This window comes from Pseudomonas sp. LBUM1651 (assembly GCF_059716135.1).
Map to the genome: position 1 here is coordinate 5962379 of NZ_CP166805.1, position 113188 is coordinate 6075566.

The 113188-nt window shown below is 58.5% G+C and carries 110 protein-coding genes and 4 pseudogenes (2 of these 114 cut by a window edge); 56 read left to right on the plus strand and 58 right to left on the minus strand.

Going from position 1 to position 113188, the window contains the following annotated elements:
- Positions 1–18: the 5' end (the start) of a porphobilinogen synthase gene (gene hemB, locus ACA066_RS27960; protein ID WP_497697438.1), read on the minus strand. The gene continues 996 nt to the left of window position 1, outside the view; the window shows 18 of its 1014 coding nt (coding positions 1–18); it begins with the start codon at positions 16–18; its stop codon lies beyond the left edge, outside the window.
- A gap of 208 nt (positions 19–226) precedes the next feature.
- Between hemB and ACA066_RS27965 the strand changes: the two genes are divergently transcribed.
- On the plus strand, positions 227–859 hold the full coding sequence (locus tag ACA066_RS27965) for a DedA family protein (RefSeq protein ID WP_461952707.1): 633 nt from the start codon (positions 227–229) through the stop codon (positions 857–859).
- Here the strand turns inward: ACA066_RS27965 and ACA066_RS27970 are convergent.
- Positions 840–2075: a sterol desaturase family protein gene (locus ACA066_RS27970; RefSeq protein ID WP_497697439.1), complete on the minus strand. Its 1236-nt coding sequence runs from the start codon at positions 2073–2075 to the stop codon at positions 840–842. The genes ACA066_RS27965 and ACA066_RS27970 overlap by 20 nt on opposite strands.
- Positions 2076–2190: 115 nt before the next feature.
- Here ACA066_RS27970 and elbB point away from each other — a divergent pair, with 115 nt between their 5' ends.
- On the plus strand, positions 2191–2859 hold the full coding sequence (elbB, locus tag ACA066_RS27975; protein ID WP_497697440.1) for an isoprenoid biosynthesis glyoxalase ElbB: 669 nt from the start codon (positions 2191–2193) through the stop codon (positions 2857–2859).
- 183 nt (positions 2860–3042) lie between these two features.
- Here the strand turns inward: elbB and ACA066_RS27980 are convergent, their stop codons facing one another.
- Together ACA066_RS27980 and ACA066_RS27985 are read right to left on the minus strand one after the other, a co-directional pair.
- The gene (locus ACA066_RS27980; RefSeq protein WP_497697441.1) at positions 3043–3498 is read right to left on the minus strand and encodes a YaiI/YqxD family protein; all 456 of its coding nucleotides are present in this window, start codon (positions 3496–3498) and stop codon (positions 3043–3045) included.
- A gap of 120 nt (positions 3499–3618) precedes the next feature.
- Complete coding sequence (locus ACA066_RS27985; RefSeq protein ID WP_497697442.1) at positions 3619–5517, minus strand: FTR1 family protein; 1899 nt, start codon at positions 5515–5517, stop codon at positions 3619–3621.
- A 313-nt stretch (positions 5518–5830) separates the two neighbouring features.
- On the opposite strand from ACA066_RS27985, the gene ACA066_RS27990 reads away from it, so the two are divergent.
- From ACA066_RS27990 to ACA066_RS28005, 4 genes are read left to right on the plus strand one after another with little or no spacing between them, the layout of a single operon-like run.
- Positions 5831–7228, plus strand: coding sequence for a COG3014 family protein (locus ACA066_RS27990; RefSeq protein ID WP_497697443.1), 1398 nt, complete (start codon positions 5831–5833; stop codon positions 7226–7228).
- A 15-nt stretch (positions 7229–7243) separates the two neighbouring features.
- Entirely contained in the window at positions 7244–7615 is a 372-nt protein-coding gene (locus ACA066_RS27995; protein WP_017341417.1) for a YcfL family putative periplasmic lipoprotein, read from the plus strand.
- A gap of 33 nt (positions 7616–7648) precedes the next feature.
- A complete protein-coding gene (gene lpoB, locus ACA066_RS28000) occupies positions 7649–8236 on the plus strand; it encodes a penicillin-binding protein activator LpoB (RefSeq protein ID WP_017341418.1) in 588 nt (195 codons plus the stop codon).
- Between the two features lie 3 nt (positions 8237–8239).
- The gene (locus ACA066_RS28005) at positions 8240–8983 is read left to right on the plus strand and encodes a penicillin-binding protein activator LpoB (protein ID WP_497697444.1); all 744 of its coding nucleotides are present in this window, start codon (positions 8240–8242) and stop codon (positions 8981–8983) included.
- Between the two features lie 153 nt (positions 8984–9136).
- Here ACA066_RS28005 and rhtB read toward each other — a convergent pair whose 3' ends face one another.
- The 3 genes from rhtB to abc-f all read right to left on the minus strand — a co-directional run bounded on the left by rhtB (position 9137) and on the right by abc-f (position 12469).
- Positions 9137–9769, minus strand: coding sequence for a homoserine/homoserine lactone efflux protein (gene rhtB / locus ACA066_RS28010; protein ID WP_497697445.1), 633 nt, complete (start codon positions 9767–9769; stop codon positions 9137–9139).
- 208 nt (positions 9770–9977) lie between these two features.
- Complete coding sequence (locus ACA066_RS28015) at positions 9978–10559, minus strand: mechanosensitive ion channel domain-containing protein (RefSeq protein WP_497697446.1); 582 nt, start codon at positions 10557–10559, stop codon at positions 9978–9980.
- Complete coding sequence (gene abc-f, locus ACA066_RS28020; RefSeq protein ID WP_497697447.1) at positions 10559–12469, minus strand: ribosomal protection-like ABC-F family protein; 1911 nt, start codon at positions 12467–12469, stop codon at positions 10559–10561. The genes ACA066_RS28015 and abc-f overlap by 1 nt, the downstream gene beginning before the upstream one ends.
- Positions 12470–12519: 50 nt before the next feature.
- Between abc-f and ACA066_RS28025 the strand changes: the two genes are divergently transcribed.
- A complete protein-coding gene (locus tag ACA066_RS28025) occupies positions 12520–12984 on the plus strand; it encodes a TIGR02444 family protein (protein ID WP_497697448.1) in 465 nt (154 codons plus the stop codon).
- Here the strand turns inward: ACA066_RS28025 and ACA066_RS28030 are convergent.
- A complete protein-coding gene (locus ACA066_RS28030; RefSeq protein ID WP_497697449.1) occupies positions 12981–14099 on the minus strand; it encodes an AlgP family protein in 1119 nt (372 codons plus the stop codon). The two genes, ACA066_RS28025 and ACA066_RS28030, sit on opposite strands and share 4 nt — an antisense overlap.
- 192 nt (positions 14100–14291) lie before the next feature.
- On the opposite strand from ACA066_RS28030, the gene ACA066_RS28035 reads away from it, so the two are divergent.
- Positions 14292–14957 (plus strand): FKBP-type peptidyl-prolyl cis-trans isomerase, encoded by a 666-nt coding sequence (locus tag ACA066_RS28035; RefSeq protein ID WP_497697450.1) that lies wholly within the window; start codon positions 14292–14294, stop codon positions 14955–14957.
- A gap of 66 nt (positions 14958–15023) precedes the next feature.
- Here the strand turns inward: ACA066_RS28035 and ACA066_RS28040 are convergent, their stop codons facing one another.
- From ACA066_RS28040 to ACA066_RS28070, 7 genes are all read right to left on the minus strand, one after another.
- On the minus strand, positions 15024–15482 hold the full coding sequence (locus ACA066_RS28040) for an Rsd/AlgQ family anti-sigma factor (protein WP_007899333.1): 459 nt from the start codon (positions 15480–15482) through the stop codon (positions 15024–15026).
- 178 nt (positions 15483–15660) lie between these two features.
- Complete coding sequence (locus tag ACA066_RS28045; RefSeq protein ID WP_497697451.1) at positions 15661–16212, minus strand: disulfide bond formation protein B; 552 nt, start codon at positions 16210–16212, stop codon at positions 15661–15663.
- A gap of 298 nt (positions 16213–16510) precedes the next feature.
- Positions 16511–17749, minus strand: coding sequence for a heme biosynthesis protein HemY (locus tag ACA066_RS28050; protein ID WP_497697452.1), 1239 nt, complete (start codon positions 17747–17749; stop codon positions 16511–16513).
- Entirely contained in the window at positions 17746–18900 is a 1155-nt protein-coding gene (locus tag ACA066_RS28055; RefSeq protein ID WP_497697453.1) for a uroporphyrinogen-III C-methyltransferase, read from the minus strand. The genes ACA066_RS28050 and ACA066_RS28055 overlap by 4 nt, the downstream gene beginning before the upstream one ends.
- A 16-nt stretch (positions 18901–18916) precedes the next feature.
- Entirely contained in the window at positions 18917–19684 is a 768-nt protein-coding gene (locus tag ACA066_RS28060; RefSeq protein ID WP_497697454.1) for a uroporphyrinogen-III synthase, read from the minus strand.
- On the minus strand, positions 19681–20622 hold the full coding sequence (hemC, locus tag ACA066_RS28065) for a hydroxymethylbilane synthase (protein ID WP_497697455.1): 942 nt from the start codon (positions 20620–20622) through the stop codon (positions 19681–19683). The genes ACA066_RS28060 and hemC overlap by 4 nt, the downstream gene beginning before the upstream one ends.
- Positions 20623–20760: 138 nt before the next feature.
- The gene (locus ACA066_RS28070; protein WP_017341431.1) at positions 20761–21507 is read right to left on the minus strand and encodes a LytR/AlgR family response regulator transcription factor; all 747 of its coding nucleotides are present in this window, start codon (positions 21505–21507) and stop codon (positions 20761–20763) included.
- A 448-nt stretch (positions 21508–21955) separates the two neighbouring features.
- Here ACA066_RS28070 and argH point away from each other — a divergent pair, with 448 nt between their 5' ends.
- Positions 21956–23350: an argininosuccinate lyase gene (gene argH, locus ACA066_RS28075; RefSeq protein ID WP_497697456.1), complete on the plus strand. Its 1395-nt coding sequence runs from the start codon at positions 21956–21958 to the stop codon at positions 23348–23350.
- A gap of 120 nt (positions 23351–23470) precedes the next feature.
- On the opposite strand, the gene ACA066_RS28080 is transcribed toward argH, so the two are convergent.
- Positions 23471–24130: a glutathione S-transferase family protein gene (locus ACA066_RS28080; protein WP_497697457.1), complete on the minus strand. Its 660-nt coding sequence runs from the start codon at positions 24128–24130 to the stop codon at positions 23471–23473.
- A gap of 125 nt (positions 24131–24255) precedes the next feature.
- Here ACA066_RS28080 and ACA066_RS28085 point away from each other — a divergent pair, with 125 nt between their 5' ends.
- The 3 genes from ACA066_RS28085 (at position 24256) to ACA066_RS28095 (ending at position 28226) form a co-directional block, all read left to right on the plus strand.
- The gene (locus tag ACA066_RS28085; RefSeq protein WP_497697458.1) at positions 24256–24552 is read left to right on the plus strand and encodes a hypothetical protein; all 297 of its coding nucleotides are present in this window, start codon (positions 24256–24258) and stop codon (positions 24550–24552) included.
- A 397-nt stretch (positions 24553–24949) separates the two neighbouring features.
- Positions 24950–25195 carry a TIGR02647 family protein gene (locus ACA066_RS28090; protein WP_094470036.1) on the plus strand — a complete coding sequence of 82 codons (246 nt, stop codon included), beginning with the start codon at positions 24950–24952 and terminating at the stop codon, positions 25193–25195.
- Positions 25196–25379: 184 nt separating this feature from the next.
- Positions 25380–28226 (plus strand): class I adenylate cyclase, encoded by a 2847-nt coding sequence (locus ACA066_RS28095; protein ID WP_497697459.1) that lies wholly within the window; start codon positions 25380–25382, stop codon positions 28224–28226.
- A 7-nt stretch (positions 28227–28233) separates the two neighbouring features.
- Here the strand turns inward: ACA066_RS28095 and rnk are convergent, their stop codons facing one another.
- From rnk to cyaY, 3 genes are all read right to left on the minus strand, one after another.
- A complete protein-coding gene (gene rnk / locus ACA066_RS28100; protein ID WP_017341437.1) occupies positions 28234–28644 on the minus strand; it encodes a nucleoside diphosphate kinase regulator in 411 nt (136 codons plus the stop codon).
- Between the two features lie 270 nt (positions 28645–28914).
- Positions 28915–29133 (minus strand): DUF1289 domain-containing protein, encoded by a 219-nt coding sequence (locus tag ACA066_RS28105; RefSeq protein ID WP_497697460.1) that lies wholly within the window; start codon positions 29131–29133, stop codon positions 28915–28917.
- Between the two features lie 4 nt (positions 29134–29137).
- The gene (gene cyaY / locus ACA066_RS28110) at positions 29138–29470 is read right to left on the minus strand and encodes an iron donor protein CyaY (RefSeq protein WP_017341439.1); all 333 of its coding nucleotides are present in this window, start codon (positions 29468–29470) and stop codon (positions 29138–29140) included.
- Between the two features lie 329 nt (positions 29471–29799).
- On the opposite strand from cyaY, the gene lptM reads away from it, so the two are divergent.
- From lptM to ACA066_RS28140, 6 genes are read left to right on the plus strand one after another with little or no spacing between them, the layout of a single operon-like run.
- Positions 29800–29973 (plus strand): LPS translocon maturation chaperone LptM, encoded by a 174-nt coding sequence (lptM, locus tag ACA066_RS28115; protein WP_253433661.1) that lies wholly within the window; start codon positions 29800–29802, stop codon positions 29971–29973.
- Positions 29974–29982: 9 nt separating this feature from the next.
- On the plus strand, positions 29983–31230 hold the full coding sequence (lysA, locus tag ACA066_RS28120; protein ID WP_497697461.1) for a diaminopimelate decarboxylase: 1248 nt from the start codon (positions 29983–29985) through the stop codon (positions 31228–31230).
- Between the two features lie 4 nt (positions 31231–31234).
- The gene (dapF, locus tag ACA066_RS28125) at positions 31235–32065 is read left to right on the plus strand and encodes a diaminopimelate epimerase (RefSeq protein WP_497697462.1); all 831 of its coding nucleotides are present in this window, start codon (positions 31235–31237) and stop codon (positions 32063–32065) included.
- A 13-nt stretch (positions 32066–32078) separates the two neighbouring features.
- A complete protein-coding gene (locus ACA066_RS28130; RefSeq protein ID WP_497697463.1) occupies positions 32079–32804 on the plus strand; it encodes a DUF484 family protein in 726 nt (241 codons plus the stop codon).
- Between the two features lie 2 nt (positions 32805–32806).
- Complete coding sequence (xerC, locus tag ACA066_RS28135) at positions 32807–33706, plus strand: tyrosine recombinase XerC (protein WP_497697464.1); 900 nt, start codon at positions 32807–32809, stop codon at positions 33704–33706.
- Positions 33703–34413, plus strand: coding sequence for an HAD family hydrolase (locus ACA066_RS28140; RefSeq protein WP_497697465.1), 711 nt, complete (start codon positions 33703–33705; stop codon positions 34411–34413). The genes xerC and ACA066_RS28140 overlap by 4 nt, the downstream gene beginning before the upstream one ends.
- Before the next feature lie 192 nt (positions 34414–34605).
- Here the strand turns inward: ACA066_RS28140 and sutA are convergent, their stop codons facing one another.
- From sutA to glnK, 4 genes are all read right to left on the minus strand, one after another.
- Positions 34606–34926, minus strand: a complete 321-nt coding sequence (gene sutA, locus ACA066_RS28145; RefSeq protein WP_497697466.1) for a dormancy-specific transcriptional regulator SutA — start codon at positions 34924–34926, stop codon at positions 34606–34608.
- Between the two features lie 101 nt (positions 34927–35027).
- Positions 35028–35453, minus strand: a complete 426-nt coding sequence (locus ACA066_RS28150; RefSeq protein ID WP_007989493.1) for a secondary thiamine-phosphate synthase enzyme YjbQ — start codon at positions 35451–35453, stop codon at positions 35028–35030.
- A 213-nt stretch (positions 35454–35666) separates the two neighbouring features.
- Positions 35667–37004, minus strand: coding sequence for an ammonium transporter (locus ACA066_RS28155; RefSeq protein ID WP_497697467.1), 1338 nt, complete (start codon positions 37002–37004; stop codon positions 35667–35669).
- A 36-nt stretch (positions 37005–37040) separates the two neighbouring features.
- The gene (gene glnK / locus ACA066_RS28160) at positions 37041–37379 is read right to left on the minus strand and encodes a P-II family nitrogen regulator (protein WP_002555808.1); all 339 of its coding nucleotides are present in this window, start codon (positions 37377–37379) and stop codon (positions 37041–37043) included.
- Positions 37380–37798: 419 nt separating this feature from the next.
- On the opposite strand from glnK, the gene ACA066_RS28165 reads away from it, so the two are divergent.
- Together ACA066_RS28165 and ACA066_RS28170 are read left to right on the plus strand one after the other, a co-directional pair.
- Positions 37799–38059 (plus strand): accessory factor UbiK family protein, encoded by a 261-nt coding sequence (locus tag ACA066_RS28165; protein ID WP_497697468.1) that lies wholly within the window; start codon positions 37799–37801, stop codon positions 38057–38059.
- A 441-nt stretch (positions 38060–38500) separates the two neighbouring features.
- Positions 38501–39022, plus strand: coding sequence for a BRO-N domain-containing protein (locus ACA066_RS28170; RefSeq protein WP_497697469.1), 522 nt, complete (start codon positions 38501–38503; stop codon positions 39020–39022).
- Between the two features lie 282 nt (positions 39023–39304).
- Here the strand turns inward: ACA066_RS28170 and ACA066_RS28175 are convergent, their stop codons facing one another.
- Positions 39305–39610 carry a HigA family addiction module antitoxin gene (locus ACA066_RS28175; RefSeq protein WP_497697470.1) on the minus strand — a complete coding sequence of 102 codons (306 nt, stop codon included), beginning with the start codon at positions 39608–39610 and terminating at the stop codon, positions 39305–39307.
- Positions 39611–39618: 8 nt separating this feature from the next.
- Entirely contained in the window at positions 39619–39897 is a 279-nt protein-coding gene (locus tag ACA066_RS28180; protein ID WP_497697471.1) for a type II toxin-antitoxin system RelE/ParE family toxin, read from the minus strand.
- Between the two features lie 248 nt (positions 39898–40145).
- Between ACA066_RS28180 and ACA066_RS28185 the strand changes: the two genes are divergently transcribed.
- The 3 genes and pseudogenes from ACA066_RS28185 to ACA066_RS28195 all read left to right on the plus strand — a co-directional run bounded on the left by ACA066_RS28185 (position 40146) and on the right by ACA066_RS28195 (position 42509).
- Positions 40146–40331, plus strand: coding sequence for a hypothetical protein (locus ACA066_RS28185; protein ID WP_497697472.1), 186 nt, complete (start codon positions 40146–40148; stop codon positions 40329–40331).
- Between the two features lie 155 nt (positions 40332–40486).
- A pseudogene (locus tag ACA066_RS28190) lies at positions 40487–41134 on the plus strand (magnesium chelatase domain-containing protein); the annotation flags it as partial.
- 427 nt (positions 41135–41561) lie between these two features.
- Positions 41562–42509, plus strand: a complete 948-nt coding sequence (locus ACA066_RS28195; RefSeq protein WP_497697473.1) for a YagK/YfjJ domain-containing protein — start codon at positions 41562–41564, stop codon at positions 42507–42509.
- Between the two features lie 187 nt (positions 42510–42696).
- Here the strand turns inward: ACA066_RS28195 and ACA066_RS28200 are convergent, their stop codons facing one another.
- On the minus strand, positions 42697–43281 hold the full coding sequence (locus ACA066_RS28200) for a hypothetical protein (RefSeq protein WP_497697474.1): 585 nt from the start codon (positions 43279–43281) through the stop codon (positions 42697–42699).
- 388 nt (positions 43282–43669) lie between these two features.
- Here ACA066_RS28200 and ACA066_RS28205 point away from each other — a divergent pair, with 388 nt between their 5' ends.
- A complete protein-coding gene (locus tag ACA066_RS28205) occupies positions 43670–44212 on the plus strand; it encodes a recombinase family protein (RefSeq protein WP_497699972.1) in 543 nt (180 codons plus the stop codon).
- A gap of 127 nt (positions 44213–44339) precedes the next feature.
- Here ACA066_RS28205 and ACA066_RS28210 read toward each other — a convergent pair whose 3' ends face one another.
- Positions 44340–44966, minus strand: a complete 627-nt coding sequence (locus tag ACA066_RS28210; protein ID WP_497697475.1) for a hypothetical protein — start codon at positions 44964–44966, stop codon at positions 44340–44342.
- A 493-nt stretch (positions 44967–45459) separates the two neighbouring features.
- On the minus strand, positions 45460–47238 hold the full coding sequence (locus tag ACA066_RS28215) for a recombinase family protein (RefSeq protein WP_497697476.1): 1779 nt from the start codon (positions 47236–47238) through the stop codon (positions 45460–45462).
- A 38-nt stretch (positions 47239–47276) separates the two neighbouring features.
- Between ACA066_RS28215 and ACA066_RS28220 the strand changes: the two are divergent.
- A pseudogene (locus ACA066_RS28220) lies at positions 47277–48137 on the plus strand (YifB family Mg chelatase-like AAA ATPase); the annotation flags it as partial.
- A gap of 120 nt (positions 48138–48257) precedes the next feature.
- Here ACA066_RS28220 and ACA066_RS28225 read toward each other — a convergent pair.
- Both ACA066_RS28225 and ACA066_RS28230 read right to left on the minus strand, forming a co-directional pair.
- Positions 48258–50234 (minus strand): methyl-accepting chemotaxis protein, encoded by a 1977-nt coding sequence (locus ACA066_RS28225; RefSeq protein ID WP_497697477.1) that lies wholly within the window; start codon positions 50232–50234, stop codon positions 48258–48260.
- Positions 50235–50415: 181 nt separating this feature from the next.
- Positions 50416–51336 carry a LysR substrate-binding domain-containing protein gene (locus tag ACA066_RS28230; RefSeq protein ID WP_497697478.1) on the minus strand — a complete coding sequence of 307 codons (921 nt, stop codon included), beginning with the start codon at positions 51334–51336 and terminating at the stop codon, positions 50416–50418.
- A 158-nt stretch (positions 51337–51494) separates the two neighbouring features.
- Here ACA066_RS28230 and ACA066_RS28235 point away from each other — a divergent pair, with 158 nt between their 5' ends.
- Positions 51495–52892: a NorM family multidrug efflux MATE transporter gene (locus ACA066_RS28235; RefSeq protein WP_497697479.1), complete on the plus strand. Its 1398-nt coding sequence runs from the start codon at positions 51495–51497 to the stop codon at positions 52890–52892.
- Positions 52893–52998: 106 nt separating this feature from the next.
- Here the strand turns inward: ACA066_RS28235 and ACA066_RS28240 are convergent, their stop codons facing one another.
- Positions 52999–54672, minus strand: a complete 1674-nt coding sequence (locus ACA066_RS28240; RefSeq protein ID WP_497697480.1) for a putative bifunctional diguanylate cyclase/phosphodiesterase — start codon at positions 54670–54672, stop codon at positions 52999–53001.
- 265 nt (positions 54673–54937) lie between these two features.
- Here ACA066_RS28240 and rep point away from each other — a divergent pair, with 265 nt between their 5' ends.
- Complete coding sequence (gene rep, locus ACA066_RS28245; RefSeq protein ID WP_497697481.1) at positions 54938–56947, plus strand: DNA helicase Rep; 2010 nt, start codon at positions 54938–54940, stop codon at positions 56945–56947.
- 70 nt (positions 56948–57017) lie between these two features.
- Positions 57018–57590: a xanthine phosphoribosyltransferase gene (locus tag ACA066_RS28250; RefSeq protein WP_109626693.1), complete on the plus strand. Its 573-nt coding sequence runs from the start codon at positions 57018–57020 to the stop codon at positions 57588–57590.
- Between the two features lie 129 nt (positions 57591–57719).
- Here the strand turns inward: ACA066_RS28250 and ACA066_RS28255 are convergent, their stop codons facing one another.
- From ACA066_RS28255 to dadA, 6 genes are all read right to left on the minus strand, one after another.
- Positions 57720–59642 (minus strand): acetyl-CoA hydrolase/transferase C-terminal domain-containing protein, encoded by a 1923-nt coding sequence (locus ACA066_RS28255; RefSeq protein WP_497697482.1) that lies wholly within the window; start codon positions 59640–59642, stop codon positions 57720–57722.
- Between the two features lie 134 nt (positions 59643–59776).
- Positions 59777–60190, minus strand: coding sequence for a c-type cytochrome (locus tag ACA066_RS28260; RefSeq protein ID WP_497699973.1), 414 nt, complete (start codon positions 60188–60190; stop codon positions 59777–59779).
- A gap of 182 nt (positions 60191–60372) precedes the next feature.
- A complete protein-coding gene (locus tag ACA066_RS28265; RefSeq protein WP_007947433.1) occupies positions 60373–60921 on the minus strand; it encodes a cupin domain-containing protein in 549 nt (182 codons plus the stop codon).
- A 128-nt stretch (positions 60922–61049) separates the two neighbouring features.
- Positions 61050–62123, minus strand: coding sequence for an alanine racemase (alr, locus tag ACA066_RS28270; RefSeq protein ID WP_497697483.1), 1074 nt, complete (start codon positions 62121–62123; stop codon positions 61050–61052).
- A 95-nt stretch (positions 62124–62218) separates the two neighbouring features.
- Positions 62219–62572, minus strand: coding sequence for a RidA family protein (locus ACA066_RS28275; protein WP_497697484.1), 354 nt, complete (start codon positions 62570–62572; stop codon positions 62219–62221).
- Positions 62544–63848 (minus strand): D-amino acid dehydrogenase, encoded by a 1305-nt coding sequence (gene dadA, locus ACA066_RS28280; protein ID WP_497697485.1) that lies wholly within the window; start codon positions 63846–63848, stop codon positions 62544–62546. The genes ACA066_RS28275 and dadA overlap by 29 nt, the downstream gene beginning before the upstream one ends.
- 156 nt (positions 63849–64004) lie before the next feature.
- Here dadA and ACA066_RS28285 point away from each other — a divergent pair, with 156 nt between their 5' ends.
- Positions 64005–64493 carry an Lrp/AsnC ligand binding domain-containing protein gene (locus ACA066_RS28285; RefSeq protein WP_003177284.1) on the plus strand — a complete coding sequence of 163 codons (489 nt, stop codon included), beginning with the start codon at positions 64005–64007 and terminating at the stop codon, positions 64491–64493.
- 140 nt (positions 64494–64633) lie between these two features.
- On the opposite strand, the gene ACA066_RS28290 is transcribed toward ACA066_RS28285, so the two are convergent.
- A complete protein-coding gene (locus ACA066_RS28290) occupies positions 64634–64987 on the minus strand; it encodes a YkgJ family cysteine cluster protein (protein WP_007947437.1) in 354 nt (117 codons plus the stop codon).
- Positions 64988–65134: 147 nt separating this feature from the next.
- On the opposite strand from ACA066_RS28290, the gene ACA066_RS28295 reads away from it, so the two are divergent.
- Positions 65135–66427: an NAD(P)/FAD-dependent oxidoreductase gene (locus ACA066_RS28295; protein ID WP_497697486.1), complete on the plus strand. Its 1293-nt coding sequence runs from the start codon at positions 65135–65137 to the stop codon at positions 66425–66427.
- Between the two features lie 113 nt (positions 66428–66540).
- Here the strand turns inward: ACA066_RS28295 and ACA066_RS28300 are convergent, their stop codons facing one another.
- Positions 66541–66786 carry a DUF1127 domain-containing protein gene (locus ACA066_RS28300; protein WP_497697487.1) on the minus strand — a complete coding sequence of 82 codons (246 nt, stop codon included), beginning with the start codon at positions 66784–66786 and terminating at the stop codon, positions 66541–66543.
- A gap of 179 nt (positions 66787–66965) precedes the next feature.
- On the opposite strand from ACA066_RS28300, the gene ACA066_RS28305 reads away from it, so the two are divergent.
- Complete coding sequence (locus ACA066_RS28305; RefSeq protein ID WP_497697488.1) at positions 66966–68399, plus strand: aminotransferase-like domain-containing protein; 1434 nt, start codon at positions 66966–66968, stop codon at positions 68397–68399.
- A gap of 60 nt (positions 68400–68459) precedes the next feature.
- A complete protein-coding gene (locus ACA066_RS28310; protein ID WP_497697489.1) occupies positions 68460–70028 on the plus strand; it encodes a phospholipase D family protein in 1569 nt (522 codons plus the stop codon).
- A 134-nt stretch (positions 70029–70162) separates the two neighbouring features.
- Here ACA066_RS28310 and ACA066_RS28315 read toward each other — a convergent pair whose 3' ends face one another.
- Together ACA066_RS28315 and ACA066_RS28320 are read right to left on the minus strand one after the other, a co-directional pair.
- A complete protein-coding gene (locus ACA066_RS28315) occupies positions 70163–71308 on the minus strand; it encodes an MFS transporter (protein ID WP_497697490.1) in 1146 nt (381 codons plus the stop codon).
- A 185-nt stretch (positions 71309–71493) separates the two neighbouring features.
- Positions 71494–72987 carry an aldehyde dehydrogenase gene (locus ACA066_RS28320; RefSeq protein WP_214379797.1) on the minus strand — a complete coding sequence of 498 codons (1494 nt, stop codon included), beginning with the start codon at positions 72985–72987 and terminating at the stop codon, positions 71494–71496.
- A 248-nt stretch (positions 72988–73235) separates the two neighbouring features.
- Here ACA066_RS28320 and ACA066_RS28325 point away from each other — a divergent pair, with 248 nt between their 5' ends.
- Positions 73236–73598 (plus strand): cupin domain-containing protein, encoded by a 363-nt coding sequence (locus tag ACA066_RS28325; protein ID WP_497697491.1) that lies wholly within the window; start codon positions 73236–73238, stop codon positions 73596–73598.
- A 183-nt stretch (positions 73599–73781) separates the two neighbouring features.
- Here the strand turns inward: ACA066_RS28325 and rpmG are convergent, their stop codons facing one another.
- Together rpmG and rpmB are read right to left on the minus strand one after the other, a co-directional pair.
- The gene (rpmG, locus tag ACA066_RS28330; protein ID WP_007894709.1) at positions 73782–73937 is read right to left on the minus strand and encodes a 50S ribosomal protein L33; all 156 of its coding nucleotides are present in this window, start codon (positions 73935–73937) and stop codon (positions 73782–73784) included.
- Between the two features lie 11 nt (positions 73938–73948).
- Positions 73949–74182 carry a 50S ribosomal protein L28 gene (rpmB, locus tag ACA066_RS28335; RefSeq protein ID WP_003176907.1) on the minus strand — a complete coding sequence of 78 codons (234 nt, stop codon included), beginning with the start codon at positions 74180–74182 and terminating at the stop codon, positions 73949–73951.
- Positions 74183–74627: 445 nt separating this feature from the next.
- Here rpmB and ACA066_RS28340 point away from each other — a divergent pair, with 445 nt between their 5' ends.
- Complete coding sequence (locus ACA066_RS28340; protein ID WP_497697492.1) at positions 74628–76214, plus strand: ABC transporter substrate-binding protein; 1587 nt, start codon at positions 74628–74630, stop codon at positions 76212–76214.
- Positions 76215–76355: 141 nt separating this feature from the next.
- Here ACA066_RS28340 and radC read toward each other — a convergent pair whose 3' ends face one another.
- On the minus strand, positions 76356–77030 hold the full coding sequence (gene radC / locus ACA066_RS28345; RefSeq protein WP_497697493.1) for a RadC family protein: 675 nt from the start codon (positions 77028–77030) through the stop codon (positions 76356–76358).
- Positions 77031–77166: 136 nt separating this feature from the next.
- On the opposite strand from radC, the gene coaBC reads away from it, so the two are divergent.
- The 7 genes and pseudogenes from coaBC (at position 77167) to ACA066_RS28380 (ending at position 82843) form a co-directional block, all read left to right on the plus strand.
- Positions 77167–78375 carry a bifunctional phosphopantothenoylcysteine decarboxylase/phosphopantothenate--cysteine ligase CoaBC gene (gene coaBC, locus ACA066_RS28350; RefSeq protein ID WP_497699974.1) on the plus strand — a complete coding sequence of 403 codons (1209 nt, stop codon included), beginning with the start codon at positions 77167–77169 and terminating at the stop codon, positions 78373–78375.
- 5 nt (positions 78376–78380) lie between these two features.
- A complete protein-coding gene (gene dut, locus ACA066_RS28355; protein ID WP_017341480.1) occupies positions 78381–78836 on the plus strand; it encodes a dUTP diphosphatase in 456 nt (151 codons plus the stop codon).
- Positions 78837–79180: 344 nt separating this feature from the next.
- Positions 79181–80557 (plus strand): annotated as a pseudogene (locus ACA066_RS28360) (phosphomannomutase/phosphoglucomutase); the annotation flags it as partial.
- Between the two features lie 17 nt (positions 80558–80574).
- Positions 80575–81480 (plus strand): acetylglutamate kinase, encoded by a 906-nt coding sequence (argB, locus tag ACA066_RS28365; RefSeq protein WP_008007602.1) that lies wholly within the window; start codon positions 80575–80577, stop codon positions 81478–81480.
- Between the two features lie 191 nt (positions 81481–81671).
- Positions 81672–81884 carry a hypothetical protein gene (locus ACA066_RS28370; RefSeq protein WP_497697494.1) on the plus strand — a complete coding sequence of 71 codons (213 nt, stop codon included), beginning with the start codon at positions 81672–81674 and terminating at the stop codon, positions 81882–81884.
- A 16-nt stretch (positions 81885–81900) separates the two neighbouring features.
- Positions 81901–82473, plus strand: a complete 573-nt coding sequence (locus ACA066_RS28375) for a hypothetical protein (protein ID WP_497697495.1) — start codon at positions 81901–81903, stop codon at positions 82471–82473.
- Positions 82460–82843, plus strand: a complete 384-nt coding sequence (locus tag ACA066_RS28380; protein ID WP_497697496.1) for a hypothetical protein — start codon at positions 82460–82462, stop codon at positions 82841–82843. Before ACA066_RS28375 ends, ACA066_RS28380 begins: the two co-directional genes overlap by 14 nt.
- A gap of 124 nt (positions 82844–82967) precedes the next feature.
- Here the strand turns inward: ACA066_RS28380 and pyrE are convergent, their stop codons facing one another.
- The gene (gene pyrE / locus ACA066_RS28385; protein ID WP_497697497.1) at positions 82968–83612 is read right to left on the minus strand and encodes an orotate phosphoribosyltransferase; all 645 of its coding nucleotides are present in this window, start codon (positions 83610–83612) and stop codon (positions 82968–82970) included.
- A gap of 82 nt (positions 83613–83694) precedes the next feature.
- On the opposite strand from pyrE, the gene crc reads away from it, so the two are divergent.
- Entirely contained in the window at positions 83695–84474 is a 780-nt protein-coding gene (gene crc / locus ACA066_RS28390; protein WP_497697498.1) for a catabolite repression control protein Crc, read from the plus strand.
- Between the two features lie 85 nt (positions 84475–84559).
- On the opposite strand, the gene gltS is transcribed toward crc, so the two are convergent.
- The 3 genes from gltS to rph form a co-directional block, all read right to left on the minus strand.
- Positions 84560–85765: a sodium/glutamate symporter gene (gene gltS / locus ACA066_RS28395; protein WP_497697499.1), complete on the minus strand. Its 1206-nt coding sequence runs from the start codon at positions 85763–85765 to the stop codon at positions 84560–84562.
- 408 nt (positions 85766–86173) lie between these two features.
- Positions 86174–86542 (minus strand): DUF4870 domain-containing protein, encoded by a 369-nt coding sequence (locus ACA066_RS28400; RefSeq protein ID WP_214379808.1) that lies wholly within the window; start codon positions 86540–86542, stop codon positions 86174–86176.
- Positions 86543–86571: 29 nt separating this feature from the next.
- The gene (gene rph, locus ACA066_RS28405) at positions 86572–87294 is read right to left on the minus strand and encodes a ribonuclease PH (RefSeq protein ID WP_497697500.1); all 723 of its coding nucleotides are present in this window, start codon (positions 87292–87294) and stop codon (positions 86572–86574) included.
- 281 nt (positions 87295–87575) lie between these two features.
- Between rph and ACA066_RS28410 the strand changes: the two genes are divergently transcribed.
- The 6 genes from ACA066_RS28410 to ACA066_RS28435 all read left to right on the plus strand — a co-directional run bounded on the left by ACA066_RS28410 (position 87576) and on the right by ACA066_RS28435 (position 92884).
- Positions 87576–88439 (plus strand): YicC/YloC family endoribonuclease, encoded by an 864-nt coding sequence (locus ACA066_RS28410; protein WP_033059347.1) that lies wholly within the window; start codon positions 87576–87578, stop codon positions 88437–88439.
- 12 nt (positions 88440–88451) lie between these two features.
- Positions 88452–89072, plus strand: a complete 621-nt coding sequence (gene gmk, locus ACA066_RS28415) for a guanylate kinase (RefSeq protein WP_497697501.1) — start codon at positions 88452–88454, stop codon at positions 89070–89072.
- A 167-nt stretch (positions 89073–89239) separates the two neighbouring features.
- The gene (rpoZ, locus tag ACA066_RS28420) at positions 89240–89503 is read left to right on the plus strand and encodes a DNA-directed RNA polymerase subunit omega (protein WP_003177259.1); all 264 of its coding nucleotides are present in this window, start codon (positions 89240–89242) and stop codon (positions 89501–89503) included.
- A 57-nt stretch (positions 89504–89560) separates the two neighbouring features.
- Entirely contained in the window at positions 89561–91666 is a 2106-nt protein-coding gene (spoT, locus tag ACA066_RS28425) for a bifunctional GTP diphosphokinase/guanosine-3',5'-bis pyrophosphate 3'-pyrophosphohydrolase (RefSeq protein ID WP_017341489.1), read from the plus strand.
- Between the two features lie 26 nt (positions 91667–91692).
- Entirely contained in the window at positions 91693–92073 is a 381-nt protein-coding gene (locus ACA066_RS28430; protein ID WP_003229509.1) for a RidA family protein, read from the plus strand.
- Positions 92074–92143: 70 nt separating this feature from the next.
- Positions 92144–92884 carry a hypothetical protein gene (locus ACA066_RS28435; protein WP_497697502.1) on the plus strand — a complete coding sequence of 247 codons (741 nt, stop codon included), beginning with the start codon at positions 92144–92146 and terminating at the stop codon, positions 92882–92884.
- A 132-nt stretch (positions 92885–93016) separates the two neighbouring features.
- Here ACA066_RS28435 and ACA066_RS28440 read toward each other — a convergent pair whose 3' ends face one another.
- Complete coding sequence (locus tag ACA066_RS28440; RefSeq protein ID WP_497697503.1) at positions 93017–93874, minus strand: SDR family oxidoreductase; 858 nt, start codon at positions 93872–93874, stop codon at positions 93017–93019.
- A gap of 188 nt (positions 93875–94062) precedes the next feature.
- Between ACA066_RS28440 and exbB the strand changes: the two genes are divergently transcribed.
- The 7 genes from exbB to ACA066_RS28475 all read left to right on the plus strand — a co-directional run bounded on the left by exbB (position 94063) and on the right by ACA066_RS28475 (position 101622).
- Entirely contained in the window at positions 94063–95031 is a 969-nt protein-coding gene (gene exbB / locus ACA066_RS28445; protein ID WP_497697504.1) for a tonB-system energizer ExbB, read from the plus strand.
- Positions 95032–95037: 6 nt separating this feature from the next.
- Entirely contained in the window at positions 95038–95466 is a 429-nt protein-coding gene (gene exbD, locus ACA066_RS28450; RefSeq protein ID WP_008150131.1) for a TonB system transport protein ExbD, read from the plus strand.
- The gene (locus tag ACA066_RS28455; protein WP_497697505.1) at positions 95463–96209 is read left to right on the plus strand and encodes an energy transducer TonB family protein; all 747 of its coding nucleotides are present in this window, start codon (positions 95463–95465) and stop codon (positions 96207–96209) included. The genes exbD and ACA066_RS28455 overlap by 4 nt, the downstream gene beginning before the upstream one ends.
- 277 nt (positions 96210–96486) lie before the next feature.
- Entirely contained in the window at positions 96487–97416 is a 930-nt protein-coding gene (locus tag ACA066_RS28460) for a hydrogen peroxide-inducible genes activator (RefSeq protein ID WP_008030615.1), read from the plus strand.
- A gap of 9 nt (positions 97417–97425) precedes the next feature.
- On the plus strand, positions 97426–99501 hold the full coding sequence (gene recG, locus ACA066_RS28465) for an ATP-dependent DNA helicase RecG (RefSeq protein WP_497697506.1): 2076 nt from the start codon (positions 97426–97428) through the stop codon (positions 99499–99501).
- 78 nt (positions 99502–99579) lie between these two features.
- The gene (locus tag ACA066_RS28470) at positions 99580–100980 is read left to right on the plus strand and encodes an aminoacyl-tRNA deacylase and HDOD domain-containing protein (RefSeq protein ID WP_497697507.1); all 1401 of its coding nucleotides are present in this window, start codon (positions 99580–99582) and stop codon (positions 100978–100980) included.
- A 384-nt stretch (positions 100981–101364) separates the two neighbouring features.
- On the plus strand, positions 101365–101622 hold the full coding sequence (locus tag ACA066_RS28475; protein WP_497697508.1) for a hypothetical protein: 258 nt from the start codon (positions 101365–101367) through the stop codon (positions 101620–101622).
- A gap of 66 nt (positions 101623–101688) precedes the next feature.
- Here the strand turns inward: ACA066_RS28475 and ACA066_RS28480 are convergent, their stop codons facing one another.
- Positions 101689–102072, minus strand: coding sequence for a helicase (locus ACA066_RS28480; protein ID WP_497697509.1), 384 nt, complete (start codon positions 102070–102072; stop codon positions 101689–101691).
- A gap of 502 nt (positions 102073–102574) precedes the next feature.
- Between ACA066_RS28480 and ACA066_RS28485 the strand changes: the two genes are divergently transcribed.
- Positions 102575–102955, plus strand: a complete 381-nt coding sequence (locus ACA066_RS28485; protein WP_497697510.1) for a DUF6124 family protein — start codon at positions 102575–102577, stop codon at positions 102953–102955.
- Positions 102956–103043: 88 nt separating this feature from the next.
- Here the strand turns inward: ACA066_RS28485 and ACA066_RS28490 are convergent.
- From ACA066_RS28490 to tssM, 8 genes and pseudogenes are all read right to left on the minus strand, one after another.
- Positions 103044–103576 (minus strand): annotated as a pseudogene (locus ACA066_RS28490) (IS66 family transposase); the annotation flags it as partial.
- A 90-nt stretch (positions 103577–103666) separates the two neighbouring features.
- On the minus strand, positions 103667–104764 hold the full coding sequence (locus tag ACA066_RS28495; RefSeq protein WP_497697511.1) for a tetratricopeptide repeat protein: 1098 nt from the start codon (positions 104762–104764) through the stop codon (positions 103667–103669).
- Positions 104761–107910 (minus strand): hypothetical protein, encoded by a 3150-nt coding sequence (locus ACA066_RS28500; protein WP_497697512.1) that lies wholly within the window; start codon positions 107908–107910, stop codon positions 104761–104763. The genes ACA066_RS28495 and ACA066_RS28500 overlap by 4 nt, the downstream gene beginning before the upstream one ends.
- Positions 107907–108938, minus strand: coding sequence for an SEL1-like repeat protein (locus tag ACA066_RS28505; RefSeq protein ID WP_497697513.1), 1032 nt, complete (start codon positions 108936–108938; stop codon positions 107907–107909). The genes ACA066_RS28500 and ACA066_RS28505 overlap by 4 nt, the downstream gene beginning before the upstream one ends.
- Before the next feature lie 11 nt (positions 108939–108949).
- A complete protein-coding gene (locus tag ACA066_RS28510) occupies positions 108950–110998 on the minus strand; it encodes a type VI secretion system Vgr family protein (protein ID WP_497697514.1) in 2049 nt (682 codons plus the stop codon).
- A gap of 28 nt (positions 110999–111026) precedes the next feature.
- Positions 111027–112028, minus strand: coding sequence for a serine/threonine-protein kinase (locus ACA066_RS28515; protein ID WP_497697515.1), 1002 nt, complete (start codon positions 112026–112028; stop codon positions 111027–111029).
- Positions 112025–112753, minus strand: a complete 729-nt coding sequence (locus tag ACA066_RS28520; protein WP_497697516.1) for a PP2C family protein-serine/threonine phosphatase — start codon at positions 112751–112753, stop codon at positions 112025–112027. The genes ACA066_RS28515 and ACA066_RS28520 overlap by 4 nt, the downstream gene beginning before the upstream one ends.
- Positions 112753–113188 carry the end of a type VI secretion system membrane subunit TssM gene (gene tssM / locus ACA066_RS28525; RefSeq protein WP_497697517.1) on the minus strand. The gene runs 3104 nt beyond the window's last position, so 436 of the gene's 3540 nt are visible here — the last part of the coding sequence; the start codon falls outside the window, past its right edge; its stop codon occupies positions 112753–112755. Before tssM ends, ACA066_RS28520 begins: the two co-directional genes overlap by 1 nt.

Genomic DNA, 113188 nt, shown 5'->3' on the forward strand with positions numbered 1-113188 from the left:
GGCGGGGGTAAAGCTCACGGCAGACTCCTGAGCCCGCGCTAACGGGCGAGCGTGACAGTTATAAGCGGCCATTATGACCAACGTATTACAGTTATGTGCACCCCTGTGACAGGTAGTCGCATTCCATTGTCCTTGTAGGAAATGTTCACGTCGAGACACATTTGGACACTTTCATGAATGTGCACGAAGGGTTAGGCTGCGCGTTCATTTCGCCAGCACCCAGACAATGCTCCAACAATTTCTGCATGACTTCGGCTACTTTGCCCTTTTTCTCGGCACGTTCTTCGAAGGCGAAACCATTCTGGTGCTCGCGGGTTTCCTCGCGTTCCGTGGATACATGGACATCAACATGGTGGTGGTCGTGGCGTTTTTCGGCAGTTATGCCGGCGATCAGCTGTGGTACTTCCTGGGACGCAAGCACGGCCGCAAGTTGCTGGCGCGCAAACCCCGCTGGCAGATGATGGGCGACCGGGCACTGGAACACATCCGCAGACACCCGGATATCTGGGTGCTGAGCTTCCGTTTTGTCTACGGTTTGCGCACGGTGATGCCGGTGGCGATCGGCCTTTCAGGATATCCGCCAGGACGTTATTTGTTGCTCAACGGGATTGGTGCAGCGATCTGGGCGGCTGCACTGGCCGCCGCCGCCTATCACTTCGGCGCGGTGCTCGAAGGCATGATGGGTAGCATCAAGAAGTACGAGCTATGGGTGCTTGGCGCCTTGCTGGTGCTGGGCGTCGTGCTGTGGCTGCGCCGGCGCTTCAAGAATGCCCGTCTGGCGAAGCAGGTCTACGCCGACGAGCAGGCCTTGAAAGCCGAACAGGCCAAGGCCGCCGAGGTCAAGACGCCAACCGAGTGAAGCGGTTTCTGCAACAGTAGAGACCGATTCCGCTGAGCAGGCTGTAACTCAGCAGGCCGACCCAGCCCACCGCGCTGGCCGGCCACAGCCCGACCATCGGCGCGAGCCACACCAGCGGCACATTCGATGCCAGGCGCAGCAGCTCCAGCTTCAACGCCCACGGGCGATTCTCCAGGGCCACGCCCAACGTAAACAGACCCAATGCCACCGCACTCCAGCCGAGCACCAACGCGGCGGTCGGCAGATGCTGCTCGAAGTTCATCAAGTAGCTGCCCAGCGCGATGTAGACGCAGAACTGCAACAGGACGTAAATCTGCTGACGCCCGTCCAGCGGCACTTCGAATTTACGAAACTGGCTCAGGTCGGGTTTGTTCATCGGGTACTTTTGCGCCACGTCCGCCGGCCGCCAACCGGTGCGCATGAACCAGATCCGCAGCTTGTCCCATTTGCTTTCAGCCCGTCGCGCGTCATCCCAGAGCTGCGCGTAAAACTGCACGTTTGCCCACAACGGATTCCAGCTCGCCAGTGGCGTGGTCACGCCGAAAATCACCGGCTCGTTGTCGTCTTCCTCCTGGAAAGAGCCAAACAGACGGTCCCAAATAATGAACACCCCGCCATAGTTGCGATCCATGTAGAGAGCGTTCTGTGCATGGTGGGCCCGATGATTGGACGGCGTGACGAAGAACCACTCGAACCAGCCCAACTTGGGAATGTGTCGCGTATGCACCCAGAATTGATACAGCAGGTTAAGCGCCGCGACGCTAATGAACACCAGTAGCGGCACGCCGAGCACGGCCATCGGCAGGTAGAAAATCCAGCTCAGCAGAAACCCGGTACTGGTCTGGCGCAACGCAGTGGAGAGGTTGTAGTCCTCGCTCTGGTGATGCACCGAATGCGCCGCCCAGAGGATGTTGCGTTCATGGCCCATGCGATGCAGCCAGTAGTAGCAGAAGTCATAGAGGACGAAGGCAAACACCCAGACCCAGACGCTGTCGGCCGAGAGCTCGAACAGCGCCAGGTGCTTGAGGGCGAATGCGTACGTCACCAGCCCCACACCCTTGGTCAACAGGCCCGTGGTGGTGGACAGCACGCCGGTGCTGATGCTGTTGATCGCGTCGGCCACCCGATAATTGCTCACCCCGCGCCAACGGTCGGCCAGCAGTTCGACGGCAATCAGCACAAAGAAGAACGGCACCGCATACAAAATGAAGTCCATGACGCGCCCTGATCGGAATCTTGAGGACAGATCCTATGTTTAGCCGCGAATTAACCCTATGGCAACGAGTGACAAATTAGTGGACATTTAACGCCATGAATCTGGAGAAAAACCCATGAGCAAAAAAATTGCAGTGATCCTTTCCGGCTGTGGCGTCTACGACGGCGCCGAGATCCACGAAAGTGTGATCACCCTGCTGCGCCTGGACCAGCGTGGCGCTCAGGTGCAGTGCTTTGCCCCCAACATCGCGCAGTTGCATGTGATCAACCACCTGACCGGCGAAGAAATGCCCGAGTCACGCAATGTGCTGGTGGAATCGGCGCGGATCGCCCGGGGCAACATCAAGGATATCCGTGAGGCCGACGTCGAAGATTTCGACGCGCTGATCGTGCCGGGTGGTTTTGGCGCGGCGAAGAACCTGTCGAACTTCGCGATCGAAGGCGCCGGCTGCACGGTTCAACCGGAAGTCCTGGCGTTGGCTGAAGCGTTTGCCGAAACGGGTAAACCGGTGGGGCTGATCTGCATCTCCCCGGCGTTGGCCGCGAAGATTTATGGGCCGGGCGTTACTTGCACCATCGGCAATGATGCCGACACTGCAGCTGCGATGAACAAGATGGGCGCGACCCACGCGGACTGCGCGGTGACAGACATCGTTGAGGACAAGGCGCGCAAACTGGTGAGCACTCCGGCTTACATGCTGGCGCAATCGATCAGCGAAGCCGCGTCAGGCATCAACAAACTGGTCGACCGCGTCCTCGAACTCACCCACGAAAACGACGCCTGACACCGATGACTTAGGGTGCTTTTGTGGCGAGGGTTTTGTGGCGAGGGAGCTTGCTCCCGCTCGGCTGCGCAGCAGTCGTAATATCGGTTGATACGGTCTTCCTGAAAAATCGTATTGGATGGTTTTGGGGCTGCTTCGCACCCCAGCGGGAGCAAGCTCCCTCGCCACAGGATTAGGGTCCGTTCAGGACTTGCGCGTTAGCCGCGTAAGAATCCGGTCCAGCGCATTGGCAAACGCCTGCTTCTCACGCTCGCCAAACGGCGCCGGACCGCCGCTCATCTGGCCCTGCTCACGCAAATCGGTGAACAGGTTGCGCACCGCCAGCCGATCGCCCATGTTCTGCGCGTCGAACTCCTTTCCCCGCGGGTCCAGCGCAGCAACGCCTTTCTTGACCAGTCGATCGGCGAGCGGCACGTCGCTGCAGATCACCAGTTCACCAGGCAACGCGTGCTCGACCAGATAATCGTCCGCCGCATCCGGGCCACTCGGCACCACGATCAGCTTCACCAGCGCCAGCCCCGGCTTGATCTGCGGCTGCCCCGCCACCAGCACCACTTCGAACTGGCGCTTGAGGGCGAACTTCACCACCAGATCCTTGGCCGCCCGAGGGCAGGCGTCGGCATCGATCCACACACGCATTGTGTTGTCCTCCGTTAAAAGCTTCGCGGGCAAGCCTCGCTCCAGGTTATACGCAGTCCTGTAGGAGCGAGCGATGCGGCGATCCGACTTGCCCGCGAATATGAGCGAAGCGAATGCTTTTTAAGAAACCTGCACCCGCCGCTTCTCCGCCATCCAGCTACGCCCATACAACACAATAATCGCAATGATCGCCACCGCCTGAGCGCTCAGCGAATACGCATCAGCGTGGATGCCCAACCAGTCGAACTCAAAGAACGGCACCGGCCGCGTGCCGAAGATCCCGGCTTCCTGCAAGGCCTTCACGCCGTGACCGGCAAACACCACCGACAGCGCGCACAGCAACCCGGCGTTAATACTGAAGAACAACGACAGCGGCAGTTTCGCCGAGCCACGCAGAATCACCCACGCCAGACCCACCAGCAGCACCAGCGCCGTGGCACCGCCAGCCAATACCGCGTTATGCCCCGCAGGCCCCGCCTGCAACCACAAGGTCTCGTAGAACAGAATCACTTCAAACAGCTCGCGATACACCGAGAAGAATGCCAGCGTCGCAAAGCCGAAACGTCCACCGCCGCCTACCAGGCTGCTCTTGATGTAATCCTGCCAGGCCGCTGCGTGGCGACGGTCGTGCATCCACACACCGAGCCAGAGCACCATGACCGCGGCGAACAACGCCGTCGCGCCCTCCAGCAATTCACGTTGCGAACCGCTGACATCGATCACGTAGGCTGCCAGCGCCCATGTCGCCAGACCGGCCACCAGCGCCAGGCCCCAACCGAAGTTGACGCTGCGCACCGCCGATTGCTGGCCGGTGTTGCGCAGGAACGCGAGGATCGCCGCCAGCACCAGGATCGCTTCCAGACCTTCGCGCAGCAGAATCAGCAGACCGGAAATGTAGCTCAGGGACCAGCTCAAACCATCACTGCCGAGCAGACCGGCAGACTCCTTCAACCTGGTTTTCGCTGCATCCAGACGTTTCTGGACCTCGGCCACCGGCAAGCCGTCCTGCAACGACTGACGGTAAGCCATCAGGGATTTTTCAGTGTCTTTGCGCACGTTGGCGTCGACGTTGTCCAGGGAGCTTTCGACCAGTTCGAAACCTTCCAGGTACGCCGCCACCGACAGGTCATAGGCCTGATCGTGATCGCCGGCGCGATAGGCCGCGACGCTCTTGTCCAGGGTTGCAGCGGTGTAGTCGAGCAGTTGCGCCGGGCCACGCTTGACCTGCGGCGGTTGAGAGCGCTGGGCGCGGAAGGTCGCTGCCGCTTGCGGGCCTTCGGCGGCCAGCACTTCGGCCGGGGTCTGACGGGCGAGGTCGGCGATGTTGTAGGTTTTTTCGGATTTTGCCGCGGCCGGATCGGCGCTGAAACTGGCGATGTAAGTGGCCAGGTCCCAACGCTGACGGTCATCCAGCTGATCGGCGAAGGCCGGCATGTCGGTGCCTTCCACGCCCATCCCCAAGGTGTTATAGATCGCGTAGAGGCTCAATCGGTCCTGGCGCGCGGCATCGCGCAGATTGGCTGGCGGCGGCGTCAGACCGACACCGGCCGGGCCATCACCGGCACCCGCATCGCCATGGCAGACCGAACAATGCTGGGCGTACAGAGGCGCCCCCCGGGTCGGATCCGGCGTAATGATCGGCGCCTGACTGACTTCATAGGTCACGGCCAGCTTCGCACCGAGCTGCCGAGCCTGACGGGCGACGTCCGCGCCGTCCTGCCGGGCAGCGATGGCACTGCGCAACGTGCTGACGCCCTGCTCCAGCCCTGCCTTTTCCGGCTTCTCCGGCATGGCGGCAATCAAACCTTGCAGCGCCTTGGTAAATTCCAGCTGCTCGCGGTACTCGGATTCATTGATGATCTTGCCCGCTTGCACAGATTGCGGGTAGTCCGCGCCAATGTAATCGAGCAAATGCAGCGCTTGCGGCGCGCCTTCCACGGTGTCGGCCAGCAGGTTGGAACTGCACAAGGCAAACAGCGGCAATACCAGACAGGCCAGGAAACGGGACGGGGCAGTCATGAATGAATCTCAATTGGAAATACGAAGTAACACATTGTTCACTTCGAATCAGTTTCACTCAAGCTTTGTTGTGTGAAACGCCGCATGAAGCCTCGATTTTCGCCTTTGCCCGATGATGGCACCTTCTATAAAAACGCGATTAAAAAGCCACTACGTAGCCACCATCCAAGTTTATAATGCCGCGCCTGCAATTGATCGACATGGCACTCAAGCTCCTCTGCTCATGAGGAATTGGCAGGACGCCCGTCTGCGCCGATAGGTCTCAACAGCCCGACCAGCAAGCGCGGCTGCATACATTCAGGGAAGAAGTACTATGGCCTCCCGCGCCCTAACCTTGATCGCGCTCAGCGCTGTCACTTTGCTGTCCGGCTGTTCGGCATTCCGCAACTACGACTCGGAACTCGCACAAACCAACCAGCAGCTGGCTTCCGGCAATGTCGACGCCGCGCTGACCCTGCTGGAAAAGAACAACACCGGCGAAGACAAGGACCTGCTGTATTACTTCGAGAAGGGTGAACTGCTGCGCGCCAAGGGCGACTTGTCCGGCAGCCAGAACGCCTGGACCAGCGCCGATGCGGTGGTCGGCAAGTGGGAAGATGCGGTCAAGCTGGATACCGGCAAGTACCTCGCTCAGTTCGGCAGCTTCCTGGTGAACGACAAGGTCCGTCGCTACGAAGGCTACGACTACGAAAAAGTCATGCTGACCACGCAAATGGCCCTGAACCTGCTGGCCGTGAACGACTTCGACGGCGCGCGCACCGCGATCAAGAAAACCCACGAACGTGAAGCGGTGATCGCCGACCTGCGCGACAAGGAATACCTCAAGAGCGAAGAGGAAGCCGAAAAAGAAGGCGTCAAGACCGAATACAAAGACCTGCAGGGTTATCCGGTCGCCAGCCTCGATGCGCCGGAAGTGGTCGGCCTGAAAAACAGCTACCAGAGTGCGTTCAGCCATTACCTGGCCGGCTTCGTCTACGAAGCCCTGGGTGAAAAAGACCTGGCCGCGCCGGGTTATCGCAAAGCGGCCGAACTGCGCCCGAACACCCCGCTGCTGGAACAGGCACTGAAAGACCTCGACAAGAAAAGTGCCAAGGACGAGGACAGCGATATCCTGATCGTCGTGCAAAGCGGCCTGGCGCCGGCCCGGGATTCGATCCGCGTGCCCCTGCCTCTGCCGATCAGCGGCAATGTGGTGATCACCCCGCTGTCGTTCCCGATCATCAAGCCTGATACCTCCACCGCCACGCTCGCCCAGATCGGCGTGGACGGCCAGCAGCTCAACCTGACGCAACTCAACAGCATCACCGCCATGTCCCGCCGCGCGCTGCGTGACGACATGCCGGGCATCATCGTGCGCACCACCGTTCGCGCCGTGACCCGTGGCGTGGCGCAGAAGAAGATCAATGAAACCAACCCGCTGGCAGGCCTGGCGGTCGGTATCACTTCAGCCGTGCTCGAAGGTGCCGATACCCGTACGTGGCGCACCCTGCCGGACAACACCCAGGTGGTGCGCCTGCGCCTGAAGAAAGGCGAGCACCAGGTCACGCTGCCAAGTGCGGTCGGTGGTTCGGTGGTCAAGATCACTGTCGATCAACGCTATCAGGTCATCAGCCTGCGTGCCGTGGGCAGCCAAGTGTTCGCCAGCGGCCTGGCGGCTCACGTCGTCCCGAGCAGCAGCCCGACGGCCGTGGCCAGCCTCAAACAACCTTAAGAACGGAGTCTTTACATGCGTTTCAAACTCATCGCTGTCGTCGCCCTGGCCTTGCTGGCTGGTTGCGCCACACCGCCGCCACCTGAGCCGGGCAGCGCCGCCAGCAAAGTCGTGGCCATGGGCAAGCTGAAGAACATTGTGGTGGGCGCCATGCGCGTCGCCCGGGAAAACGGCTTCATGACGGTCAATGTGCAGCTGAGCAACACCAGCTTCAACAACAAGACCTTCTACTACCGCTTTGCCTGGCTCGGCCCTGAAGGCTTCCCGATTGCCGAAGAAGAAACCTGGAAAAGCCAGATGATGTACGGCGAGCAGACCAGTTTCATCCAGGCCATCGCGCCAACCGCCAAAGCCGTGGATTTTCGCCTCGAAATCAAAACGCCTTAACACCCTATTCGATCAGTTTTAGAGAGCATTCCCATGTTTGCACGTTTTTCGTTCATCGCCGTTATCGCCCTGCTGGCCAGCGGTTGCGCCAATACCTCGCCTACCCTGGGCAGCAAAAACATCAGCTACGGCGACACCAAGGCCGTGGAAACCGTGACCAACGAGTTCGGCTCCACCGACCTGCAGATGATTGCCGAGTCCATGACCCGCTCCCTGGCACAGTCCGGCATTCTGCAGGGCCGTCCGGTGGTTCAGGTCTACGACGTCAAGAACAAGACCAGCGAGTACATCGATACCCGCGAAATCACCACCAGCATCAAGACCCAGCTGATGAAATCCGGCACCGCCCGCTTCGCCAGCGACAACACCGCCATGCAAAGCCAGGTCGACCAGCTCAAGCTGCAAAACCAGAGCGGCCTGTACAAGAAAGCCACCGTGGCCAAGACCGGCAACATGATCGCCGCCAAATACCGTCTTGAAGGTTCGATCAGCTCGATCGTCAAGCGCAGCAGCGACTACAAGGACGTCTTCTACAAATTCAGCCTGCAATTGATCGACGTTGAAAGCGGTCTGGCCGAGTGGATGGACGAGAAAGAGATCCGCAAGACCACGGAGCGTTAATCAATGCGCGCATGGATTGGCATGATGGCCCTGGCTTGCGCGTTCAGCGTGCAAGCGGCCCCGAAAGTCGCGGTGACGGACCTGGCGTTCCAGGAGCGCGTGGAGCAATACATTCACATTGTTTCCGCCAAGAACAATTATCGCGAGGGTTACTACAGCGCCAGCGGTTCTTCGAGCTACAACGAAATCGAAGCGACCTACAGCTACATCGAGCAGGGTGAATTGCGTAAATTTTCCGGCGACATCAAGGGCGAGATACTGCGCACCGGAATGTTTCAGCTGGTGCAAGGCACGCCGTACACCGCCGCGTCCAAGGGTGACGTCTATGACGTGATCAAGCGGATCAAGGCCGGTAACTTCAAGGGTGCCGACTATGTGCTGTTCGGCACCGTGTCGGACATTGATTTCACGCGCGACGTGACCGAGCTGGCCAACACCGACAGCCATTCGGCCGTGTTGGGCCTGACCCTGGTGGCGGACTTCAGCCTGATCAACACCCGGACTTTTGAAATCACCTCGGCGTTCACGGCGATGGGCGAAGGTCAGGACACCAAACTGGTGAATGGCCGGGACATCAAGGTTTCGCTGAACCGGCCACGGGTGGTACGTGACGTGTCCAAGGCGCTGGGTGAAGACGTGGCCGCGCAGTTGAGTCAACAGCTCGGTGGCGGGGGTTACGAGCAACCGGGGCAAGCGCCGTTGCGCAACAACCTGCCTCGGGATACGGCGCCGGTGATTTTGCGCTGACCCATTGAACGAAAAAGGCGACACCCTGTAGGAGCGAGCTTGCTCGCGATGGACTCACGAGCGACGCGTTTATTCAGAAAACACGCGTGATCATTAACGTCCATCGCGAGCAAGCTCGCTCCTACAGGGTCGCCTTTTTTGTGGCTGGGCGGTTTACACCGTAGCTTTGCGCAACGTCGCCATGAACGCCGCCGCACCAATGAACAGCCCGGCAAAGGTGCGGTTCATGCGCTTTTGCTGCTTGGGCGTGCGCAACAAGCGCAGCACCCTGGACGCCAACCCGGTGTAACCAGCCATGACAATCAGATCAACACAGACCATGGTCACACCGATGATCAGGTACTGAATCAACAGCGGCGCATGCGGATCAATGAACTGCGGCAACACCGCGAGCATGAACACCAGGGCCTTGGGGTTGCTGATGTTGACCAGAAAACCGCGGAACACTAAAGCCATCGGCTTGCCGATCTGGCGCACCGCCGCGTCGTCGCTCATGTCGCTGGGCAGCGCGCGCCACTGCTTGATCGCGAGGTAAACCAGGTACGCCACGCCGAACCACTTGATCGCATAAAACGCGGTGGCCGATGCGGTGAGAATCGCGCCAACACCGGCACCGACAATCGCGATCTGCACCGCCAGGCCCAATTGCAGGCCCAGGGCATTCCAGTAACCGCGCCAGAAACCGTATTGCAGACCGCTGGACATCGACGCAATGGCGCCGGCACCGGGAGACAGACTGATCACCCAGCAGGCGGCAAAAAACGCCAGCCATGTTTGAAGCTCCATCGCACACCTCGACTCAGACTCGTTTCAGACGTCTAAGCTAATGCGGCTTTGGGCTGATGACTATCGATTTCTTTTGCGGGATGTTGCACCTTGAGGGCCCCTTCGCGAGCAGGCTCGCTCCCACATTAGACCGCGTCGCTTCATAAAAACACGGTCAACTGTGGGAGCGAGCCTGCTCGCGAAGACGGTGTGTCAGGCACCAGAAGGCTTACTTTTCGAACCCGCTTGAAGGGAATACATCGCTACCGCGCCAGCGTCGAACCGAGCGCTGGAAGAACAGGCTGTTGGGCACCTGCACCATGGCACTGCCAGTACCGAGCTCTTCCGCTTCGATCAACGAGGTGTAAAGCAGATTGATCGCCACCACCCGGCCTTTGACGCCAGGCTTGTCAGTGGTATCCACCAACTCGACCACGTCACCGATACGGAATGGCCCGACAGTAAAGATCAGGATCGCGCAGAGTAGATTGGAGAGCACGCTCCACATGGCGAAAAACGCCACTGCGGCCACCGCAACGAAACCAGACAACGCAGTCCAGAGCACCGTGGCCGACACGCCCAGGCGCTCCAGCACGAAAATCAGCGCACTGCCCATGATCAGCCAGCGCAAACCGCCCCGCAGCGGCATCAGCAACTGCGGTGGAAACGGGTAGCGCTCGCCCAGGCGAGTCAGGCATTTGGCGACGAAGCGTTGCGTGAAGTAACCCGCCAACAGGATCAGCAGGATTTGCACGACGAGCCAGACCGGCTCGATCCAGACAGCCGGCAGCGGCAGCTTGAACGCCTCCATCAGGACAGCGCCTCCAGCTCCGCCTGCATGCTTTCGAGCAGTTCCAGGGCTTCCATCCAGGCTTCTTCCAGCTCGGCTTCACGCACCTTCAGCCTGGCCTGTTCGGCCAGCAGATCACGCAGGTCGTTCTTGCGCGCCGGTTCGTAAATGTCGCTGTCACCGAGGCTGGTATCGATCTTCGCCAGTTTTTCGTGCAGCTTGCCCAGCTCGGCTTCGAGCTTGTCAGCCTCGCGCTTGTGCGGCGCCAGTTGCTGACGCAATGCGGCGGCGGCCTGACGCTGGGCCTTCTTGTCAGTCTTGTCCGGATTGACCGGCGTGTTGCTGACCGGGGCATTGCGCTGACGGTAGTCGACCAGCCAACGGGCGTAGTCTTCCAGATCGCCGTCAAACTCCTCGACCTTGCCGTCCGCAACCAGATAGAAATTGTCGGTGGTGCTTTTGAGCAAATGACGATCGTGGGAGACCACCAGCACCGCACCACTGAATTCCTGCAGGGCCATGGTGAGCGCCAGGCGCATTTCCAGGTCCAGGTGGTTGGTCGGTTCGTCGAGCAGCAGCAGGTTCGGCCGCTCCCAGGCGATCAACGCCAGGGCCAGGCGAGCTTTCTCGCCACCGGAGAAATTCAGCACAGGCTCGTCAATACGCGCACCGCGGAAGTCGAAGCCGCCGAGGAAGTCGCGCAGGGCCTGTTCGCGCTCGGTTGGCGCCAGGCGCTGCAAGTGCAGCAACGGACTGGCCTTCGAGTCCAGGGAATCAAGCTGATGCTGGGCGAAGTATCCGACGACGGTGTTTTCGCCACGGGTCAGTCGACCGGCCAGCGGCTCAAGTTCACCGGCGAGGTTTTTGATCAGGGTCGATTTACCGGCACCGTTGGGGCCGAGCAAACCGATGCGCGCGCCAGGCGTCAGTTGCAGTTTGACCTTCTCCAGCACGGCTTTGTCGCCGTAGCCCAGACGGGCGTCGGACAGGTCGATCAACGGGCTGGAAATCTTTGTCGACTCGCGGAAGACGAAGTCGAACGGCGAATCGACGTGAGCGGCGGACAACTCTTCCATCCGCTCCAACGCCTTGATGCGGCTCTGGGCCTGACGGGCCTTGGTCGCCTGGGCCTTGAAGCGGGCGATGTAGCTTTCCATGTGCGCGCGTTGCGCCTGCTGCTTCTCGTAGGCCTGTTGCTGCTGGGCCAGACGTTCGGCACGGGCGCGTTCGAACGCGCTGTAACCACCGCGATACAGCGTGATCTTGCGCTGATCGACATGAGCCACATGATCGACCACGGCATCGAGGAAGTCCCGGTCGTGGGAAATCAGCAACAAGGTGCCGGGGTAGCTTTTGAGCCACTCTTCGAGCCAGATGATGGCGTCGAGGTCCAAGTGGTTGGTCGGTTCGTCGAGCAGCAGCAGGTCCGAGGGGCACATCAACGCCTGCGCCAGATTCAGACGCATCCGCCAGCCACCGGAGAAATCTCCTACTTGCCGATCCATCTGCTCGTTGGTGAACCCGAGGCCGGCAAGCAGCTTGCGGGCGCGGGCATCGGCGGTGTAACCGTCGGCGCTGTCGAGTTCCGAGTGCAGGCGGGCCTGAGCGGCACCGTCATGGGCCGCTTCGGCTGCGGCGAGGTCACGTTGCACCTCACGCAGACGCAGGTCGCCATCAAGCACGTAGTCGACCGCCAGGCGTTCGAGCGTCTCGATCTCCTGGCGCATGTGGGCGATGCGCCAGTCGGCCGGCAGGAAGCAGTCACCCGAGTCCGGGTGCAGCTCGCCCCGAATCAAGGCGAACAGGCTCGATTTGCCGGCGCCGTTGGCACCGATGAGGCCGGCTTTGTGGCCGGCGTGCAGGGTCAGCTCGGCGTCTTCTAGCAGACGTTGCGGGCCACGCTGTAAAGTCAGGTTCTGAAGTCGAATCATAATGGCGGCGGAGTCTACCAGCTTCGCTCGCAACTGGCGCGAGTAGCACTATGTCCTCTGACCTGTGGAGCTTTTCCCTTGGCACTTACGCCCGTCCTGGCGTTGAAACCGCGTGCCTGACCTTGCAGTCGACGGGGGTGAATGTGTGCCTGTTGTTGTGTGGGTTGTGGCTCGGGCAGCGAGGAGTCGCCTGCAACGAGCAACGATTGCAGCAGCTTCGCAACGTGGCCGAACCTTGGGACGCGGATGTCGTTCGACCGCTGCGCGCCTTGCGCATGCAATGGAAAGTCATCGCGACTGAAGATGTCGAACTGAATGCGTTACGCGAACAAGTGAAAGCGCTGGAGCTGGAAGCCGAACGGCATCTTTTGATGCGGCTGGAGGGTTTGGCGCAGAGTTGGCCGCAGGGTGAGGCGACCGATTTATCGGCCTGGCTGGAGGGTGTGGCGGCGGGCGCCGCCCACCTGGACCGCGACGCGCTGCATCAGCTGCGCGTCGCGGTAACCGGCACTTAGGAAGCGCTGGTTGGGGTGGTTGCTGCGATCGATGCGGCGGCCGGCGTTGGCGCTGGCGTGGCTGTCGAGGTGGCTGCTGCTAAAGCAGACGTTGCTGCCGGAGCCGGGTTGGCTGGCCTGGCAACTGGCGCGGCGGCCGGCTTGGCGGCAACAGGTTTTTTCACCGCTGGCTTGGCCGCCGGTTTTGCAACAGGCTTGGCCGCGACTGGCTTGGCAGCTGGTTTTGCAGCGGCAGGTTTTGCAGCGCTGGCGGTGGCCGGCTTGGCAGCAGCGGCAGGTTTAGCCGCAGCAGGTTTTGCTGCCGGTTTAGCGGCTGGTTTTGCAGCAGCTTTTACCGCTGGTTTTGCCGCAGTTTTAGCCGCGACAGGTTTGGCAGCCGGCTTGGCAGCAGGTTTCGCCGCAGCGGTTTTGGCAGCTGGTTTGGCTACAGGTTTAGCGGCCGTTTTTGCAGCTGGTTTGGCAGCGGCAGTTTTCGCCACGGCTGGTTTTGCAGCAGCCGTTTTTGCAGTGGCTGGCTTGGCGGCGGCAGGCTTGGCAGCCGTCGTTTTAGTAGCCGGTTTCGCAGCGCTGGCAGCGACGGTTTTTTTCGCTGCTGGTTTTGCTGCTGGCTTGGCGGCGGCTTTCACCGGAGCTTTGGCAGCAGGCTTGGCCGGCGCTTTTGCAGCAGCCGGTTTGGCAGCGGCTTTCCCGGCAGGGGCCGCAGCAGGCTTGGCCGCACGCAGGGACAACGCCTTGCCGACAGCCTCTTGTACACGACCGACGCCCTGGGCCAATTTCAGGCTTTCTTGAGCATCGCGCTTGAGTTGCAGAATGTAGGCGCGGGTCTCGGACTGACGATCCTTGAGGGCATCGAGCACGTCTTCGAGTTGCTTCACTCCGTCCTTCGCCTTGGCTTGTGCCTTGGCCTTGCCGGCCGCCGCAGCGTCCTGCAATTTGGTGCGGGATTTGTGCAATTTCTCCTGCGCTTTTCCGCGCTGCTTTTCCAGTTTGGCGAGCAGTTTTTCAGCATCAGCCAAGGCTTGTGAACAAGCGGTTTCCAAATGCTCGAGCAAGCTGCCCGAGAGTTGTTGGAGTAAGTGCAACGGGGTATTTACAGGCTTCTTGTTGGCCGACATGGTTTACCTCCTGGCTGACGTGGGTGCGGCTCATACTAGACCTCTGCAGGGACCGCCGCTAGGGCATGTTGACAGTATTGGAAGCGTTGCGTTGCAACGGATCGAAAATCTTCCGGGCTTGCGTAAAACAAGTTCACTGTCGCACGCATTCACACTGGCATAATCTGCCGCATCTCAGGTCGGAGAGTGCCGATGTCGCGCTACCTTTTTTTATCGCTGTGCGTGTTTTTTTCCGTGGCTCAGGCCGCCGAAAAAACCACGGAAAATGAAGCTCACGATCTCGCGTACAGCCTGGGCGCAAGCCTCGGTGAACGTCTGCGTCAGGAGGTTCCCGATCTGCAACTTCAGGCACTGGTCGAAGGGTTGCAGCAAGCCTATCGAGGCAAACCGCTGACCCTGAAAGATGAGCAGATCGAACAGATTCTGACCGAGCATGAAGCGCAGGTTGCTTTGCAACAGAGCGCGCCGCAGAGCGAGGTCGCCCTCGAAAAAGAGAAACGTTTTCTCGCGGGGGAAAAAACCAAACCCGGTGTTCGTGAACTGGCCGATGGAGTATTGCTGACGGAGTTGGTGCCTGGCACCGGTGCGAAAGCAGGTCCGAATGGAAAGGTCCAGGTCCTGTACATCGGTCGCCTTCCCGACGGCACCGTGTTCGATCAGAACAGTCAGCCGCAGTGGTTCAGTCTCGACAGTGTGATCAGCGGATGGCGCAGCGCCCTGCAAAACATGCCGGTCGGTGCGAAGTGGCGGCTGGTGATTCCATCGGCGCAGGCCTATGGCGCCGACGGTGCCGGCGACTTGATCGAGCCATTCACGCCGCTGGTATTCGAAGTCGAATTGCGCGGGGCAACCGGCTGAACAGCGCAAACGAAAAACGGCGCGCATAAGCGCACCGTTTTTTTTGAGGGTGTTGCCGGAAGGGGTTCAGGCTTGAACCGAATCCTCTTCCTTGTGAGCGGTGTGCAGCACTTCGATCAGGCAGTCTTCCAGTTCAAAGCGTTCGTGCAACAGGCCACCCAGTTCCTTGAATTTCTCTGCCACGCACTTGCCTGCATCGCACAGGTCATTGAACGCAAGCAGCTTCTCGGTGATGACGTCGATACGCGGGTAGATCGTCTCGGCCAACTCGAGGCCGCGAGTGTCGCCAAACGCCTTGGCTTCGCCCGTCAGCTGTTCGTAGATCTCGAAGTGCCCGGCAGACACGTAATCGACCAGCACGCCGCAGAATTCCTGCAATGGCTTGCGGTTCTCGCCCAGAGCCTCAGGCTTGGCGCCGAGAGCATCATAGGCCCGAACCAGTTCGTGACGCTCCTGCAACCAGCGATCGATCAGCAGATGCACTCCACCCCAGCGTTCCTGAGCATTCTGACAACTTTCGAGCATGGTGATCTCTCTTCCCTTGTGGGTCATGCTGCCCTACACCTGTCGCACACTTGAAGATCAAGAATCGGCCAGGCAGAGCGTCATTCGAGCAACATAATTCCAATGACACGTGCGGGCCAGATTATGCCCGCGCGACTGTGGCTTCAAGGTACGCAGGAGATAAAGTTCATACAAGTGTTTAATCGCCCACCAGCGCGGGGTACGACGACTCGCCGCTGAGCGGTCGCCGGCAGGCGATCCAGACAACGCGCAGCAACTGCTGAACACTGAGGATTGTCATCGCGACAAAGAACAACAGGCTCCACTCCGGCAGGCTCAGATCGAACAGCGTCCATGAAATCCGTGCACAGTCTGCCGTGCCGTTGAACATTTGCTGCACAACATAAACCCAGGGGTTGCTTGCGAACAGATCGGCCAGATCGGGCGAACACGTGGACAGCTGTTGCAGCGGATCGCCTTGCAACAACACCTGGCGCCACGCTGTCACTGTTCCCGCCAGACTGCACAGCAAACCCAGCAGCCAATACAGGGAAGAACCAAAACGGCCGGGCCCATGCACCGAAGCCATCAGGCAGACACCCGTGAGTAACGCCAGACACATCCGCTGCACCAGGCACATGCCGCACGGCTGGAGGCCGACCGCATATTCCAGGTAATAGGAAACGCCCAAGGCCAGGGCGCCGACAACGAAAACCATGAAAAACAAGGAGCGTGAGCAGGCCAACGACATGGCTTTTCCGTACCAGTAGAGACAAGTGGTTACGGTAGAGGAAAGCGCGCCAGCCTTACAAGACAGGTCAGCAGGGACACTTCAACAGAAGTGTAGGGAATTCCCGACAGAGTCGAGAGGATTAGATGTAGTCCTCTGTAGGAATTTGTCACCAACAGACCAGGACCGTAAGAATTAACGTCTTTGTGGCGAGGGAGCTTGCTCCCGTTCGATTGCGCAGCAATCGTAAATCAAGGGGTTGCTTCGCAACCCGGCGGGAGCAAGCTCCCTCGCCACAGGTTTCACCAGCCGTTAACTTTTAGACGTTTGCAGGCACCGGCAACGGCGCTGCCAACAGGCGTTCGTCCAGCAAGCCAAGACCTTCCTGGAACAGCTGATTGCTGCGCTCGGTGTCGCCCAGTTGCGCCAGCAATCGCGCCAGCTCCGCGCAGGCTTCCGGGTTGCGCTGCACGCGCAGGCTGCTTTCCAGATAGTCCCGGGCCTTGCCCCACAGACTGTTTTGCAAACACAGACGACCCAGGGTCAGCAACAGGCTCGGGTCGGCCGGATGGTTCTTCAGCCAGCCCTCGGCGGTTTGCAGCTGGCGTGCCGGATCACTGCCGCGAACCAGTCCGTAAAGGCGGGCCAGATGGCTGTCGTAGTTGCGCTTGAGCGCCGTTCGCAGAACCTCTTCGGCCTCGACCTGGGCGCCGACTTGCCGAAGCTGCTCGGCATACGCCAACACCAGTTGCGGTTCCTGGCGCTGCGCCGAGGTGAGTTGCTGCCAGGCGCGGTTGAGCGATTGCAATCCGACGGTTCCGTCTTCTTCCTGACGCGCTGCCAGGGACAGGTTTTCACCCCAGGCCCGGCGCTCCAGTTCGGCCAGCTCGGCCGGTGGCAGGACCTTGTCCTTGCGCAGCTCCGGCAGCAGGCGAATCACGGCCGACCAGTCACCGCGCTGTTGATGCAAACGCTGCAACTGGCGCAAGGTCTGGACGTTATGAGGGTGACGCTCATGCATGGCCTGCAAGGTCACCAGAGCGCCGTCGGTGTCGCCGCGATCGGTTTGCAGTTGAGCGTGGCTCAAGGCAATCGCCAACTCGGCCTGGGGCTGGCGTTCCAGCGCACGCTCCAGCAAGTTGTCGCTTTCCTCGTAGTGGCCTTGCTCGTTGGCGGCGCGAGCAGCGCCGAGGTAGTAAAGCAACGGCTGGCGCTCGGCTTCGGCGGCGCGATGCAAATGACGCTGTGCGCTGGCCCAGCGACCTTCGGCCAGGTCCAGCTGACCGTGCTCGATCGCCACTTGCACCCGACGACTGCGATTGCGCCGCGACCAGGGATTGACCACGCCACTGGAGGTCGTGACCAGTTCGACCAACGCCTTGATGCCCCAGAACACCAGCCACAACACCGCCACCAAGGCCAGGGTCGCCCACAGGCTCGATTCGAAACGGAAGCTCTTGTAAGCGATCAGCACGTAGCCGGAATGCTCGGCAATCGCCAACCCCAATGCGGCGGCAGCGGTGATGACCAGAAACACGATCACATAGAGACGCTTCATGGCGTGGCCTCCTGCAGGGTGCTTGCGGCAGGCTTGGCCATGGGTTTGATCGAGTCCTCGGCGTTGACATTACGTCGCTCGAGATAACCCTGAACCGCGCTCAGCGTGCCGGTCAGATCCGGCGTGACCACGGTGACCGGCTGCTTGCTCAGTTCGCCAACTTGCTCGAGCATCACTTTGCTCTGCGGGTTGTCCGGATTGAAGTTGCCTTTGAGCACGTCCCGGGCCTCGGCCAGCGCCTGGGTGTAAACCGCGGCCTGACCGTTCAATGCCGCCCACTGCGCCTGTTCCAGCGCCAGGCTCAGGGCCAGACGCACCTGGCTCAGGCTATGGCCTGCCAGCAGCGGACGCACATTTTTATCGGCGTTGAAATCGATGCGGATGTAACGCGAGATTTGATCCCACCACTGCGCCCAACGACTGGCGCCGTCGCCATCGGCGGTCAAACCCAGCAGGGAGTCGCCGCGATCCTTGTACTCGGGTGCCAGTTCGGTGAGGTTGATCACCTGATCGCGCAGCGCACCCAGTCGCAGGAAAAGACCGGTGCGATCCGGCTGTTCGGTGCTGCGCAAGGCGACCAGGGTTTTCGCCACTTGTTCACGTGCGGCAAAGGAACCCGGGTCGTTCTGTTCGCGAAGAATTTCATCGGCGCCCTGCACCAGCGCCTGAGCGCTGCTGATGTCCTGCAACGCCGAAAGCCGCAGGCTGGCCAGGCGCAGCAAGTGCTCGGCCTCGGCCAGACGCCAGTCCTTGCGGCTCGCGCCGAGGACGGTTTCCAGTCGTTGATTCAAACGCTGCTGATCGCCTTGCAGTTGAATCACCAGACGGCTGCGAGCGTCCAGCTCTTCTGCGGCAGGCATTTGCTCAAGGCGCGCACTCAGGCGCTGTTCGTTCAGCTTCAGACTTTGCGCCTGATCGTTCAACGCCTGCACCTGGCTCAACTGCTGCTGCGTATTGGCTTGCAGGTGACGCACCTGCCAGACGCCCCAACCGCCTACCGCCACACCGGCGGCGCCCAACAGCAACGCGACTATTGCCAGCCCATTGCCTCGGCGCTGCTCGGCAGCAGGTGGCGCAGTTTCAACCGGAGCTTCAACCGGCGCATCAAGCACTGGCTTCACGTCATCTTTAGGCAAGGCTGTTTCGTTCACGTATCCATCCTTTGCATTAGAGAACGGGTTCGGGATGCTCCCGTAACGCCGTCAGCAAAGCCGCGGCACTGGCGCCACGACAATCCACAACTGTTTGGGCCCCGGCGGCACGTGCCAGCTCGGCAACCCTGGGGCTTGGAACAAACAACGGCAACCGCGCCAATTGCGGCCAGGCAGCGCCGGCCAATTGATGCAGGTGCTCAAAACCCTGTCCACTGCTGACCACCAGCCCGTTCAAGCGTTCCGCCTTGATCCGCTCTGGCAGTGCTGCTGGCGGGTACTGCGGCAGGTCGCGGCGGTACAGCTCCAGATACTCGACACTAGCACCAAGCTCGCGCAAACGCTCAGCGAGCAACTCGCGCCCGCCCTCTCCCCGCATGATCAATACCCGTGGATCGTGCCGTGTGACAGCCTCGCGCAACGACGCAAGTTCCAGCAAGGCTTCGCTGTCATCACCCCCGGCCGGGAAACTCACGTCCAACCCGTGCTCATCGAGAATCTGCGCAGTCGCGGCGCCCACGCTGAACCACTTCAGGCGTGGTGGTTGCGGCCAATATTGACTGACCAGATCCACCGCGATTCTGGCGGCCGGCTTGCTGACCACGATTACCGCGTAGTACCGATCCAGATGCTGAATCACTTCGCGCATTGTGTCAGAGGCAGGAATCGGTTCAATTTCCAAAAGCGGCAAACTGCTGCTGAAAATCCCCGCTTCGGCCAAAACAACACTCAGCGCCGCCGACTCATCCGCGGGACGCGTCAGCAGCAGGCGCCAGCCCGTCACTCGTGACCTGCCTCGCCATAGACCGCTTTCAGAATGTCATTGGCGCCCTGATTCAGCAGGTCTTCGGCCACTTGCACACCCAACGCTTCGGCATTGCTGCGCGGCGCACGAGCCTCGGCGCTGAGCAGCAGGCCGCCGCTCGGATCGCCCACCAGACCGCGCAACCAGATCTGCTCGCCTTCCAGCACGGCGTAACAGGCGATCGGCACCTGGCAGCCGCCATTCAAATGTTTGTTGAGGGCACGTTCGGCAGTGACACGGGTGGCGGTGTCCTGATGGTGCAGCGGTGCGAGCAAGGTGTGGATTTCATTGTCGGCGGTGCGGCATTCAATACCGACGGCTCCCTGGCCACCGGCCGGCAGGCTGTCATCGACGCTGATGGCCGAGGTGATTCGATCTTCGAAGCCCAGGCGAATCAGGCCGGCAGCCGCGAGAATGATGGCGTCGTATTCACCGGCATCGAGCTTGGCCAGGCGCGTGTTGACGTTGCCGCGCAGGAAGCGGATTTCCAGGTCTGGGCGGCGGGTCAACAACTGGGCCTGACGACGCAGGCTGGAGGTGCCGACGATGCTGCCTTGCGGCAGTTCATCCAGGCTGGCGTAGGTATTGGAGACGAATGCATCACGCGGGTCTTCTCGCTCGCAGATGCAGAACAGGCCGAGACCTTCAGGGAAATCCATCGGCACGTCTTTCATCGAATGCACGGCGATGTCGGCTTCGTTCTCCAACAGCGCGGTTTCCAGCTCCTTGACGAACAGGCCCTTGCCGCCGATTTTCGACAGCGGTGAGTCCAGCAGCTTGTCGCCGCGACTGACCATGGGCACCAGCGTCACGAGCAGACCCGGATGGGCCGCTTCAAGACGGGCTTTGACGTATTCGGCCTGCCACAGGGCGAGAGCACTTTTGCGGGTGGCGATGCGGATTTCGCGAGAGGACATGGATCAATCCGTACTGAATAGATACGGCGGATAATAACAGCTCAGTCAAATCCACTTTGACTTGTATCAGGTATTGCCTGGCCTCCCTGGCCCCGGATGTCCGGCAATCGGGTGAGAAATTCGCCTGCGGATGGCGAATTAAAGCTGTTGCATCATTTTGCGCACACCGGCCACATGACGCCGGCTGACGATCAGGGCATCGCCGTTCAGGCCTTTGAGGAACAGCTGAAAGTGTCCCAGAGGCGTGCGTTGCAGGCGCTCGATGCGTTCGCGAGCGACCAGGGCGTTGCGGTGGATGCGCACGAATCGGTCACCGAATTCATCTTCAAGGGCCTTGAGCGGTTCATCCAGCAGCACTTCGCCGCCTTCATGGCGCAAGGTCACGTATTTGTGGTCGGCGATAAAGTAGACCACCTGACCCAACGGGATCAGCTCAATGCCTTTACGGGTACGCGCGCTGATATGGCTGCGCGGGCCGCTGCCGGTTTCGGCGGCGGGACGGGTCAAGGCCGCAAGCTGGACACGATTAGGCCGCTCGGCTTTTTTCAACGCTTCATGCAATTGTTCTGTACGCACAGGTTTCACCAGATAGCCTACGGCGCTGGCCTGTAAGGCTTCCACGGCAAATTCATCGGGCCCTGTGCAAAACACCACGGCAGGCGGGGTTTCGCGTTCGCACAATCGGGCAGCCACTTGCAGGCCATCGAGGCCGGGCATGCGGATATCGAGCAACACGATATCCGGCTTGTGGCTGTCGATCAGTGCCAACGCTTCTTCGCCGTTCGTGGCGCTGGGCTCCAGGACGCTGTATCCCTCGAGTTCGCCGACCATTCGGCTCAGGCGCTCGCGGGCAAGGGGTTCGTCATCAACGATCAGGACATTCATATTGCGCTGGATTCCTGCGTGAGTCTCGCACAAGGATAGCGTAGACAAGTGGAGTGACGTCCGTCACCGCGATCCACGCTAAGACTAGCGCGAGGGCCAAAAAGTGCCGCCCGTCCGACCGCTAATTGTTTATTTGCCGGGCAATTGGCGGTTGGCGAGGCATCGCCGTAGGGTTTGCTGATACACAATATGAACACCCCCCTCTTCTTATAGTCCGCTGCAGCGCCGGGAAGTGCGCTGATCCTACTGACCAACTGTAGACGGTTGCCGGGACGTTATTGCTCAATTGAAAAATATCGTTGCGCAATTCAGGCCACGCTGGCTTCGAGCATAGGCCGGGACCCGAGAAAAAAACGTGTCGACCAGTGTCAGCGACAGGATTGGCAACCCTGTTATTATCCGCGACAGCTTTCAACGCCATCTTTCTTCAGCCGATACGAGCGAATTCATGAGCACTGACAAGACCAATCAGTCCTGGGGCGGCCGCTTCAGTGAACCCGTCGACGCCTTCGTCGCCCGCTTCACCGCCTCCGTCACCTTCGACCAGCGCCTGTATCGCCACGACATCATGGGCTCGATCGCCCACGCCACCATGTTGGCCAAGGTCGGCGTGCTGACCGATGCCGAGCGCGACAGCATCACCGATGGCCTGAAGACCATCCAGGGTGAAATCGAGGCCGGTCAGCTCGACTGGCGCATCGACCTCGAAGACGTGCACATGAACATCGAGGCGCGCCTGACCGACCGCATCGGCGTGACCGGTAAAAAGCTGCACACCGGCCGCAGCCGTAACGACCAGGTCGCCACCGACATTCGTCTGTGGCTGCGTGACGAGATCGACCTGATCCTGGCGGAAATCACCCGCCTGCAAAAAGGCTTGCTGGAACAGGCCGAGCGCGAAGCCGGCAGCATCATGCCGGGCTTCACCCACCTGCAAACCGCGCAGCCGGTGACGTTCGGTCACCACATGCTGGCCTGGTTCGAAATGCTCAGCCGCGACTACGAGCGTCTGGTCGACTGCCGCAAGCGCACCAATCGCATGCCTTTGGGCAGCGCCGCGCTGGCGGGCACCACCTACCCGATCGACCGCGAATACACCGCGCAACTGCTGGGCTTCGACGCCGTCGGCGGCAACTCGCTGGACAACGTGTCCGATCGTGACTTCGCTATCGAGTTCTGCTCGGCCGCGAGCATCGCAATGATGCACTTGTCGCGCTTCTCCGAAGAGCTGGTGCTGTGGACCAGCGCGCAGTTCCAGTTCATCGATCTGCCGGACCGCTTCTGCACCGGCAGCTCGATCATGCCGCAAAAGAAAAACCCGGACGTGCCGGAACTGGTGCGCGGCAAGACCGGCCGAGTCTTCGGCGCGCTGATGGGCCTGCTGACCCTGATGAAAGGCCAGCCACTGGCTTACAACAAGGACAACCAGGAAGATAAAGAGCCGCTGTTCGACGCCGCCGACACCTTGCGCGACTCGCTGCGGGCCTTTGCCGACATGATCCCGGCGATCAAACCCAAGCACGCGATGATGCGCGAAGCGGCCTTGCGCGGTTTCTCCACCGCCACCGACCTGGCTGACTACCTGGTGCGTCGTGGCCTGCCGTTCCGTGACTGCCACGAAATCGTTGGCCATGCCGTGAAGTACGGCGTGGAAAGCGGCAAGGACCTGGCGGAAATGAGCCTGGAAGAACTGCGCAAATTCAGCGACCAGATCGATCAGGACGTGTTTGCGGTGCTGACGCTGGAGGGTTCGGTGAACGCCCGTGACCATATCGGCGGGACTGCGCCGGCACAGGTCAAGAAGGCGGTAGCTCGCGGTCAGGCATTGCTCGCCAGCCGCTAAAAGCTTCGCGGGCAAGCCTCGCTCCTACAAGGTTGATTTCGTGCCGCATGGTTGCGAACGACACAAAACCCGTAGGAGCGAGGCTTGCCCGCGAATGCGATCTTGAAAACGCTACAAGACTTACTTCTTGGACGCGATCATCGCCATGAATGCTGGCATCGCCGCTTCCTTGTCCGCCGCAATTCGCTGCACGTTCGGGTTCTGCTCCAAACGTTCCAACAGCGCCTTGGCCGCCGGCATCTCCGCCAGCAAATCCAGGTCAAACAGCTTCTGCCCCACCGCACGGGCCAACGGCACGCTGTACAGGAAATACAAATCCGCAAGGCTCAGGCTTTCACCTGCTACATAAGGGGCAAATTTCCCGTGCCGTCCAAGCGAGGCAAAACCCTGCAGCAACTCGGCTTTGGTCTTGTCCTTGATCGCGTCGGGCACTGGCATGCCGAAAAATGCTTCGCCGTAACAGGCACGCCCCGGCAGTTCGATGTACAGCTCGATTTCCTTGGCCAGCGCCAGGACCTGCGCCCGCTCGAAGGGGTCGCTCGGCAGCAGCGGCGTGCCTTTCTGGCTTTGCTCGATGTATTCGAGAATCACGGCGGTTTCGTTGATGAAACCTTGCTCGACACCCAGCACCGGCACCTTGCCGCGCGGGCTGATCGCCAGCGCCTCGGGGCTCTGGCCGGCGTAAAACGGCACTTCTTCGAACGGCAGCCCTTTCTCCAGCAGCGCCAGTTTCACCATGTTGTAGTAGTTGCTGACGGAAAATCCATAAAGCTTGAGCATCACATAGCCTCCAGGCCGTGCGGGGTTGGCAGTGCCTGCTTTATAGAACGCCAAGGCGTTTCTCGCCAGCAGCATCATGGCGCTGAATGCAGGTAAACTGGCCGCCTTTCCTTGAGGAGCCTGCCATGAGCGAGCCAATCCCCGACAACAACCAAGACGATATCGACGAAGAAGAGTTCGCCGAAAACACCCTGATTGAAGCCATCGAAAACCAGATCGAAAGCGACAACCCGCCTGCCGCCAAGGCGACCTTCAACAAGCTGACCCTGGTGGGTTACGAGCGTGACGAGATCCTCAACCTGATGGCTCACGTTTTGGCGGTGGAAATTGACGCGATCCTCGAAGAAGACCGCGCGTTCAACACCGAATGGTACGAAGCGGCGCTGCGTGCGCTGCCAGAGCTGCCGCCGGAAAAGAAGTAACCCCGACACCTGTGGCGAGGGGATTTAGCGGACCGCCGCACCGCCCCGTTCGGCTGCGCAGCAGTCGTAAACCCTGTGAGCGCGGTTTACTAGAAACACCGCGATCACAGGTTTCAGGGCCGCTTCGCGACCCAACGGGGATAAATCCCCTCGCCACAATAAATCCCCTCGCCACGGGCAATCTCCACATTCCAAAGCCTGCTCCCACACAAATTGTCACCCATCATTCCTGCCTTCCCCCAGACCCTGACTACACTGGTACGCACCCCGCTGCCGCACCACCCGCCGGGGAATGCTTCCCAAGGTGAAAAACCCTGTCGCGAGCACTGGACATGCCGCACGAGTGGGATCACCTTAGGGGCGCTGTCGTCCAATTCCTAGAAAGTCTGGAGTCCTTATGTCGCTTACCCCTGAGTTGGTTGCCGAACTGGAAATCCTCGCACTCTTCAACCTGGACAGTTCCCAGGAAGGTTTGAAAATTCATCAGACCGCTGCCCCTAAAGCTATTGCTGCCGCTCAACGCCTGTACGAAAAAGAACTGATCGACCAGCCCGATGGCGGTTATCTGACCAGTCTGGGTCGGGATGCCGCGCAAAATGTGCAAACCGTCCTGACCATTCTGAGCGTCCAGGAAACTGCCTGAGCATCACCGCATCGCCCACGGAAACCCCTGCTACGGGATTTCCGCGGGCACACTTCGTTGCACAGCGATAGAAATCTGACGTCAAAAAACAAAATCCGCTTAAAAGTCCTGCGACCGAGGCGCTAAACTGCCCTCCATTCTGAGACCTCCGACGTCCGAGCCCTGCGAGCCGGTTTGAGCTGACATGACCCGCACCCATGAAATCCGCCCTGATCTGGACGAGGGGATCGACCGCAAGGTTCTCAGCCAGCTGCGCGCACGCTTTTTAAAACTCAACGAGCGCCGCATGGCCCGCGCCATGGAAGGGCTGTCGACCCGCCAGCAAGGGGTGCTGACCCTGCTGCCGCTGTTTTTCCACGTCAATCATCCGTTGTTGCCGGGTTACGTTTCGGGCAGCACGCCCGCCGGGCTATCGAACTTCGAGCCCGACGCCAATGCCCTCGCCGAAGCCCAACGCCTGACCCGATCGTTTTCCTACAAGCCGCGCCACGGCAGCAATCCGCCGCGACCGATTCACGGCCTGTTCCTGATGGGCAGCCTCGGCACACTCGCCCAGGCCGATCAGAGCGACATGGACGTCTGGGTCTGTCACTCGCCGGACTTGAGCGAAAGCGAACTCAACGAGCTGCGTAAAAAGTGCCAGTTGCTTGAAACCTGGGCCGCGAGCCAGGGCGCCGAGGCGCATTTCTTCCTGATCGACCCGGCGCGCTTCGTGCTCGGCGAGCGGGACAATCAACTGAGTTCGGAAGACTGCGGCACCACCCAGCATTATCTGCTGCTGGACGAGTTCTACCGCACTGCGATCTGGCTGGCCGGACGCACGCCGATCTGGTGGCTGGTGCCGGTATACGAAGAGTCCGCCTACGACCGCTACACCCACGCGCTACTGTCCAAACGCTTTATCCGCGCAGACGAAACCCTTGATCTGGGGCATCTGGCGTACATCCCGCCCGGCGAATTCATTGGTGCCGGACTTTGGCAGCTGTACAAGGGCATCGAGTCACCCTACAAGTCGGTGCTCAAGCTGTTGCTGATCGAGGTCTACGCCAGCGAACACCCCAGGGTTCAGTGCCTGAGCCTGCGTTTCAAGCAAGCAGTGTTCGCCAATCGGCTCGACCTCGACGAGTTGGACCCGTACGTCGTGGTCTACCGACGCATCGAGGAATACCTCACCGCGCGCGGCGAACCGGAGCGTCTGGAGCTGGTGCGCCGTGCGCTGTACCTGAAGGCCAACCGCAAACTCACCGGCAGCAGCAGTCGCACCCAGAGCTGGCAGCGCTCGTTGCTTGAACGCCTGGCCCACGAATGGCACTGGGATCATCGTCAACTGGCCCTGCTCGACAGCCGCAGTCAGTGGAAAGTCCGCCAGGTCAGCACTGAGCGCCGGGCGCTGGTCAACGAACTGAATTACAGCTACCGCTTCCTGACCGAATTCGCCCGCAGCGAACAGACCGTCAGCCTGATCAACAAGCGCGACCTCAACGTGCTGGGGCGACGTCTATATGCGGCGTTCGAGCGCAAGGCGGACAAGGTCGAGTTCATCAACCCCGGCATCTCCCCGGACCTGGCCGAAGACACCCTGACCCTGGTGCACGCGCCCAACAAAAAAGAATCGGGGCAAACCCAGTGGGGCTTGTACAACGGCAGCCTGACCGCCCACGAGTGGGAGCACTTCGCGCCGATCAAGCGCAGCCGCCAATTGCTGGAGTTGCTGACCTGGTGCCATCGCAACGGCGTCATCGATAGCAGCACCCGTCTGGCCTTGCATCCCGGCGAGAGTGATCTGAGCGAGTTCGAACTGTTCAACCTGCTCGGCAGCCTGCAACAGAGCATCGCCCTACCCTTGCCCACCGTCGCCGAAGAACCCTTGTTGCGCGCCAGCGTGCCGAGCGAGGTGCTGATTCTGGTGAACGTCGGCGTCGATCCGCTCAAGCATCACCGCGACCTGAACATCCTCATGACCACCGAGCGCACCGACTCCCTGAGTTACGCCGGGGTCCGGGAAAACCTGGTGCTGACCCTCGACCAAGTCACGCTCAACAGCTGGAACGAGGTGCTGGTCAATCGCTTTGACGGCCCTCACGCCCTGCTCGACTGCCTGCGCGATTACCTCAATAACCTGCCGAACGGGCCGCGACAGCCCAAATTGCGCGTACGTTGCTTCTGCCATAACCGCGCGCAGTTCATCGCCCAGCGGGTTGAAGAAGTGATCGACACCGCGCAGAACCTGCTGCTGAGCAAACTCAATCATCGCTACCTGATTCAGGTCCAGCAGCATTACCACGTGCTGGAACTGGTGCCAGGGCAGGTCAATCACGTCGCCCTCGCCACCCTGCCGGCGCTGTTCGATTACTTGGGCGAAGAGCTGGCGAGCTACAGCCCGCTGCACCTGGACCCGATGGCGCTGGAAGATCAGGACCTGGCGCTGATTCTGCCCATGGGCCAGCCGGACTGTATTCAGGTGTTCTACCGGATTCACGACGACCAGGCCGATCTGTACGTGATGGATGAATTCAATGCCTTGTGGCAACAGCGTTTGCCCTATCACGACGAACAAAGCCTGCTGGTGCCGTTGCAACGCTTCCTGCAATCGATCCAGTACCGGCGCGATGCCTTGCTGCCGATGGACGCTGCCCAGCCATTGAGTCTGGACACGCTGTATTACCAGCTGTTGCCATCCGGCCCTGGGCGAGCCCGTCGGGTCGAGCCCAAAACCGCACCGCAAACCCCGGTCAACAAACCGTTCTACGACGTGCAGGCGATCGTCGGCAAAGCCGCACCGGGCGAAGTGCAGGTCACGTTGTATTGCAATCAGCGGGAATTTTCAGAGCTGGAACACGGCGAGCAACTGTTCAGCGTGGTTGCCCGGGAAATCGTCGAGCAGCGCCGCGAGACCGAACGCTATCGCTGCTACATCACCGACCTGGACCTCTCGGGCCTGCTCGGTGATGGTCAGAGTTCAAGCAATTTGTATTTGCGCTACAAGGCCGATCTGGAGCGCGCATTGAACGACGCGCTCGAGCTGGTCTGAGGGAAGGTTATTCCGGGAAGTCGCCGCCATGGGCGGGCTGCGATTCAACTGCCAGCAGGGTCAGTTTCAGGGTCTTGCCACCGGGTGCCGGCCAGTCGATGTGCTGTCCAACCTTCAGGCCCAGCAATGCGCTGCCGACGGGCGCCAGAATGGAGATTTTGCCTTCGTCAGCGTTGGCATCCTTGGGATACACCAACGTCAGGTGATAGTCCTTGCCGCTACTTTCTTCACGGCAATGCACACGGGAATTCATGGTCACGACATCGGCGGGCACTTCATCGTGACCGACCAGCGTATCGGCGCGATCCAGTTCGGTTTGCAGCGCGATAACGCCCGGCAGCGTGTCGTCCAGGCTGTCGATCAGGCGTTCCAGACGCTGAACGTCCAGACGAGTAAGGGTGATGGAAGGTGCGGTCATGATAGAGGCAGACTCCTTTCTTCTGCACAGAAAAAGCAAAACCCCGCCAGAAAAAGGCGGGGTTTTCACGAGCCTCGATGGGTTGAGGCGTTTCTGGACACTATCACAGCTCAAAAAATATACAAGCCGGGGGCGACGGACCCGATTTTGCGATTGCTCAAAGAACCCTGTAGGAGCCGAGCTTGCTCGCGAAGGCGGTGTGTCAGTCAAAATGGATATCGACTGACACACCGCCTTCGCGAGCAAGCTCGGCTCCTACAGGTTTGTGTATCAGGCCAAGGCTTTGCGCTGAACAGCCTGCGCGCAAATCACCCGGCGACGATCATCATCCGCCGAGCGCCATTCGCGGATGTCTTCGACATGGCGAAAACACCCCAGACAGACCTTCTGTTCATCCAGCCGACACACGCCGCTGCACGGCGAGGGCACGGCCGGGCTGACGTTGCTGTAGAGCGGTTTGGGCGGACGAACAGGTGCAGGCTCGGTCACGATCTCACAGACCTTCGAAATCGAATTCAGCGCCGGCCTGTTGCTTGACGATGCGCTCAAGCATCTCGCCGAGCTGCTCTTCGCTCTTGTCGCACATCCAGCGCTCGCTCTCTTCGTCGTAGTCGAAGTGGAAACCGCCGGACACCGCCGCCAACCACAGCTGACGCAGGGGTTCCTGGCGGCTGAAGATCAACTGGCTGCCGTTTTCGAACTTGACGGTGAGCACACCGGCCGAGCTCTCCAGGTCGATATCCAGGTCGCTCTCATCGAAAATATCCTCCAGCGATTGCTGGGTGGCATCGACCAGATCGTGGAAACGGGCTTCGGTCAAACTCATTGCGGCAACCTCAAAAAGTGTCTGTTCACGCTCAAGCGCCGCAAGATACGGGCGAGCCCCGGTGATTGCAAAGGATAACGACCAAGCACCGATATAGGTACATCAAACGCGGTCCCTGTGGGAGCGAGCCTGCTCGCGAAGGGGCCGGCACATTCAACATCATCGCTGGCTGACACACCGCCTTCGCGAGCAGGCTCGCTCCCACAAGGATTGCACGATACCGACCGGACTCGTGCGAAGCCCCGCCGGACGGGAGCCTGGTCGCATAGGCAAGCTGCCGGGTGGCCGGTATACTCCGGCGCAATTAACGCATTTTCAAGGATTTCGCCATGAAGCGCCTGATCTCTTCCCTTGCTGCGCTCGTCGCGGTTGCCTGTCTTGTGTCGGCCTGTGGTCAAAAAGGCCCGCTGTACCTGCCCGACGAAAACCAGGACCCAGCCGAGCAGGCGAAGTCCTCGCAAAAGCAGCCGTCGAAAGCACACAAGCACGACGTCTACCAATAAGGGAACGCCATGGACGCTTTTAACTACCGTGACGGTGAGCTGTTCGCGGAAGGTGTTGCCCTGTCCGCCATCGCCGAACGCTTTGGCACACCGACCTACGTCTACTCCCGCGCCCACATCGAAGCCCAGTACCTGGCGTACGCCGATGCGCTGGACGGCATGCCGCACCTGGTCTGCTTTGCGGTCAAGGCCAACTCCAACCTGGGCGTCCTGAATGTCCTGGCGCGCCTGGGCGCCGGTTTTGACATCGTCTCCCGTGGCGAGCTGGAACGCGTACTGGCCGCCGGCGGCAGCCCCGACAAGATCGTGTTCTCCGGCGTCGGCAAGACCCGTGACGACATGCGCCGCGCCCTCGAAGTCGGCGTGCACTGCTTCAACGTCGAATCCACCGACGAGCTGGAGCGCCTGCAAGTGGTCGCCGCCGAGCTGGGCGTTCGCGCGCCAATCTCGCTGCGCGTGAATCCGGACGTCGATGCCGGCACACACCCGTACATTTCCACCGGTCTCAAAGAGAACAAGTTCGGCATCGCCATTGCCGACGCCGAAGACGTGTACATTCGCGCCGCGCAACTGCCGAACCTGGAAGTAGTAGGCGTCGATTGCCACATCGGTTCGCAACTGACCACCCTGCCGCCGTTCATCGACGCCCTCGACCGCCTGCTGGGTCTGGTCGACCGCCTCGGCGATTGCGGCATATACCTGCGCCACATCGATCTCGGTGGTGGTTTGGGCGTGCGTTATCGCGACGAAGAGCCGCCACTGGCTGCCGACTACATCAAAGCCGTGCGCGAGCGTCTCGACGGTCGTGACCTGGCGCTGGTGTTCGAGCCGGGCCGCTTCATCGTCGCCAACGCCGGCGTGCTGCTGACTCAGGTCGAGTACCTCAAGCACACCGAACACAAAGATTTCGCCATCGTCGACGCGGCCATGAACGACCTGATCCGCCCGGCGCTGTATCAAGCCTGGATGGACGTCACCGCCGTGCGCCCGCGCGCTACTGCCGCTCGTGCCTACGACATCGTCGGGCCGATCTGCGAGACCGGCGACTTCCTGGCCAAGGATCGTGAATTGGCCCTGGAAGAAGGCGACCTGCTGGCTGTGCATTCGGCCGGTGCTTATGGGTTTGTCATGAGTTCCAACTACAACACCCGTGGCCGTGCCGCTGAAGTGTTGGTGGACGGTGATCAGGCAGTTGAAGTGCGTCGCCGTGAGACGGTAGCCGAGTTGTTTGCTGGCGAAAGCCTGCTGCCGGAGTAGAACCATGCTGCTGCGTTTTACCAAGATGCACGGCCTGGGCAATGACTTCATGGTCCTCGACCTGGTCAGCCAGCACGCGCACATCCTGCCCAAGCACGCCAAGCAATGGGGCGATCGGCACACCGGCATCGGTTTCGACCAGTTGCTGATCGTCGAAGCGCCGAGCAACCCGGATGTGGATTTCCGCTATCGGATCTTCAACTCCGACGGCTCCGAAGTGGAACAGTGCGGCAACGGTGCGCGCTGTTTCGCCCGTTTTGTGCTCGACAAGCGCCTGACCGCAAAACGGCAGATCCGCGTCGAAACCAAAAGTGGCATTATCGAGCTGGATATCCGCAGTGACGGCCAGATCAGCGTCGACATGGGCGCACCGCGCCTGGTGCCGGCCGACATCCCGTTCGTTGCCGACAGTCAGGCGCTGAGCTACTCGCTCGACGTCGACGGCACAGCAGTTGAACTGGCCGCCGTGTCGATGGGCAACCCGCATGCGGTGTTGCGCGTCACGGATATCAACAACGCACCGGTGCATGAACTGGGGCCGAAAATCGAACATCACCCGCGCTTCCCTGCGCGGGTCAATGTCGGTTTTCTCCAGGTCATCGACCGGAACCGCGCGCAGTTGCGCGTCTGGGAACGTGGTGCCGGGGAAACCCAGGCTTGCGGCACCGGCGCCTGCGCTGCTGCAGTGGCCGCGATCAGCCAGGGGTGGATGGATTCGCCGCTATTGATCGACCTGCCCGGCGGGCGTCTGTCCATTGCATGGGCAGGCCCAGGCCAACCGGTCTTGATGACCGGCCCGGCAGTCCGTGTTTACGAAGGACAAGTACGTCTTTGAGTGAGTCAAACCCATGACCGACAAGCCCCAGGTTCCCGCCCGACAGCCCGACGAATCCCCTTCCGAAAGCCTTGAGGCGGCGGCGATTGCCGCGTACCTGGAGGCTCATCCGGACTTCTTCGTCGAGCATGAAGAACTGCTCCCGGCGTTGCGCATCCCTCACCAGCGTGGCGACACCATCTCGCTGGTCGAGCGCCAGATGACCATCCTGCGCGACCGCAACATCGAATTGCGTCATCGCCTCTCGCACTTGATGGACGTGGCCCGCGACAACGACCGCCTCTTCGACAAGACCCGCCGCCTGATTCTCGCTTTGATGGACGCCACCAGCCTGGAAGACGTGGTGATCAGCGTCGAAGACAGCCTGCGCCAGGACTTCCAGGTGCCTTTTGTCAGCCTGATCCTGCTGGGTGATAACCCGATGCCGGTCGGCCGTTGGGTGACCCACGCCGATGCGCAAACCGCCATTGGCGGTTTGCTCTCGGAAGACAAAAGTGTCAGCGGCAGCCTGCGCGAGCATGAACTGGACTTCCTGTTCGGCGAAGAGCAGCGCAAGCAGATCGGCTCCACCGCCGTCGTCGCCATCAGCCATCAAGGCATCCACGGCGTGCTGGCCATCGCCAGCCGTGATCCGCAGCACTACAAAAGCTCGGTGGGCACGCTGTTCCTGAGCTACATCGCCGAAGTCATGGGCCGCGTGCTGCCACGGGTCAACAGCTCGCTGCGCTCGGTACGCTGATCGTGGAACGGCAACTGGACGCTTACTGCGAACACTTGCGCAGTGAGCGGCAGGTGTCGCCCCACACGCTGTACGCCTATCGCCGCGACCTCGACAAGGTGCTGGGCTGGTGCATCAAACAGAACATCGACAGCTGGGCCGCGCTGGACATTCAGCGCTTGCGCAGTCTGATCGCTCGCTTGCATTCCCAGGGTCAATCGTCCCGCAGTCTTGCGCGGCTGCTCTCGGCCGTGCGCGGGCTCTATCATTATCTGAACCGCGAAGGCCTGTGCGATCACGATCCGGCCAACGGTCTGGCGCCGCCGAAAGGCGAACGACGGCTGCCGAAAACCCTCGACACTGACCGCGCGCTGCAGCTGCTTGAGGGTGCGGTGGAGGATGACTTTCTGGCACGTCGGGATCAGGCGATTCTGGAGCTGTTCTATTCCTCGGGCTTGCGTCTGTCAGAACTGACCGGGCTCAATCTCGATCAGCTGGACCTGGCCGACGGCATGGTCCAGGTGCTCGGTAAAGGCAGCAAGACCCGACTGTTGCCAGTGGGCAAAAAGGCCCGCGAAGCATTGGCGTTGTGGTTGCCATTGCGCGCCATGACCAACCCGGCAGATGACGCAGTGTTTGTCAGTCAGCAAGGCCGACGCCTTGGCCCTCGGGCGATTCAGGTGCGGGTCAAGGCCGCCGGTGAGCGCGAACTGGGGCAAAACCTGCACCCGCACATGCTGCGACATTCCTTCGCCAGTCACTTGCTGGAATCTTCCCAAGACCTGCGAGCCGTACAGGAATTACTCGGCCACTCGGACATCAAGACCACCCAGATCTACACCCACCTGGACTTCCAGCACCTGGCGACGGTCTACGACAGCGCCCATCCACGGGCCAAACGCATTAAGGGCGATGATTCATGACGATCCATTTGATCACCTTCGACCTCGACGACACCCTGTGGGACACCGCCCCGGTGATCGTCAGCGCCGAAGCCATCCTGCGTGAATGGCTGACCGAACATGCACCGAATCTGGGCGCGGTGCCGGTGGAGCATTTGTGGACGATTCGCGAGCGCATTCTGAGCAGCGAACCGGGCCTCAAACATCGCATCAGCGCGTTACGGCGGCGAGTGCTGTTCCATGCGCTGGAAGAGGCTGGTTACGATCATGGCCAGGCGTCCGACCTGGCTGATCAGAGTTTCGAAGTGTTTCTGCATGCGCGGCATCAGCTCGAAGTATTCCCCGAAGTGGAGCCAACGCTGGAAGTTCTGGCCAAGCACTACGCGCTGGGCGTGGTCACCAACGGCAACGCCGATGTGCGCCGGTTAGGGCTGGCGGATTACTTCAAGTTTGCGTTATGCGCCGAAGACATCGGCATCGCCAAACCGGATGCGCGACTGTTTCATGAAGCGTTGCAGCGTGGCGGGGCAACGGCCGAGACGGCGGTGCATATTGGCGATCATCCCGGTGATGACATTGCCGGGGCGCAGCAGGCGGGGTTGCGGGCGATCTGGTTTAACCCGCAAGGCAAATTGTGGGAAGCGCAGCGAGCGCCTGATGCCGAAATCCGCAGTTTTACCGAGTTGCCGGCGTTGCTGGCGCGATGGAACGCCCATCAACCATCTTGATAACACAAGACTCCTGTAGGAGCCGAGCTTGCTCGCGATGAGGCCATCACATTCGACATTTATGTTGGCTGACACACCGCCATCGCGAGCAAGCTCAGCTCCTACAAGGTTGCGCCAAGCCCAAGGCTTCTATTCCTCCCATGAAAAAGCCCGCAGCGACGGCGGGCTTTTTCAGCAAGCAAGGGCAGACGCTTAGATAGGCCGGCTGCCGTACTTGTTGTCAGGCTTCTTGGGAGGATCGGCGACCACATTGGCCTCCACTTCCTGCACCTTGCCGCCCTTGGCCAGGAACTCTTCCATGGCCCGCGCGAGCGCATCGCGCTCCTTGTTTTTTGCTTCGACGCTCGGCAGCTCATCGACCGATACCGCAGCCTTGGCCTTGCCTTTGGCGGTCGGAACGGGCGTTTCACCGCCGTCGTCTTCAACGACGTCGTCCGCCGCTGCTTCCAGACCTTCTTCGGTTTCGTCGTCGCCTACTTCGAGGTCGTCGTTTTCCAGATCATCGTCGCTCATGTTCTACCTCATGACTTGCGAAAAGCAGATTAGTTATAGCCCAGCTTCACCGTCTGTCGACAGCCGCCGGAAAAATTCAATAACCACTGGTGACCAGCGGTTCATGCCCCTTCACCGTGCACGGTGGCGAGGACTTTACGGGCACCGCCATGATCACGGTGCTCGCCCAGATAAACGCCTTGCCAGGTCCCCAACGCCAGTCGGCCTGCCGAAATCGGCAAACTGAGCTGACAGCCAAGCACGCTGGCCTTGAAGTGCGCCGGGAGGTCGTCCAGGCCTTCGTCGTTATGCTCATAGCCGTCTGTTCCTTGTGGGATCAGACGATTGAAAAATCGTTCGAAGTCGCGACGTACCGCCGGATCGGCGTTCTCGTTGATGGTCAACGACGCCGAGGTATGCTGCAGCCACAAATGCAATAGACCGACCCGACACGCCTTGAGTTCAGGCAGGCCGGCGAGTAACTCGTCCGTTACCAGATGAAAGCCCCGGGGCCTCGCCCGCAGGGTAATCAGAGTCTGTTGCCACATACAGTTCTCCGCACGTTCGGGGCGCATTCTAGCGCGCTCTGGGAAAAAACAAAGGCCCTAATATTCCTTCAATCATGTAAGCCATTGGCCGCAGAAAAACGCCCGTCGTAAACGCCACTAAACGTGTACGAAAAAACCTTTCAGCAGTTCCTTCACTGACAAATTCCAGACAAAAAAATGCCCGGCAAGCCGGGCACATTTTTATGCGTGTGTTTACAAGTTGTAGCCGCGTTCGTTGTGAAGTGCCAGATCGATGCCGACAGCCTCTTCTTCTTCGGTGATACGCAGGCCCATGACGGCGTCCAGTACCTTGAGAATGATGAAGGTGACGATCGCGGTGTAGATCACCGTGAAGCCCACGCCTTTGCACTGAATCCAGACTTGTGCGGCGATGTCGGTGACGGTGCCGAAGCCACCCAGCGCCGGTGCGGCGAACACACCGGTCAGGATCGCGCCGAGGATACCGCCGATACCGTGCACACCGAAGGCGTCCAGGGAGTCGTCATAGCCGAGTTTGCGTTTCAGGGTAGTTGCGCAGAAGAAGCACACCACGCCCGCTGCCAGACCGATCACCAGAGCGCCCATCGGGCCCACGGTGCCAGCGGCCGGGGTGATGGCAACCAGACCGGCGACCACACCAGACGCGATACCCAGTGCACTTGGTTTGCCGTGGGTGATCCACTCGGCAAACATCCAGCCCAGTGCGGCAGCGGCAGTTGCGATCTGAGTCACGAGCATCGCCATACCGGCCGTGCCGTTGGCCGCTACGGCGGAACCGGCGTTGAAGCCGAACCAACCGACCCACAGCATCGCAGCGCCCATCAAGGTGTAACCGAGGTTGTGCGGTGCCATCGGGGTGGTCGGGAAGCCTTTGCGCTTGCCCAGTACCAGGCAGGCGATCAGACCGGCCACACCGGCGTTGATGTGCACCACGGTGCCGCCGGCGAAGTCCAGCACGCCCCAGTCCCACAGCAGGCCGCCGTTGCCGGACCAGACCATGTGCGCGATCGGTGCATAAACCAGAGTGAACCAGATGCCCATGAAGATCAGCATGGCGGAGAACTTCATCCGCTCGGCGAAGGCACCGACGATCAGCGCCGGGGTGATGATGGCAAAGGTCATCTGGAAGGTGATGAACACCGACTCGGGGAACAACGCCGCAGGACCGGTCAGGCTGGCTGGCGTGACACCGGCGAGGAAGGCCTTGCCCAAGCCGCCGACGAACGAGTTGAAGTTGACGACGCCTTGTTCCATGCCGGTGGTGTCGAACGCGATGCTGTAGCCATAAATGACCCACAGAACGCTGATCAGACCGGTAATGGCGAAGCACTGCATCATCACGGAAAGAATGTTTTTCGACCGAACCATACCGCCGTAGAACAGCGCGAGGCCGGGAATGGTCATGAACAGCACGAGGACTGTCGAGGTCAGCATCCAGGCGGTATCGCCGGAATTGAGGACTGGGGCCGCCACTTCGTCTGCCGCCATGGCCAGGCTGGGCATTACGAGGGACAACAGGGCTCCTAGCCCTGCGAATTTACGCAGAGTCATATTGTTTTCTCCTGGGGCGTTGGGGTTTGTGGCGGCTTAGATTGCGTCGGTATCGGTTTCGCCGGTACGGATGCGAATCGCCTGTTCCAGATTGACCACGAAGATTTTGCCGTCACCGATCTTGCCGGTGTTGGCAGCCTTGGTTATCGCCTCGATAACCCGGTCCAGATCCTTGTCGTCAATGGCGACATCGATCTTCACCTTAGGCAGGAAATCAACCACGTATTCCGCGCCGCGATACAGCTCGGTGTGACCCTTCTGCCGACCGAAGCCTTTGACTTCAGTAACGGTAATGCCCTGCACGCCGATCTCGGACAACGACTCGCGCACGTCGTCCAACTTGAACGGCTTGATGATGGCAGTGACTAGCTTCATGAAAACTCTCTCCCGAATTGGTGGACTTGCCCCAGGAAAACAAACCCGACTCAAGTCTAAGCGCAGTGCCTGGCTTTGTAACGCATCGTCGGCCTTACCTGCCCGTCCGACGCCGGCTAACCGCTCCGCACGAAACACTTCCCCGTTCCGCTTGGCGCACTGCATTCGTCACAGCGACTGCATCAGTGCATGGGTTACTACCGACTAAGCAGAAAGCTTGCCATCTCCACAAAGTTCACTGTTTTCAAGCCTTTGTCAGTCGATGACAACCACTTCGCCACAACACCCGACACATTACGCACAACGACGGTGCGATGCCGTCCATCGGCATGCGCGAAAAGCGTGCATCCCTTGCCCGCGAAAATGACTATAGACGCTGCGTGATACACTGCGCGCCATTGTTTCCAGGACATTTGCCCATGCTCGCGCCCAAAGACTTCCTCGACGCCCTGAACGGCACCGCCTCCCGCCTCTTCAGCGGCGACACCCCACTGCCGAAAAGCGAAATCGAAAGCCAGTTCAAGGCGTTGTTGCAGAGCGGCTTCAGCAAACTGGACCTGGTGAGCCGGGAAGAGTTTGATAGTCAGATGGTTGTGCTCGCACGCACCCGTGCGCGGCTGGAGAGCCTTGAGGCGAAGGTCGCGGAGCTGGAAGCGACGCTCAATCCACCGACCGAGTAACGCCCCATATCCCACTTTGAAACCCAATCCACTGTGGGAGCGAGCCTGCTCGCGATTGAAGGTCGGAACGACCTTCAGATTTACCTGTAGGAACTGCCGCAGGCTGAGATCATTTGATCTTCAGCCCCGCAAAAATCCCGGCACCTTCCTACAACAAAACCACCGCCGTCCGATTGCGCCGCAATACCTCCGGTTTCTAAGCTCACCCAATGCTGAATGTTCAGCACTGGGTTTGGCGACCCGGAACCAAGCAATGCAGCGCACATCGTTCGATATCAGGTATTTCTTACCCGATTCGAATTATGGCGGCTGTGTGTGGGAGACCTTAGGGTCTGCCGGAATTCGCTTGGCCGGTTCGCCAACCCGCACGCAGCTGCCACCCTAATTGTTTGGCGACGATAGGTGGCAGTCATCTACCAAGCGAAATTAGGGTACTGCTCGATGGACGAAAATTATCTGACACCTCACGTCTTCACCCGCCATAAACTCCACCTCCACGCCCTCCTCCTCGAAAACCAACCCTGGTTCAGCGCCCGAGACCTCGGTCGTCTCCTACGCCTCTACCTCGACGAGCGCACCGTCCGAAAACTCGACCCCGACCAACGCCAGTCCGCGCGAATGCTCATCCACGGCAGCATCGAAAACACCCTGCTAATTAGCGAATCCGGCGTCTACGCACTACTGATCTACCACTACTGCCCCGAATACCGAAGCCTGCGCGAATGGCTGACCCACGACGTAGTGCCTGCCCTGAGAGACGCCGAACAACCCAGCTCAACCGAACGCCCAATCCTGAGCCTGCTGAACTGGCCGGAAATGTCATTGAGTTTGCTGCACTGGAATAACCAGCCGTGGATTCGGTTGCAGGATGTTCCGCAAATGTTGCCGAGTAGTGAGCCACCACGAAATCCGGCAAATCACCCTTGGTGGAAAAGAGCTTCGAAGATGCTTCACCCATTCTGAAGCCCAAAAAAGGTTCTTCACGAAATCCCGGCCAAAGCAACCAAGGCGGCCGGCCAGCCGACCTTATTGCCAGGGTGTACGCATACCCCCTGTAGGAGCCGGCTTGCTGGCGATGGTCGTTAACGATAGCGCGTGAAATCTGGTTCAACGCGGCGCACTTATGCCCATCGCCAGCAAGCCGGCTCCTACAGGTTTTGCGTTATTTGTGTTTCCCGGGATTCCGTAAAGACCTCCAAAAAAAACCCACGCTCTTGCGTGGGTTCAATCAATACAAGGTAATCATCAGGCGCAGTGCGGCAACCGCTCGACCTGATCCCGAATCGCAGCCCCTCGTTCAATCTCGGCTTTACGCAAATCGTAAGTCGATTGCAGGTTCAGCCAAAACTCCGGGGTTGTGTCCAGACAAATAGATAACCTCAGAGCCATATCAGCACTGACCCCCCGACGCTGGAGCACGATGTCGTTCACCGTAGGTGTCGACACGCACAACGCTCTAGCCAGGGCAGCAGCCGTAAGGTTAAGAGGCCCAAGGTATTCCTCTTTGAGGATCTCGCCAGGGTGAACCGGGCGCATACCATTCTTAGTCATTACTCACCTCAGTGATAATCGACGATTTCGACATTCTCTGGTCCGTTGAGACCCCAAACAAAGCAAATTCGCCATTGAGCATTGACGCGAATGCTGTGCTGACCTTTTCGATTTCCTTCAAGCGCCTCCAATCGATTGCCGGGTGGTGATCGAAGGTCCATCAGCACGGCAGCCCCATCAAGCATCGTCAGCTTTCGTTCCACGACACTCAGAATGGCTGACCACATACGGGTCTTTCCATTGCGAAACAGATACTCGGTCTCAGAACACTTAAAGCTAACGATCATAATTTAAAGCTTAACGTTATGCATTAATCTTGAGTGTATAACCCAAAATCATAAATGCAAACGCGCTGCGTTGAAGCTTGGCCACCCTTTCAAAACTTTAGGAAAAGGACTACGAGCGGACTTCAGAAGGCCTTTGAAATCCAGCTGATTCCTACAAAAACAAACAGCAATTCTCATTGCATCCAAACCGTGCTTACCTCTTAAGCTGACTGACCAAAAATCAGCTCACAAATCGATTGGAGCTCGCAGTGAAAAAAAGCCGCCGAGCAAAACTTTTACACATTGTTGAACTTCATACCGAGGCACGCCGCTTAGCCGGGAAAGTGTCAGCCAATCAATACCGTTTTTTGGAGGTCGCTGTGGCTCGTGGCAAAGAGCTTGAGCCAAGTGGCTGGCTTGCAGGCGGAAACTCCTATAAAGGCTCTCCAAAATAAACCGCCTGACTGGCATTTTTTGCTACGTATCAGCTCACTAGTTCGCAACATGCAGTGAAAGTTTGCCCGCGTAACCACCCCACCAATTCCCTCTCCCCCGTCTACCCTTGAAAAACCCGCAGGAAGCGGCCTCTCGTTTAGCTCAAGGAACGACCATGTCCCTCTCCATCGTCCACAGCCGCGCCCAGATTGGCGTGGATGCGCCTGCAGTTACCGTCGAAGTCCATCTGGCCAACGGTTTGCCCTCTCTGACAATGGTCGGTTTACCGGAGGCGGCGGTGAAGGAAAGCAAGGATCGGGTGCGCAGCGCGATCATCAATTCGGGCCTGCAATTCCCGGCGCGGCGTATCACGCTGAATCTCGCTCCTGCGGATTTGCCGAAGGATGGCGGGCGGTTCGATCTGGCGATTGCCTTGGGGATTCTGTCAGCCAGCGTGCAGGTGCCGACGTTGACGCTGGATGATGTGGAATGTCTGGGGGAGTTGGCGCTGTCAGGTGCGGTGCGTGCCGTGAGGGGTGTTTTGCCGGCGGCACTGGCGGCGCGCAAGGCTGGCCGCTCGTTGATGGTGCCTCGGGCGAATGCCGAGGAGGCCTGCCTGGCTTCGGGACTGAAAGTCATTGCGGTGGATCATTTGCTGGAGGCGGTCGCGCATTTCAATGGTCACACGCCGGTCGAGCCCTACGTGTCCAATGGTTTGCTCTACGCCAGCAAACCCTACCCCGACCTGAATGAAGTGCAAGGACAACTCTCGGCAAAACGCGCCTTGCTGATTGCGGCGGCGGGGGCTCACAACTTGTTCATGTTGTGCATCAATACACCTAATAATAATCAAAAACCTTTCTGCGGGAATTTGTCGGACAAAGAATCGCCTCATATCTGAGCCAGCCAGTCAGAAATCGCTGCCTTCTAAACATGATTTACACGGTAATCATGGGAGTTGGATGTGCGGGTTTCTCCCACACGAGTGATTGGGAAAAATTTTTTAATTACATCAAATTCAAGAGCCCCCTAAACTGTTTAGAATGAAGCCAGAGCCATGATAATATTCCCCTAGTCTTATCTTGTTTCTTCGGCATCAGTTCACCTCGTTTCTTCGGAATCTAAATCCACTCGAGCCCATATACACTGCGCTTTGCCAGCGTATGTGCGATTGCTTTTTAGTAATATCCAATAGAACCTATAGAACACTAAGAGCAAGAAAGGTAATCAGCAATCACGGATAAAGAAAATTGAAAAAGCTAAAATCACAAAAGCTCAAAAAGAATGAAACCACCAATCCAACCTACCAAGGGCTATCGATCAACACAGGGGATTACGTGGAACTTCCTGTGTATACGAATATGCTCAAACCGATGCTTGGTCAAATTAATGCACTGCTGAGTCACCATTCAAGGGTTCAGTTGTTACGTTTCGACCTTCACTTCCCCGTTACACAATTTATGGATGCATCGTCAGGCAACTTAGTGGTCTCAAATTTTTTCAAACAAATTAAACAAGACCTTGCAAGCAGGAAATGGAATCACCATAAGAACGTCATTCATTTCTGGACTAGAGAAGTAGGAGGTTCGTTCAAAGGCCACTATCATTGCATGCTCGGAGTAAGCTCTGAGGTTCGACTGGGGACGTTTTATACCGCACCCGCCAGCCATGCATGGGGATTGATTTATAACCGCTGGAATGAGCTCTCAGGTGGCGTAGTGAGACCTTCCAAGAAGGATCACTATGTCATCAATAGGAATAACCATGAAGAACTTGATAAAGCCTTCAAGCATTTTAGCTATATGTGCAAAAGCAAAACCAAAGATTTCGGCACAGGTGAACACCACAAGCGTTTTTCATCTTCTAGATTGAAACCGAAAAAGATGGCAGATCAACATTCTGCATTGGGCACCGATTATAGCGACAAAGCCGTTGTCTTCAGCGTACATTCGGGCCGGCCGTCACACTCCGCATCTGATTCTAAGAGAGTTTCCACGCAACTTATGGCCATTGGTGTCGACGCCGTGATAGGTGCTGATATTTCATATAAACAGCCAACACACCGTGAAAACAAAACCAAAGAAGTGCCAGACCAGAAAGTAGCTACTTACTGTCACGCGATATCATTAGAGCAATTCTTTGCCCCCAAGGTCGCAACACTGCTGGAAGGTGGGCGAGGAGCTCTGGGCGACGATTAGAGATGCTCGAAGAAAGTAAGGCCAAACAGAATATGGCCCCTAACCGGGGCCAGAAATTCGACAACGAAAATACGCTTGGCTAGATAACTGTTTTCTTAATTCATTTATCCATATGAATTATTAGGCCGCCGGTTTCTGGGCAACTTATATTAACGAATGCGAGAGCCGCTAATAATTGCCTTGCCATTTATAGCTTCCCTTTTAACACCATTTGATCGCAAACATCAGCGCGGTATTTTCCTAGCGTGTCCAACGGATACCGGTCGCTAAGATTTCTGCGTGCAAAATTGAATGCATTATTTATTCTTTTTATGCTTGCATTATCGCCATCGTACAGGCCCAGTAACTTCTTGTATCTACTGGCTTGCTCTTCTTTAGAAACCAGCATTCCGTCGCTGTCTAGGCTTCCAGTATAGCAAGCAAGAACTACCGATCCGAGTATGTTGTTTTTTGTGGCAACATACCCGCCAAACTCAACTTTTTTTTCCACATTGGGTGGATCATGCCAAATTAATTTTTTCTCTTTATCCAATCTCTCAACTTGACTAACTGCCTTTTCGTCCCAGCACACTCCTGAGCCATCCGGCCCAAGTGCTTCACTTTTCAACCGGCCTTGTTCGTCTTTTGTCCACACGCAATCAATATCAAAGCTGCTCAGATGTGTGATTGTGTAGGGCTTATCGAGATACAGTATTTCATTATTAGTATTCTCAGAAAATGCAAGCGCCGGTGTAACTATCAAAAAAGTTAAAGCCGCCAAATAGCTTTTCATCTAATAAGTCCGTTAGTTTAGCTAATCAGAGATAGCACGCTGGTTTATGTAGAACAACACACCCGGATCTTTATGCCTTTAGCACCCTTCTGGGGCATCCCCGATTTACGTTTACTCTGGCAAGACAGCCATTTTGGTGATCTTGCCACACTCAGTTGCTATATCCACTTGGCCAGTAGCATCGACACTATCACACGATTTGAATCTGTGGAATGTAGATAAATTGCATCCGAGCAATCGCTTGTATTCGTAAAGGTACACCCATGTGACAACAAATCAATGAATACAGATTGCCCCATTAAATCGTGTTCAATAGGGTTGATTTAACAAATGAACACACATACACTTAAAACATCTAGAATCTAATGAATACAAAAAAATGAAAAAAATGACAAATGTAGGCTACATCAGGGTTTCATCGGTTGATCAGAACACAGCTCGCCAGTTGGACGGCATTGAACTGGACCGGGTATTCGAAGACAAGCTGTCAGGAGCCACCACAGACCGTCCCCAGTTGCAAGAAATGCTGAAGTTCATCCGCGAGGGCGATACCGTTCACATCCATTCCATCGACAGGCTGGCCCGGTCGTTGGAGGATCTGCTAAAGCTGGTGAAGGATTTGAACGCTCGGAAGATCGGGGTTCACTTCCACAAGGAACAATTGCTGTTCACTGGCGAAGCCAACCCCATGCAAGACTTGATGCTGTCGTTGCTGGGAAGTGTTGCTCAATTCGAACGCGCAATGATCAAGGAGCGTCAGCGTGAAGGCATTGCCAAGGCCAAGGAAGCAGGCGTCTACAAAGGTCGTGTAAAGTCTGTCGATGACGCTGCTATCAGGACGGCCATGCAAGCCGAGGGGGCATCATTTCGCAAGGTTGCAAAGGACTTCGGCGTTGGTCTAAGCACAGTGCAAAGGGCCATGAAAGCCTAGATGAAACTGGTTCACCTGGGAACTGCGTTACCTAGTGATTTAATGTTATGCGCCATGCAGAAGCCCAAGGAGCCAGCGCCTCCGGAAATTGGACGGTCGCTGGATGGAAAATGATGGATTGGAACGTCTACAGAGATGGAATAGTCGACCTTATGGTCTCATTCACCTGCGAGCGCCTCCTGTCCATTTCTTCAATTTTTGCCAATTGAGCGAGAAATCCCTGCTTCGGGTCGTAAAAACTCGGCCACTCAGGAAATGGAATACGGTACTTATCGCAGAGAGACTCTATTTGCCCAATAGCTTTTAAGCCGAACTCGGAAAGCTTTTCATCTCGGTATCGGTAGTATTCGTCATAATCCGGAGGGGAAGAATTGTCCCCGACAGACACCATTCCTTCGTTGATCGCATTGAGTCGATTAGGCATCGACATGATGTCGTACATCAGTTGGGTTGGTAGTGCACGATAATCACCGCCTTCAGGCAGTGTGAACTCAGGGTTTGAAACCAAACTATAGGAATACCCCTGTTCATCAGTACCAAGTGGGTCATTCACCGCGTTGTAGCATTCCCCCACCAGCTTATCCAAGGCAAGCACCAATCGAATGCCAAGATGCTGAGCTTCCATTTGCCGCCTTTTCCATGCAAGGAGTGACTCCTTTACCCACCCCAACACAAACACTATCAGTGAGCCCAAAATCGCAATCACACCTCCAAGAGCGACTTTCCCCGCGTCTGAAGCAAAAAACTCCCACATTTCATATATCCCTTAGCTTGGTTCCAGTTGATGCCAAATTCGATGGCTACATGGCGAAAAACCCCAGTGACCATGACCATGACCGTAGCATCTGACCGCTTTGGGTCGATTTAGAATACGTCCACGGGGAGAGCATCGTCAGCAAGCACAGGACACCTGAGAATAGACTTGTTGAAATGCGTGAGGTCAAGACCAAGAGGTTAAAACGAGAACTGATCAACACTACGGGTTAAATCGCTCCATGCTGACGAACCAGCTTGGACGGGGGGACACAAAGGGCGTGACACCGGGGACTGACTACATGACCTCAGAAAGGGCTAAAGGGGCTAAATGGGTCCACTTTAATGGTATGGTCAAATCAAAAAAATCGCCGATCATATTTTTTCGCCCCAAAGGTTTCGGAGTTGGAAATTTTACGTACAAACGCTACCTACAATGCAAAAAACCGTAACCATTAATCCACGAAACTTCGCCATATACGAAAAACCAATTATTATTTTTCCGTTTTGGAAGCCAACCCCATACTCGCCAATAACTTCCGTTTCATCTCCGCATCTAGCATCAATTTTAACTTCGGCAGCTTTTCAACTTGCAAATCGATTTCACTCCGCCCGTTACCTGCTGTCGCGGCCAAGGTTCTCTCAACGGCTTCTTTTGTTGATCTGGTGAAGGCATACATGCTCATCAAATCGCCCTGATTGATGATGCCTTCGAGAGAATCTTGTGTAAACGAAAGGTATTTCAAAGAACCATCTGTCCCAACTGCTACTGAAAATTTTGGGAAGTACGGAGGCTCGCTATCCACAACGGTAAAATAGTGGCCCATTTCATCTGAAGTAACCCGAACCTTTCGCTTGTGATTACGAATGAACGCGTTTGCAGCAGATCGGCCCTCATAAGTATCCAGATCTAGTTTTTGAAAGAAATCGTCTTTGTTGAAAATCAAGTTTTGCGAAATTTCAATCTTAGTGGTTTCTAGATCTTTCTTCAGCGTTTCCAACTCAGACTCTATTGTTTTAGCTGCTCGCGACAATGCTACTGATGGTTCTTCAACCATAATACTTTCAATGCCCACTAGCTTCTGTTCGGCACTAATTATTCGTCCCGAAAGCTCAGATACCTTGCCCTTCAATTTCCTGCCGTCATCTTTAATCAATGACACAGAGTTCATCTTTGCTAAAATTTCCCTGAACGCAATGTCTGCGAAACTCAACCGCACGAGCCTTGATCCACAGTTACCTTTCGCAGCAGCAGAACACCGCAAGTACTTATTACCTTTGGGAGGACGACCTTTATTGACAAGATGCATCTGTGACTTACAGACACTGCAAATGGCAAGTTTCGACCAAACATTAAACCCTTTCGCCTGCTGCGTTACTTTGTCTATTCGGCGCTGATTACGTGCATTCAATGCAGCATAAAAAACTTCCTGACTTATCACCTCCGGATAGTAACCCTCAATTGGCGGACCATTAGCTATTCTCTTTCCACCGGTGTGTGTCATTGGTTGATACTCACCCAGCAATGCTCTATTGGCAATAATTTTTGCGACCGTACTGTTTCCCCACATACCAGATTTATTCCGGTTAGCACTTCCAAAAACTGGTACTTTTTCAGAATTCAGATGTTTAACAATTGCCGTCTGTCCATAACCGTCAATTGTCATCGCCATAATTTTGCTAATTATCTTTACCCGAGCAGCAATTGGTACATAAGAATCATCCACGAATTCCAGCCAATACGGACATGATGCTCCAAATGGTTTTCGCTCCGATCTAGCTTGCGCTTGCTTTTCCCGCCAAACACTACTTACCCTAAAACCTTTTGTACTGGATTCGTCATGCGCCCGCATCATGTAAACGATGGACATGACCAACTGCATCGGGTCCGCACCCTTTGCATATACCACTTTATCAATTAGTGTGACAACTTTGATATCTTCGTTTAAAAGATCAATGAATCGCCCAAGTGCCGTTAACACATCTTCACGACTCAATCTATCTAAGGATTCAACTACAAGGTAGGAACCCGCCGCTATCTTTCCTTCTTTTACATAGTTGTAAAATTGCCGCAACATACCTGTGTCGCTATTGTTGCGCCCACTGTAGGCACTTACCCCAAAGTCTAAGAACTGATATTCACGATCTAATACCAATTCAAGACCGTTCTGTTCAGCATACTCAACAGCAGCCGCTCTCTGACGACGTTCACTATCACCACGTCCCTGCTCGGGTGTAGAAAAACGGATGTAGCTATACGCCTTTGGTTTCATTGGTCAGGGCCGTGGGTTTGTCAGTGGGTGTATTATACTACAACCTATTGTTCAGCGGACCGCCGGGGACTGGGAAAACGCTGCTGGCGAGTCGGTTGCCGGGATTGTTACCGCCATTGGCGGAAAGCGAGGCACTGGAAGTCGCGGCGATTCAATCAGTCACCAGTGGCGTGCCGTTGAGTCATTGGCCACAACGCCCTTTTCGCCAGCCTCACCACTCCGCCTCCGGGCCTGCATTGGTAGGTGGCGGCTCGAAACCGCAACCTGGGGAGATCACCCTCGCCCACCATGGCGTGCTCTTTCTTGATGAACTTCCGGAGTTTGATCGCAAGGTGCTGGAGGTCTTGAGAGAGCCGCTGGAATCCGGGCATATCGTGATTTCCCGGGCGAAAGATCGCGTGCGTTTTCCGGCCCGCTTTCAACTGGTCGCAGCGATGAACCCCTGCCCCTGTGGATATCTTGGCGAACCCAGCGGCAAATGCAGTTGTACACCGGACATGGTCCAACGCTACCGCAACAAACTCTCCGGGCCGCTGCTGGATCGGATCGATTTGCACCTGACTGTCGCCCGTGAAGCCACAGCGTTGAATCCGGCCGTAAAACCCGGTGACGACACTGCTACAGCCGCGTCTCTGGTCGCCGATGCAAGGGAGCGACAACATAGACGCCAAGGCTGCGCCAATGCCTTCCTCGATCTGCCGGGCCTGCGCAAGCATTGCAACTTATCCACAACCGATGAGGCATGGCTGGAAACAGCTTGTGAGCGGCTGACCTTGTCGTTGCGGTCAGCCCATCGACTGCTCAAGGTTGCGCGCACGTTGGCGGACCTTGAACAAGTCGATTGCATTAGCCGCGAACACCTGGCTGAGGCATTGCAGTATCGGCCTGCGACTCAATAAGTGCCGAAATCGAGTCGCCCCATTCGCGGGCAAGCCTCGCTCCTACAGTTTCGGCGGCGCTCACGCGATTGCGAACCTGTAGGAGCGAGGCTTGCCCGCGAAGGCGGTTTCAGCAGCGCCTCAACGAAACCGGTCAACCTCTTGGCGCAAATCCGCCGCCAACTTCTCCAGCTCTTTGGCAGTCACCGCCAGGTTCGACACCACTTCCCGCTGCTCACTGTTCGCCAACGCAATGCTTTGCAGGTTGCTGCTGAGCAATGTCGCGGTGCTGCTCTGCTCCTGGGTCGCCGTGGTGATCGCCGCGAATTGCTGGCCAGCCGAACGACTTTGCTCATCGATCCGCGCCAGGGCCGAAGCGACGTTGGCGTTGCGCGACAACCCTTCCTGCATCAGCACATTGCCTTGCTCCATGGTGCTGATGGCGTTGCCGGTTTCCTGCTGGATGCTTTGAATCATCCCGGAAATCTCGTCGGTGGCCTGGCGAGTACGCGATGCCAGGTTCCGCACTTCATCAGCGACCACCGCAAATCCACGACCCTGCTCACCGGCACGCGCCGCTTCGATGGCCGCGTTGAGCGCCAGCAAGTTGGTTTGCTCGGCAATCGAAGTGATCACCCCGACAATCCCGCCGATTTCTTGAGAGCGCTGACCCAAGGTGTTGATCACCGTGGCAGTGCTGTTCAGTGCGCCGGCAATCTGCTCCAGGGACGAGGACGCTTCGTCCATCGATGTACGACCGATCTGGGTTTGTTGTGCGTTTTCCTGAGCCAGACGTTGAGTGCTGCCCATGTTGTCGGCAATGTTCAACGATGTGGCGCTGAATTCTTCCACGGCGCCGGCCATGCTGGTGATCTCGCCAGACTGCTGTTCCATGCCTTCATAGGCACCGCCAGACAAACCGGACAAGGCTTGGGCACGGCTGTTGACCTCTTGGGAGGCCCTGCGGATGTGCTCGACCATCGTCGACAGCGCCTGGCTCATCTGGTTGAAGGCGCGGGCCAGCTGACCGATTTCGTCGTTGCTTGACACGTTCAGGCGCACGCTCAGATCACCGGCGCCCAAGGCTTCAGCCTGACGCACCAGATCGCCGAGCGGCGCCAATTTGCTGCGCAGCAACCAGACAGCCGAGCCCACAGCGATCAACATGGCCAGCAGGCTGCCAATCGCCAATTGAATGCCGACGGCCCAGGTTACAGCACGGATTTCGCTTTTCGGCATGCTCGCCACGACCGACCACGGTCCGCCTTCAAATCGCACTGCAATGCTGTAGAAATCTTCGGACTTGTCGCTCCAGAATTCACCTTTACCCGGCGTCTTGGCCAGGCTGTTGATCGACTTGACCGCTTGATCCGGTGCTTGCACACCCGCAATTGGCACCAGCCATTTGTTCTGCTCATCGAGCAATGCCAAAGAACCGGTCTGCCCGATTCGGAAGCGTGTGAGGTTGGCAAATTGCACGTTCTGAGCGTCGGTGTAATCGAATCCTACGAACAGCACGGCAATCACCTTGCCGCTGCTGTCGCGTACGGGAGTGTACTGCGTCATGTAGGAACGTTCGAAGAGCAAGGCGCGACCCACATAGCTCTGCCCCGCCATCAAGCGTGCATAGGCCGGATTGGCATGATCCAGCAGCGTGCCGATGGCGCGGCTGCCGTCCTGTTTGCTCAGGGATGTGCTGACCCGAATGAAGTCCTCGCCGCTGCGCACAAACACCGTCGCAACACCCGCGGTCATTTGCTTGAACTCGTCCACTTCCTTGAAGTTGTTGTTCAGCACTTCACTGCCCAGGTGCAGGCCAGGGGTCTGCGTGCCCGCCACGGCCACCGGCTCGTCCGGATGCACGCTCAGACCCGCGCTGAAGCGCTTCTCGAACAGGCCGGCCAGGCGCTGGGTACTTTCACGCAACGTGCCGTGAAACGTACTCAACTGGTCGGCCAGCAAGCGGGCTTCGCTGGCCAGGTGCTCTTCGCGGGTAGCGAGGTTGGCTGAGTCCAGCGAGCGCAAGGCAAACACGGTGCTGCCGCTGATGACAATCGCCAGAATAACGGCGAGCGCAAGACCAAGCTGTGAGGCAATCCGGGCACGAGGTTGAGACATGACAGCTCCTGGCCAAGTGACCGGATCTTCATTGATCGGCTGCTCAGCAAATTTTCTAGTTATAGGAATTGCGTCGAACCTGCACGAAGGTTCCATCTGCAGATTTTCGGCGGCAAACCTGAATACTTGAGTAATCAGCCGGGATATGGCTCAAGGCATCTATTGCGGTGGCTCTAACGATTCAGCTCAAGTGCTCGACGTCCGGTATTTTCATCGCCAGCGCTTCGCCTTGGAGGAAATCGCTGAGACGGCGCAAACGTTCACCTCCGGGGCGTGTTTTCGGCCAGACGAGGTAATAATGCTCACCGCTGGCGACGGCAGTCGGCCACGGTAAACTCAGACGTCCCTGAGCGACATCCTCGGCCACCATCAACAGATCGCCCATCGACACGCCATAACCCCGGGCGGCAGCAATCATCCCCAGCTCAAGCGTATCGAACACCTGTCCGCCCTTGAGCGACACCTGTTCGGTCAATCCCATGCGCTCCAGCCAGTTGCGCCAGTCACGTCGGTCCGGCGTCGGGTGCAGCAGTTCGGCATTGGCCAGGCGTGCGACATCCCACGGTTGATCCTTCAGAAGATTCGGCGCGCCCACCGGAATCAGCTCTTCGGGGAACAGGAAACTCGCCTCCCAGTCCGGTGGAAAATGCCCATTACTGAGGATCACGGCGCAGTCGAACGGCTCATGGTTGAAGTCCACCGAATCGACGTCCATCCAGGCGCTGGTCAGTTGCACCTCATTGCCCGGTTGCAGATGGCGGAAACGGCTGAGCCGCGCCAGCAACCAGCGCATGGTCAGGGTGGACGGGGCTTTCATGCGCAGGATGTCATCTTCGGCACGCAAGGTATTGCAGGCGCGTTCGAGTGCCGTGAAGCCTTCGCGGATGCCCGGCAGGATCAGCCGCGCCGACTCGGTCAGTTGCAGATTGCGCCCGCTGCGGTGAAACAGCCGACAGGCGAAATGCTCTTCGAGCGTACGAATGTGCCGACTGACCGCACTCTGCGTGATCGACAACTCTTCGGCCGCACGGGTAAACGAGCTATGCCGCGCCGCCGCTTCGAATGCGCGAAGGGCATACAAGGGAGGAAGACGACGAGACATTCGGAAAGCTCCTATAGCGCAATTTCGTCAACTTATCAGAAACTCCCCAAGATGAGTTTTAATCATGCCATTCATCCTTTTTATCCCTTTGTGCAAACCCTGCAGAGCGCCGAGAATCGACGCTTTCCTGTTCTCTTTGACCATAGAGCGTGATGACCATGCAGCATCCAGCGCGTATTGAACTCTGGGCCATCCTGCGGCTGGCGGGGCCGTTGATTGCCTCGCAGTTGGCGCACATGCTGATGGTTCTCACCGACACCTTGATGATGGCGCGCCTGAGTCCCGAAGCACTGGCTGGCGGCGGCCTCGGCGCCGCGACCTATTCGTTTGTGTCGATCTTTTGCATCGGCGTCATCGCGGCGGTCGGCACCCTGGTGGCGATCCGTCAGGGCGCGGGCGATATCGTTGGCGCGGCGCGTCTGACCCAGGCCGGTTTGTGGCTGGCGTGGTTGATGGCTTTGGGCGCCGGTTTGCTGCTGTGGAATCTCAAACCGGTGTTGCTGCTGTTCGGCCAAACCGAGACCAATGTCCAGGCGGCCGGGCAGTTCCTGCTGATCCTGCCGTTCGCCCTGCCCGGTTACCTGAGCTTCATGGCCCTGCGCGGTTTCACCAGCGCCATCGGCCGGGCGACGCCGGTGATGGTCATCAGTCTCGGCGGTACGGTGGCCAACTTCGTACTTAACTATGCGTTGATCACCGGGATGTTCGGCCTGCCGAAAATGGGCCTGGTGGGCATCGGCCTGGTTACGGCGATTGTGGCTAATCTCATGGCTCTGGCGTTGGCGCTGCACATTCGGCGGCATCCGGCGTACGACGCGTATCCGTTGCGCCAGGGTTTGTCGCGGCCTAACCGGCAGTATCTGAAAGAGTTGTGGCGCCTTGGCCTCCCGATTGGCGGCACCTACGCGGTGGAAGTCGGGCTGTTTGCCTTCGCCGCGTTGTGCATGGGCACCATGGGCAGCACGCAACTGGGCGCGCACCAGATCGCGCTGCAGATTGTCTCGGTGGCGTTCATGATTCCGGCGGGGCTTTCTTACGCGATCACCATGCGCATCGGCCAGCATTACGGCGCCGGGCAACTGTTGGACGCGCGACTGGCCGGACGGGTCGGGATCGCGTTCGGCGCGGCAGCAATGCTCGGCTTCGCGATGGTCTTCTGGCTGCTGCCCAATCAGTTGATCGGCCTGTTCCTGGACCACAACGACCCGGCCTTCCGCCCCGTCATCGAACTGGCTGTGAGCCTGCTGGCGGTGGCGGCGTGGTTCGAGCTGTTCGACGGTACGCAAACCATCGCCATGGGCTGCATTCGCGGGCTCAAGGACGCCAAGACTACGTTTCTGGTCGGGCTGGGATGCTATTGGCTGATTGGCGCGCCTGCCGCCTGGTGGATGGCCTTCCATTTGAACTGGGGACCGACGGGCGTCTGGTGGGGGTTGGCGCTCGGGTTGGCGTGCGCGGCAGTGAGCCTGACACTGGCGTTTGAGTGGAAGATGAAGCGGATGATTCGGCGGGAGCCGTCGTCAGGGACAAGCTTCCAGATCGCTCAGCCAGACTGAGATTCCTGTAGGAGCAAGGCTTGCCCGCGAAAGCGTCGTGTCAGTCGACATTGTTGTTACTGACACGACGCTTTCGCGGGCAAGCCTTGCTCCTTGGGAGTTGTGTTTAAACCACGTCTTCCAATGCTGGCTGCTGATTGCTACCAAAGCTCAAATACTCAATCAGCTCCGTCAACGGCAGTGGCTTGCTGATCAGATACCCTTGCACCTGATCACAGCCAAACCCGCGCAGCAGATCCAGCTGCTCCGGCGTTTCCACGCCCTCGGCGACCACTTCAAGATTGAGGTTGTGCGCCAGGTTGATCATCGCGTGGACCAGCTTGCGATTCTCTTCGCGCCCTTCCATCCCGCCGACAAAACTCTTGTCGACCTTCAGCAAGGCGATCGGCAGGCTGTTGAGGTGCACGAACGAAGAGAAACCGGTGCCGAAGTCATCGAGGGAAAAGCGCACACCCAGACGCCCGAGGGCATCCATGGTCTGCTTCACCAGATCGCTGCGACGCATGACGGCGGTTTCGGTCAGTTCGAATTCCAGCCATTGCGCCTCGACGCCACGTTCGGCAATCAGCCGGCTCAGCGTCGAAAGCAACTGGCTGTCCTGAAACTGCCGGAATGACAGGTTGATCGCCATATGCAGCGCCGGCAAACCGCGTTCACGCAATGCCTGCATGTCGCGCAACGCGCGGGAAATCACCCAGTAACCGAGCGGCACAATCAAACCGCTTTGCTCGGCCAGTGGCACGAACTCGCTCGGCGGCAGCAAGCCACGCTCGGCGTGACGCCAGCGCACCAGGGCTTCGAGGCCGACAATCTGGCCGTCTTCCAGGTTCAGGCGTGGCTGGTAATGCAGTTCCAGCTCATCGCGACGCAACGCCCGGCGCAGCTCGCTTTCGAGGTCGGCCATGCTGCGGGCATTGCGGTTGATGCGTTCGTTGAAGATGTGAAAGGTGCAGCCTTGAGTGCTCTTGGCCTGCTGCATGGCGATGTGCGCGTGCCACATCAGCGGGTCGGCGCCGGCCTGGGCGCGGGCGTGGGCGATGCCCAGGCTGGAACCGATCAACAGGCTTTCGCCGTCGACCCAATAGGGCTCGGCCAGCGCCTCGGTAATTCTTTCGGCCATCCACTCGGCGCGTTGCGGTGCGCGGCGGGTATCTATCAGCAGGGCGAACTCATCGCTGCCCAGCCGCGCCAGTTGATCGCCAGCCTCGAGCTGGCTTTTCAACCGCGCGACCACTTGCAGTATCAACCGGTCGCCAGCCTGGTGGCCGAGGGCGTCGTTGGCGTGGCGGAAGTTGTCGAGGTCAAGGTGACCGAGGGCCAGGCCCCGGCCATCGTTTTCCGCCAACCGCGCGGCCAGCAAAGTCTGGAAGCCCTGGCGGTTGGCGATGCCGGTCAGCGGATCTTGCTCGGCCAGGCGCTGCAGGGTGTTTTCCAGCACACCGCGCTCGCGCACATGACGCAGGCAACGGCGCAACATGCCGGGATCGAGATGATCACGCACCAACCAGTCGCTCACGCCATCGGGCGGCAACAGCGGCTCGTGTTCGAGCAGCAACACCGTCGGCAAACTGCAACGGCCCGGCGCCGGCTGAAGGGCCGGGATCGTCAACAACACCGCGCTGCGGTTGTCATCGAACAGAGCGCTGACCGATTCCCAGCTTGGAGCGCTGATGAGCACGGCCGAGCTCCCCATCGGAGCCAGACACTCGCGCAACAACGCTGCCCACGCTGGCTCTTCGGCCAATAGCAGCAAACGCAAGGGTTCGACAGGCGTAGACAAGCTAGCTCCCTAGACTCTGCAATGATGTAGTCGGCGGGCATTATGCCGTGCCGATAACCAATGACCAAATGACATCAGTTATCAAACGAGGCCTTTGTATCCGGAATTACGAACATTAGACGCAAATTCATCGCGCATCCTGCGTGAAAGTAACAAAACCGGCAAATATAGATAGCGTGTTGCGTCACAAGTCGGAGAGAGCAGCACAATTTGCTGAGCCTGTTAAAATGCCGGCCCATTTCGTGACTGACTCCTGAATTTACGTATGTCCCGACTCAATCCCCGGCAGCAAGAAGCCGTGAGCTACGTCGGCGGCCCTCTTTTGGTGCTCGCCGGCGCGGGCTCCGGCAAGACCAGTGTGATCACGCGCAAGATCGCGCACTTGATCCAGAACTGCGGCATTCGCGCCCAGTACATCGTCGCCATGACCTTTACCAACAAGGCCGCGCGCGAGATGAAGGAACGGGTCGGCACCCTGCTCAAGGGCGGCGAAGGCCGTGGCCTGACGGTGTGCACCTTCCACAATCTGGGCCTGAACATCATCCGCAAGGAACACGTGCGGCTGGGCTACAAACCGGGCTTCTCGATCTTCGACGAGACCGACGTCAAAGCCCTGATGACCGACATCATGCAAAAGGAATACGCGGGCGACGACGGCGTCGACGAGATCAAGAACATGATCGGCTCGTGGAAAAACGACCTGATCCTGCCGCCCGAAGCCCTGGAAAACGCCCGCAACCCCAAGGAACAGACCGCCGCCATTGTCTACACCCACTATCAGCGCACGCTCAAGGCGTTCAACGCGGTGGACTTCGACGACCTGATCCTGCAGCCGGTGAAACTGTTCCAGGAACACCCCGACATCCTCGAAAAGTGGCAGAACAAAGTCCGCTACCTGCTGGTGGACGAATACCAGGACACCAACGCCAGTCAGTATTTGCTGGTGAAGTTGCTGATCGGCACGCGCAACCAGTTCACCGTGGTTGGCGACGACGACCAGTCGATTTACGCCTGGCGCGGCGCCCGGCCGGAAAACCTGATGCTGCTCAAGGACGACTATCCGTCGCTGAAAGTGGTCATGCTGGAGCAAAACTATCGCTCCACCAGTCGCATCCTGCGGTGTGCCAACGTGTTGATCTCGAACAACCCGCACGAATTCGAAAAGCAGCTGTGGAGCGAGATGGGCCACGGCGACGAGATCCGCGTCATCCGTTGCCGCAACGAAGACGCCGAAGCCGAGCGCGTGGCCGTGGAACTGCTGACCCTACACTTGCGCACCGACCGGCCATACAGCGATTTCGCGATCCTGTATCGCGGTAACTACCAGGCCAAGCTGATCGAGCTGAAGTTGCAGCATCACCAGATTCCGTATCGCCTGTCCGGCGGCAACAGCTTTTTCGGACGTCAGGAAGTGAAAGACCTGATGGCGTACTTCCGCCTGATCGTGAACCCGGATGACGACAACGCCTTCCTGCGCGTGATCAACGTCCCACGCCGGGAGATCGGTTCGACCACCCTGGAAAAGCTCGGCAACTACGCCACCGAACGCAAAATCTCGATGTACGCCGCCACCGACGAAATCGGCCTGGGCGAGCATCTGGACACGCGCTTCACCGATCGCCTGTCGCGCTTCAAGCGTTTCATGGACAAGGTCCGGGAGCAGTGCGCCGGCGAAGACCCGATCTCGGCGCTGCGCAGCATGGTCATGGACATCGACTACGAGAACTGGCTGCGCACCAACAGCTCCAGCGACAAGGCCGCCGACTACCGCATGGGTAACGTCTGGTTCCTGATCGAGGCGTTGAAAAACACCCTGGAGAAAGACGAAGAAGGCGAGATGACCGTCGAAGACGCCATCGGCAAGCTCGTTTTGCGCGACATGCTGGAACGTCAGCAGGAAGAGGAAGACGGCGCCGAAGGCGTGCAGATGATGACCTTGCACGCCTCCAAGGGTCTGGAATTTCCTTACGTGTTCATCATGGGCATGGAAGAGGAAATCCTCCCGCACCGCTCCAGCATCGAAGCCGACACCATCGAAGAAGAACGCCGCCTGGCCTACGTGGGGATTACCCGCGCGCGTCAGACGCTGGCCTTCACCTTCGCCGCCAAGCGTAAGCAATATGGCGAGATCATCGACTGCGCGCCGAGCCGCTTCCTCGATGAATTGCCGCCGGACGACCTGGCCTGGGAAGGCACCGACGACACACCTGTTGAAGTCAAAGCCGTTCGCGGCAATACCGCATTGGCGGATATACGGGCGATGTTAAAGCGCTAGAATTGAGCACTTTTTAACCGAACACTTTTTGACAAGCTAGGCGCACACGGCGCCAGTAGAGGAACGCTTCATGGAAGCACTGCACCAGAAAATTCGCGAACAAGGCATCGTGCTTTCCGATCAGGTCCTGAAGGTCGACGCCTTTTTGAACCACCAGATCGACCCGGCCCTGATGAAGCTGATCGGCGACGAGTTCGCTGCGCTGTTCAAGGACTCGGGCATCACCAAGATCGTCACCATCGAAGCCTCGGGCATCGCCCCGGCGATCATGACCGGTCTGAACCTGGGCGTGCCGGTGATTTTTGCGCGCAAGCATCAGTCGCTGACCCTGACCGAAAACCTGCTTTCGGCGACCGTTTACTCGTTCACCAAGCAGACCGAAAGCACCGTGGCGATCTCCCCGCGCCACCTGACCAGCAGCGACCGCGTGCTGATCATTGACGACTTCCTGGCCAACGGTAAGGCGTCGCAAGCGCTGATCTCGATCATCAAACAGGCCGGCGCGACCGTGGCCGGTTTGGGAATTGTGATCGAGAAGTCGTTCCAGGGTGGGCGTGCGGAGCTGGATGCGCAGGGTTATCGGGTTGAGTCGTTGGCGCGGGTGCAGTCGCTGAAGGATGGCGTTGTTACTTTCATCGAATAACCAGCAGCACCGCATTTCCCCTGTGGGAGCCAGCCTGCTGGCGATGGCGTCGTGTCAGTCAAAATCTTCAAGACTGACAGACAGCCATCGCCAGCAGGCTGGCTCCCACAGTTGGTTTTGCGTTGGGCGTTACTGCGCGGTGGCTTTGAGGCCGGTGAGCAGCAGCCGCTGAAACAAATCCTCTTTCAACCCCTCCGGGTTGGTCAGCTGCATCCGCTCCAGATGCTCGGGAAACGCCGCAGCCTCAGGCGCATCCAGCGCCGCCTTGCCCAACTCCAGAATCTCCGTCAGCTTGAACTTGCTCTTCAGCCAGTTCAGCGCCCGCAACAAGTCCCGCTCTTCAGCCGTGAAATCACACCCCAGCGGATACTCCGGAAACAACTGCGGATGCCGCGCCTGAATCGCCTGCAATCGCTGCGGACTGTTGTCCGCAAAACGCGGATCAAGACGGAAATTCTTCGGCAATTTGCCCACGTTCTGCGCTTGCTCGATCAACCCCGACTGGAACCGTGAGTCGCTGATATTCAGCAACGCCTCGATCACCGCCGCATCGGTCTTGCCGCGCAAATCGGCGATGCCGTACTCGGTGACCACGATGTCGCGCAGATGCCGCGGGATCGTGCAATGGCCGTACTCCCAGACGATGTTGGAACTGACCTCCCCGCCCGCCTCGCGCCAGCTGCGCAGCAGTAGAATCGAACGCGCGCCCTCCAGCGCATGACCCTGGGCGACGAAGTTGTACTGCCCGCCGACGCCGCTGAGCACCCGCCCGTCTTCGAGCTGATCGGCCACGCCGGCACCGAGCAACGTCATGGTGAACACGGTGTTGATAAAACGCGCATCCAGTCGCTGCAAGCGTTTGAGTTCTTCCTGGCCGTAGAGCTCGTTGATGTAGCTGATGCGGGTCATGTTGAATTCGAGCCGCTTGCTCTGGGGCAGCTCTCGAAGACGTTCGTAAAAGCTGCGCGGCCCGAGGAAAAACCCCCCGTGCACCGAAATGCCGTCGGTTTGCGCCGCTTCGTCCAGCGTGCCGGCATTCGCCTGTTGCTGGGTCAGGACATCGGGATAGACCTTGCGCCGCACGATCCCGGCGTCGGCCAGCACCAGCAAGCCGTTGACGAACATTTCGCTGCAACCATACAAGCCTTTGGCGAAGGGTTCGATTCCGCCTTCACGGTCGATCAACTGCGCCCACTGGCTGAGATTCACGTCCGCCAGCAGCGCTTTGTAACCCTTGTTGTCAGCCTGCCGCGCCAGCAACGCAGCCGTCAGCGCGTCGCCCATGGCACCGATGCCGATCTGCAAAGTGCCGCCATCGCGCACCAGCGTGCTGGCGTGCAGGCCAATGAAGTGATCCTGGAAGCCCACCGGCATGTTCGGCGTGGAGAACAGCGTGGTGTTGTCCTTCTCGTCGATCAGCAGGTCGAAGGCGTCGATGCCGACTTCGGCGTCGCCGGGCATGTACGGCAAGTCGTTGTGCACCTGGCCCACGAGCAGGATCGTCTCCCCCTCTGCCCGGCGTTTCTCCATCATCGGGAACAGGTCGAGGGTGATGTCCGGGTTACAGCTCAGGCTGAGGCGATCGGGATGCTCGCTGTGGCTGGCCACCAGTTGCGCGACCAGATTCAAACCGGCGGCATTGATGTCCCGCGCGGCGTGGCTGTAGTTGCTGCTGACGTAATCCTGCTGAGCGGATGCGCTATGCAGCAGGCTGCCAGGCTGCATGAAAAATTGGTGGACGTGGATGTTGGGCGGCAGGTTGTCCTTGTGCAAGCCCGCGAGGAAATCCAGTTCCGGATAGTCGCCGAACACCCGTTCGATGAAGGGCTCAAGGAAGCGCTTTTGCAAACCGTCGCCCAAGGAAGGACGGCCCAGGCACAGCGCGGTGTAGATCGTCAGTTGCCGTTCGGGCAGTTGCGCGATGCGTTGAAACAGTGCGTTGACGAAGTGGTTGGGTTTGCCCAGACCGAGGGGCAAGCCCATGTGGATATGCGCCGGCAACCGTGCCAGCACATCATCGACCGCCTGTTCGATAGAACACAGCTGCACCATCTGATCCTCCCTTACATTCCGTGAATTGGGGTTGGACCGAGCGTGCCGGGCCTTTGCTGCAAAGAATAGTCCCAAGGCCAAATCGCGAGCACAAAAAAGCCGCTCATAAGCGGCTTTTTGCTGAAGATGGCGGCTTACTTCAAGCCGGACATCTTCTGGATAGCGCCCTTCAGATCGGCATCAGAGCAATCGGCGCAGGTGCCTTTAGGCGGCATCGCGTTGACGCCGGAGATTGCCTTCGCCAGCAAGCCATCAAGGCCGCCTTCTTTCTTGGCGCGGTCGCCCCAGGCTGCCGCATCACCGACTTTCGGCGCGCCCAACAGGCCGGTGCCGTGGCAAGCGTTGCAATGTTTTGCAATCACTGAGTCAGGAGTTTTGGCATCACCGCCGCCCGCCGAAGCAGCGACTTCCATCCCCTTGCACTCTTTACCCGTCACACAGACCTGGCCGACTGGCTCAAGGCGTTTGGCAATATCGTCGTTGGTCGCAGCTTGAGCGCTGACAGCCCATAGGGCCAATACGGTTGCTGGTGCAGCCAGCATTTTCATAATTAGATTCACGCGTTCACCCTCAATGGTGGCTAGTCACGCCTACGGCCACGGTTCGCAGGCGGGCGCAAGTATAGCGGTAAGCCCGTCGCACTGAAACAACCCCAAAGTCGAAGGGGTCTTGTTGCGCGGCGGAAAAACCCTTCGGGTGTCGCTGCCATACTGGCAGGACGCCTCTTCACTTAGAAATTCGCTGGCGTGGCTGCGCTGATTAGTCGCGCCGGCGCATCGAACGGATTACGGAAACGGTGTGGCTTGGTACTTTCAAAGTAGTAGCTATCGCCTGCTTCAAGCACAAAAGTTTCCAGCCCGACCACCAGTTCCAGCCGTCCTTCCACCAGAATCCCGGTTTCCTCACCCTCATGGGTGAGCATCTCGTCACCGGTGTCGGCGCCAGGCGGGTAGATTTCATTGAGGAAGGCGATGGCGCGGCTCGGGTGCGCCCGGCCGACCAGTTTCATGGTCACGGCACCATCGGAAATATCGATCAGCTCGTTGGCCTTGTAGACGATCTGAGTCGGTTTTTCCTGCAGGATCTCTTCGGAAAAGAACTCGACCATGGACATGGGAATCCCGCCCAGAACCTTGCGCAGCGAACTGATCGAGGGACTGACACTGTTCTTCTCGATCATCGAAATGGTGCTGTTGGTGACGCCCGCGCGCTTGGCGAGTTCACGCTGCGAAAGACCTTTGAGCTTACGGATGGATTGCAGTCGTTCACCGACGTCCAATGCTGGAGCCTCCAGGGATTCAGGTTGTAGGAATATTGAGCGTTATCATGGCGACAGCGTTCAGTATTTACAACACTTTGGCCTGAATCCTGTTCGGCGAGGCGACTTCCGGTGCGCAGTGTCTGGGCTTAAGCCCCGGAATAGAGCAGCGGCACCCGGCGCAGGTTGCAGAAGATCTGGTAAGGAATCGTGTCCGCGGCCGCCGCAACGTCGCTGGCGAGAATGTTTTTACCCCACAACTCCACGGTCGATCCCAGACCCGCTTGCGGCACGTCGGTCAAATCGATGCAAAGCATGTCCATCGACACCCGGCCGATCAATTGGCTGCGCTGACCGGCGACCAGCACCGGCGTACCGGTCGGCGCTTGACGCGGATAGCCATCGGCATAACCCATGGCCACCACCCCCACGCGCATCGGTTTTTCGGTGATAAATTTGGCGCCGTAACCGATCGGCTCGCCAGCCGGCAGCTCACGCACGCAAATCACTTTCGATTCCAGGGTCATCACCGGTTGCAGGCGGGATGCTACGGCGTTGGCTTCTTCGAACGGCGTGGCGCCGTAGAGCATGATGCCCGGGCGAACCCAGTCGCTTGGAATCTGCGGCCAACCGAGCACCGCCGGTGAGTTGCGCAGGCTGATCTCGGCGGACAAACCCTGGCGTGCCGCTTCAAACACCGCGACCTGCTCAGCACTGGCTTGCTCGTGCAGCTCATCGGCGCGGGCGAAGTGGCTCATCAGCACGATCTTCGCGACCTTGCCGCTGGCCAGCAGCCGTTGATAGGCCGCCTGGTAATCCTTTGGATGCAGACCGACCCGGTGCATGCCCGAATCAAGTTTGAGCCACACCGTGATCGGCTTGCTCAGCGCGGCCTTCTCGATGGCTTCGAGCTGCCACAACGAATGCACCACGCACCAGAAATCATGCTCGACGATCAGCGCCAACTCATCGGCTTCGAAAAAGCCTTCCAGCAGCAACACCGGCGCCCGAATGCCTGCGGCGCGCAGTTCCAGCGCTTCTTCAATGCACGCCACGGCAAACCCGTCCGCCTCGGCTTCCAGCGCCTGGGCGCAACGCACCGCGCCATGGCCGTAGGCGTCGGCCTTGATCACCGCGAGGGCCTTGGCCCCAGTGATTTCACGGGCAATCCGGTAGTTGTGACGCAGGGCTTGAAGGTCGATCAGGGCACGGGCTGGACGCATGGCGGCAGGCTTCTAGACAGTCATGGGAATAAAAACCGGCGCTGGCTGACGGCGTTAACCACCAACAGCACCGGAGAGGGATCTTTCTGACAGGCTTATGGCAGAGCGGCTACAACCGACAGCTCCACCAGGATTTCCGGTTCGCACAGCTTCGATTCAACCGTCGCACGGGCCGGGGCCACGCCTTTTGGCAGCCACTTGTCCCAGACCGCGTTCATGCCTTCGAAGTGCGCATCAATGTCTTTCAGGTAAATCGTCACCGACAGCAAATGGTTCTTGTCGGTGCCCGCCAGATCCAGCAAACGCTCGATATTGGCGAGGGTTTCGCGGGTCTGCTGTTCAATCCCGGCGTTCATGTCATCGCCGACCTGCCCTGCCAAATACACCGTACCGTTGTGAGCGACGATCTGACTCATGCGCTCATTGGTGAGCTGGCGCTGGATTGCCATGTTTTGCGGACTCCTGGAGTTTGCTGCCATAACGGGAAATATCGAGGCCTTCGGCGCTGATCTGCGGCGTTTTCTTCGCCATCAGGTCGGCCAGCAAGCGACCGGAACCGCACGCCATGGTCCAGCCGAGCGTGCCGTGACCGGTGTTCAGGAACAGATTGCTGAATGGCGTGCCACCAACGATTGGCGTGCCATCCGGGGTGGTCGGACGCAGACCGGTCCAGAAGCTTGCCTGGGCCAGATCGCCCCCCTGAGGATAGAGGTCGTTGACGATCATCTCCAGAGTTTCGCGCCGACGCGGGTTCAGCGACAGGTCAAAACCGGCTATTTCAGCCATGCCGCCGACGCGGATACGGTTGTCGAAACGGGTGATCGCGACCTTGTAGGTTTCGTCGAGGATAGTCGAAGTCGGGGCCATCGCCGGGTTGGTGATCGGCACGGTCAGGGAATAACCCTTGAGCGGATACACCGGGGCGCGGATACCCAGCGGCTTGAGCAACTGCGGCGAGTAGCTGCCGAGTGCCAATACATAGCGGTCAGCGGTTTCCAGCTTGCCGTCGATCCACACGCCGTTGATGCGATCACCGGCGTAGTCGAGCTTCTGAATGTCTTGGCCGAAGCGGAATTCCACACCCAGTTTCACTGCCATTTCGGCCAGTCGGGTGGTGAAGATCTGGCAGTCGCCGGTCTGGTCGTTCGGCAGGCGCAGGGCACCGGCGAGGATGTCGGTGACGCTGGCCAGGGCCGGTTCAACGCGGGCAATGCCTTCGCGGTCGAGCAGTTCGAACGGCACGCCGGACTCTTTCAGCACGGCGATGTCTTTCGCGGCGCCGTCGAGCTGAGCCTGGGTGCGGAACAATTGAGTCGTACCGAGGCTGCGGCCTTCGTAGGCAATGCCGGTTTCGGCGCGCAATTCATCGAGGCAGTCACGGCTGTACTCGGACAGGCGGACCATGCGCTCCTTGTTCACCGCGTAACGGCTGGCGGTGCAGTTGCGCAACATCTGCGCCATCCACAGGTACTGGTCGATGTCGGCGGTGGCCTTGATCGCCAACGGTGCATGGCGCTGCAGCAGCCACTTGATGGCCTTGAGCGGCACACCCGGCGCGGCCCACGGCGAGGCATAACCCGGTGATACCTGCCCGGCGTTGGCGAAACTGGTCTCCATGGCCGCAGCCGGCTGACGGTCCACCACCACCACTTCGAACCCGGCACGCGCCAGATAATAAGCACTGGTGGTACCGATGACGCCGCTACCCAAGACCATAACGCGCATTTTCATATCCCTCATCGCGGCGTGCCGCTGACGTTTGTAGTTCAGACCGTAGATGTGGGCAGTTTAAAAAAGATTAGCCAGTGCTTTTCACTATATAAGCACCTATATTTGGCGACAATTCTCGGCAAAAACGCTTTTCACGGAGGCGCATCCCCTATGCGTACCAACACTCAGACCAAACGTGAGCTGGACAAGATCGACCGCAACATCCTGCGGATCCTGCAAGCGGACGGGCGTATTTCCTTCACCGAGCTTGGGGAAAAGGTCGGGCTCTCGACCACGCCCTGCACCGAGCGGGTTCGGCGCCTGGAGCGCGAAGGGATCATCATGGGCTACAACGCCCGGCTGAATCCGCAGCACCTCAAGGGTAGTCTGCTGGTGTTCGTCGAGATCAGCCTCGACTACAAATCCGGCGATACTTTCGAAGAGTTCCGACGTGCGGTGCTGAAATTGCCCCATGTGCTGGAGTGCCATTTGGTGTCGGGGGATTTCGACTATCTGGTGAAGGCACGGATTTCCGAGATGGCCTCGTACCGCAAGTTGCTGGGCGACATTCTGCTCAAGCTGCCGCATGTGCGGGAATCCAAGAGCTATATCGTGATGGAAGAGGTGAAGGAGAGTTTGAGTTTGCCGATTCCGGATTGAGATTTTGTAGTGCCTGGTCAGACCCCATCGCTAGCAGGCTAGCTCCCACAGTTGATCTTCAGCGGACACACATTCTGTGCATGACACAGATCCAGTGTGGGAGCTAGCCTGCTAGCGATTACAGGCAACTCGGTCTTCCCTCAGACGAGCACCTGCCGGGTCGACGCCATGTACTCATGAATCTGCTTCTCCACCCGCGGATGAATCAACTCCACCGGCCCCCGCCCATTGGGGCACGGCAACGTTTTGGTGGTGCCAAACAACCGGCAAATCAGCGGCCGCTCGTCATACACCGTGCAGCCGTTTGGCCCAAGGTGTACACAGTTGAGCTCATCCATCGCCGCATCCTGCTCAGCGCGCGTCTTGCGCGGCAGGCGGGACATTTCTTCGGGTGAGGTAGTCACCGGCCCACAGCAGTCATGGCAGCCGGGCACACACTCGAACGAGGGAATCTGCTGTCGCAGGGTGCGGATTTTCTGACTGTTGCAGCTCATCGAAACGGTGACCCAAAGCGGACTGGAGCGGGATTCTGAAGCAAAAGCCCCAATCCAGACAGCCACAACCGACCAGTGTTGCCCCCGCCGGAAGGTCCGGCTTATGCTCCGTCAAATTTTCCAGACACAAAAATCAGGATGACGCGCATGAATGCCCGCGCCCAGCACATTGCCTCCTATTACGCGGCCAGCAGCCTGCCGCAGCCCGATCATCCGGTGTTGAAAGGTGAATTAGTGGCCGATGTGTGCGTGGTCGGTGGCGGGTTTTCCGGGCTGAACACGGCGCTTGAGCTGGCCGAGCGTGGCCTCAGTGTGGTGCTGCTCGAGGCGCACAAGATTGGTTGGGGTGCCAGTGGCCGCAATGGCGGGCAGCTGATTCGTGGCGTCGGCCATGGTCTCGATCAGTTCGCCAACGTGATCGGTGCAGACGGTGTGCGTCAGATGAAACTCATGGGCCTGGAAGCGGTGGAAATCGTCCGACAACGCGTCGAGCGTTTTCAGATCCCTTGCGACCTGACGTGGGGCTACTGCGATCTCGCCAACAAAACCCGCGACCTGGAAGGCTTCGCCGAAGACGCCGAAGAACTGCGCAGCCTCGGCTACCGCTACGAAACCCGCTTGCTGCAAGCCCACGAAATGCACTCGGTGGTGGGCTCCGACCGCTACGTCGGCGGCCTGATCGACATGGGTTCGGGGCATCTGCACCCTCTCAACCTGGCCTTGGGCGAAGCTGCCGCCGCGCAGGAATTGGGCGCGAAGTTGTTCGAACAATCGGCGGTAACCCGCATCGATTACGGCCCGGAGGTGACGGTCCATACGGCTCAAGGTTCGGTTCGCGCGAAGACGCTGGTGCTGGGCTGCAATGCCTACCTCAACCAGCTGAACCCGGAGCTCAGCGGCAAGGTATTGCCCGCCGGCAGCTACATCATCGCCACCGAACCCTTGAGCGAAGAACAGGCGCACGAACTGCTGCCGCAGAACATGGCGGTGTGTGATCAACGGGTGGCGCTGGATTACTACCGACTCTCGGCAGATCGACGGTTGCTGTTTGGTGGGGCTTGCCACTATTCAGGTCGCGACCCGAAGGACATCGCGGCGTACATGCGACCGAAGATGCTGGAAGTGTTCCCGCAACTGGCCGGGGTGAAGATCGATTACCAATGGGGCGGGATGATCGGCATCGGCGCCAACCGCCTGCCGCAGATCGGCCGGCTCAAGGATCAGCCGAACGTGTATTACGCCCAGGCTTATTCAGGTCACGGGGTGAATGCCACGCATCTGGCGGGCAAGTTGCTGGCCGAGGCGATCAGTGGGCAGCAGAGTGGCGGGTTCGATCTGTTTGCCAAGGTGCCGCACATGACGTTTCCGGGCGGCAAGCATTTGCGTTCGCCGTTGTTGGCGTTGGGGATGTTGTGGCATCGGCTTAAAGAGCTGGTCTAAAGAATTTTTGGCGTTCTTGCGGACGCCTTCGCGGGCAAGCCTCGCTCAGATTAACGCGCCCCCCTGTAGGAGCGAGGCTTGCCCGCGAATGGATCTAAAGAACACCACAAAACTCAGATCCGCCAAAAAGGCTTAAGCCCCTCCTCCCGCGCCTGCTCCCGGCTCAACCCGATATCCCTCAATTGCTCCGGCGTCAGCTCCAGCAACCCCTTGCGCGTGTGCAGACGATGCCAGAACAGACCCCAGCGACTCAGGCCGGACGGCGCGTTGCGCATGATCGCTTCCCGCGCACCGTTTTTTTGCCCTGCCGCCAGTTCCTGACTGCGTAACGTCAGCCGCACATCGCTCAAGCCGTTCATTTTGAATGCTCCTGTTTACTTGGGTAGCCAGAGCTTTCATGATGCGTCGACGGCGAAAAGCATTACAGATTCAACCTGAGAGTATTAACTCCATACAGATTTCGCGTTTTAGCCTCTGAATCACAATTTTTTGCCTTATCTGTACTGGTTAACCGAATCATCTACATCGAGACTGCGCCATGACCCTCTACGTCAACCTCGCCGAATTGCTCGGAACGCGGATCGAACAGGGCTTCTATCGTCCCGGTGACCGACTGCCGTCCGTGCGGGCATTAAGCGTCGAGCACGGCGTCAGCCTGAGCACAGTGCAGCAAGCCTATCGGGTGCTGGAAGACAGCGGCCTGGCGATGCCGAAACCCAAGTCCGGCTACTTCGTCCCGGTGAGTCGCGAATTGCCGGAGCTACCGGCGATTGGCCGCCCCGCCCAGCGCCCGGTGGATATTTCGCAGTGGGATCAAGTGCTGGAACTGATCCGCGCAGTACCGCGCAAGGACGTGGTGCAACTGGGTCGCGGCATGCCGGACATCACCACGCCGACCATGAAACCGTTGCTGCGCAACCTCGCGCGCATCAGTCGGCGGCAGGACATGCCCGGTCTGTATTACGACAACATTCACGGCACCCTCGAATTACGCGAGCAGATTGCGCGCCTGATGCTGGATTCCGGATGCCAACTGACAGCCAACGACCTGGTGATTACCACCGGCTGTCACGAAGCGCTGTCCACCAGCATTCGCTCCATCTGTGAGCCGGGTGACATCGTCGCCGTGGACTCGCCAAGCTTTCACGGCGCGATGCAGACGCTCAAGGGCCTGAACATGAAGGCCCTGGAAATCCCCACTGACCCGCTGACCGGGATCAGCCTCGATGCGCTGGAACTGGCTCTGGAACAGTGGCCGATCAAGGCCATACAGTTGACGCCCAACTGCAACAACCCGCTGGGCTACATCATGCCGGAATCGCGCAAACGCGCGTTGTTGACGCTCGCACAGCGTTTCGACGTAGCGATCATCGAGGACGATGTGTATGGCGAACTGGCCTACAACTACCCGCGCCCCCGCACGATCAAATCCTTCGACGAAGACGGCCGCGTCCTGCTCTGCAGTTCATTTTCCAAAACCCTGGCGCCCGGTCTACGGATCGGCTGGGTTGCACCGGGCCGCTATCTGGAGCGGGTGCTGCACATGAAATACATCAGCACTGGCAGCACCGCGCCGCAACCGCAGATTGCCATCGCCGAATTCCTCAAGGCCGGTCACTTCGAACCGCATTTGCGGCGAATGCGCACTCAGTACCAGCGCAATCGCGACATGATGATCGATTGGGTCAGCCGCTATTTTCCCGCCGGCACCCGCGCCAGTCGGCCGCAAGGCAGTTTCATGCTCTGGGTTGAACTGCCTGATGGTTTCGACACCCTGAAACTGAACCGCGCCTTGCACGACCAGGGCGTACAGATTGCCGTCGGCAGCATCTTTTCTCCCTCGGGCAAGTACCGCAATTGCCTGCGGATGAACTACGCTGCCAAGCCAACACCACAGATCGAAGACGCGGTGCGCAAGGTCGGCGCTGCGGCAATCAAACTGCTGGCGGAAAATGACAGCTTCACTGACTGACTTTTAACGGGATTTCAGCGTCCATATGCCGACACCCGCCGCCAATCGGAACGATCCTACGTGAGAGTCAGACAGCCCCTGCTCGCTCTTCTGCTACTCGCCTCGCTCCTGGGCGGTTGCGTCAGCTTCGATGTTCAACGCGAACCCAGTCAGGCGCTGCCCGCCAGTGATTCGGCATTCGGTCGATCGATCCAGGCCCAGGCCGCGCCCCATGAGGGGAAGTCCGGTTTTCGCTTGCTGTCCAATAGCGGCGAAGCCTTCATGGCCCGTGCCGAGTTGATCCGCAACGCCCAAAGCAGCCTCGACTTGCAGTACTACATCGTCCACGACGGCATCAGCACGCGCATGCTGGTGGACGAACTGCTCAAGGCGGCCGACCGTGGCGTGCGTGTGAGAATCCTGCTCGACGACACCACCAGCGACGGCCTCGACTGGATCATCGCTACCCTCGCGGCGCATCCGCAGATCCAGATTCGCCTGTTCAACCCGCTGCACCTGGGCCGGGCCACGGGCGTGACGCGAAATATCGGCCGGCTGTTGAACCTGTCGCTGCAACACCGGCGCATGCACAACAAATTGTGGCTGGCGGACAACAGCGCATCCATCGTCGGCGGCCGCAATCTGGGGGACGAATATTTCGATGCCGAGCCCAACCTGAACTTCACCGACATCGACATGCTCGGCGTCGGGCCGGTTGCCGAGCAGCTCGGCCACAGCTTTGACCAATACTGGAACAGCGCGCTGAGCAAGCCGATCGATGAATTCCTGTCGAGCAAACCGACGCAAAAGGACCTGCAAAATACCCGCACACGTCTGGAAGAATCGCTGGAAGAGACGCGCAAACAGAACCACGCGCTGTATCAACAATTGATGACCTACACCACAAACCCGCGCATGGACATCTGGCGCCGAGAGTTGATCTGGGCCTGGAATCAGGCGTTGTGGGACGCACCGAGCAAGGTCTTGTCTGACGGCGAGCCAGATCCGCAACTGCTGCTCACCACACAGTTGGCGCCTGAGCTCACCGGGGTCAGCAAAGAGCTGATCATGATCTCGGCGTACTTCGTACCGGGGCAGCCGGGCCTGGTTTACCTCACCGGCCGCGCCGATGCCGGGGTCTCCGTCAGCCTGCTGACCAACTCGCTGGAAGCCACCGACGTCCCGGCGGTGCACGGCGGTTACGCGCCCTATCGCCGGGCGCTGCTGGAACATGGCGTGAAGCTGTACGAATTGCGCCGCCAACCCGGTGAAGGCGGCGGCAGCGGACCGCATATTTTTTACAGCAAGTCCTACCGTGGTTCCGATTCGAGCCTGCACAGCAAGGCGATGATCTTCGACCAGCAGAAATCCTTCATCGGCTCGTTCAACTTCGACCCGCGCTCGGTGCTGTGGAACACCGAAGTCGGCGTGCTGGTGGACAGCCCCGAACTCGCTGCGCATGTGCGCAAAGCGGCAATGGAGGGCATGGCGCCGCCCCTGAGTTATCAGGTGAAACTGGAAAACGACCGGATCGTCTGGGTGACGGAGGACGACGGCAAAATGCACACGCTGACCAAGGAACCGGGAAGTTGGTGGCGCCAGTTCAATTCGTGGATGAGTACCGCCGTGGGACTGGAACGGATGCTGTAACAGACAATAAACATCCCTGTGGGAGCGGGCTTGCCCGCGATTGCAGTTTCACATTCAACATTGACGTCGACTGTCAGACCGCTATCGCGAGCAAGCTCGCTCCCACAGGGGATTTGGTTGGCTGGAGTTTAGTGTCAGGCAGGTTCAGCAACTGTACCGAATGCACCTTGGCGCGACAGCAGGATTACCAACCCGAACGCACCGGCCGCCATCAACAGCGGCAACGCATGCCCGCTGATCCACTGGCTACCAGCCCCCGCAGCCAACGGTCCGACCAGACAACCGATGCCCCATAGCTGCGCGATATGCGCATTGGCCCGCACCAGCGCATCGTCGCGATAACGTTCGCCGATCAGGATCAGTGACAAAGTAAACAAGCCCCCGGCACTGGCGCCAAACAGCACCCACAACGGCCAGATCAGCAACGTGTCGATCAGCAACGGTATCGCCAGGCTCGATACCAGCAGGATCACTGCACAACCGGTGAACAACGTGCGTCGCGACAGGCGATCCGCCAGCGCGCCAATCGGCAGTTGCAGCAGGGCATCACCGACCACCACAGTGCTGACCATCGCTAACGCGATTTCCGTGGAAAAGCCCTGGCGCAGGCAATAGACCGGCAACAAGGTCAGGATCATCGCCTCGAACGCCGCGAACAGCGCTACGCCCCAGGCAATCGCCGGCAGACCTCGGCAGAAGCCCCACAAGTCGCTGAAGGTCACGCTGCAGGCTTCACTGGTCGGTGCGCCGCTGCGACCCAGCAACAGGAACGGCGCCGCCGTGAGCAAACCGACGCCGACCCAGAATCCATAATCGTGTTCGGTGCCCAGAACGCCCAGCAGTAACGGTCCGGCCAACTGACTCAGCGCATAGCTGCTGCCATACAGTGCCACCAGCCGGCCGCGCCATTGCTCGACCACCAGCTGGTTGATCCAGCTTTCACCGAGGATGAAGACGAGAGTCAGGATGACCCCGATCATCAGCCGCAACAGCAACCAGACTGGATAACTCGGTAACAGCGCAAGCAACCCGATGGACAACGCGCCAGCCCAAAGACACAGACGCATCAGATTGGCCGTGCCGAGGCGCGCCGCCAGATGACTGGAAATCTTCGCCCCCAGCAACACACCAATCGCCGGCATCGCGGCCATTACACCGATGGCAAACGAACCGTAACCCCAGCCTTCCAGGCGAAACGACACCAGCGGCATGCTGACGCCCAGGGCCAGACCGACACTCAAGACAGACGCCAACACGGCGAAATAAGTCGCCCAACGCATGTTCCACGCTCCTGTGGATATTTTTATGTACGACACAAAGCACTGTGGGAGCGAGCCTGCTCGCGAAGACGGAGCAACATTCAACATTGATGTCGACTGTTACACCGCTTTCGCGAGCAGGCTCGCTCCCACAGGGGATTCGCGTCCTCAGGGGAACCTGTTTTAGTACAGGCTCCCCTACTGGCTTACAACTTGATCCAGGTCGCCTTCAGCTCGGTGTACTTGTCGAACGCATGCAGCGACTTGTCGCGGCCGTTGCCCGACTGCTTGAAGCCACCGAACGGTGCGGTCATGTCGCCGCCGTCGTACTGGTTGACCCACACGCTACCGGCACGCAGCGCACGGGCGGTCAGGTGAGCCTTCGAGATGTCCTTGGTCCACACCGCGGCGGCCAAGCCGTACGGCGTATCGTTGGCAATCGCGACGGCTTCTTCGGCGGTATCGAAAGCGATGACCGACAGGACCGGGCCAAAGATTTCTTCCTGAGCGATTTTCATCGCGTTGCTGACGCCGTCGAAAATCGTTGGTTCAACGTAAGTGCCACCGGTTTCCTGCAACGTGCGCTTGCCGCCAGCGACGAGTTTGGCGCCATCGGCGTGGCCGGATTCGATGTAGGACAGCACGGTGTTCATCTGCTGGGTATCGACCAGCGCGCCGACGTTGGTCGCCGGGTCCAGCGGGTTGCCCGGCTTCCAGGTTTTCAGGGCCTCGATCACCAGTGGCAGGAAGGTGTCCTTGATCGAACGCTCGACCAGCAGACGCGAACCGGCGGTGCAGACTTCGCCCTGGTTGAAGGCGATAGCGCCGGCGGCGGCTTCAGCGGCGGCTTGCAGATCCGGGGCATCGGCGAACACGATGTTCGGGCTCTTGCCGCCGGCTTCGAGCCAGACGCGTTTCATGTTCGATTCGCCGGAGTAGATCAGCAGTTGTTTGGCGATCTTGGTCGAACCGGTGAACACCAGCGTATCGACATCGTTGTGCAGGGCCAGGGCCTTGCCGACAGTGTGACCGTAGCCCGGCAGCACGTTCAGCACGCCTTTCGGGATGCCGGCTTCAACGGCCAGCGCAGCGATGCGGATGGCAGTCAGCGGGGATTTTTCCGACGGCTTGAGGATCACCGAGTTACCGGTGGACAGCGCCGGGCCGAGTTTCCAGCAGGCCATCATCAACGGGAAGTTCCACGGCACGATGGCGCCGACGACGCCGACCGGCTCGCGAGTCACCAGACCCAGCTGATCGTGCGGGGTGGCGGCCACTTCGTCGTAGATCTTGTCGATGGCTTCGCCGCTCCAGCTCAGGGCTTGCGCCGCCCCGGGAACGTCGATGTACAGGGAATCGCTGATGGGCTTGCCCATGTCGAGGGTTTCAAGCAGGGCCAGCTCCTCGGCGTGCTGTTTCAGCAGGCCGGCGAAACGGATCATGGTGGCTTTGCGTTTGGTCGGCGCCAGGCGCGACCAGACACCGGAATTGAACGTGGTGCGAGCGTTTTCAACAGCGCGCTGGGCGTCGGCGGCGTCACAGCTGGCAATCTTGCCCAGCAGACGGCCATCGACCGGACTGATGCACTCGAAGGTCTCGCTGGAGACGGCATCGGTGTATTCGCCATTGATGTAGGCGCGGCCTTCGATCTTCAGATCGCGAGCCCGTTGTTCCCAATCGGCACGAGTCAGGGTGGTCATTCGAGTGTCCTCCTCTTATTGAATACGAGCGCCCCGCGTTCTTCGCGGACGTCCCCAGGAATTCTGCCCGGCCAGCCTGCTTTTCGGCCCAAGGCAACCGCCACCCTAAACCAGTGACCGGGGTTGTTTCAATATATTTGACATAAGGTCGGTAAACGGCCTTGCGGTGTTCATTTTAATAAACATAGACTTTGGGCTTTCCAGCACCTTTCCAGCCACTCGCGCCGCAATCACGGGGGATAACAACAATGAGCATTCAGAACATCGTCGACTTCAGCCAGGCCACTACCGAGCCCGAACGCTATCGGCCGGACCAGGCGAAAGTCCTCAAAGGCGACCCTGAGCAAGCCGTGTACAACCACTACAACAGCCCTTGCGGCCAGATGAGTGCAGGGGTCTGGGAGGGCGAGGTCGGCCAGTGGCTGGTGAATTACACCGAGCATGAATACTGCGAAATCGTGCAGGGGGTTTCAGTGCTGCGCGACAACGACGGTAACGGCAAGACCCTGCGCGTAGGCGATCGTTTTGTGATCCCGGCCGGGTTCAGAGGCACTTGGGAAGTGCTGGAGCCGTGCCGCAAGATTTATGTGGTGTTTGAACAGAAGGCCTAAAGATTTGTGTTAGGTGGGCCGGCCTCTTCGCGGGCAAGCCTCGCTCCTACAGAACGGACGCGATTCACCGTAGGAGCGAGGCTTGCCCGCGAAGGGTCCCTGACAGGCAACACCTAACCACCAGGCAACAAAAAAGGCCCGTATCTCGCGATACGGGCCTTTTTCGTAAGAGGGAAAAATCAATTACTTGATTTTGCCTTCCTTGTAGATCACGTGCTTGCGAACAACCGGATCAAATTTCTTGATCTCGATTTTGTCCGGAGTAGTGCGCTTGTTCTTGTCGGTAGTGTAGAAGTGACCAGTACCGGCGCTCGAAATCAAACGAATCAATTCACGCATGATTAGCTCCCTTAGATCTTGCCAGCGGCGCGGATTTCGGCCAGCACGACAGTGATGCCACGCTTGTCGATGATACGCATGCCTTTGGCAGATACGCGCAGACGCACGAAACGTTTCTCTTCTTCAACCCAGAAGCGGTGATGCTGCAGGTTCGGCAGGAAACGACGACGGGTTTTGTTGTTTGCGTGGGAAATGTTATTCCCAGTCACCGGACCCTTACCGGTAACTTGACATACTCTCGACATGCCTCAGCCCTCTAAAACCACATGCCCAACCCGGCATGGGTTGGCCGCTTAATCTCTCAGTCATTTGGCGCCAGGCGCCGCGTTTCTTTAGAGGTCTTACCGGCTACACCTACAGTGAAGGAACCGGGCCCCTAGAAAAGAGCGCTGCTTTATACCAGAAAGACTGGAGAGCAACAACATTCCGTGTGCACAGACGCGATAAAAACCCCGCTTTTCTGGCTCCGAGCGCCTTGGATAAAGGCTATCGTCGATAAAGACCGCTCGTCGCAGAAAATAGGCCAACCGGCCAATTCAGGGTTTTCCTCGGCCAGCATTCACCGAAAACGATCGCACATAGTCCTCTTAAAATGAAAAAGGGGATAGTCATTTGCAAAAGAGCCCACTAGGGTAGCCTTTTCCAGACTGCACTTGCAGATGGGCCTTCGATCTGTAAAGGAATCCGACCATGCGCCTCGCTGCCCTACCGCTGTTGCTCGCCCCGCTTCTACTGAGCCCGCTGGCCCATGCTGCCGCCCTGAGCGTCTGCACCGAGGCCAGCCCGGAAGGGTTCGACGTGGTGCAATACAACTCGCTGACCACCACCAACGCCTCGGCCGACGTGTTGATGAACCGTCTGGTGGACTTCGACACGGCCAGCGGCAAAGTGGTCGCCGGGCTCGCGGACAGCTGGGAAGTCACCCCCGACGGCCTGACCTACGTGTTCAGGCTGCACCCGCAGGTGAAATTCCACCGCACGGAATACTTCAGCCCGACGCGCGACCTGACCGCCGAAGACGTGAAATTCAGCTTCGACCGCATGCTCGATCCGGCAAATCCTTGGCACAAAGTGGCGCAGAGCGGCTTCCCGCACGCGCAATCGATGCAGCTACCGGCGCTGATCAAGAAGATCGACGCGCTGGACCCGCTGACCGTGCGCTTCACCCTCGACCATCCGGATTCGACCTTCCTCGCGACCTTGAGCATGGGCTTCGCGTCAATCTATTCGGCTGAATATGCCGACAAATTGCTCAAGGCCGGTACAACCGAGAAGCTCAACAGCCAGCCAATTGGCACCGGTCCATTCGTCTTCACGCGCTTTCAGAAAGATGCCTCGATTCGCTACAAGGCCAACCCTGACTACTTTGGCGGCAAGCCTTCGGTCGATCCGCTGATCTTCGCCATCACCCCGGACGCCAACGTACGGTTGCAGAAACTGCGCCGCAATGAATGCCAGATTGCCCTGTCACCCAAACCATTGGACGTACAGGCCGCGCTGAAAGAACCGACCTTGAAAGTCGAAAAGACTGACGCCTTCATGACCGCGTTCGTCGGCATCAACAGCCAGCATCCGCCACTGGACAAACCTGAAGTACGCCAGGCCATCAACCTCGCGTTCGACAAGGCCAACTACATCAAAGCCGTGTTCGAAGACACCGCCGAGCCCGCCAATGGCCCGTACCCACCCAACACCTGGAGCTACGCCAAGGGCTTGCCGGGCTACCCGCATGACATTGAAAAGGCCAAGGCACTGATGGCCAAGGCCGGACTGAAGGACGGTTTCCAAACCACCATCTGGACCCGCCCTTCCGGCAGTTTGCTGAACCCGAACCCGAGCCTGGGCGCTCAACTGCTTCAGTCCGACCTCGCGGAAATCGGCATTCAGGCCGAGATTCGCGTGATCGAATGGGGCGAACTGATTCGCCGCGCCAAGGCCGGCGAGCATGACCTGCTGTTCATGGGCTGGGCCGGCGACAACGGCGACCCGGACAACTTCCTCACGCCGCAGTTTTCCTGCGCTGCCGTCAAGTCCGGCACCAACTTCGCCCGTTACTGCAACCAGGACCTGGACAAGCTGATCAGCGCCGGCAAGACCACCGGCGAGCAAGGCGTGCGTACCAAGCTCTACGAACAGGCTCAGGCGCAGATCCAGCAGCAGGCGCTGTGGCTGCCGCTGGCCCATCCGACTGCCTTCGCCCTGATGCGCAAAGAAGTCGAGGGTTATTCGGTGAGCCCGTTTGGGCGTCAGGATTACTCCAAGGTCAACCTCAAGTAACTCTCGGAAACACTGCGGGGATGCTTTTCTGTGGTGAGGGAGCTTGCTCCCGCTGGGCTGCGCAGCGGCCCTGAAGATCTTGTGAGCGCTGCGCACTCAAGCGGGAGCAAGCTCCCTCGCCACAGAGGCCCGTCCCCAGCCCTACATCCACCCATACTCCGCCATCGACAGCGGATCGCCATCGCCAATGATGAAGTGGTCGAGCACCCGCACATCGATCAGCTCCAGCGCCTCTTGCAGGCGTTTGGTCAACTTGCGGTCGGCCTGGCTGGGATCCGTACTGCCCGACGGATGGTTGTGGCAAAGGATCAGCGCTGCGGCGTTATGGGCCAAAGCGCGCTTGACCACCTGACGCGGATAAACGCTGGTGCAGTCGATCGAGCCGCGAAACAGCGATTCGAACGCCAAAACTCGATGTTTCGAGTCCAGAAACAGGCAGCCAAACACTTCATGAGGTTCGTGCCGCAACATCGATTTGAGGTAATCCCGTACGGCCAGCGGATTTTCCAACACCGGGTTGTAGCGCAAGCGCTCCGCCAGATGCCGTCGGGCCATTTCCAACACCGCCTGCAACTGCGCAAATTTTGCCGGCCCCAACCCTAATTGCCTGCTGAACGTTGGCTGATCTGCCTCCATCAGCGAACGCAAACTGCCAAATTGATTCAACAGATGCCGCGCGAGATCTACCGCGCTTTTGCCGGACACGCCCGTTCTTAGAAAGATCGCCAGCAACTCGGCGTCGGAAAGAATCCCTGCCCCCTGCTCCAACAACTTCTCCCGCGGCCGCTCCGCCGCCGGCCAATCCCGAATACTCATAACACCTCCCTGGTCTGTGGGCGCCGCTGTTCCGTAGCGGTCGCTGTGATATCGTAGCCCATCTTTTTTGCGGGCGATTTCACTCCTGGGGAGGGGGTATCGCCACGCAGTCATCAACGAAATGAAAGGCAGACCTATGCAGCGGCTGTATCGGAAACGCATCGTTCTGGGCGTCGGCGGCGGTATTGCAGCCTACAAGAGCGCCGATCTGGTTCGCCGCCTGATCGACCAGGGTGCCGAAGTGCGCGTGGTCATGACCCGTGGCGGCAGCGAGTTCATCACGCCGCTGACCATGCAGGCTTTGTCCGGCCACCCGGTTCATCTGGACCTGCTGGACCCGGCAGCCGAAGCCGCAATGGGCCATATCGAGCTGGCCAAGTGGGCCGACATGGTGCTGATCGCCCCCGCCACTGCGGACCTGATCGCCCGTCTGGCCCAAGGCATTGCCGACGACCTGCTGACCACGCTGGTGCTGGCCACCGACGCCGTGGTTGCCGTTGCCCCGGCGATGAACCAGGCCATGTGGCGCGACCCGGCGACCCAGGCCAACCTGCAAACCCTCGAAAGCCGCGGCATCAAAGCCTTCGGCCCGGCTTCCGGTAGTCAGGCCTGTGGTGACGTCGGCCTCGGCCGCATGCTCGAAGCCGTCGAATTGGCCCAGTGCGCGGCGGACTGCTTCCAGCATCAGGCGCTGACCGGCAAACACGTGCTGATCACTGCCGGCCCGACCCAGGAAAACATCGACCCGGTGCGCTACATCACCAACCACAGCTCCGGAAAAATGGGCTTCGCCCTTGCCGAAGCGGCGGTTGAAGCCGGCGCCCGCGTCACCCTGATTACTGGCCCGGTGCACCTGCCGACCCCGGATCGCGTCACGCGCATCGACGTGGTCAGCGCCCGCGACATGCTGGCCGCCTGCGAAGCCGCGATCCCTTGCGACCTGTTCATTGCCTCGGCAGCGGTCGCGGACTACCGCCCCGAAGTCGTCGCCCCACAGAAACTCAAGAAAGACCCTACGAACGGCGACGGTTTGTTGCTACAAATGGTGCGCAACCCAGACATTCTGGCCACCATTGCCACTCGCCCCGACCGTCCGTTCAGTGTCGGTTTCGCCGCCGAAACCGAACACCTGCTCGACTACGCTGCGCGCAAGTTGAAAGACAAGAACCTCGATTTGATCGTCGCCAACGACGTCGCCAACCCGAGCATTGGCTTCAACAGCGAAGAAAACGCCTGCAGCGTGATCGACCGCGAGCTACACGCCACACTTTTCGCCCAGACCAGCAAGAGCAAGATTGCTCGCCAGCTGATCACTTTTATCGCCGAACGTCTGAACCAGGTTTAATTTACATGCACGCTTTGCAAGCCAAGATCCTCGACCCCCGCATCGGCACCGAATTCCCGCTGCCGCAGTACGCCACGCCAGGCTCCGCCGGCCTCGACCTGCGCGCCATGCTGGAAAAAGACACCGTGATCAAGCCGGGTGAAACCGTGCTGATTCCGACCGGCCTGTCGGTCTACATCGGCGATCCGGGTCTGGCCGCGCTGATTCTGCCGCGCTCCGGCCTGGGCCATAAGCACGGCATCGTGCTGGGCAACCTGGTCGGCTTGATCGACTCCGATTATCAGGGTCCGTTGATGGTTTCGTGCTGGAACCGTGGCCAGACCGATTTCAACATGGTGGTCGGCGAGCGCCTGGCCCAACTGGTTTTGGTTCCCGTGGTTCAAGCACACTTCGAGATGGTCGAAGAATTCGTTGAAACCCAACGCGGCACGGGCGGTTTCGGGCATTCCGGTAGCCATTGATCGAAAAACTGGCGACCCTGTGGCGAGGGGGCTTGCCCCCGTTGGGCTGCGTAGCAGCCCCGACTTTGTGAGTGCTGTGCACTCAAGCGGGGCCTCCCTCGCCACAGGTGCGCTGTGCGCTGAAATTTGCACAGATCTCATCTGGAAGGTTTACCGCCAAAAATCAAGGCATTGATCGACTATTCTCTTGCTGACGTCGGGGTCATGGCCTTTGCACACCACGAACTCTCTGCGAAAAACGCCGTCATACCCTTCAGTTCGAACCCGCCCAAGCGTTCTTCGCGCGCAGGTCCAGCCACTTTCGAGATGGAGCATTCCTACAGATGAACACCCCAGCCCAAGTCGCACCCAAGTTCCCCGACAGCATTTTCCGCGCCTACGACATTCGCGGCACCGTCCCGGAATTCCTGAACGCTGAAACCGCTTACTGGCTCGGTCGCGCCATTGGCGCCCAGAGCCTGGCCCAGGGCGAACCGAACGTCTCCGTTGGTCGTGACGGTCGCCTGTCCGGCCCGGAACTGGTCGAACAACTGATCAAAGGCCTGGCCGACGCCGGCTGCCATGTCAGTGACGTGGGCCTGGTGCCAACGCCGGCGCTTTACTACGCCGCCAACGTACTGGCCGGCAAATCGGGCGTGATGCTGACCGGCAGCCACAACCCGTCGAACTACAACGGCTTCAAGATCGTCATCGCCGGCGATACGTTGGCCAACGAACAGATCCAGGCCCTGCACGATCGCCTCAAGACCAACAACCTGAGCAGCGGCAAGGGCAGCATCACCCAGGTCGAGATCCTCGATCGCTACAACACCGAAATCGTCGAGGACGTCAAACTGGCTCGTCGCCTCAAAGTCGTGGTCGACTGCGGCAACGGCGCGGCCGGCGTGATCGCCCCGCAACTGATCGAAGCGCTGAACTGCGAAGTCATCCCGCTGTTCTGCGACGTCGACGGCAACTTCCCCAATCACCATCCGGACCCGGGCAAGCCTGAAAACCTTGTCGACCTGATCGCCAAGGTCAAGGAAACCAACGCCGACATCGGCCTGGCCTTCGACGGCGACGGCGACCGCGTTGGCGTGGTGACCAACACCGGCAGCATCGTCTACCCGGACCGCCTGCTGATGCTGTTCGCCCGTGACGTGGTGGCGCGCAACCCGGACGCGGAAATCATCTTCGACGTCAAATGCACCCGCCGCCTGACGCCGCTGATCAAGGAATACGGCGGTCGCCCGTTAATGTGGAAGACCGGTCATTCGTTGATCAAAAAGAAGATGAAACAGACCGGCGCCCTGTTGGCCGGCGAAATGAGCGGGCACATCTTTTTCAAGGAACGCTGGTTCGGTTTCGACGACGGCATTTACAGCGCCGCGCGGCTGCTGGAGATCCTCAGCAAGGAAAAATCCACTGCGGAAGAGCTGTTTGCGACCTTCCCGAACGATATTTCTACGCCGGAAATCAATATCCATGTGACCGAAGAGAGCAAATTCAGCATCATTGATGCATTGCACGACGCGAAGTGGGGCGAAGGCGCCGACCTGACCACCATCGACGGCGTGCGAGTCGACTATGCCAAAGGCTGGGGCCTGGTGCGCGCGTCCAACACCACACCGGTGCTGGTGCTGCGCTTCGAGGCCGATGACGAGGCTGAATTGCAGCGCATCAAGGACGTCTTCCATGTCCAGTTGAAGCGTGTTGCACCTGATCTCCAACTACCGTTTTGATTCACCCGGAGCCCTGAATGACCCTCGAACGCGAAGCCGCCGCCAACACCGCCAAGGTCCTGTCCGAAGCGTTGCCTTACATCCGCCGCTATGTCGGCAAGACGCTGGTGATCAAATACGGCGGCAACGCGATGGAAAGCGAGGAGCTGAAAACCGGCTTCGCCCGCGACATCGTGCTGATGAAAGCTGTGGGCATCAACCCGGTGGTGGTTCACGGCGGCGGCCCGCAAATCGGCGACCTGCTCAAGCGTCTGTCGATCGAGAGCCACTTCATCGATGGCATGCGCGTGACGGATGCGCAGACCATGGACGTGGTGGAAATGGTCCTCGGCGGCCAGGTGAACAAGGACATCGTCAACCTGATCAACCGTCACGGCGGCAGCGCCATCGGCCTGACCGGTAAAGACGCCGAGCTGATTCGTGCGAAGAAACTCACCGTGACTCGCCAGACGCCGGAGATGACCCAACCGGAAATCATCGACATCGGCCAGGTGGGCGAAGTGGTCGGGATCAACACCGACCTGCTGAACCTGCTGGTCAAAGGCGATTTCATTCCGGTGATCGCGCCAATCGGCGTCGGTGCCAACGGCGAGTCGTACAACATCAACGCTGACCTGGTGGCCGGTAAAGTCGCCGAAGCACTGAAAGCTGAAAAGCTGATGCTGCTGACCAACATCGCTGGCCTGATGGACAAGTCGGGCACGGTCCTGACGGGGCTGACGACTCAGCAAGTGGACGATCTGATCGCCGACGGCACCATCTACGGCGGCATGCTGCCGAAGATCCGTTGCGCGCTGGAAGCGGTTCAGGGCGGCGTGGGCAGTTCGTTGATCATCGATGGTCGGGTGCCGAATGCGATTCTGCTGGAGATCTTCACCGATACTGGTGTGGGTACTTTGATCAGCAATCGCAAGCGTCACTGATTCAAGAACGGCAAAAAGATCGCAGCCTTTGGCAGCAGCTACGGATGTACGAATATTCCGTAGGAGCTGACGAATCCTGCGATCTTTTTTATGCGCGCCGGAAACGTCCGACCTGACTCAGCGAAACGTCCGACATCCCGCCAAGCATTAGTCCGCATAGGATCTTCCCTGTATCCACAGGAGATCTAACCATGCAAAAAGTTTACGCACCGAATGGCAGCGACGTGTCCGCAGGCACCTACGAATGCGCCGACTGCGGCTACGAATACTCCAACCAATCGAAAAAATCCTTGCCACCCTGCCCACGGCGCCTGGATTCAGTGCACGTACAAAATGGCTGGAAAATTCTCAGTGGCCAAGGGGACGCGGTAGTAGATCCTTATCCAACTAAATCCGGTAAATGATCACGGGGATCGAGCCATGCAGATTTCCTTCACGATTGATGCCCAGGCATTCGACCTCGAGCAAAAGGAGCCGGTCAAAAAGACACTTCGAATTTCCGATCACGAAATCGCCCACGCCCTACAGCGTATCGCCAAGGCAAGCCTGACCGAATACTTGAAAATGCTGGTAGAAGGCGGCATGCCGAGCCGGGCCGATGAATCGAAACAGGACCGCTTGCTGTACTTGATTCAAAGCTACTTCGGGCAAACCCTGCCGACCGAATCGCAGATATCAACGATTTTCCAACTGACCCAGAGCCAAAGCAAAACCCTGCTGAAAAATACGGTTTCACGCTTTCGCAATCAACTGGACGAGATCCTGCAGCACAGCATGCGAGCCGTGATCGAATCCGCAGAACATGCGCAGACGGTGTATCTGGTGGTGATCAGTTCGGACGTCATCCGCGATGAGCTGAACATGCTGATCACGCAGAACGAGCCGACCTTCAAACCCATCATCAAACGTAAAGGCAGTGCCGGGCAGTTCGAAATCAGCGAAGACTCCCACGCGCTGTTGTGCCAGACACTGGGCGTGAATGCCGTTCAGTGACGTCGTCGCGGTCAGTGGCTTACTGCTGACCCTGACCACCTTCATGTTCAACCTTGCGTGGCCGAGGTTAAATGAAGCGCTGATGCTCGATGAAAAACAGTCTGGCGCGCTAGCCAGAAAACGTGGTCGGGAGAATGTGATAAACGCGTTGTTCAACTGCGCCCTGCCGCTGACGAGTGCATTCATGGCACTGTTTTACGTCAATTTGCCTGCCGCTGTGAAAATCATGGACAGCAGCAAACTGGATCTGTGGGAATTTGACGTGGATCGCACGCTTTACGTGATGGTTGTGTTTGCGCTGATGGTGTTTGCGCTGTTCAACCTGAAGTTGACCGTCCAACTCGCGTTCAAGTGGCAAAAGCTGCGATGAACAGGCATCAGAAGTAAAAAGGCCCCGTCCGGATGATCCGAACGGGGCTTTTTTGTTTATATGCAACGCTTTGTACCTGACACACCGCGTTGCATTGATCGCCAGCAAGCCGGCTCCTACAGGGTCAGACGCCGAACTGGGCGCGGTAGGCTTCGACGGCAGGCAGATGCTGTTTGAGCTGCGGATCATCGGCGAGGAATTCCAGCACCTGGTTCAACGAAACAATGCTGATCACCGGTATGCCGAAGTCACGCTCCACTTCCTGGATCGCCGACAATTCACCGTTGCCACGCTCCTGGCGGTTCAAGGCGATCAGCACGCCCGCCGCCTTGGCGCCGTCCTGGGAAGCGATGATCTGCATCACTTCGCGGATCGCGGTGCCAGCGGTGATCACGTCATCGATGATCAGCACTTCGCCGGTCAATGGCGCGCCAACCAGGCTGCCGCCTTCGCCGTGTGCCTTGGCCTCTTTACGGTTGAAGCACCATGGCAAATCACGGTTGTGATGTTCAGCCAGGGCCACCGCAGTGGTCGCCGCCAACGGAATGCCTTTGTACGCCGGGCCAAACAATACGTCGAACGCAATGCCGCTCTCGACGATGGCTGCGGCATAGAAACGACCCAGTTGCGCCAAGGCCGAACCGGAGTTGAAAAGCCCGGCATTGAAGAAGTAAGGACTGGTGCGTCCGGACTTCAGGGTGAACTCACCGAAGCGCAAAACGCCGCGATCGATGGCAAAACGAATGAAATCGCGCTGATACGCTTGCATGAAAAAAACCCCAAATACCACGGATTTAGCTAATTAGGTTGACGCCGTGTATCATACACGCACGCGATTTTTGGGGCCATTTATGCGGATCATCAGTGTGAACGTCAATGGTATTCAGGCTGCAGTGGAGCGAGGTTTGCTCAGTTGGCTGCAAGCACAGAATGCCGACGTCATCTGCCTGCAGGACACCCGCGCCTCCGCCTTTGAACTGGACGATCCAGCCTTCCAACTGGATGGCTACTTCCTTTATGCCTGCGAAGCCGAAGTTCCCGCCCAGGGTGGCGTGGCTTTGTATTCGCGGTTGCAACCGAAGGCAGTCATCAGCGGTCTCGGGTTCGAGACGGCCGACCGCTACGGGCGCTACCTGCAAGCCGATTTCGACAAGGTCAGCATCGCGACCTTGCTGCTCCCTTCGGGGCAGAACGGCGATGAAGACTTGAACCAGAAGTTCAAGCTAATGGACGACTTCGCCCGTTATCTGGATAAACAGCGGCGCAAACGTCGCGAATACATTTACTGTGGCTCGCTGTACGTGGCGCAACAGAAGCTGGATATCAAGAACTGGCGCGACAGCCAGCAATCCCCGGGCTTCCTGGCACCTGAACGTGCCTGGATGGACGAGATTGTCGGCAACATGGGTTATGTCGATGCCCTGCGCGAAGTAAGCCGTGAAGGTGACCAGTACAGCTGGTGGCCGGACAACGAACAGGCTGAGATGCTCAACCTGGGCTGGCGCTTCGATTACCAGATACTGACCCCGGGCCTGCGCCGCTGTGTACGCAGTGCGCGCCTGCCACGTCAGCCACGGTTCTCGCAGCATGCTCCGCTGATCGTGGACTACGACTGGACGCTGACTATCTAGTTTTCGCTGACACGAAAACCTGCTGAGCGGTGGACGAAAATGCCCGTATCGAAAGATACGGGCATTTTTCTTATGGGTTATCCCTTCAAGCAGCGGCGAAAAACGGCAGCGCCAGATACAACTTGATCACGATGACATTAATGATGTCGATGAAGAAAGCACCCACCATTGGCACCACCAGGAACGCTATCTGCGAAGGCCCGTAACGTTGTGTCACCGCTTGCATGTTGGCGATGGCAGTTGGCGTTGCACCGAGTCCAAAACCGCAATGCCCTGCCGCCAGAACTGCCGCATCGTAGTTGCTGCCCATCATTCTGAATGTCACGAAAATCGCAAACAACGCCATGACCAACGCTTGCGCAGCCAGGATGATAAAGATCGGCAAAGCCAGTGCTGCCAGATCCCACAGTTTGAGCGACATCAAAGCGATCGCCAGAAACAGTGACAGGCTGACATTCCCCAACACGGAAACTTCACGCTCAAACACCTGATACAAACCAAGCGCTGAAAGCCCGTTGCGTAAAATCACACCCACGAACAAGACGCAAACGAACGTCGGCAGCTCAAATGCAGTTCCTTGGAGCAGACCATTCAGGAGAGATCCCACCAGCAAGCTGACCGCGATCAGAGCGAGTGTCTCGATAAACGAAAATGGCGTGATCGAGCGCTCTTTGTTCGGTTGCTCAAAACCCTTTGGCAGCCGTGGCTTTTCTTGCGTAAGGCCGGGCACCTGGACACGTTTGATGAGCAGGCGAGCGACCGGACCACCAATCAAGCCGCCCAACACCAGGCCAAACGTCGCAGAGGCCATCGCGAGCTCAGAGGCTGAAGCCAGACCGTACTTCTCACTGAACACCGTTCCCCACGCAGCGCCTGTACCGTGACCGCCCGCCAAGGTAATCGAGCCTGTCAGCAGGCCCATCAATGGATCGAGCCCCAACGTTTTTGCCAGCGCGATGCCCATGGCATTCTGGACCACCAAAAGCGTGGTGACCGCCAGTAGAAAGACCCCCACTACGCGCCCGCCTTTCTTCAGGCTGGCGAAGTCTGCACTCAAGCCGATGGTGGCAAAAAAAGCCAACATCAAGGGAGTTTGCAGTGAGGTGTCAAATCGGACGTCAATATCAAGCCCCCGCAAAGCCAGGAGAAGCAGAGCAACCACCAGGCCGCCTGCTACAGGCTCAGGGATGTTGTAGTTACGTAAAAAACAGATTCGTGTGACCAGTCCGCGCCCCAGCAACAGTACTAAAGAGGCGGCCACAAGTGTTCCATAAAAATCGAGCTGAACCATTGGGATTATTCTTTGATATATATTCAGGGGCGAACTTTCTACCTGGACACGCCTCTTGAACAGGTTGATCTTCTCAACACTTATTTGCTTTAAATTCAAGGACCTTCAATGGTCTAAATATATCGAAATATTTCTGAAGGAATATTACTTGGGCCAACTTTATCAACCGCGAAGTCTCATTGCCAAGCACATAGGCGGCGCTGAGGCAAAGCAGTTGTGACTAGAAGTGTAAGAGCGATAGTGCACAGTAATACTTGCGGCATATGGATATTGCTAATGGCACGATGGATAAATTAATCCAGTTTCAAAAAAGCAAATGCCCCGACAAGTCAGGGCATTTGCTTTAAAGCGTGGCGAACTGCATTTTCACACAGCTGGCGCCTCCACAAGGGAATCCAGCGCTGATCGTTATTTGATCAACCGCCAAGTGAACGGATACCGGTACGGCACGCCCTCATTGGCTTTCACGCCAGCAATGATCGTCAACACCAGCGCACCAATCGCCACCAGTCCAAACAGGAAGAACCCGATGATCACCACCATCAGCAAGAAGCAGATGGCGGAGGCAATGGCGACAGTAATCTGAAAGTTCAGCGCCTCCTTGCCCTGCGCATCGACAAACGGGTCCATCTCGCGCTTCATCTGCCAGAGAATCAGCGGGCCGATCAGCGTACCGAACGGAATCCAGATTCCCAGCAAGGCGGACAGATGACAAAACATTGCCCACTGCCGAACCTCTTTGCTCGGGATGGGAAGCAGCTCTTGCTCGTCACTCATGATGTCCTCCTTGCCTGGAATGGTTCCGGTCAGTCAGCCAGTGCAGCCTTTTGCAATTCGAAGATTTCGGTCATGCCTTTCTTCGCCAGCTCCAGCATGGCAGTCAGCTCTTCAGGCTGGAACGGTGCACCTTCGGCGGTGCCCTGGACTTCGATGAAGCCGCCGGTGCTGGTCATTACCACGTTCAGGTCGGTCTCGGCAGCCGAGTCTTCCAGGTAGTCGAGGTCGAGCACTGGCTCGCCCTGATACATGCCGACCGAAACGGCCGCGATCATTTGCTTGAGTGGGTCGCCGCCTTTCAGGCCGCCGCGCTTCTTGATCACTTTCAAGGCGTCGACCAGCGCAACCATGGCGCCGGTGATGGACGCGGTGCGGGTGCCGCCGTCAGCCTGGATCACGTCGCAGTCGACGTACAGGGTGACGTCGCCCAGCTTGGACATGTCCAGCGATGCGCGCAGGGAACGACCGATCAGACGCTGGATTTCCAGGGTCCGGCCACCTTGCTTGCCACGGCTCGCTTCACGCTGGTTACGCTCGCCGGTGGCGCGCGGCAGCATGCCGTATTCGGCAGTCAACCAACCCTGGCCCTGGCCTTTGAGGAAACGCGGCACGCCGTTTTCGACGCTGACGGTGCAGATGACTTTGGTATCACCGAACTCGACCAGTACAGATCCCTCGGCGTGTTTGGTGTAGTTGCGGGTAATGCGGATCGAGCGGAGCTGATCGGCAACGCGACCACTTGGACGTTTCATAGGGAATACCTGTACGGAGGACGGAAAACTGCCGAGCATTATAGAGCCGCACGCCAAGACTGGGCACTTCTAAAAAAACCGCCCGACGATTGAAGGCCCTGGCTTGAGCTTAGAACAGCGCTTAACCGACGGCCTGCAGCCCTTTGTCACACCGTGTGTTTGGGCGCATCCGCCCCACTGCGCTACAATCCTGCGCCTTTGCTGCCTGTCGGCTTTAATTCACAGATAGTGGGTCCGCGAAACCTTTGGTAACGCATCGACCTGCATTGCGAGGTACCTCCATGGTGCACAGCATGACCGCCTTCGCCCGCGTCGAAAAAGCCGGCGCCCAAGGCACCCTGAGCTGGGAACTGCGCTCGGTCAACAGCCGCTACCTGGAACCACACCTGCGTCTGCCAGAGTCGTTTCGCGACCTCGAAGGCGCGGTCCGCGAAGCGTTACGCCAGGGCATTTCCCGGGGCAAACTCGAATGCACCCTGCGCTTCACCGAAGAAAACACTGACAAACCCCTGCAAGTGGATCGCGAGCGCGCCGCACAATTGGTTGCAGCCGCCGAGACCATCGCCAGCCTGATCAAGAATCCGGCAGCGCTGAACCCGCTGGAAGTGCTGGCCTGGCCCGGCGTTCTGGTCGGCGACGCCACCGACCCGCAAGCCTTGAATGCCGAAGCGCTGGCGCTGTTCAACGAAGGCCTGAAAGAACTCAAGGCCGGTCGCGAGCGCGAAGGCGCGGAGCTGGCGCGCCTGATCAACGATCGTCTGACCTCCATTGAAGAAGACGTGGTGACCCTGCGCGAACTGGTCCCGCAGATGCTCGCCACCCAGCGCCAGAAAGTCCTCGACCGCTTCGCCGACATGAAAGCCGAGATGGACCCGCAGCGCCTGGAGCAGGAAATGGTCATGCTCGCTCAGAAGAGCGACGTCGCCGAAGAACTGGATCGCCTGAGCACTCACATCATTGAAGTTCGCCGGGTGCTCAAGTCCGGCGGTGCTGCCGGTCGGCGCCTCGACTTTCTGATGCAGGAACTCAACCGCGAAGCCAACACACTGGGCTCAAAAGCCTTCGACCCGCGCAGCACCCAGGCGGCGGTCAACCTCAAAGTGTTGATCGAGCAGATGCGTGAACAAGTGCAGAATATTGAGTAAGGCAAACCCGACATGACCCACAGCACCGGCACCCTGTACATCATTTCCGCCCCTTCGGGCGCGGGCAAGAGCAGCCTGGTCAAGGCCCTGACCGACGCTGATCCGGAGATCCGCGTCTCGGTCTCCCACACCACCCGCGCCATGCGCCCCGGCGAAGTGAACGGTGTGAACTATCACTTCGTCTCGCGTGAAGCGTTTGTGAAGATGGGCGAACATGGTGATTTCCTGGAGCGCGCCGAAGTGTTCGGCAATCTCTACGGCACTTCGCAAAGCCATCTGCAACAGACCCTGGATGCAGGCCACGACCTGATCCTGGAAATTGACTGGCAGGGCGCCGAGCAAGTGCGCAAGTTGATGCCGCAAGCCCGCTCGATCTTCATTCTGCCGCCGTCCCTGCAGGCCTTGCACCAGCGCCTGACCAATCGCGGCCAGGACAGCGACGAAATCATTGACGGCCGCATGCGTGAAGCCGTCAGCGAGATGAGCCACTACGTCGACTACGACTACCTGATCATCAACGACGATTTCGCCCATGCACTGCGCGATTTGCAGGCGATTTTCCGTGCCAATCAGCTGCATCAGAAGCGCCAGCAACAGCGTCACGGTAAACTTTTGGCTGAATTGCTCGGCTAAACAGCTCTTCCCAAAACCGCTGCAAGGGCTTTACATTGGCACTTGCAGCGCGTTGAAGGGCTTGGTCAAAAAATCAGCGCTTCCCTAATCGCTGGTGATTTTTTAAACTGTTGAGTCCGCTCGCCCAACCGGGCAGCGCGCATATTGCATTCGCTCCGAGGAATACCATGGCCCGCGTAACCGTTGAAGACTGCCTAGAACACGTGGAAAACCGCTTTGAGCTGGTCATGCTCTCTACCAAGCGTGCCCGTCAACTGGCCACCGGCGGCAAAGAGCCCCTGGTTCAGTGGGAAAACGACAAGCCTACCGTTGTAGCCCTGCGTGAAATCGCCGAAGGCCTGATGAGCTACGAGTTCATCGCCAACGCTGAAATCGTCGAAGACGAACCGCTGTTCGCAGCGTTCGAGGACGAGTCCAACGAGGCCGTCTAAGCCTATGCCTGGTCGACGTAGCACGGCACGGGGTCACAGCGAACGGCAGGAGTTATCATGCCGAGCATAGACGCCCTCGCCGATCGCTTATCGACCTACCTCGGCAAGGACCAGGTCAATCTGGTCCGCCGAGCGTACTTCTACGCCGAACAAGCCCACGACGGCCAACGCCGCCGCAGCGGTGAGGCGTACGTCACGCATCCTCTTGCCGTGGCGAACATTCTTGCCGACATGCACATGGACCATCAGAGTTTGATGGCCGCGATGCTGCATGACGTGATCGAAGACACCGGTATTGCCAAGGAAGCGCTGCAAGCGCAGTTCGGCGAAACCGTGGCCGAACTGGTCGATGGCGTCAGCAAGCTGACCCAGATGAACTTCGAGACCAAGGCCGAAGCACAAGCCGAAAACTTCCAGAAGATGGCCATGGCCATGGCGCGCGACATTCGCGTGATCCTGGTCAAGCTCGCCGACCGCCTGCACAACATGCGCACGCTGGAAGTGCTGTCCGGCGAAAAACGCCGGCGGATCGCCAAGGAAACCCTGGAAATCTATGCGCCCATCGCCAACCGGCTGGGCATGCACGCCATCCGCATAGAATTCGAAGACCTTGGCTTCAAGGCGATGCACCCGATGCGTTCCGCGCGGATCAACCAGGCGGTCAAGCGCGCCCGGGGCAACCGCAAGGAAATCGTCAACAAGATCGAAGAATCCCTCAGCCACTGCCTCGCCATCGACGGCATTCAGGGCGAGGTCAGCGGTCGTCAGAAACACCTCTACGGCATCTACAAGAAAATGCGCGGCAAGCGTCGGGCCTTCAACGAGATCATGGACGTCTATGCGTTCCGGATCATCGTCGACAAGGTCGATACCTGCTACCGCGTGCTGGGGGCTGTGCATAATTTGTACAAACCGTTGCCGGGGCGCTTCAAGGATTACATCGCGATCCCCAAAGCCAACGGCTATCAATCGCTGCACACCACGCTGTTCGGCATGCACGGTGTTCCGATCGAGATCCAGATCCGCACCCGTGAAATGGAAGAGATGGCCAACAATGGCATCGCCGCCCATTGGCTGTACAAATCCAGCGGCGACGAGCAGCCCAAAGGCACTCACGCCCGCGCCCGCCAGTGGGTCAAAGGCGTGCTGGAGATGCAGCAACGCGCCGGCAACTCGCTGGAATTCATCGAGAGCGTGAAGATCGACCTGTTCCCGGACGAGGTCTACGTGTTCACGCCCAAAGGCCGGATCATGGAGCTGCCCAAAGGCTCCACGGCGGTCGACTTCGCTTACGCGGTGCACACCGACGTCGGCAACAGCTGCATTGCCTGCCGGATCAATCGTCGTCTCGCACCGCTGTCCGAACCGCTGCAAAGCGGCTCTACGGTCGAAATCGTCAGCGCTCCCGGCGCACGGCCGAATCCGGCGTGGCTTAACTTCGTGGTCACCGGCAAGGCGCGGACACATATCCGTCACGCACTCAAACTGCAACGCCGCTCCGAATCCATCAGCCTGGGCGAACGCCTGCTGAACAAAGTATTGAATGGCTTCGACAGCTCGCTTGAAAAAGTCGCGGCCGAGCGCGTCAAGGCGATGCTCACCGAGTACCGTCTCGAACTGATCGAAGACCTGCTGGAAGACATCGGCCTGGGCAATCGCATGGCTTACGTGGTCGCCCGTCGCCTGCTGGGCGAAGGCGAACAGCTGCCAAGCCCTGAAGGTCCGCTGGCGATTCGCGGCACCGAAGGCCTGGTGCTCAGCTACGCCAAGTGCTGCACGCCGATCCCGGGCGACCCGATTGTCGGTCACCTGTCCGCGGGCAAAGGCATGGTCGTGCACCTGGATAATTGCCGCAACATCAGCGAAATCCGCCACAACCCGGAAAAATGCATCCAGCTCTCGTGGGCCAAGGATGTCACCGGCGAATTCAACGTCGAGCTGCGCGTCGAGCTGGAACACCAGCGTGGCCTGATCGCCCTGCTGGCCAGCAGCGTCAACGCGGCCGACGGCAATATCGAAAAAATCAGCATGGACGAACGTGATGGTCGCATCAGCGTGGTCCAACTGGTGGTCAGCGTGCACGACCGCGTGCACCTGGCCCGCGTGATCAAGAAACTACGCGCACTGACCGGGGTGATTCGCATCACCCGCATGCGCGCCTAAGCCAACCTAATTACAAGGAGTCATTCATGACCAAGACTGTTATCACCAGCGACAAGGCCCCGGCTGCCATCGGCACTTACTCCCAGGCGATCAAGGCTGGCAATACCGTTTACATGTCGGGTCAGATTCCTCTGGACCCAAAAACCATGGAACTGGTTGAAGGCTTCGAAGCCCAGACCGTCCAGGTGTTCGAAAACCTGAAAGCCGTGGCCGAAGCCGCTGGCGGTTCGTTCAAGGACATCGTCAAACTGAACATCTTCCTCACCGACCTGAGCCACTTCGCCAAGGTCAACGAGATCATGGGCAAGTACTTTGACCAGCCCTACCCTGCCCGCGCCGCCATCGGCGTAGCCGCCCTGCCAAAGGGTTCACAGGTTGAAATGGATGCCATTCTGGTCATCGAGTAATACGTCCGGCGCAGCCCCAAGGGCTGCGCCGCTGCCGTATGTATAAAAAGCGTCTTGAAAGGATTCCACCATGCGCCATGCGCTAGCTCTTTCGCTGGTCGCCCTACTCTTGGGCGGATGTGCCAGCAACCCTGCCGACCGTGACATCAGCGGCACCTGGATCAATCAGGTGGCGATCGACGCTGCGTCCAAAGGCGGCCCACTGCGTGAAGCGCTCCAGGCCTATGGCCCGAACCTGGAATGGGACGTCAACACCAAGGCCGGTCAGGCCCGCTACACCAACGGTTTTGAAAATGTCGAGGGCAAGCTGCTGGGCGAAGCGTCCGGCGCCTGGAAAGTCGACTTCTATGGCAGTTCCGCCAGCGAGCTGAAGCGTGACGGCAAACAACTGAGCCAGGTTGCCAGCGACAATGAGCCGGCACAGGTTTTCGACCGCGCACTGATTCCCGTGCCGGATGGCGCACCGATGGGCGCGAGCTTCGAACGCGCGCTGTATTCGGCCTACATGGGTGGCAGCTGGAAAGTCGTCAGCGGCCCCGGTGAAGGCAGCACCGTACAATTCCAGGCCGACGGCCAGGTGACCGGTCTGCCGGGTGCGGATCGCTATGCTTTGTGTCTGGCCGGCGATTGCGCGTCGATGAGTGGCGGTGACGACAATATGTGGCTGCAACTGAACGGCCAAGGCAACACCTGGATCTTTGCGCGCAAGGGCAAGGAACTGGAGATCCTTCAGGCTGTGAACACCGCGCAGACGGACGAGATGCCGCAGTTCACGCCGGGTCAGCGCAAGTGGTTGCTCGAGAAGCAGTAAATCAAGCCAACGCAAAACCAATGTAGGAGCCGGCTTGCTGGCGATAACGGTTTATCAGTCAACAGTGATGTTGAATGTTACGACCTCTTCGCCAGCAAGCCGGCTCCTACAGTTGTTTGGAGCGCCTGAAAGTCAGCAGCGGCCTTCAAGGATGGCAGCGTAACCTTCGCGATAGCTTGGGTACTTTGGCGTCCAGCCCAAGGCCTTCGCCCGCGCATTACTGCACTGTTTGCTACCCGTGCGCCGAACGCTCGCATCCTCGGCCCATTCAGTCACGCCCAGATATTCACGCAACCAATCCACCACTTCGGCCAGCGGTGCAGGTGCGTCGTCGACACCGATATAGAGGTCATCCAGCGCCACGCCGCGCCGATCGACCTCAAGCAGAAACGCCATCAGCCCCGCCGCGTCATCCGCGTGAATGCGGTTGCCGTACAGCGGCGGATCAATCGCCACGCGGTATCCGCGACGAACCTGCGTCAGCAGCCATTCACGGCCCGGGCCATAGATGCCGGTCAAACGCACGATGCTCGCCGGGATACCACTGTTGAGCGCCACGTGCTCCGCCTCCAGCATCAGTCGACCTGAATAGCCGGCAGCGATGGTCGGCGATGTTTCGTCGACCCACTCGCCCTCCTGTTGGCCGTAAACGCTACTACTGGAAACGAACAGCAGGCGATTGGGCACCTGCCCGTAGTCGTCCAGCCACTCAAGCACGTGCTGCAGGCCCTCGACATAGGCAGCACGGTAACCGGCTTCATCGTGATCGGTGGCGGCCGCGCAATACACCAGGTAATCCACCGCGCCGACCGGCCAGGTTTCCGGGCAGTCTTTGTTGAACAAGTCGCCGGCAACACCAATCACACCCTTGGGCAGGCGTGAGACGTCACGCCGCAGGCCATGGACCTCCCACCCCGCTGCCAGCAATTGTGTGGCCAGACGACTGCCAACATCACCGCAGCCGGCGATCAAAACAGATGGCGCGGACATTGAAAAACTCCTATCGGAAAGCCACAGACTAGCGCCAGCAATGGACAAGCGGCTAGCAATGCAGGAAAAAAAGATACTCTATTACTTTTGTTAACAAGAATTACTTGCAATAATGCCCGCCACTTTTGTTCTCGGCCTTCGAGGCCTGGAAGAACATTTACCGTCTTTTTCTCTCAGGTCCGGCCAGCATGACACGCAATCAATTCCCCGCTTCGCCAACCAAACGACCTCGCGCCTGGAGCGCGGTGGCCGCCCTGCTGCTCAGCCTGATGCTGGCGCCAACCGCCGTATTCGCTGACGCACAAGCACCGGCCACCCCGGCTGCCGCCGCTGCGCCTGCTCCAGCCGCCCACGCCGCGGATCACGCTGCACCGGCTGCCACCGACCCGGCACAGGCCGTAGACACCACCGCCGAAGACGCCCCTGAAGTCCTCGAAGCCGACAACACCCTGGGCATGGCCCATGACCTGTCGCCGTGGGGCATGTACCAGAACGCCGACATCATCGTGAAAATCGTGATGATCGGCCTGGCCATCGCGTCGATCATCACCTGGACCATCTGGATCGCCAAGGGCTTTGAGCTGATGGGCGCCAAGCGTCGTCTGCGCACTGAAATCGTCCAACTGAAAAAAGCCACCACCCTTAAAGAAGCCAGCGCCTCTGCCACCAAGCCCGGCACCCTCGCCAACCTGCTGGTCCACGATGCGCTGGAAGAAATGCGCCTGTCGACCAACAGCCGCGAGAAAGAAGGCATCAAGGAACGTGTCGCCTTCCGTCTCGAGCGCCTGGTTGCAGCGTGCGGCCGCAACATGAGCAGCGGCACCGGCGTCCTCGCCACCATCGGCTCCACCGCGCCGTTCGTGGGCTTGTTCGGCACCGTGTGGGGCATCATGAACAGCTTCATCGGCATCGCCAAAACCCAGACCACCAACCTCGCCGTCGTCGCTCCCGGCATCGCCGAAGCCCTGCTGGCCACTGCGCTGGGCCTGGTCGCTGCGATTCCAGCCGTTGTGATCTACAACGTGTTTGCCCGCTCCATTGCCGGTTACAAGGCGCAAGTGTCCGACGCCTCGGCAGAAGTCCTGCTGCTGGTCAGCCGCGACCTCGACCACCAGCCTGAGCGCAGCTCGCAACCGCACATGGTGAAAGTGGGGTAATCGGCCATGGGCCTGCATTTGAAAGAAGGCGCAGACGACGATCTGGCCGAGAACCACGAAATCAACGTCACGCCGTTCATCGACGTGATGCTGGTGCTGTTGATCATCTTCATGGTGGCTGCTCCGCTGGCCACCGTGGACATCAAGGTCGACCTGCCCGCCTCCAGCGCCAAACCGGCCCCGCGGCCCGAGAAACCGGTGTTCCTCAGCGTCAAGGCTGACCAGCGCCTGTTCCTCGGCGAAGACGAAGTGAAAGCCGAAGCACTCGGTGCCACTCTGGACGCCAGGACCAAGGGCAAGAAAGACACGACGATCTTCTTCCAGGCCGACAAAGGCGTGGACTATGGCGACCTGATGAGCGTGATGGATAACCTGCGTTCCGCGGGCTACCTGAAGGTGGGTCTGGTCGGACTCGAGACGGCAGTCAAGAAATGATCACGACGCGCCATAAGCTGACGCGTTATAGCGGGAGCCTGGCCGTGGTGCTGGGCGTCCATGCGCTGGCCATTGCGCTGGCGATGAACTGGACCGCGCGGCCACCCATCGAGCTGCCGCCGCAGGCGATGATGGTCGAGCTGGCGCCGGTTCCGGCCCCGCCACCGCCGGCACCGCCGAAGGTGATAACGCCACCACAGCCACCTGCTCCGGTGGAAGAACTGCCGATCCCGAAACTGGCCGAAGTGCCGAAGGCCGAGATTACCGTACCGAAACCGGTCAAACCCAAGCCGAAGCCTCAGCCGCCCAAGCCTGTTGAGAAAAAGCCGGAGCCGCCGAAGGAAAAACCGTCCGAGGAAAAACCGAGCGACGCGCAGCCGACCCAGGCACCGACGGAGAAATCCGCACAGCCGGCACCGGGCCCATCGCCCGCGCAGCAGGCGGCCAAAGCCAGCTGGCAAGGGACGCTGCTCGCTCACTTGGCCAAGTACAAAAAGTACCCGGCCAGTGCTCAGGCACGGGGCAAGGAAGGTTTGAACCGCCTGCGCTTCGTGGTGGACGGCGAAGGTAACGTGTTGTCGTTCGAACTGGTGGGCCGCTCCGGCAACGCCGATCTGGACCGGGCCACCCTGGAAATGATCCGCCGCGCCCAGCCGCTGCCCAAGCCCCCGGCCGACATGCTGAACAACGGCTCCATTGAAATCGTTGCACCGTTTGTTTACTCGCTGGAACGCCGGCGTTAAGCGAAACGCAGACCCCTTGTAGGAGCCGAGCATGCTCGCGATGAGGCCCTGACATTCAGCATCAATGTTGACTGTTACATCGCTATCGCGAGCAAGCTCGGCTCCTACAGGTTCGGCGGCGTTTGCAGGATTTATGAAAGGCACCGAAAGGTGCCTTTCGCATATCCGCCAGCGGCAAACCCGCATTGCCCGGTGTCACCCGACACACTCTCTCTGATAACGTGCGTCTATCGTGTGCAGCCGGTATGCTTGGCCCGCAACTTCATGGACGCTCGCTATGACTCTTACAGAATTACGCTACATCGTTACCCTCGCCCAAGAGCAGCACTTCGGCCACGCGGCCGAGCGTTGCCACGTCAGCCAGCCGACCCTGTCGGTGGGCGTGAAAAAGCTTGAAGACGAACTCGGTGTGCTGATTTTCGAGCGCAGCAAGAGCGCCGTGCGCCTGACCCCGGTCGGCGAAGGCATCGTGGCCCAAGCCCAGAAAGTCCTGGAACAGGCCCAAGGCATCCGCGAACTGGCCCAGGCTGGCAAGAACCAGCTGACCGCCCCGCTGAAAGTCGGCGCCATCTACACCGTCGGCCCGTACCTGTTTCCGCACCTGATCCCACAACTGCACCGGGTCGCCCCGCAGATGCCGTTGTACATCGAAGAAAATTTCACCCACGTGCTGCGCGACAAACTGCGCAACGGCGAGCTCGACGCGATCATCATCGCCCTGCCGTTCAACGAAGCCGACGTGCTGACCCTGCAGCTCTACGACGAGCCGTTCTACGTCCTGATGCCGGCCCAGCACCCGTGGACGCAAAAAGAATCCATCGACGCCGCCCTGCTCAACGACAAGAGCCTGCTGCTGCTCGGCGAAGGCCACTGCTTCCGCGATCAAGTGCTGGAAGCCTGCCCGACCCTGACCAAAGGCAACGACGGCGCCAAGCACACCACGGTGGAATCCAGCTCGCTGGAAACCATTCGCCACATGGTCGCTTCGGGTCTCGGGATTTCGATCCTGCCGCTCTCGGCAGTGGACAGCCATCATTACGCCCCCGGCGTGATCGAAGTGCGCCCACTGACAGCGCCGGTGCCGTTCCGCACCGTGGCCATCGCCTGGCGCGCGAGCTTCCCGCGTCCGAAGGCGATTGAAATCCTCGCTGACTCCATTCGCCTGTGCTCGGTGGCCAAGCCGCCCGCGCCGGTGGCTGCGGCTTAAGTTGCTGTCATGACCGAGTTGTCGCAAGTGTCGGTAACGGCACTCAAAGGTGTCGGTGAAGCCATGGCCGAGAAACTGGCCAAGGTCGGCCTGGAGAATCTTCAGGACGTGCTGTTCCACCTGCCGCTGCGTTATCAGGACCGCACCCGCGTGGTCCCGATTGGCCATTTGCGACCCGGACAGGACGCCGTGATCGAAGGCACCGTCAGCGGCGCCGACGTGGTCATGGGCCGTCGTCGCAGCCTGGTCGTGCGCTTGCAGGACGGCACCGGCGGACTCAGCCTGCGCTTCTACCACTTCAGCAACGCCCAGAAAGAAGGCCTTAAACGCGGCACGCGGATTCGCTGCTACGGCGAAGCGCGGCCCGGCGCGTCGGGACTGGAGATCTACCACCCGGAATACCGCGCCATCACCGGCGACGAGCCGCCGCCCGTGGATGAAACCCTGACGCCGGTGTACCCGCTCACCGAAGGCCTGACCCAACAGCGCTTGCGCCAGTTGTGCATGCAAACGCTGACGATGCTCGGCCCGACCAGCCTGCCCGACTGGCTGCCGACCGAACTGGCGCGGGACTATCAACTGGCGCCGCTGGCCGATGCGATCCGCTACCTGCATCACCCGCCGGCCGATGCCGATGTCGACGAACTCGCCCTCGGCCATCACTGGGCCCAGCACCGTCTGGCCTTTGAAGAACTGCTGACCCATCAACTGTCGCAGCAACGCCTGCGCGAGAGCATGCGCTCCCTGCGCGCACCGGCGATGCCAAAAGCCACCCAGTTGCCGGCCAAATACCTGGCTAACCTCGGCTTCAATCCGACCGGCGCTCAACAGCGCGTCGGCAACGAAATCGCCTACGACCTCAGTCAGCACGAACCAATGCTGCGGCTGATTCAGGGCGACGTCGGCGCGGGTAAAACCGTGGTCGCCGCCCTTGCCGCGCTCCAGGCACTCGAAGCGGGTTATCAAGTCGCGTTGATGGCGCCCACCGAAATCCTCGCCGAACAGCACTTCATCACCTTCAAGCGCTGGCTCGAACCGCTGGGCATTGAAGTCGCGTGGTTGGCCGGCAAGCTCAAAGGCAAGAACCGCGTGGCCGCGCTGGAACAGATCGCCAGCGGCACACCGATGGTGGTCGGCACTCACGCGCTGTTCCAGGACGAAGTGCAGTTCAAGAATCTCGCACTGGCAATCATCGACGAACAGCACCGTTTCGGCGTGCAACAGCGGCTGGCGTTACGCCAGAAAGGCGTCGGCGGGCGGATGTGTCCGCATCAGTTGATCATGACCGCCACGCCGATTCCACGGACATTGGCGATGAGCGCCTATGCCGACCTCGACACCTCGATCCTCGACGAACTGCCGCCCGGCCGAACGCCGGTCAACACGGTGCTGATCACCGACACCCGGCGCGTCGAAGTCATCGAACGGGTGCGCGGCGCCTGCGCCGAAGGGCGTCAGGCCTATTGGGTGTGCACGCTGATCGAAGAGTCGGAAGAGCTGACTTGCCAAGCCGCCGAAACCACTTACGAAGACCTCACCGCCGCGCTCGGCGAGTTGAAGGTCGGGCTGATCCACGGGCGCATGAAGCCTGTCGAGAAAGCCGCCGTCATGGCCGAGTTCAAGGCCGGCAACCTGCAACTGCTGGTCGCCACCACCGTGATCGAAGTCGGCGTGGACGTCCCGAACGCCAGCCTGATGATCATCGAAAACCCCGAACGCCTCGGCCTCGCGCAGCTGCACCAATTGCGCGGCCGCGTCGGGCGGGGCAGCGCCGCCAGCCATTGCGTGCTGCTCTACCATCCGCCGCTGTCACAAATCGGCCGTCAGCGTTTGGGCATCATGCGCGAAACCAACGACGGCTTTGTCATCGCCGAAAAAGACCTCGAACTGCGTGGTCCCGGCGAAATGCTCGGCACGCGGCAAACCGGTCTGCTGCAATTCAAGGTCGCCGACCTGATGCGCGACGCCGATCTGCTGCCCGCCGTGCGCGACGCCGCCCAGGCATTGCTGGAGCGCTGGCCGGATCACGTCAGCCCGCTGCTCGACCGCTGGCTGCGCCATGGGCAGCAATACGGCCAAGTGTGAGCACCGTCGCAGTTTCTGGACCCTGCCTCTAAACAAGCTGGTTATACTCCTGCAATTGTTTAAATTCGGATACAGACCATGACAGAAGCTGCCCTCGCCCCCGAAACCCCGCACGCTCCGTCTGTTATTCGGCTGCAGCTCGCCAAACTGGGCATCGCATACGAAGAAGTCCTCGACCACCACGGCCTGAACGCCTCGCGCAAAGTGCAGGCGGTGTTGCTCGACGACGCCGTGGGCGCGCTGATGGTGCTGTTCCCGCAGAGCCAGTTGCTCGATCTCAATCGCCTCGCTGAACTGACGGGCCGTCGCCTCACCGCCGTGCCCACCGAGCGCCTGGAAAAAATGCTCGGCAAACACAGCCTGAGCCTGCTCCCCGGCCTGCCGGCGCTGACCAGCTCGCCATGCCTGTACGAAGAAAGCCTGCTGCGCGAACCGAAGTTGCTGATCAACTCGGGCGAGCCGGGCATGCTGCTGGAAATCACCAGCGAAGCCTTCAAGTCCATGCTGACCAAAGCCAGCGCCGCCAACTTCGGCGAAAACCTGACCAGCATCCGCCCGAACCTCGACCGCCCCGACGATGACCGCGAGGAAATCACCCAGGCCGTTCAAGCGTTCACCGCGCGGCGCATCCAGCAGCGTCTGGAAGAAACCATCGAAATTCCGCCGCTGGCCGAGACCGCGCAGAAAATCATAAAACTGCGCGTCGACCCCAACGCCACCATCGACGACATCACCGGCGTCGTCGAAACCGACCCGGCGCTGGCCGCACAAGTGGTGAGTTGGGCGGCGTCGCCGTACTACGCGTCGCCGGGCAAGATTCGTTCAGTGGAAGACGCCATCGTCCGCGTGCTGGGTTTCGACCTGGTGATCAACCTCGCGCTGGGCCTGGCCCTGGGCAAAACCCTCAGCCTGCCCAAAGACCACCCGCAACACACCACGCCGTACTGGCAGCAATCGATCTACACCGCCGCCGTCATCGAAGGCCTGACCCGCGCCATGCCCCGCGCCCAGCGCCCGGAAGCCGGCCTGACCTACCTCGCCGGCCTGCTGCACAACTTCGGCTACTTGCTGCTGGCGCACGTATTCCCGCCGCACTTCTCGCTGATCTGCCGCCACCTGGAGGTCAACCCGCACCTGTGTCACAGCTACGTCGAGCAACACCTGCTGGGCATTAGTCGTGAACAGATCGGCTCATGGCTGATGCGCTACTGGGACATGCCCGACGAACTGGCCACCGCGTTGCGCTTCCAGCACGACCCGAGCTATGACGGCGACTACGCCGAGTACCCGAACCTCGTGTGCTTGGCCGTGCGCTTGCTACGCAGCCGCGGCATCGGCTCCGGCCCGGATGAAGACATCCCCGACGCCCTGCTGGAACGCGTAGGCCTGACCCGCGAAAAAGCCAACGACGTCGTAACTAAAGTCCTCGAAGCAGAAGTCCTGCTGCGCGAACTCGCGTCGCAATTCACCCAAACCTAAAAGCTTCGCGAGCAAGCCCGCTTGTGTCTAGATCTAGGGATAAGCTCTGGGGTGAGAGGGCTTGCCCTAATGCCGATCAGTAAAGCGAAAACTGACTCTATGTAGGAGCGAGCTTGCTCGCGATGGACGCCAACGATAACGCGTGTTTTCTGGATACACGCGTCGTCCTGAAGTCCATCGCGAGCAAGCTCGCTCCTACAAATTCTCTTAACTGACTGGCATTAGGGCTTGCCCGCGATGAATCCAACCCGGTTTACCTGACCACCTCAAACCCTGTGGCGAGGGAGCTTGCTCCCGCTCGACTGCGCAGCAGTCGCAACCCAGCCAACGCGGTAGGACAAGAAGCAAGCGCACTGCTATTGACGGCAAACAGAGGGCTTTCCGATGACCCAAACAGCTGAGGTCAGTGTTGCAAGTCAAGTCCGCAAGCTTGCCAAAGACAACAACGTCACCGCCGAACGCGACAGCATGAGTCGTATGGCCTTGAGCATTACTCATTTAACGGGCGATGTTGTCGAGTTGGACGCCATCGAACAGTTACTCGTCAATCTCAAGAAAAAAGGTGTCCTGAGCAAGTCTGAGATCTTGGCGCTGCATGGGCGCTACCTTCAGGAGAGGCGCTCACAGAAGCGTAGCGCATGACTTTTGATCCGTTCGGCGACTTCAAAACTGCTGGACACCTGCAAAACTCGCTGCAACTGAAAAAACTTAAACCTTCGGCTTGGCCTTCAGCGGCTTCAAATACTTGGTCAACCCCTGAAACCAGATCACCAACGCCGGGTTGCCCTTGATCTGAATCGACTTGTCCTGAATCCCCGTCATAAACGCCAACTGCTTGTTCTTCGCCTGCATCGTGACAAAGCCATACGCCGCATCTTTAAATGCAATCGCAAACGCCGGCTCGGCATACACGCCCGATTTACTGGTAATGCGCTGATCCTTCACAAAGAAATGCCGCGCCACTTTCCCGTCCAGGGTCTGTAATTGGAATACAAGCTCCTTGTCACCCAACTGCTGCTGAAACGCAGGATTAGTCCGACTGGCCTTACCCATCAACAAACCCAGCATCCACAGAAGAAAACGAAATTTCATGCGTGCAGCCTCAAGAGAAAAATGAACGGCCGGCGCAGTGTAGCGGCTTCGAGTGAGAACGCCACTATTGCGTAGTGTTAGGAGAAGATGCCGTGCTTTTTGACGCTGATGACTACCAAGTCATTGACGAAACACCGCTGTTTAAAAGCTGAGGTTTTTTGAGCTTTCTACGCTCGGGTCTATCGGACATTTCCTTCAACATGCGGCGTTGTTCATGAACTAGGCAGCCACTGACTGCACCGATAGTCTTTGTTCGTTACCGCAAAAACGGTGACACGGACGTGCAAGTCCGGTACATATCGCCGCACACTCGCCAATCCAACGTCGAGCGTTTTTCATGCTCGCTGTAAATGCTTAATGGCGGCTGTGCGTGGGAGGTCCCTTTGGGGTCTGCCGGGTTCCGATATGCCCGGTCTTGCACACCTGCGCATGGCTGCCACCCTTATTCGAATGCAAGCGAAGGGGAAACAGCCACACCCAAAACACATATCGGGAAACACCAATGATCAAGCCAACTCCGAATCCGCCAGAACACGAAGCCACATCTCCCTACGAATCCTTCGATTCCAAGAAACTCCACGAAGCCGCCGAACGCGCCCTCGACCATCACTTCGCTCCGCCCCAAGAAAAGCCCTCCCCAGGCATGGGTCCGCTTTTCATGGTCTGCCCTGACGTCCACACCGAGACCCTCCTGGCCAACGCCTCGGAAGATCTGCTATCCATCAGCGCCATAGCCGCCGACCTGGCCGACGGTGTAGAAGGCTCTCGCCGCTCCGTCGCCCTGGCACTCAGCAGAATGGCGGACGGTGTGCATTTGTTGGTGGAGCGAGCGCTGGATCACATTGATTCGCCGGATCCGGCGGAGCATCGGGCTAAGTCATAAAGGGACCACAGAAAGAAAAGGGGACGTTGAGTCCCCTTTCTCGGTAAGCGCTCCATAAACTCCACCGACTTCAAGATGGGTAACGCGCCTAGCTAGGCGATGCCGGCGAGCAGTTCCACGGCAACAGCGCTTCGTAACCTTCAACCGAGGTCGCCAGTGGCAGCCGTTCTAATGCGTGGCGCAGCCACGAATAGGGCTCTTGGCCGTTGGCTTTGGCAGTCTCGACCAAGCTGTAAAGTTGAGCACTGGCCGTCGCGCCGTTGGGTGTGTCGCTAAACAACCAGTTCTTTCTTCGATGACGAAGGGCCTGATCGCACGCTCGGCGGGGTTTTTGTCGATCGGCAAATAGCCTTCCTCGGCGTACCGTTCCAGTTTGTTCCAGTTACTCGCCAGATAGCCGATGGCCTTGCCCAAGGCGTTCTGAGACGTAACTTGTGGCTGCGTCTTTTCCATCCAGCTTTTTAACTGAGCCAGCACTGGCAGACTCCGATCATGACGGCCGGTTTTACGAACGTCGTCGCACGCATCCTTCAGATCACGCTCTACGCCATAGAGTTTGTTGATCAGGTTCAGTGCGATATCAGCGCGTCCCGTCTTGCCTTTCGGCTGCACTTTTTGCGCTATACACATAATCAGACCGACAACTGCGACCAGAATTCTACTTAAACCATTAGTAATACTCAAACAAAACAACACCAACGTAACCGCTACTTAAGTACGATCTCTAACTCTTTTGGGGATTTTTTCAAGCTTGCCAGATTGTTGCATTAACAGACTATATTTTTTGTAGTTTTCAATAGAAAGTTCTTTGAGACCTATACCCCAGTACGCGTCCGCCAGATTCAAATATGCGACCGTCCTATCTGGATTTTCCGACACGACTACTTTTAACAACTCAACCGCTTCCCGATAGTATCCAGCCTCAGCAAATAAGAAACCGACGTCGTTCGACCACCCCACCATACCCGGATAGTAATACTTTTCCACTATATAAGAATCGGGAGCACAACTATCACTTGAACCACCATCGGCCAACATACTACTCATAAACTCTTTAAGCTTTGCTTTATCGCCAACCTTAAATGCTGCTAACGCCTTTTCAAAATTTGAAGTCACGGAGACTGAAAAAAGTTTTTCACTTTTCATTTGTGCGGTTTGAACACCCGAGCGTAGCCTCTTTAGATATTCAAACGCTTTGGCGCCATTGAACTCCTCAAGTGGAACTGACATCAATTCATTTATAGGCAGCGCATAAACGCTCATTATTGACCTGTCACATTCACTATTACTAGTGACAAGAAGGACTTTGCTCACTACAACTTTTTTCAGCGATGCATCATATTGAAACTGCACATTAAAATTGGACTCAGCATTATCCTCCTCCCTTGTGACCATATCAACTATATCGCCTGACTTAGATGCCGCATACTTATAAATCACATCCTCTCCCTGCACACCCGAAATACTGACTAATTTTTCTGCGCCGTTAAGAACAGCCACGTCGAATCCGTCATAACTTGCTGGAGAGTATTCATTCTTTATATTTGGCAGCGCCAACGGAGCTTCGCTTATAACGGATTGCTTTCCATCCTTTTCTGCAACAAGAGTCAAAATTCCGCCAACACTGTCTCCTTCATTCAATACCAGCAGTTTTTGCCCATTCAAATTTGGGATCAGATTTATGTAAAACTCTTTTATCACCTTCGACTTCGAAGCTACATCTGTATCCTGAACCGCCCACACCAATGAGGTGCCGAACATAAAAAGCAGAATAGACACGACTCTAATTTTTTTAAATAGGCTGCTCACTGCCCAATCTCCTGGTATATGGCGGTAAAATTATTCCGACGCTTGAGATAGCTCGCTTCAGGGGTATGAAAGTTAACAATCTTAGTTACTTCATTTGTCGAATTAGTAGTAGGGGCAACAAGATCATTTAATTTTTTCCATTCCCAGAACCCCATTGCTGATAGCAATCCGAATTTTGTCTCTAGCAGTTGGTCTGGATTCGAAACCATTTGAAATGTTTCCTCTGGTATCTTTTCCTTTAAAAGATCTTCGACAGCTTGGTAGTTAGCTTTCCAAGTGAGCTGAATAAACCCTTTCCCCTTATATTTTATCCCCTCAACACACCCTCCCTGCATTAATACAAAAGCACCTTCGGCAGAGCAGCAGCAGTAGATACGCTTAGCTATTTCATCTTCATTTGGGAACTGAGAGTACGCATAACCGTTACGAATAGTGTATGCACCTTTGGCAGCCGGGCTAAGAGCGTTGTACTGATTCAACTCGATACGCTTGTATCCATACTGCTCAGCTTCTGTTGGATAAGTATCAAAATAGCGTCTGAATTTTGACCTAAGAATATCGGTTCTGTACCACAAATCCTCTACTTTACCAACCAGTGCATTTCCAACCTCTGCCTTAACTTGGGCAAAAAATTGTGCAATCCTGGACGCCGTATTGATCTCAAAACGATCGCCGTATTTATTAAACAAGCCTCTAACTTCCTCGCGCTTTTCTTCCGAGGACTCTGGAAACATTTTTTTCATCTGATCGTAGGATATAAGCTCTGCCACTGCGGAAGTAAATCCTCCGACGAACTCTATTGGATGAAAGTGCCAAATCACACTGGTTCCGGCTGAGGCTTTTCCAGATAGTTCTTCCCAGAAAATAAGTTTATTTATTCTCTCTTTTTCATGAGCCATCAGTTTTGGAGAATGTTCGAGAATATCGTCCAGGCGTGCCCACTTCGGCTGATCTGCTTTGTCCTTCCACTCAGTTGGGTGCCGAGCAATAAGTTTTGACCATTGCGAGCGTGTATCTATATTCTTTAGCGCATCAGCCAGCTCTTGAGCGTCTATTTCATGATTATTATTTTTATCGATTTTATCAAATAATTTCTTGAAGAAAGGTGGCAGGTCATTAGGATCGAGAAAACCATCAGCCGTAGAATTCGACTCTTCAACTATTTGAAAGCCTAACTTCGCCCAGTCATGCTGCGTTATAAGCGGAGCGCCTGCCTTTCTGACTAATCCAGCTACACTTTGACCTTCGTCCTCGACGTGTATTTCGTACCATTCTTGCGGATCTTTGAATATTGGTGCCTTGCTCAACTCTACCGCGTGCGACTCTTTCAGAGTGACTTCCCCCACACCCGGAGCTTTTAACTTAAGCACAGAATCCTTCGCCAAAGACAAGTATTGCTTTCCTGTCTTCAAGCCGGCGGTGTTGTTTAAGAAGTCTTCTATGCCTGTATCAGCGGTAAAAACCTCTACGTGAGCTTGGAATTTACTGCTGACCACTCCTTCTTCAGTAGCATTTTCTATTTGCCCAAGGTAACCAATGGGATCCCCAGCCTTAATTCCAACCCCCACATTTAAAACGGTGTCGACAGATGCCGGCTCAGTAATATTCCATTTCAACATATTATTCTCTGGAGTGTTCTCGACACACGCCCAGAATGTTGGCGGCACACTTCCAACGGCAGTCACATCACCACTCACCAAAGTACATTCAGCCATGCGCTGTAGCGACGAGCCCACGACTAAATTCAGAACCTTTTGACTGTCGAATGCCACGACACTATTCATCATCAACTGCATGGAGCCAAGCGGAGTGCCCGCTGGCTTTCCATTACTGGGATCTGAGGGAGCACCATAAAGAGGTAGCTTATTAACTACCGTCCCATTTACTTTCCCCTGCCAATAATTAGGTCGTTCACGCACCGGTATCTTATCCCCTATCCAAACTCTATCACCGGCGTTATTTTTATAAGGCTCACTGCCTTTTAAGTAGGCGAACCAAACTTCGCTTCCTGCTTCCCTTGTTTTTTGTGAGCCTGACTTTACGCTGGCCGAGATAATTTTGCCTTTAGCGTAAATTCGATCTGTATTGACCACTGGCTTTTGATCTAAGATCTCAAGCATTGAATCCTTGGTCAGCTTTCCTAATGAAACTATACTGGCTGATACGGGCAGTTCGTCATACGCGTTAAAATCATTAACCTGCATTGTCACTTTAGGCTTGGGAGTTTCTTCAGGAGAAAGAGGATATCGATCAAACGGCAAAAGATGCATATACAGGCTATAAAAAACCAGCTTGTTTTGCTTATCCTTATTGGCCCCATTCTCTGGATTAGGCGCAGATGTGTACTCATGTCGCACCAGACAGAAGGAGTTTGAATATTTCAATTTTTTCGCATCACCATTTACATCAAATGGCGACTCTAAGTAGTCCTTGTTAAGTCGATAGGCGACAACCTCACCATCGGCCATACAGCGTATGGGCTCATCTAGAATGCATTGCGGAGCACTTGCATTGCTAATATGAATTCCGCCGTGCCAGAACTGATTACTACCGAGCAAGTAATGACCAGAAACTTCCTTCTCCAGCACCTTATATACTTCGTCAGCGCCAGTGAACTGCTTGCCATCGGGCTTTCGGAACGGATATTGGAAGTTCATCAATGGCGCAGGCCCCGCCGAAGCGGGCGCAGGGGTTGGGGTTGGCGCAGCTGCAGGGGCTGGTTGCCCCCCTCTAAATTGAGGTTTCGGACGCAAAATCTTCTCTGGTCTTGGCCAGTAAAGGCTATTCGGTCCGTAAAGTGCCGTTTTCGGACCGTGCGATTGCGAGCCAAAGAAGTTTCCTGGAATCTGGCCAGAGATAAGAGTCTCAATAACTCCTGTATGCCCTTGAAAATTTATCCAAAGTGCGATATCACCAGGTTCGGCGCTCGCGAGTGGAATTTCGTTGAAATGTTCCAGGTCAGTATTTAGCTGCGATGTTGTCCGGTAAGGAATTGTATATCCCGCGTCCTGCAGTAATCGGTAAACAAGACCCGAGCAATCGATTTCTTTCTTGCCGTTGTTATTAATATCGGTTTCGCCCTTGTGGGGACCGTATTCATAACCGCTGCGATATTTATCCAGTTGCTCGAGTAATCCGGTACTCATCGGAAGCTTCCTGCTTTAATACATTGAGTTGAGTTATCCATGACGACCCCTTTTGCCGCCAAGCGATCAATAGCGGGAGTAGTGGACTCAAGGTCAGATTTTTGAGCCTCCCGATAACACGCCATTGCCCGAATCAGATCTACAGGCACGACATTGCCGACTTCGTACACTTCGCCTAGTCGAATAAGTGCATTGGTTGAGCCCTGCTGTGCAGCAATTTCCAACGTCTCTATCGACTTTTGTGGATTAATACAAGCGCGTTCATTGTCGTATTCGCCCTCATCGCAATAGAACATTGCGAGCGCCAAGCCTACGTCAGGAATGCTCGTTGATGCCTGCACCAAAAGATCCAGAATCTTGGCATTCTCCAATCGCGGTGCTTGCCCAGAAAGACTAATTCCCGCGGCAGCGGCTGCGGCTTGTGCCGAACCTTTTTGAGCGCCATCTAAATAACTATCCAATGCCGCTGCGTACAAATAGATACCGGATTCGGGAGATGCCTTATTGACCAGCCTGTCGAATATCACGCCTTTTATCAGCTCACGCTCACCGGGCGTTGGTTTCTCCGACCGAGTGACTTCATCCATGACTGCCTCGAGCGTCCAATCCTCAACACGGTTTAGAACCCAGCAGTCACCATGCTTGAAGACGAAAATCTTCAGAAAGCCACCCACCTGATCTCGAACAATCACCCTGTTCGGCAACTCGATATCGATCGTGAGATTCGACCTGGCCGCATTTTCCGGAAGCAGCATCTTCAATTCATCGGTGGCCAACCCCTTTAGGCTTCGCTCGACAACCTTGGGTATTTTGCCATCCGCTGTTACGTGAACCTGCTTCACAGGAGACGCGATAAAAGCTTTCTGTACCTCTGGTTCGGATGAAAAAGCTTTGACGAACTCAGCAAAGTTGCTGCTCGGACATTGGGCGTCGCTGGGCGACGAGGCAAAGGCACCTGAGCTCATCCCCAGGCTCAACAGTGCAATGGAAAACCACTTCATCTGCCTTACGTGTTTGTTTGTTGTCATCACGAAACTCATCACTCAGAAAACACAAAAAAAGCCTTCGGCTTAACCTTCTCAGGCGGTGCATTCAACAACGCCTGGTCCATCAAACTCCCCGCCTTATCCTTATCCGCCGCCCCCGGCAGCACTGGTGGCTTGATGCCAATCCCGGTCCCACTCCCCGCCGAACCGCCAGCATTGATTTTGATCACCGGCCCAACCACGGTAATCCCGCCAGCATCCAGCTTGATAAAGCTCCCTCCCGCCTTCACGGTGAGCTCCATCCCGGCTTCGATGACAATCTTGTCCCCAGCCTTCAGATGAATCTCTTTCCCAACGCTAGTTAGCTGCGCAGTCCCTAGCTTCACATGCTGGTTCTGCCCAATCGTCAGGTGGTCATCCATCCGCGCTTCAATCTTGCGATCCGCAACCGTGGTCCGATGCTCTTCCGCCTTCAGCTCGGTGTAGGTGTTCTTCTCCACGGTATCGTGGCGTTCATTCCCAACCCGAATCTTCTGGTCATGCTCGATGTTTTCATCCCAATCCCGCTGGGCATGGATGAAGATCTGCTCCGCCCCTTTCTTGTCTTCAATTCGCAGTTCATTGAACCCGCCGCCCCCCGGTGAGCTGAGGGTTTTGAAGACGCTGCGGGTCTTGTTCGCCGGCAGGTCGTAGGGAACCTGGTTTTCCTTGTGGTACAGGCATCCGGTCACCAGCGGTTGATCGGGGTCGCCTTCGAGGAAGGTGACGAGGACTTCCATGCCGATGCGCGGAATGACGATGGCGCCATAACGGTCACCGGCCCAACTCGAAGAGACGCGCATCCAACAGCTGGTTTTGTCGTCGGCCTGGCCTTCGCGGTCCCAGTGGAATTGCACTTTGATGCGGCCGTATTGGTCGCAGTGGATTTCTTCACCTTTGGGGCCGGTGACCATGGCGGTCTGGCTGCCGAGTACGCGGGGCTTTGGATGTTCCAGCGCCGGGCGGTAGAACACGGCCCATGGGGTGGCGAGGAAGCGGTTGCGGTAGCCCTGATGGAAGTCGTCTTTGTTGTCGGTGGTGTCGCTGGTCACCGACTCTTCGAGGACTTGCGGCTGTTTGCCTTCATGGACGATTTCGGTGAGCAGCCAGAGGTCGTTCCACTCGGTGCGCGGGTGGTCGGACATTTCCAGGAAGTGGCCGCTGATCAAGCGGGTCTGGTCGCCGTGGCCTTCGGCTTGCTGGTAGTCGGCGCGGTGGCGTTCGAGGGCGCGCTGGCTGAGGAATTTGCCGCGCGCACGGTCGAGGAAGCGACCGGGGTAGTCGTAGTCTTCGAGGTCTGGTTCGTCGCTCTGAACATCCGGCTTGTAGGCAGCTTCGAGTTGCAGGCGTGGTTTTTCAAAATCGTAGTCGCGGCGCGTGGTGCGGCTGGTGCGGGTTTCCAGGCGCAGTTTGAAGCCCTTGATCACCGGCTCGTCGGCGACCATGCCGCTGCCTTGCACATAAGCGGTTGGCTGGCCGAGTTTCGGGAACACGGTCTGATCGTCACCGAACACCAACAGGTGAGCTTTTGCGCTGTGCTGGAAGTGGTAGTGAATGCCTTCCTCCTCGCACAGGCGCTGGACGAAGTGCAGGTCCGTTTCGTCGTACTGCACGCAGTAGTCGCGGTCCGGGCACGGCTGGCTGAGCTGGAAGTTGTAGGCGTTGCCCTTGATGCCGTGTTCTTCGAGGATCAGCGCGATAATTTTCGGCGCGGACATCTGCTGGTAGATGCGCTGGTTGGTGCGGTGATGCAGGTATTGCAGGTGCGGCACCAGGGAGACTTTGTAGCGGGTCAGGCGTTTGCCGGCGTCACCTTGGGCGACGCGGTAGATCTGGCCGTGGATGCCACTGCCCTGCGGATCGAACGCCAGGAATGCCTGCTTGTGCAGGAGTTTTTCCAGGTCCAGATCGGGGTTTTCGCTGACCAGTTCGAGGTCGAAGCGATACGGCTGGCTGATGCCTTCGGTGCCGGTGAACGACAGCACTTGCAGGTCGCCGGCCTGATCGACTTGAGAGCCGTCGACGGTCAGGCTGAAGTGCGTTTCGTTAGCTGAGTTGAACATTGCTTGCTCCCTGTTCGGTAGTCATCCGTTACGCCCGAAGTCGCAGACGTTGCAGCAAAGACGAAGTGGCGCCCATGGCGTCACGCAATTGGGCGGCAGTGATCGTTCGATCGGCCGCGTCGAATGCCAGCGCCGTGCGCAGGGCTGGCCAGCAGTGTTTCGGTAGATTCCGGGGCGCGTGCAGTTCGCGGTCGAGGTGCGCGTCGCGGGCCTCGGTCGAAGGCAAGCGGCGGAACGGGTGTTTGCCGCCCGCCAGTTCGTAGAGCACGCAGGCCACGCCGTAGACGTCGGCGCTGGCTGACAGCGGCTGGCCTTCGAGCAGTTCCGGTGCGGCGTAGCCTGGGGTCCAGGCGTTGAAGCGGTCGCGGCTCAGGTGTGGCAAGCCGGGGAGGATGCCCTCCTCGGCCTGGCCCAGTCCGAAGTCGAACAGGCGCACGCCTTCTTCGCTGAGCATCACGTTGCTCGGCTTCATGTCGCCGTGCAGCACGCCGCGAGCGTGGGCGTAGGCCAGTGCGTCGAGCAACGGCAACGCGATGTCGCGCAGTTCTTTCCACGGCAGGCCCAAGGGCCGCTCGCAGAGCAGTTTGTCCAGGGTCAGCCCACGCATGAGTTCCATGGTGATGAAGGCGCGCTGGCAATCGGTGTCCACTTCAAAGGTGTGCGGTCGCAGCACGTTGTCGTGGCGCAGTCGTCGGGTCAGGGCGAACTCGCTGTAGAGCAAGGCGCTGGCGTCCGGCGATTCGGCAAATTCTTCGCTGAGGATCTTCAGCGCGATGTAAGGGTCGGGATCGCCGAACTGTTCGCTCAGCAAGTCCCGTGCGCGGTAAACCGCGCCCATGCCGCCGGCACCGAGCAGGCGCTCGATGCGGTAACGGCCTGCCAGCACGTCCGGCATTGCACCGACACTGGCCTTTGTAGGCGCCAGCGCGGGCTCTGCTTTATGCGATTTGGCGAACGCAAAGTAAGTCAGGTTACTGTCTTGCTCTTCGCTCACCAGCAGGTCGTCGAGCGGCGGCATGAGTTGAGTCATTGGCGGATCACCACGGCAGTCAGGTTGTCCCGGGCCGAGCCACGCAAAGCGCCGTCGAACAGACGCTCCAGCGCGACGTGTGGCGCGGTCAGGCTCAGGGCATTGCCCAAGGCATCAGTGCTCAGCCCGTTGTACAAACCATCGCTGCACAACAGAAACGCATCGCCGGGGTAGACCTCGAGCTCAAGCACGTCCAGCGTCAGCTGCTCGGCCGCCCCGACCGCACGGGTCAAGGCGTGGGCGGAAGGATGCGCACGGGCGTCTTCGAGGCTCATTTGTTGCTCGTCGATGAGTTGCTGTCGCAGCGAATGGTCCTTGGACAGCTGATACAAACGCTGGCCGCGCCACAGGTAGCAACGGCTGTCGCCGGCCCAGATGCAGGCCGCGCGATTGCCTTCCACCAACAGCGCCACGACGGTGCTGCCCATGATGCTGTCGTGGCGCCCGGCGGTGACGGTCAACTCCTGGCCCAAGCGGCGGTTGAGCCAGTGCAGACACTGGCGAATGCCTTTGAGTCGTTCGTCGAAGTCATCCTGCACCGGCAATTCCGCCAGGCTGGCGACGATCAACTGGCTGGCAACGTCGCCACCCTGATGACCGCCCATGCCGTCCGCGACCACCCACAGCCCCTGCTGTGGACAGTCGAGAAAAGCATCTTCGTTGCGCGCCCGAACCTTGCCGGCATCGGTACGCGCAGCGCTGCGCCAGGGACTGGCAACCAGCATCAGAGCTGCACCGGCATACGGAAGGTACGCAGTACGCCCATGTCGAACGGGTTCGGCGTGCGCTGGCTGGACAGCAAGTAGTTGGCGCGCAGGCCGCCCACATCGGCTTTCAGTACCAGCACATCGCGACCGCTCAGGTACTCGGTCTGCATGAGGTCGAACAGACGGAACAGCGACCACGGGCCGGTGTTCTTCTCGATGCCGATCGGGCGGCCGGCCATTTTGTCGAGGACCAGGCTGGTGCGACCGTCTTCAGCATCGGTCGGCCATTTGAACGACACCGGCACGATCGGGCCGTGGCGGTATTCGATGGTCTTGTCGCCGAACTTGAACTCGGACCGGCTGACCGCCGGGTCGAGGGTGTACGGCTCCAGTTTGAACTGCACTTGCGGCTCGGCCGGGTTGATCGAAAAGAAGCTCTGGCGAATCACTTGT

What these genes read in the sequence shown, in the direction of transcription:
- ACA066_RS27965 (WP_461952707.1), top strand. Translation starts at nt 227, where the DNA reads ATGCTCCAACAATTTCTGCATGACTTCGGCTACTTTGCCCTTTTTCTC.
- ACA066_RS27970 (WP_497697439.1), bottom strand. Translation starts at nt 2,075, where the DNA reads ATGGACTTCATTTTGTATGCGGTGCCGTTCTTCTTTGTGCTGATTGCC.
- elbB (WP_497697440.1), top strand. Translation starts at nt 2,191, where the DNA reads ATGAGCAAAAAAATTGCAGTGATCCTTTCCGGCTGTGGCGTCTACGAC.
- ACA066_RS27980 (WP_497697441.1), bottom strand. Translation starts at nt 3,498, where the DNA reads ATGCGTGTGTGGATCGATGCCGACGCCTGCCCTCGGGCGGCCAAGGAT.
- ACA066_RS27985 (WP_497697442.1), bottom strand. Translation starts at nt 5,517, where the DNA reads ATGACTGCCCCGTCCCGTTTCCTGGCCTGTCTGGTATTGCCGCTGTTT.
- ACA066_RS27990 (WP_497697443.1), top strand. Translation starts at nt 5,831, where the DNA reads ATGGCCTCCCGCGCCCTAACCTTGATCGCGCTCAGCGCTGTCACTTTG.
- ACA066_RS27995 (WP_017341417.1), top strand. Translation starts at nt 7,244, where the DNA reads ATGCGTTTCAAACTCATCGCTGTCGTCGCCCTGGCCTTGCTGGCTGGT.
- lpoB (WP_017341418.1), top strand. Translation starts at nt 7,649, where the DNA reads ATGTTTGCACGTTTTTCGTTCATCGCCGTTATCGCCCTGCTGGCCAGC.
- ACA066_RS28005 (WP_497697444.1), top strand. Translation starts at nt 8,240, where the DNA reads ATGCGCGCATGGATTGGCATGATGGCCCTGGCTTGCGCGTTCAGCGTG.
- rhtB (WP_497697445.1), bottom strand. Translation starts at nt 9,769, where the DNA reads ATGGAGCTTCAAACATGGCTGGCGTTTTTTGCCGCCTGCTGGGTGATC.
- ACA066_RS28015 (WP_497697446.1), bottom strand. Translation starts at nt 10,559, where the DNA reads ATGGAGGCGTTCAAGCTGCCGCTGCCGGCTGTCTGGATCGAGCCGGTC.
- abc-f (WP_497697447.1), bottom strand. Translation starts at nt 12,469, where the DNA reads ATGATTCGACTTCAGAACCTGACTTTACAGCGTGGCCCGCAACGTCTG.
- ACA066_RS28025 (WP_497697448.1), top strand. Translation starts at nt 12,520, where the DNA reads ATGTCCTCTGACCTGTGGAGCTTTTCCCTTGGCACTTACGCCCGTCCT.
- ACA066_RS28030 (WP_497697449.1), bottom strand. Translation starts at nt 14,099, where the DNA reads ATGTCGGCCAACAAGAAGCCTGTAAATACCCCGTTGCACTTACTCCAA.
- ACA066_RS28035 (WP_497697450.1), top strand. Translation starts at nt 14,292, where the DNA reads ATGTCGCGCTACCTTTTTTTATCGCTGTGCGTGTTTTTTTCCGTGGCT.
- ACA066_RS28040 (WP_007899333.1), bottom strand. Translation starts at nt 15,482, where the DNA reads ATGCTCGAAAGTTGTCAGAATGCTCAGGAACGCTGGGGTGGAGTGCAT.
- ACA066_RS28045 (WP_497697451.1), bottom strand. Translation starts at nt 16,212, where the DNA reads ATGTCGTTGGCCTGCTCACGCTCCTTGTTTTTCATGGTTTTCGTTGTC.
- ACA066_RS28050 (WP_497697452.1), bottom strand. Translation starts at nt 17,749, where the DNA reads ATGAAGCGTCTCTATGTGATCGTGTTTCTGGTCATCACCGCTGCCGCC.
- hemC (WP_497697455.1), bottom strand. Translation starts at nt 20,622, where the DNA reads ATGTCCTCTCGCGAAATCCGCATCGCCACCCGCAAAAGTGCTCTCGCC.
- ACA066_RS28070 (WP_017341431.1), bottom strand. Translation starts at nt 21,507, where the DNA reads ATGAATGTCCTGATCGTTGATGACGAACCCCTTGCCCGCGAGCGCCTG.
- argH (WP_497697456.1), top strand. Translation starts at nt 21,956, where the DNA reads ATGAGCACTGACAAGACCAATCAGTCCTGGGGCGGCCGCTTCAGTGAA.
- ACA066_RS28080 (WP_497697457.1), bottom strand. Translation starts at nt 24,130, where the DNA reads ATGCTCAAGCTTTATGGATTTTCCGTCAGCAACTACTACAACATGGTG.
- ACA066_RS28085 (WP_497697458.1), top strand. Translation starts at nt 24,256, where the DNA reads ATGAGCGAGCCAATCCCCGACAACAACCAAGACGATATCGACGAAGAA.
- ACA066_RS28090 (WP_094470036.1), top strand. Translation starts at nt 24,950, where the DNA reads ATGTCGCTTACCCCTGAGTTGGTTGCCGAACTGGAAATCCTCGCACTC.
- ACA066_RS28095 (WP_497697459.1), top strand. Translation starts at nt 25,380, where the DNA reads ATGACCCGCACCCATGAAATCCGCCCTGATCTGGACGAGGGGATCGAC.
- rnk (WP_017341437.1), bottom strand. Translation starts at nt 28,644, where the DNA reads ATGACCGCACCTTCCATCACCCTTACTCGTCTGGACGTTCAGCGTCTG.
- cyaY (WP_017341439.1), bottom strand. Translation starts at nt 29,470, where the DNA reads ATGAGTTTGACCGAAGCCCGTTTCCACGATCTGGTCGATGCCACCCAG.
- lptM (WP_253433661.1), top strand. Translation starts at nt 29,800, where the DNA reads ATGAAGCGCCTGATCTCTTCCCTTGCTGCGCTCGTCGCGGTTGCCTGT.
- lysA (WP_497697461.1), top strand. Translation starts at nt 29,983, where the DNA reads ATGGACGCTTTTAACTACCGTGACGGTGAGCTGTTCGCGGAAGGTGTT.
- dapF (WP_497697462.1), top strand. Translation starts at nt 31,235, where the DNA reads ATGCTGCTGCGTTTTACCAAGATGCACGGCCTGGGCAATGACTTCATG.
- ACA066_RS28130 (WP_497697463.1), top strand. Translation starts at nt 32,079, where the DNA reads ATGACCGACAAGCCCCAGGTTCCCGCCCGACAGCCCGACGAATCCCCT.
- ACA066_RS28140 (WP_497697465.1), top strand. Translation starts at nt 33,703, where the DNA reads ATGACGATCCATTTGATCACCTTCGACCTCGACGACACCCTGTGGGAC.
- sutA (WP_497697466.1), bottom strand. Translation starts at nt 34,926, where the DNA reads ATGAGCGACGATGATCTGGAAAACGACGACCTCGAAGTAGGCGACGAC.
- ACA066_RS28150 (WP_007989493.1), bottom strand. Translation starts at nt 35,453, where the DNA reads ATGTGGCAACAGACTCTGATTACCCTGCGGGCGAGGCCCCGGGGCTTT.
- ACA066_RS28155 (WP_497697467.1), bottom strand. Translation starts at nt 37,004, where the DNA reads ATGACTCTGCGTAAATTCGCAGGGCTAGGAGCCCTGTTGTCCCTCGTA.
- glnK (WP_002555808.1), bottom strand. Translation starts at nt 37,379, where the DNA reads ATGAAGCTAGTCACTGCCATCATCAAGCCGTTCAAGTTGGACGACGTG.
- ACA066_RS28165 (WP_497697468.1), top strand. Translation starts at nt 37,799, where the DNA reads ATGCTCGCGCCCAAAGACTTCCTCGACGCCCTGAACGGCACCGCCTCC.
- ACA066_RS28170 (WP_497697469.1), top strand. Translation starts at nt 38,501, where the DNA reads ATGGACGAAAATTATCTGACACCTCACGTCTTCACCCGCCATAAACTC.
- ACA066_RS28175 (WP_497697470.1), bottom strand. Translation starts at nt 39,610, where the DNA reads ATGACTAAGAATGGTATGCGCCCGGTTCACCCTGGCGAGATCCTCAAA.
- ACA066_RS28180 (WP_497697471.1), bottom strand. Translation starts at nt 39,897, where the DNA reads ATGATCGTTAGCTTTAAGTGTTCTGAGACCGAGTATCTGTTTCGCAAT.
- ACA066_RS28200 (WP_497697474.1), bottom strand. Translation starts at nt 43,281, where the DNA reads ATGAAAAGCTATTTGGCGGCTTTAACTTTTTTGATAGTTACACCGGCG.
- ACA066_RS28205 (WP_497699972.1), top strand. Translation starts at nt 43,670, where the DNA reads ATGACAAATGTAGGCTACATCAGGGTTTCATCGGTTGATCAGAACACA.
- ACA066_RS28210 (WP_497697475.1), bottom strand. Translation starts at nt 44,966, where the DNA reads ATGTGGGAGTTTTTTGCTTCAGACGCGGGGAAAGTCGCTCTTGGAGGT.
- ACA066_RS28215 (WP_497697476.1), bottom strand. Translation starts at nt 47,238, where the DNA reads ATGAAACCAAAGGCGTATAGCTACATCCGTTTTTCTACACCCGAGCAG.
- ACA066_RS28225 (WP_497697477.1), bottom strand. Translation starts at nt 50,234, where the DNA reads ATGTCTCAACCTCGTGCCCGGATTGCCTCACAGCTTGGTCTTGCGCTC.
- ACA066_RS28230 (WP_497697478.1), bottom strand. Translation starts at nt 51,336, where the DNA reads ATGTCTCGTCGTCTTCCTCCCTTGTATGCCCTTCGCGCATTCGAAGCG.
- ACA066_RS28235 (WP_497697479.1), top strand. Translation starts at nt 51,495, where the DNA reads ATGCAGCATCCAGCGCGTATTGAACTCTGGGCCATCCTGCGGCTGGCG.
- rep (WP_497697481.1), top strand. Translation starts at nt 54,938, where the DNA reads ATGTCCCGACTCAATCCCCGGCAGCAAGAAGCCGTGAGCTACGTCGGC.
- ACA066_RS28250 (WP_109626693.1), top strand. Translation starts at nt 57,018, where the DNA reads ATGGAAGCACTGCACCAGAAAATTCGCGAACAAGGCATCGTGCTTTCC.
- ACA066_RS28255 (WP_497697482.1), bottom strand. Translation starts at nt 59,642, where the DNA reads ATGGTGCAGCTGTGTTCTATCGAACAGGCGGTCGATGATGTGCTGGCA.
- ACA066_RS28260 (WP_497699973.1), bottom strand. Translation starts at nt 60,190, where the DNA reads ATGAAAATGCTGGCTGCACCAGCAACCGTATTGGCCCTATGGGCTGTC.
- alr (WP_497697483.1), bottom strand. Translation starts at nt 62,123, where the DNA reads ATGCGTCCAGCCCGTGCCCTGATCGACCTTCAAGCCCTGCGTCACAAC.
- ACA066_RS28275 (WP_497697484.1), bottom strand. Translation starts at nt 62,572, where the DNA reads ATGGCAATCCAGCGCCAGCTCACCAATGAGCGCATGAGTCAGATCGTC.
- dadA (WP_497697485.1), bottom strand. Translation starts at nt 63,848, where the DNA reads ATGCGCGTTATGGTCTTGGGTAGCGGCGTCATCGGTACCACCAGTGCT.
- ACA066_RS28285 (WP_003177284.1), top strand. Translation starts at nt 64,005, where the DNA reads ATGCGTACCAACACTCAGACCAAACGTGAGCTGGACAAGATCGACCGC.
- ACA066_RS28290 (WP_007947437.1), bottom strand. Translation starts at nt 64,987, where the DNA reads ATGAGCTGCAACAGTCAGAAAATCCGCACCCTGCGACAGCAGATTCCC.
- ACA066_RS28295 (WP_497697486.1), top strand. Translation starts at nt 65,135, where the DNA reads ATGAATGCCCGCGCCCAGCACATTGCCTCCTATTACGCGGCCAGCAGC.
- ACA066_RS28300 (WP_497697487.1), bottom strand. Translation starts at nt 66,786, where the DNA reads ATGAACGGCTTGAGCGATGTGCGGCTGACGTTACGCAGTCAGGAACTG.
- ACA066_RS28305 (WP_497697488.1), top strand. Translation starts at nt 66,966, where the DNA reads ATGACCCTCTACGTCAACCTCGCCGAATTGCTCGGAACGCGGATCGAA.
- ACA066_RS28315 (WP_497697490.1), bottom strand. Translation starts at nt 71,308, where the DNA reads ATGCGTTGGGCGACTTATTTCGCCGTGTTGGCGTCTGTCTTGAGTGTC.
- ACA066_RS28320 (WP_214379797.1), bottom strand. Translation starts at nt 72,987, where the DNA reads ATGACCACCCTGACTCGTGCCGATTGGGAACAACGGGCTCGCGATCTG.
- ACA066_RS28325 (WP_497697491.1), top strand. Translation starts at nt 73,236, where the DNA reads ATGAGCATTCAGAACATCGTCGACTTCAGCCAGGCCACTACCGAGCCC.
- rpmG (WP_007894709.1), bottom strand. Translation starts at nt 73,937, where the DNA reads ATGCGTGAATTGATTCGTTTGATTTCGAGCGCCGGTACTGGTCACTTC.
- rpmB (WP_003176907.1), bottom strand. Translation starts at nt 74,182, where the DNA reads ATGTCGAGAGTATGTCAAGTTACCGGTAAGGGTCCGGTGACTGGGAAT.
- ACA066_RS28340 (WP_497697492.1), top strand. Translation starts at nt 74,628, where the DNA reads ATGCGCCTCGCTGCCCTACCGCTGTTGCTCGCCCCGCTTCTACTGAGC.
- radC (WP_497697493.1), bottom strand. Translation starts at nt 77,030, where the DNA reads ATGAGTATTCGGGATTGGCCGGCGGCGGAGCGGCCGCGGGAGAAGTTG.
- coaBC (WP_497699974.1), top strand. Translation starts at nt 77,167, where the DNA reads ATGCAGCGGCTGTATCGGAAACGCATCGTTCTGGGCGTCGGCGGCGGT.
- dut (WP_017341480.1), top strand. Translation starts at nt 78,381, where the DNA reads ATGCACGCTTTGCAAGCCAAGATCCTCGACCCCCGCATCGGCACCGAA.
- argB (WP_008007602.1), top strand. Translation starts at nt 80,575, where the DNA reads ATGACCCTCGAACGCGAAGCCGCCGCCAACACCGCCAAGGTCCTGTCC.
- ACA066_RS28370 (WP_497697494.1), top strand. Translation starts at nt 81,672, where the DNA reads ATGCAAAAAGTTTACGCACCGAATGGCAGCGACGTGTCCGCAGGCACC.
- ACA066_RS28375 (WP_497697495.1), top strand. Translation starts at nt 81,901, where the DNA reads ATGCAGATTTCCTTCACGATTGATGCCCAGGCATTCGACCTCGAGCAA.
- ACA066_RS28380 (WP_497697496.1), top strand. Translation starts at nt 82,460, where the DNA reads ATGCCGTTCAGTGACGTCGTCGCGGTCAGTGGCTTACTGCTGACCCTG.
- pyrE (WP_497697497.1), bottom strand. Translation starts at nt 83,612, where the DNA reads ATGCAAGCGTATCAGCGCGATTTCATTCGTTTTGCCATCGATCGCGGC.
- crc (WP_497697498.1), top strand. Translation starts at nt 83,695, where the DNA reads ATGCGGATCATCAGTGTGAACGTCAATGGTATTCAGGCTGCAGTGGAG.
- gltS (WP_497697499.1), bottom strand. Translation starts at nt 85,765, where the DNA reads ATGGTTCAGCTCGATTTTTATGGAACACTTGTGGCCGCCTCTTTAGTA.
- ACA066_RS28400 (WP_214379808.1), bottom strand. Translation starts at nt 86,542, where the DNA reads ATGAGTGACGAGCAAGAGCTGCTTCCCATCCCGAGCAAAGAGGTTCGG.
- rph (WP_497697500.1), bottom strand. Translation starts at nt 87,294, where the DNA reads ATGAAACGTCCAAGTGGTCGCGTTGCCGATCAGCTCCGCTCGATCCGC.
- ACA066_RS28410 (WP_033059347.1), top strand. Translation starts at nt 87,576, where the DNA reads ATGGTGCACAGCATGACCGCCTTCGCCCGCGTCGAAAAAGCCGGCGCC.
- gmk (WP_497697501.1), top strand. Translation starts at nt 88,452, where the DNA reads ATGACCCACAGCACCGGCACCCTGTACATCATTTCCGCCCCTTCGGGC.
- rpoZ (WP_003177259.1), top strand. Translation starts at nt 89,240, where the DNA reads ATGGCCCGCGTAACCGTTGAAGACTGCCTAGAACACGTGGAAAACCGC.
- spoT (WP_017341489.1), top strand. Translation starts at nt 89,561, where the DNA reads ATGCCGAGCATAGACGCCCTCGCCGATCGCTTATCGACCTACCTCGGC.
- ACA066_RS28430 (WP_003229509.1), top strand. Translation starts at nt 91,693, where the DNA reads ATGACCAAGACTGTTATCACCAGCGACAAGGCCCCGGCTGCCATCGGC.
- ACA066_RS28435 (WP_497697502.1), top strand. Translation starts at nt 92,144, where the DNA reads ATGCGCCATGCGCTAGCTCTTTCGCTGGTCGCCCTACTCTTGGGCGGA.
- ACA066_RS28440 (WP_497697503.1), bottom strand. Translation starts at nt 93,874, where the DNA reads ATGTCCGCGCCATCTGTTTTGATCGCCGGCTGCGGTGATGTTGGCAGT.
- exbB (WP_497697504.1), top strand. Translation starts at nt 94,063, where the DNA reads ATGACACGCAATCAATTCCCCGCTTCGCCAACCAAACGACCTCGCGCC.
- exbD (WP_008150131.1), top strand. Translation starts at nt 95,038, where the DNA reads ATGGGCCTGCATTTGAAAGAAGGCGCAGACGACGATCTGGCCGAGAAC.
- ACA066_RS28455 (WP_497697505.1), top strand. Translation starts at nt 95,463, where the DNA reads ATGATCACGACGCGCCATAAGCTGACGCGTTATAGCGGGAGCCTGGCC.
- ACA066_RS28460 (WP_008030615.1), top strand. Translation starts at nt 96,487, where the DNA reads ATGACTCTTACAGAATTACGCTACATCGTTACCCTCGCCCAAGAGCAG.
- recG (WP_497697506.1), top strand. Translation starts at nt 97,426, where the DNA reads ATGACCGAGTTGTCGCAAGTGTCGGTAACGGCACTCAAAGGTGTCGGT.
- ACA066_RS28470 (WP_497697507.1), top strand. Translation starts at nt 99,580, where the DNA reads ATGACAGAAGCTGCCCTCGCCCCCGAAACCCCGCACGCTCCGTCTGTT.
- ACA066_RS28475 (WP_497697508.1), top strand. Translation starts at nt 101,365, where the DNA reads ATGACCCAAACAGCTGAGGTCAGTGTTGCAAGTCAAGTCCGCAAGCTT.
- ACA066_RS28480 (WP_497697509.1), bottom strand. Translation starts at nt 102,072, where the DNA reads ATGAAATTTCGTTTTCTTCTGTGGATGCTGGGTTTGTTGATGGGTAAG.
- ACA066_RS28485 (WP_497697510.1), top strand. Translation starts at nt 102,575, where the DNA reads ATGATCAAGCCAACTCCGAATCCGCCAGAACACGAAGCCACATCTCCC.
- ACA066_RS28500 (WP_497697512.1), bottom strand. Translation starts at nt 107,910, where the DNA reads ATGAGTACCGGATTACTCGAGCAACTGGATAAATATCGCAGCGGTTAT.
- ACA066_RS28505 (WP_497697513.1), bottom strand. Translation starts at nt 108,938, where the DNA reads ATGACAACAAACAAACACGTAAGGCAGATGAAGTGGTTTTCCATTGCA.
- ACA066_RS28510 (WP_497697514.1), bottom strand. Translation starts at nt 110,998, where the DNA reads ATGTTCAACTCAGCTAACGAAACGCACTTCAGCCTGACCGTCGACGGC.
- ACA066_RS28515 (WP_497697515.1), bottom strand. Translation starts at nt 112,028, where the DNA reads ATGACTCAACTCATGCCGCCGCTCGACGACCTGCTGGTGAGCGAAGAG.
- ACA066_RS28520 (WP_497697516.1), bottom strand. Translation starts at nt 112,753, where the DNA reads ATGCTGGTTGCCAGTCCCTGGCGCAGCGCTGCGCGTACCGATGCCGGC.